Origin of the sequence: Desertibacillus haloalkaliphilus, from assembly GCF_019039105.1 — a bacterium.
In the GTDB taxonomy this organism is placed as follows: domain Bacteria; phylum Bacillota; class Bacilli; order Bacillales; family KJ1-10-99; genus Desertibacillus; species Desertibacillus haloalkaliphilus.
The window spans coordinates 131,861-247,203 of sequence record NZ_JAHPIV010000003.1; the positions used below are offsets into that span (position 1 = coordinate 131,861).

Annotated in this window: 94 protein-coding genes and 1 riboswitch (2 of these 95 running past the window's edge); of the genes, 87 read left to right on the forward strand and 7 right to left on the reverse strand. The window is 42.1% G+C overall.

Features of this window, described 5'->3' with window-relative positions:
- Positions 1–1,075 carry the 5' portion of an FAD-dependent oxidoreductase gene (locus KH400_RS04575; protein WP_217222358.1) on the reverse strand. Its footprint begins 257 nt before the window's first position, so 1,075 of the gene's 1,332 nt are visible here — the first part of the coding sequence; it begins with the start codon at positions 1,073–1,075; its stop codon lies off the left edge, out of view.
- Between the two features lie 190 nt (positions 1,076–1,265).
- Between KH400_RS04575 and KH400_RS04580 the strand changes: the two genes are divergently transcribed.
- From KH400_RS04580 to KH400_RS04820, 49 genes are all read left to right on the forward strand, one after another.
- Complete coding sequence (locus KH400_RS04580; protein ID WP_217222360.1) at positions 1,266–1,871, forward strand: HD-GYP domain-containing protein; 606 nt, start codon at positions 1,266–1,268, stop codon at positions 1,869–1,871.
- Positions 1,872–2,481: 610 nt separating this feature from the next.
- On the forward strand, positions 2,482–3,552 hold the full coding sequence (gene prfA / locus KH400_RS04585; protein ID WP_217222361.1) for a peptide chain release factor 1: 1,071 nt from the start codon (positions 2,482–2,484) through the stop codon (positions 3,550–3,552).
- 13 nt (positions 3,553–3,565) lie between these two features.
- A complete protein-coding gene (gene prmC / locus KH400_RS04590; protein WP_217222364.1) occupies positions 3,566–4,417 on the forward strand; it encodes a peptide chain release factor N(5)-glutamine methyltransferase in 852 nt (283 codons plus the stop codon).
- Between the two features lie 100 nt (positions 4,418–4,517).
- Positions 4,518–5,135, forward strand: a complete 618-nt coding sequence (gene spoIIR, locus KH400_RS04595) for a stage II sporulation protein R (protein WP_217222366.1) — start codon at positions 4,518–4,520, stop codon at positions 5,133–5,135.
- 114 nt (positions 5,136–5,249) lie between these two features.
- On the forward strand, positions 5,250–5,693 hold the full coding sequence (locus tag KH400_RS04600) for a GNAT family N-acetyltransferase (RefSeq protein WP_217222368.1): 444 nt from the start codon (positions 5,250–5,252) through the stop codon (positions 5,691–5,693).
- 168 nt (positions 5,694–5,861) lie between these two features.
- Entirely contained in the window at positions 5,862–6,914 is a 1,053-nt protein-coding gene (locus tag KH400_RS04605) for an L-threonylcarbamoyladenylate synthase (protein ID WP_438821101.1), read from the forward strand.
- Positions 6,915–7,025: 111 nt separating this feature from the next.
- Positions 7,026–7,571 carry a manganese efflux pump MntP gene (locus KH400_RS04610; RefSeq protein WP_217222370.1) on the forward strand — a complete coding sequence of 182 codons (546 nt, stop codon included), beginning with the start codon at positions 7,026–7,028 and terminating at the stop codon, positions 7,569–7,571.
- 112 nt (positions 7,572–7,683) lie between these two features.
- Positions 7,684–8,130, forward strand: coding sequence for a low molecular weight protein arginine phosphatase (locus KH400_RS04615; protein WP_217222372.1), 447 nt, complete (start codon positions 7,684–7,686; stop codon positions 8,128–8,130).
- Between the two features lie 9 nt (positions 8,131–8,139).
- On the forward strand, positions 8,140–9,429 hold the full coding sequence (locus tag KH400_RS04620; protein ID WP_217222374.1) for a methyl-accepting chemotaxis protein: 1,290 nt from the start codon (positions 8,140–8,142) through the stop codon (positions 9,427–9,429).
- 57 nt (positions 9,430–9,486) lie between these two features.
- Positions 9,487–9,930, forward strand: a complete 444-nt coding sequence (gene rpiB, locus KH400_RS04625; protein WP_217222376.1) for a ribose 5-phosphate isomerase B — start codon at positions 9,487–9,489, stop codon at positions 9,928–9,930.
- A gap of 19 nt (positions 9,931–9,949) precedes the next feature.
- Positions 9,950–10,513: a TIGR01440 family protein gene (locus KH400_RS04630; RefSeq protein ID WP_217222378.1), complete on the forward strand. Its 564-nt coding sequence runs from the start codon at positions 9,950–9,952 to the stop codon at positions 10,511–10,513.
- 110 nt (positions 10,514–10,623) lie between these two features.
- On the forward strand, positions 10,624–11,865 hold the full coding sequence (gene glyA / locus KH400_RS04635) for a serine hydroxymethyltransferase (RefSeq protein WP_217222380.1): 1,242 nt from the start codon (positions 10,624–10,626) through the stop codon (positions 11,863–11,865).
- Between the two features lie 826 nt (positions 11,866–12,691).
- Positions 12,692–13,321, forward strand: coding sequence for a uracil phosphoribosyltransferase (gene upp, locus KH400_RS04640; protein ID WP_217222382.1), 630 nt, complete (start codon positions 12,692–12,694; stop codon positions 13,319–13,321).
- Between the two features lie 55 nt (positions 13,322–13,376).
- Positions 13,377–14,501, forward strand: a complete 1,125-nt coding sequence (gene wecB / locus KH400_RS04645; RefSeq protein ID WP_217222660.1) for a non-hydrolyzing UDP-N-acetylglucosamine 2-epimerase — start codon at positions 13,377–13,379, stop codon at positions 14,499–14,501.
- Positions 14,502–15,078: 577 nt separating this feature from the next.
- Complete coding sequence (locus tag KH400_RS04650; protein WP_312889028.1) at positions 15,079–17,313, forward strand: S8 family serine peptidase; 2,235 nt, start codon at positions 15,079–15,081, stop codon at positions 17,311–17,313.
- 486 nt (positions 17,314–17,799) lie between these two features.
- Complete coding sequence (locus KH400_RS04655; protein WP_217222384.1) at positions 17,800–18,027, forward strand: AtpZ/AtpI family protein; 228 nt, start codon at positions 17,800–17,802, stop codon at positions 18,025–18,027.
- A complete protein-coding gene (locus KH400_RS04660) occupies positions 18,027–18,395 on the forward strand; it encodes an ATP synthase subunit I (protein WP_217222665.1) in 369 nt (122 codons plus the stop codon). Before KH400_RS04655 ends, KH400_RS04660 begins: the two co-directional genes overlap by 1 nt.
- A gap of 121 nt (positions 18,396–18,516) precedes the next feature.
- Positions 18,517–19,227: a F0F1 ATP synthase subunit A gene (atpB, locus tag KH400_RS04665; protein ID WP_217222386.1), complete on the forward strand. Its 711-nt coding sequence runs from the start codon at positions 18,517–18,519 to the stop codon at positions 19,225–19,227.
- Between the two features lie 103 nt (positions 19,228–19,330).
- Positions 19,331–19,543 carry a F0F1 ATP synthase subunit C gene (gene atpE / locus KH400_RS04670; RefSeq protein ID WP_217222388.1) on the forward strand — a complete coding sequence of 71 codons (213 nt, stop codon included), beginning with the start codon at positions 19,331–19,333 and terminating at the stop codon, positions 19,541–19,543.
- 98 nt (positions 19,544–19,641) lie between these two features.
- Complete coding sequence (gene atpF / locus KH400_RS04675) at positions 19,642–20,133, forward strand: F0F1 ATP synthase subunit B (protein WP_217222390.1); 492 nt, start codon at positions 19,642–19,644, stop codon at positions 20,131–20,133.
- Entirely contained in the window at positions 20,130–20,678 is a 549-nt protein-coding gene (locus KH400_RS04680; protein WP_217222392.1) for a F0F1 ATP synthase subunit delta, read from the forward strand. Before atpF ends, KH400_RS04680 begins: the two co-directional genes overlap by 4 nt.
- A 19-nt stretch (positions 20,679–20,697) precedes the next feature.
- Complete coding sequence (gene atpA / locus KH400_RS04685; protein WP_217222394.1) at positions 20,698–22,206, forward strand: F0F1 ATP synthase subunit alpha; 1,509 nt, start codon at positions 20,698–20,700, stop codon at positions 22,204–22,206.
- A 39-nt stretch (positions 22,207–22,245) separates the two neighbouring features.
- The gene (locus KH400_RS04690) at positions 22,246–23,103 is read left to right on the forward strand and encodes a F0F1 ATP synthase subunit gamma (protein ID WP_217222396.1); all 858 of its coding nucleotides are present in this window, start codon (positions 22,246–22,248) and stop codon (positions 23,101–23,103) included.
- A 37-nt stretch (positions 23,104–23,140) separates the two neighbouring features.
- A complete protein-coding gene (gene atpD / locus KH400_RS04695; RefSeq protein WP_217222667.1) occupies positions 23,141–24,553 on the forward strand; it encodes a F0F1 ATP synthase subunit beta in 1,413 nt (470 codons plus the stop codon).
- A 153-nt stretch (positions 24,554–24,706) separates the two neighbouring features.
- A complete protein-coding gene (locus KH400_RS04700) occupies positions 24,707–25,105 on the forward strand; it encodes a F0F1 ATP synthase subunit epsilon (protein ID WP_217222398.1) in 399 nt (132 codons plus the stop codon).
- Between the two features lie 530 nt (positions 25,106–25,635).
- On the forward strand, positions 25,636–26,013 hold the full coding sequence (locus KH400_RS04705; RefSeq protein WP_281418635.1) for an NADH-quinone oxidoreductase subunit A: 378 nt from the start codon (positions 25,636–25,638) through the stop codon (positions 26,011–26,013).
- On the forward strand, positions 26,004–26,522 hold the full coding sequence (locus tag KH400_RS04710; RefSeq protein WP_217222401.1) for a NuoB/complex I 20 kDa subunit family protein: 519 nt from the start codon (positions 26,004–26,006) through the stop codon (positions 26,520–26,522). Before KH400_RS04705 ends, KH400_RS04710 begins: the two co-directional genes overlap by 10 nt.
- Positions 26,519–27,769, forward strand: coding sequence for an NADH-quinone oxidoreductase subunit C (locus KH400_RS04715; protein WP_217222403.1), 1,251 nt, complete (start codon positions 26,519–26,521; stop codon positions 27,767–27,769). The genes KH400_RS04710 and KH400_RS04715 overlap by 4 nt, the downstream gene beginning before the upstream one ends.
- 3 nt (positions 27,770–27,772) lie before the next feature.
- Complete coding sequence (locus KH400_RS04720; protein ID WP_217222405.1) at positions 27,773–28,873, forward strand: NADH-quinone oxidoreductase subunit D; 1,101 nt, start codon at positions 27,773–27,775, stop codon at positions 28,871–28,873.
- Positions 28,873–29,874 carry an NADH-quinone oxidoreductase subunit NuoH gene (nuoH, locus tag KH400_RS04725; protein WP_217222407.1) on the forward strand — a complete coding sequence of 334 codons (1,002 nt, stop codon included), beginning with the start codon at positions 28,873–28,875 and terminating at the stop codon, positions 29,872–29,874. Before KH400_RS04720 ends, nuoH begins: the two co-directional genes overlap by 1 nt.
- A 34-nt stretch (positions 29,875–29,908) precedes the next feature.
- Positions 29,909–30,334 carry an NADH-quinone oxidoreductase subunit NuoI gene (nuoI, locus tag KH400_RS04730; protein WP_217222409.1) on the forward strand — a complete coding sequence of 142 codons (426 nt, stop codon included), beginning with the start codon at positions 29,909–29,911 and terminating at the stop codon, positions 30,332–30,334.
- Positions 30,331–30,852: an NADH-quinone oxidoreductase subunit J gene (locus KH400_RS04735; protein WP_217222411.1), complete on the forward strand. Its 522-nt coding sequence runs from the start codon at positions 30,331–30,333 to the stop codon at positions 30,850–30,852. The genes nuoI and KH400_RS04735 overlap by 4 nt, the downstream gene beginning before the upstream one ends.
- Complete coding sequence (nuoK, locus tag KH400_RS04740; protein ID WP_217222414.1) at positions 30,845–31,159, forward strand: NADH-quinone oxidoreductase subunit NuoK; 315 nt, start codon at positions 30,845–30,847, stop codon at positions 31,157–31,159. The genes KH400_RS04735 and nuoK overlap by 8 nt, the downstream gene beginning before the upstream one ends.
- A gap of 19 nt (positions 31,160–31,178) precedes the next feature.
- Positions 31,179–33,050, forward strand: coding sequence for an NADH-quinone oxidoreductase subunit L (gene nuoL / locus KH400_RS04745; RefSeq protein ID WP_217222416.1), 1,872 nt, complete (start codon positions 31,179–31,181; stop codon positions 33,048–33,050).
- Entirely contained in the window at positions 33,047–34,555 is a 1,509-nt protein-coding gene (locus KH400_RS04750) for a complex I subunit 4 family protein (protein ID WP_217222418.1), read from the forward strand. Before nuoL ends, KH400_RS04750 begins: the two co-directional genes overlap by 4 nt.
- Positions 34,556–34,561: 6 nt before the next feature.
- The gene (gene nuoN, locus KH400_RS04755; protein WP_217222420.1) at positions 34,562–36,061 is read left to right on the forward strand and encodes an NADH-quinone oxidoreductase subunit NuoN; all 1,500 of its coding nucleotides are present in this window, start codon (positions 34,562–34,564) and stop codon (positions 36,059–36,061) included.
- A gap of 855 nt (positions 36,062–36,916) precedes the next feature.
- Entirely contained in the window at positions 36,917–37,150 is a 234-nt protein-coding gene (locus KH400_RS04760; protein WP_217222422.1) for a DUF1146 family protein, read from the forward strand.
- A 128-nt stretch (positions 37,151–37,278) separates the two neighbouring features.
- On the forward strand, positions 37,279–38,028 hold the full coding sequence (locus KH400_RS04765; protein ID WP_217222424.1) for a YwmB family TATA-box binding protein: 750 nt from the start codon (positions 37,279–37,281) through the stop codon (positions 38,026–38,028).
- A gap of 48 nt (positions 38,029–38,076) precedes the next feature.
- A complete protein-coding gene (gene murA / locus KH400_RS04770) occupies positions 38,077–39,402 on the forward strand; it encodes a UDP-N-acetylglucosamine 1-carboxyvinyltransferase (protein WP_217222426.1) in 1,326 nt (441 codons plus the stop codon).
- A 233-nt stretch (positions 39,403–39,635) separates the two neighbouring features.
- Positions 39,636–40,652 carry a stage II sporulation protein D gene (spoIID, locus tag KH400_RS04775; protein WP_217222427.1) on the forward strand — a complete coding sequence of 339 codons (1,017 nt, stop codon included), beginning with the start codon at positions 39,636–39,638 and terminating at the stop codon, positions 40,650–40,652.
- A gap of 194 nt (positions 40,653–40,846) precedes the next feature.
- Entirely contained in the window at positions 40,847–41,788 is a 942-nt protein-coding gene (gene spoIIQ, locus KH400_RS04780; protein WP_217222430.1) for a stage II sporulation protein SpoIIQ, read from the forward strand.
- A gap of 299 nt (positions 41,789–42,087) precedes the next feature.
- A complete protein-coding gene (locus tag KH400_RS04785) occupies positions 42,088–42,264 on the forward strand; it encodes a hypothetical protein (protein ID WP_217222432.1) in 177 nt (58 codons plus the stop codon).
- Between the two features lie 28 nt (positions 42,265–42,292).
- Positions 42,293–42,550 (forward strand): hypothetical protein, encoded by a 258-nt coding sequence (locus tag KH400_RS04790; RefSeq protein ID WP_217222434.1) that lies wholly within the window; start codon positions 42,293–42,295, stop codon positions 42,548–42,550.
- A 136-nt stretch (positions 42,551–42,686) separates the two neighbouring features.
- A complete protein-coding gene (locus KH400_RS04795) occupies positions 42,687–42,989 on the forward strand; it encodes a DUF4212 domain-containing protein (protein WP_217222436.1) in 303 nt (100 codons plus the stop codon).
- A gap of 117 nt (positions 42,990–43,106) precedes the next feature.
- Positions 43,107–44,768: a sodium:solute symporter family protein gene (locus KH400_RS04800; RefSeq protein ID WP_217222438.1), complete on the forward strand. Its 1,662-nt coding sequence runs from the start codon at positions 43,107–43,109 to the stop codon at positions 44,766–44,768.
- On the forward strand, positions 44,749–46,680 hold the full coding sequence (locus KH400_RS04805; protein WP_217222440.1) for a DUF294 nucleotidyltransferase-like domain-containing protein: 1,932 nt from the start codon (positions 44,749–44,751) through the stop codon (positions 46,678–46,680). Before KH400_RS04800 ends, KH400_RS04805 begins: the two co-directional genes overlap by 20 nt.
- A gap of 23 nt (positions 46,681–46,703) precedes the next feature.
- Positions 46,704–47,369, forward strand: coding sequence for a 3'-5' exonuclease (locus tag KH400_RS04810; protein ID WP_312889032.1), 666 nt, complete (start codon positions 46,704–46,706; stop codon positions 47,367–47,369).
- A 233-nt stretch (positions 47,370–47,602) separates the two neighbouring features.
- Positions 47,603–48,379, forward strand: coding sequence for a glycosyltransferase family 2 protein (locus tag KH400_RS04815; protein ID WP_217222442.1), 777 nt, complete (start codon positions 47,603–47,605; stop codon positions 48,377–48,379).
- On the forward strand, positions 48,372–48,734 hold the full coding sequence (locus tag KH400_RS04820; RefSeq protein ID WP_217222444.1) for an SMR family transporter: 363 nt from the start codon (positions 48,372–48,374) through the stop codon (positions 48,732–48,734). Before KH400_RS04815 ends, KH400_RS04820 begins: the two co-directional genes overlap by 8 nt.
- 74 nt (positions 48,735–48,808) lie before the next feature.
- Here the strand turns inward: KH400_RS04820 and KH400_RS04825 are convergent, their stop codons facing one another.
- Positions 48,809–50,254: an ArnT family glycosyltransferase gene (locus KH400_RS04825; RefSeq protein ID WP_246589385.1), complete on the reverse strand. Its 1,446-nt coding sequence runs from the start codon at positions 50,252–50,254 to the stop codon at positions 48,809–48,811.
- A 248-nt stretch (positions 50,255–50,502) separates the two neighbouring features.
- Here KH400_RS04825 and spoIIID point away from each other — a divergent pair, with 248 nt between their 5' ends.
- From spoIIID to KH400_RS04850, 5 genes are all read left to right on the forward strand, one after another.
- Positions 50,503–50,781: a sporulation transcriptional regulator SpoIIID gene (spoIIID, locus tag KH400_RS04830; RefSeq protein WP_217222448.1), complete on the forward strand. Its 279-nt coding sequence runs from the start codon at positions 50,503–50,505 to the stop codon at positions 50,779–50,781.
- A 115-nt stretch (positions 50,782–50,896) separates the two neighbouring features.
- Positions 50,897–51,901 carry a rod shape-determining protein gene (locus tag KH400_RS04835; protein WP_217222450.1) on the forward strand — a complete coding sequence of 335 codons (1,005 nt, stop codon included), beginning with the start codon at positions 50,897–50,899 and terminating at the stop codon, positions 51,899–51,901.
- A 33-nt stretch (positions 51,902–51,934) separates the two neighbouring features.
- Positions 51,935–52,765, forward strand: a complete 831-nt coding sequence (locus KH400_RS04840) for a flagellar hook-basal body protein (protein ID WP_217222452.1) — start codon at positions 51,935–51,937, stop codon at positions 52,763–52,765.
- 40 nt (positions 52,766–52,805) lie between these two features.
- Positions 52,806–53,645 carry a flagellar hook-basal body protein gene (locus KH400_RS04845; protein WP_217222453.1) on the forward strand — a complete coding sequence of 280 codons (840 nt, stop codon included), beginning with the start codon at positions 52,806–52,808 and terminating at the stop codon, positions 53,643–53,645.
- Positions 53,646–53,675: 30 nt separating this feature from the next.
- Positions 53,676–53,981, forward strand: coding sequence for a DNA-directed RNA polymerase subunit beta (locus tag KH400_RS04850; protein ID WP_217222455.1), 306 nt, complete (start codon positions 53,676–53,678; stop codon positions 53,979–53,981).
- A 152-nt stretch (positions 53,982–54,133) separates the two neighbouring features.
- On the opposite strand, the gene KH400_RS04855 is transcribed toward KH400_RS04850, so the two are convergent.
- Positions 54,134–54,493, reverse strand: coding sequence for a DUF3307 domain-containing protein (locus KH400_RS04855; RefSeq protein ID WP_217222457.1), 360 nt, complete (start codon positions 54,491–54,493; stop codon positions 54,134–54,136).
- Positions 54,494–54,625: 132 nt separating this feature from the next.
- Between KH400_RS04855 and KH400_RS04860 the strand changes: the two genes are divergently transcribed.
- The 10 genes from KH400_RS04860 to KH400_RS04905 all read left to right on the forward strand — a co-directional run bounded on the left by KH400_RS04860 (position 54,626) and on the right by KH400_RS04905 (position 67,302).
- On the forward strand, positions 54,626–55,771 hold the full coding sequence (locus tag KH400_RS04860) for an HD-GYP domain-containing protein (RefSeq protein ID WP_217222459.1): 1,146 nt from the start codon (positions 54,626–54,628) through the stop codon (positions 55,769–55,771).
- A gap of 221 nt (positions 55,772–55,992) precedes the next feature.
- Positions 55,993–56,538, forward strand: a complete 546-nt coding sequence (locus KH400_RS04865) for a transposase (protein WP_217222461.1) — start codon at positions 55,993–55,995, stop codon at positions 56,536–56,538.
- A gap of 182 nt (positions 56,539–56,720) precedes the next feature.
- Positions 56,721–57,143, forward strand: coding sequence for a 3-hydroxyacyl-ACP dehydratase FabZ (gene fabZ / locus KH400_RS04870; protein WP_217222462.1), 423 nt, complete (start codon positions 56,721–56,723; stop codon positions 57,141–57,143).
- 219 nt (positions 57,144–57,362) lie between these two features.
- A riboswitch (cyclic di-GMP riboswitch) is annotated at positions 57,363–57,457 on the forward strand.
- Positions 57,458–57,475: 18 nt separating this feature from the next.
- The gene (locus KH400_RS04875; RefSeq protein ID WP_217222464.1) at positions 57,476–58,627 is read left to right on the forward strand and encodes an Ig-like domain-containing domain; all 1,152 of its coding nucleotides are present in this window, start codon (positions 57,476–57,478) and stop codon (positions 58,625–58,627) included.
- Positions 58,628–59,037: 410 nt separating this feature from the next.
- Positions 59,038–60,744 (forward strand): putative bifunctional diguanylate cyclase/phosphodiesterase, encoded by a 1,707-nt coding sequence (locus tag KH400_RS04880; RefSeq protein ID WP_217222466.1) that lies wholly within the window; start codon positions 59,038–59,040, stop codon positions 60,742–60,744.
- Between the two features lie 161 nt (positions 60,745–60,905).
- Complete coding sequence (locus KH400_RS04885; RefSeq protein WP_217222469.1) at positions 60,906–61,193, forward strand: DNA primase; 288 nt, start codon at positions 60,906–60,908, stop codon at positions 61,191–61,193.
- A gap of 241 nt (positions 61,194–61,434) precedes the next feature.
- Positions 61,435–61,764: a hypothetical protein gene (locus KH400_RS04890; protein ID WP_217222471.1), complete on the forward strand. Its 330-nt coding sequence runs from the start codon at positions 61,435–61,437 to the stop codon at positions 61,762–61,764.
- Positions 61,765–61,933: 169 nt separating this feature from the next.
- Positions 61,934–63,379, forward strand: coding sequence for a C40 family peptidase (locus KH400_RS25255; protein ID WP_217222472.1), 1,446 nt, complete (start codon positions 61,934–61,936; stop codon positions 63,377–63,379).
- Between the two features lie 481 nt (positions 63,380–63,860).
- Complete coding sequence (locus KH400_RS04900) at positions 63,861–65,255, forward strand: N-acetylmuramoyl-L-alanine amidase (RefSeq protein WP_217222475.1); 1,395 nt, start codon at positions 63,861–63,863, stop codon at positions 65,253–65,255.
- Between the two features lie 103 nt (positions 65,256–65,358).
- Entirely contained in the window at positions 65,359–67,302 is a 1,944-nt protein-coding gene (locus KH400_RS04905; protein WP_217222477.1) for a S8 family peptidase, read from the forward strand.
- A 184-nt stretch (positions 67,303–67,486) separates the two neighbouring features.
- On the opposite strand, the gene KH400_RS25260 is transcribed toward KH400_RS04905, so the two are convergent.
- On the reverse strand, positions 67,487–68,524 hold the full coding sequence (locus KH400_RS25260) for a C40 family peptidase (protein WP_217222478.1): 1,038 nt from the start codon (positions 68,522–68,524) through the stop codon (positions 67,487–67,489).
- 572 nt (positions 68,525–69,096) lie between these two features.
- Between KH400_RS25260 and KH400_RS04915 the strand changes: the two genes are divergently transcribed.
- The 9 genes from KH400_RS04915 to KH400_RS04945 all read left to right on the forward strand — a co-directional run bounded on the left by KH400_RS04915 (position 69,097) and on the right by KH400_RS04945 (position 86,148).
- On the forward strand, positions 69,097–73,134 hold the full coding sequence (locus tag KH400_RS04915; RefSeq protein WP_217222480.1) for an S-layer homology domain-containing protein: 4,038 nt from the start codon (positions 69,097–69,099) through the stop codon (positions 73,132–73,134).
- A gap of 311 nt (positions 73,135–73,445) precedes the next feature.
- Positions 73,446–73,706: a transposase family protein gene (locus KH400_RS28420; protein ID WP_438821102.1), complete on the forward strand. Its 261-nt coding sequence runs from the start codon at positions 73,446–73,448 to the stop codon at positions 73,704–73,706.
- A complete protein-coding gene (locus tag KH400_RS23990; RefSeq protein WP_312889036.1) occupies positions 73,640–73,999 on the forward strand; it encodes a helix-turn-helix domain-containing protein in 360 nt (119 codons plus the stop codon). Before KH400_RS28420 ends, KH400_RS23990 begins: the two co-directional genes overlap by 67 nt.
- Complete coding sequence (locus tag KH400_RS23995) at positions 73,960–74,589, forward strand: ISL3 family transposase (protein WP_312889046.1); 630 nt, start codon at positions 73,960–73,962, stop codon at positions 74,587–74,589. Before KH400_RS23990 ends, KH400_RS23995 begins: the two co-directional genes overlap by 40 nt.
- A gap of 461 nt (positions 74,590–75,050) precedes the next feature.
- The gene (locus KH400_RS04925) at positions 75,051–75,593 is read left to right on the forward strand and encodes an S-layer homology domain-containing protein (RefSeq protein WP_217222482.1); all 543 of its coding nucleotides are present in this window, start codon (positions 75,051–75,053) and stop codon (positions 75,591–75,593) included.
- 262 nt (positions 75,594–75,855) lie between these two features.
- Positions 75,856–81,207, forward strand: coding sequence for an S-layer homology domain-containing protein (locus tag KH400_RS04930; RefSeq protein ID WP_217222484.1), 5,352 nt, complete (start codon positions 75,856–75,858; stop codon positions 81,205–81,207).
- Between the two features lie 247 nt (positions 81,208–81,454).
- On the forward strand, positions 81,455–83,398 hold the full coding sequence (locus tag KH400_RS04935; protein WP_217222486.1) for a multicopper oxidase domain-containing protein: 1,944 nt from the start codon (positions 81,455–81,457) through the stop codon (positions 83,396–83,398).
- 114 nt (positions 83,399–83,512) lie between these two features.
- Entirely contained in the window at positions 83,513–85,576 is a 2,064-nt protein-coding gene (locus KH400_RS04940; protein WP_217222488.1) for an S-layer homology domain-containing protein, read from the forward strand.
- 152 nt (positions 85,577–85,728) lie between these two features.
- Positions 85,729–86,148 carry a hypothetical protein gene (locus KH400_RS04945; RefSeq protein ID WP_217222490.1) on the forward strand — a complete coding sequence of 140 codons (420 nt, stop codon included), beginning with the start codon at positions 85,729–85,731 and terminating at the stop codon, positions 86,146–86,148.
- Positions 86,149–86,239: 91 nt separating this feature from the next.
- Here the strand turns inward: KH400_RS04945 and KH400_RS04950 are convergent, their stop codons facing one another.
- A complete protein-coding gene (locus tag KH400_RS04950; RefSeq protein ID WP_217222492.1) occupies positions 86,240–86,632 on the reverse strand; it encodes a hypothetical protein in 393 nt (130 codons plus the stop codon).
- 46 nt (positions 86,633–86,678) lie between these two features.
- Between KH400_RS04950 and KH400_RS04955 the strand changes: the two genes are divergently transcribed.
- Entirely contained in the window at positions 86,679–87,152 is a 474-nt protein-coding gene (locus tag KH400_RS04955) for a hypothetical protein (RefSeq protein WP_217222494.1), read from the forward strand.
- A 107-nt stretch (positions 87,153–87,259) separates the two neighbouring features.
- Here the strand turns inward: KH400_RS04955 and KH400_RS04960 are convergent, their stop codons facing one another.
- Positions 87,260–87,796, reverse strand: a complete 537-nt coding sequence (locus KH400_RS04960) for a sigma-70 family RNA polymerase sigma factor (protein WP_217222495.1) — start codon at positions 87,794–87,796, stop codon at positions 87,260–87,262.
- 236 nt (positions 87,797–88,032) lie between these two features.
- Here KH400_RS04960 and KH400_RS04965 point away from each other — a divergent pair, with 236 nt between their 5' ends.
- The 4 genes from KH400_RS04965 to KH400_RS04980 all read left to right on the forward strand — a co-directional run bounded on the left by KH400_RS04965 (position 88,033) and on the right by KH400_RS04980 (position 92,364).
- Positions 88,033–88,260, forward strand: a complete 228-nt coding sequence (locus tag KH400_RS04965) for a hypothetical protein (protein WP_217222497.1) — start codon at positions 88,033–88,035, stop codon at positions 88,258–88,260.
- A gap of 205 nt (positions 88,261–88,465) precedes the next feature.
- Positions 88,466–90,682, forward strand: coding sequence for a YcdB/YcdC domain-containing protein (locus KH400_RS04970; protein WP_217222499.1), 2,217 nt, complete (start codon positions 88,466–88,468; stop codon positions 90,680–90,682).
- 266 nt (positions 90,683–90,948) lie between these two features.
- Entirely contained in the window at positions 90,949–91,503 is a 555-nt protein-coding gene (locus tag KH400_RS04975) for a hypothetical protein (protein WP_217222501.1), read from the forward strand.
- Between the two features lie 126 nt (positions 91,504–91,629).
- Complete coding sequence (locus KH400_RS04980) at positions 91,630–92,364, forward strand: hypothetical protein (RefSeq protein ID WP_217222503.1); 735 nt, start codon at positions 91,630–91,632, stop codon at positions 92,362–92,364.
- A 78-nt stretch (positions 92,365–92,442) separates the two neighbouring features.
- Here KH400_RS04980 and KH400_RS04985 read toward each other — a convergent pair whose 3' ends face one another.
- Entirely contained in the window at positions 92,443–93,093 is a 651-nt protein-coding gene (locus KH400_RS04985) for a DUF4309 domain-containing protein (RefSeq protein WP_217222505.1), read from the reverse strand.
- 332 nt (positions 93,094–93,425) lie between these two features.
- On the opposite strand from KH400_RS04985, the gene KH400_RS04990 reads away from it, so the two are divergent.
- The 9 genes from KH400_RS04990 to KH400_RS05030 form a co-directional block, all read left to right on the forward strand.
- Positions 93,426–94,853, forward strand: a complete 1,428-nt coding sequence (locus KH400_RS04990) for a S41 family peptidase (protein WP_217222507.1) — start codon at positions 93,426–93,428, stop codon at positions 94,851–94,853.
- Positions 94,854–95,044: 191 nt separating this feature from the next.
- Entirely contained in the window at positions 95,045–103,045 is an 8,001-nt protein-coding gene (locus KH400_RS04995) for a fibronectin type III domain-containing protein (RefSeq protein ID WP_217222508.1), read from the forward strand.
- A 215-nt stretch (positions 103,046–103,260) separates the two neighbouring features.
- Positions 103,261–105,048, forward strand: coding sequence for an adenylate/guanylate cyclase domain-containing protein (locus tag KH400_RS05000; protein WP_217222510.1), 1,788 nt, complete (start codon positions 103,261–103,263; stop codon positions 105,046–105,048).
- The gene (locus KH400_RS05005) at positions 105,045–108,965 is read left to right on the forward strand and encodes an Ig-like domain-containing protein (RefSeq protein WP_217222511.1); all 3,921 of its coding nucleotides are present in this window, start codon (positions 105,045–105,047) and stop codon (positions 108,963–108,965) included. The genes KH400_RS05000 and KH400_RS05005 overlap by 4 nt, the downstream gene beginning before the upstream one ends.
- Positions 108,966–108,973: 8 nt before the next feature.
- Entirely contained in the window at positions 108,974–110,419 is a 1,446-nt protein-coding gene (locus KH400_RS05010) for a stalk domain-containing protein (protein WP_217222514.1), read from the forward strand.
- A 237-nt stretch (positions 110,420–110,656) separates the two neighbouring features.
- Positions 110,657–111,892, forward strand: a complete 1,236-nt coding sequence (locus tag KH400_RS05015) for a copper amine oxidase N-terminal domain-containing protein (protein ID WP_217222516.1) — start codon at positions 110,657–110,659, stop codon at positions 111,890–111,892.
- Between the two features lie 284 nt (positions 111,893–112,176).
- Positions 112,177–113,499, forward strand: a complete 1,323-nt coding sequence (locus tag KH400_RS05020) for a stalk domain-containing protein (protein WP_217222518.1) — start codon at positions 112,177–112,179, stop codon at positions 113,497–113,499.
- A gap of 253 nt (positions 113,500–113,752) precedes the next feature.
- Positions 113,753–114,982, forward strand: a complete 1,230-nt coding sequence (locus tag KH400_RS05025; protein WP_312889037.1) for a L,D-transpeptidase family protein — start codon at positions 113,753–113,755, stop codon at positions 114,980–114,982.
- A 133-nt stretch (positions 114,983–115,115) separates the two neighbouring features.
- Positions 115,116–115,343: the 5' end (the start) of a polysaccharide deacetylase family protein gene (locus KH400_RS05030; protein WP_217222522.1), read on the forward strand. 912 nt of this gene lie beyond the right edge of the window; 228 of the gene's 1,140 nt are visible here — the first part of the coding sequence; it begins with the start codon at positions 115,116–115,118; its stop codon lies beyond the right edge, outside the window.

Genomic DNA, 115,343 nt, shown 5'->3' on the forward strand with positions numbered 1-115,343 from the left:
TTAATGTTGTTGTTTCAAAAGGTACATGTAATTGCTCTGCTTCTTGCTCAGAGAGGCCCGTTCGTGCCAACGTTAAATCAAAGAATTTTAATATTGATGTCCCAACAACACCTTTAAATGTTCGTGTTCCGCCAACCATATTAATGCCAGCAATTTGCCCTTGTTTATTGGCATGTGTGCCAAGTGGAATATAATCGTCTTTTTCCTTTAGACGATGGTATTGGGTCGCGCAGTCACCGGCAGCATAAACGTCGCTCACATTGGTCTCCATATATCGATTGACAAGCAGTGCACCGTTGTCGTGTTTGTGAAAGAGTGAGTCACTCGCAAAGGATGTAGAGGGACGAACGCCGATGGCGACAATGACGAGGTCTGTGTTATACGTTTGTTTATCGGTTTTAACTTCTTTTACACGGGTTTTACCGCTAAAGGATTGTACCGATTCATTAAAGACAAGCTCGATGTTGTGTTTTTCTGCTTGTTCATGAATATGGGAAGCCATATCATTATCAAAAATGGTAGCAAGCTGTGAGGCTTGTTCAATGATGCGGACATGTTTCCCGATTTCAACGAAGTTCTCAGCCATTTCAAGGCCAATATAGCCTCCGCCGACAATTGTGACCGTTTTGACTTCCTTATGTAAATCGTTACTAATCTGTTTAATATCAGGGATCGTCTTTACCGTATGAATGCCTTCTAGTTCATTGCCATCCCAATTTGGGAGTAACGGCTGTGCACCTGAGGCAATAAGGAGGCGATCATAGTTATAGGAGAAAGTTTCGCCCGTTTCATGATTTATTCCTGACACCGTTTTTTCATCTGGGTTCATATTGGTCACTTCATGAAGTGTGAGGGCGTTGATTCCATACTTGTCACGAAAGGTTGATAATTCGCGTGCAATTAAATCGTCGGTTGATTCGACTTGGCCACTGATCACATAAGGTAAGCCACATTGAGCATATGAATAATATTCTCCCATTTCAAGCGTTGTCACTTCAGCATCAGGATCGTTACGAACAATTTGCATCGCCGCACTCATTCCAGCTGCATCACCACCAATAATTACATACTTCACTAAAATACCTCCTTAGTTAAAAATGGTTCCTCTTACTTATTACTTTACCCTTAAACGTTAAGGAAAAAACGATGAATCACTTGTGTTACAAATTGATACCTAATTTTTACAAAAAGGTAAGGTTACAATTACAGTTTATTAATATTTGGCTTATATAATGAAACGTAAGAAAAGTAATAAGGGGGATGTTATGAATACTCAATTAATGGACATGCCAAATGCATGTTTTGATCATGGACAAGCAAGGTCGTTATTAACATTAACGAGGACTTTGAAGTTGAGATCTCCCGATACTTATCAGCACTCATTACGAGTGGCACGTATTTCTTATGAACTGGCAAAAGCAATGAATTACTCAGATGAAGATTGTGAAATTGTCTATGTAAGTGGACTTATGCATGATATTGGCAAGCTGTTGCTACCAGAGACCATTCTTGAGAAGCCGACAAAACTGACCCTCGAGGAATTCAAAAAGGTGAGAAAGCATCCAGAATGGGGGTGTTGCATGCTCGAACAAATAAAAGGTTGGGAGGCGAGTCCGGTCCCTAAGTATGTGTTGTATCATCATGAGCGATTTGATGGGAAAGGTTATCCGTACGGCTTAAAAGCAGAATCGATTCCAGAACCATCACAAATCATCTCCATCGCCGATGCCTTTGATGTCATGATAACCGGAAGAACTTACACCGATAGCAAGCCGCAAGATGTCATTTGCAATGAAATCGACCGTAACCGCGGCAAACAATTTAACCCGAAAGTCGTTGATGTATTTTTGGAGATGATTAGGTCTGAATAAAAAAAGAATATAATCCAAGTCACGAGCGGGCACAATCTATGGATATCTTACACAACGTTCGTGCATCCTCCCCAAAAGAAGAAGACTAACCCCAGCAAAGGTAGACCCCAAACGGTTGCTAAACCGTTTGCGACGACGCTAGTCGGAGTAGGGGCAGAGCAGAACAGAGTGCGGCAAGCCTGAAGTTGGCTTGTCAGAGCCATGATCCTTGCATACCGCGTCAGGTGTAATATAATCCAAATCACAAGCGGGCACAATCTATGAATATCCTCACACGAGGTTCGTCCCCCACCCCCAAAAGAAGAAGACTAACCCCCGCAAAGGGAGACCCCAAACGGTTGCTAAACCGTTTGCGACGACGCTAGTCGGAGTAGGGGCAGAGCAGATCAAGGCGTGGCAAGCCTGCAGTTGGCTTGTCAAAGTCCTGATCCGCGCATGCCACGTCAGGGTCAACCGACACCACTTTCCCATTTCGAAGAAACTTTTCTGCCTTGCTTTACAAACAAAGGTCTTTTAATACTTGTATCTTCCTAATCAAACTTTGCTTTGACTACCGTTATACCGTATACTATAATTATAATGTTATGGATAAAATGATGAGGTGAAACGCGTGTTAGAACGTTTACAATCAGTAGAAGACCGATACGAAAGACTTAATGAACTATTAAGCGACCCCGATGTCATAAATGATTCAAACAAACTACGCGAGTACTCCAAAGAACAAGCAGACCTAACAGAAACCGTTCAGGCCTACCGCGAGTATAAAGAAGTAACTGAACAACTAACCGACGCAAAAACAATGCTCGAAGACAAACTAGATGACGAAATGTACGAAATGGTCAAAATGGAAATTGACGAACTTTCTGAACGCAAAGAAGAACTCGAAGCAAGACTAAAAATTCTCCTACTACCAAAAGACCCGAATGATGACAAAAACGTTATCATCGAAGTCCGTGGAGCAGCAGGAGGAGATGAAGCGAACCTCTTTGCAGCTGACTTATTTAAAATGTACTCACGCTTTGCCGAAACGCAAGGGTGGAAAGTTGAAGTCATCGAAGCGACTCCAACTGAACTAGGCGGCTACAAAGAAGTCATCTTCATGATCAATGGTGATGGGGCGTATTCAAAAATGAAATACGAAAACGGTGCACACCGCGTGCAACGTGTACCATCAACGGAATCAGGTGGACGAATTCATACGTCAACAGCAACAGTCGCTGTTCTTCCAGAAGCAGAAGAAGTCGAAGTTGACATTCACGAAAAAGATATCCGTGTTGATACATTTGCATCAAGTGGACCAGGTGGACAAAGTGTTAATACAACGATGTCAGCGGTACGCTTAACACATATGCCAACAGGAATCGTTGTTTCGTGTCAGGATGAAAAGTCCCAAATCAAAAACAAAGAAAAAGCAATGAAAGTTTTACGTGCCCGTATTTATGATAAGTTCCAACAAGAAGCAGAGGCAGAATACGCCGAAAATCGTAAATCAGCGGTCGGTACAGGTGACCGTTCTGAGCGAATTCGTACGTACAACTTCCCGCAAAGCCGTGTAACCGATCACCGTATCGGGTTAACATTGCAAAAGCTCGAGCAAATCTTGCAAGGTAAGCTGGATGAAATTATTGATGCGCTAATCGTTGAAGAACAAGCGGAAATGATGAAGAAGGCTGAAGAGTAAGATGAGCTCAATCATGAAAGTTTATGAAGCCCTCCGTTGGGCTTCTTCTTTTTTAGAAGATACGAATGGAGAAGTGCGGGCAGCAGAACTATTATTACAACATCATCTTGGACTTTCACGGACTGAGTTTTTCATGCAAATGCAAAATGAGCTAACAACCGAGCAACAGCAAGCCTTTCAAGCAGATATTGAAAAACACGCATCAGGCGTTCCGGTCCAGCATTTAATCGGATCTGAACAGTTTTACGGCCGGACATTTTCTGTCAATGAGGACGTTCTGATTCCGCGTCCAGAAACTGAAGAGCTTGTTCTCGGTGTGCTCACACGAATCAAGGAGCACTTCGATCATGATCAGCTACGTGTTGTTGATGTTGGTACAGGTAGTGGTGCAATCGCGATTACGCTCAAGTTAGAGCAGCCAAACCTTGAGGTTCAAGCAGTCGATATCGCCCAAAGCTCACTTGATGTGGCTAGCTTGAATGCCGACAAGCTCGGTGCTGACGTTGCATTTAGCTGTGGTGACTTGATCAAACCGCTCATAGAAAAGAACAAAACGGTTGATGTTGTCGTCTCAAATCCACCTTACATCCCGTATGAGGAAGCGATGGCGCTTGATTCGATCGTCAAAGATCATGAACCGATGCGCGCCCTTGTTGGTGGCGAGGATGGTTATGATTTTTATCGACGCTTTATGGATGAAATCCCACAAGTGCTTGCAAGCAAAGGCTTAATTGCTTTTGAAGTCGGAGCTGGCCAAAGCGAGACGGTCGCAAACCTTTTAAAAGAAACGTTTCAAACAGCTGAAGTCGAAGTTGTTTATGATATTAACGGCAAAGATCGTATCGTCTTTGCAAGAGTCGGTTAACCGTCTCGTTGTCGATCGCTAAAAAAATTGTCGGACGATTTATTGTTTGGGTTTGCCTTTCACGGTCGAGACTGTGACTGTGAAAGGTTGGTGGCAAAACATGAACAATAAAGTAATCATTTATTTATTTTTTTCTTTAGCAGTATTAATGATGAATTGGGAGGCGCAAAAAAGTATCGCCGTAGCAGCCTTCCATCAAGAAGTTGATCAAGATGATGCGATCCGCTTACGAATTTTAGCTCATAGTGATTCAGTGAAAGACCAATACTTAAAACGAGAAATTCGTGATCACGTTAATGAAGCGATTACTGAGTGGGTAACAGATATCGCTGACTTAAATGAAGCGAAGCAAGTGATCTCAGAGCGTATTCCAGAGGTCGAAGAAATCGTTGCCGCAGAGCTTGATAAGCTTGGACTTGATCAATCGTATAATGTTGAATTCACAGATGTTCAATTTCCGACGAAGCTATATGGAAACATCGTTTATCCAGCTGGTATTTATGATGCCGTCTTAATTACACTTGGCGATGGGAACGGTGAAAACTGGTGGTGTGTCCTTTTTCCACCGTTATGCTTTTTAGATTTTGCAAATGGTGATGCGGTTGAACATCAGTCAGAGGATGGCGAGGAATCGGAAGAATATAAGGACCGTGATGTAGAAGTATCCTTTTTCCTCGTTGAAATCTTTTCAAAAATTGCTGATTGGTTTAAAAAGTAGTCATAAAACGGAACGCCTGTCCATAGATATTCTAGTAGATAAACTAGGATAGATTAGGCACTAAAAGGATTGGATCATCTTTTTAGGCCTCAATAGATATAGGAGGGCTTTCGTGTGAGTATTGTCATTCGTATTGCAGAAGAGAAGGATTTACTACCGATTCAGCGTCTTGTTGCAAAAGCTGGGTTAAGTGACAGTGGCATCGAACAGCAAGTTGAAAATTTTTTAGTCGCTGAAGATGATAAAAAGATCGTTGGAACGATTGGAATTGAAAAGGTTGGGGTGGACGGGCTCTTACGTTCACTCGTGATGCAATCAGACAATTGGAATGCAAAAATCGGATTGGAGTTTGTGCAGCTCGCACTTGCTTATGCGGAGAAGCGAGGGATTGAGACGCTCTATTTATTAACAAAGCAGTCGACGGAGTTTTTTGAATACCTTGGTTTTAAAGAGGTCGGTGAACAAGAGGTACCAAAGCATCTAAAAGAGTCACCACACTTCAGTCAATTTACTAGTGGTGTTACAAAAGTGTTAGCATGCCGATTAAAGGAAGAGTAAGCTATTTTGTTCACATGTGTATAAAAACGCACCAATTACAAAAACTTACCCACAAGTTATCCACACCCGTGGATAACTTGTTTTTTCGTTCTTGAAGAGAGTGGCTAAGTGCGCTGTTGACAGGCGTCAGTAAGCAAGTGACAATGGAAGAGTTAGGAGAGTGGCGTGATGAGTTATAAACAGACGAAGATGTGGATTGTGGATAAAGTTGATCATAACTTGCAGAAGTCCGCAGAGATTAAGGAAGCGGCGTTGTGGATAAGTGAGGGGGAGGTCGTTGCCTTCCCGACCGAAACCGTTTATGGACTTGGGGGCAATGCTTTAGAGGACGATGCCATTGCGAAAATTTTTGAAGCGAAAGGACGTCCGAGTGACAACCCGCTCATTGTCCACATTGCAACGAAACAGCAAGTTGAGGAGTTAGCGGCTGATATTCCAGAGATGGCTTCAAAGTTAATGGATGCTTTTTGGCCTGGACCATTAACATTGATTTTACGAAAACAGGCAGCGATTGCTGAAAAGGTGACAGCAGGTCTTGATACGGTTGCGCTAAGGATGCCGGACCATCCTGTGGCACTCGCATTGCTTGAGGTAGCTGGGGTTCCTGTAGCTGCACCGAGTGCCAACTTATCCGGAAAGCCGAGCCCGACGACAGCGCGTCATGTCGATCGTGATTTACATGGCAAGATTGCCGGGATTGTTGATGGTGGTGCAACAGGAATTGGTGTTGAATCAACCGTTGTCGACTGTACAGGTGATGTGGCGATGGTGTTACGCCCTGGTGGGATAACGGCAGAGCAAATCGCTGAGGTTGTCGGAGAGGTTAGTGTTGACCCAGCATTAGGTGAGTCAGATCTCGCACCGAAGTCGCCAGGGGTGAAGTATACCCATTACGCGCCTAAAGGGGCCCTCTATTTAGTGGAAGGTTCTCGCGAATACGTGCAGACACTAGTTAATGAACAAAAACAAGAGGGGACGAAAGTTGGCGTATTGACGACGGTTGAAGGTGAACATGCCTATGATGCTGATGTCGTTCTTGCTTGTGGATCACGTGAGCAGCTTGCATCTGTTGCAAGTAAACTTTATGAAACGCTTCGTTCGTTTGATGATGGAGGTGTTGATGTGATTTATAGTGAAGTTTTTCCGAATGAAGGTGTCGGGGTAGCCATTATGAACCGTCTTGAGAAGGCGGCTGGTGGACGAATGGTATCTGAAAAATAATCGATCGTTTTCATTCATTTCCTTAACAGCTGAAACTATCAAGAGATCTTGTCTATTTTCTCTTGGACTTGCATACATTGGTTGAAGTAGCAGGTTTCAAGGGGTGATTGGATGTTGGCGGAGATGATTACGCTTTTGATCATGGCGCTTGCCCTTGGGATGGACGCCTTTTCAATTGCGCTTGGGATGGGGATGATTGGTTTACGAAATCGGCAAATATTCAAGATTGGCGTAACGATTGGTGCCTTTCATGTGATTATGCCGTTGCTTGGTATTCTTGCTGGTCGCCTGATTTCAAATTATTTTGGGATGATTACAACAGTTATTGGTGGAGGCTTGTTGCTTATCATAGGACTGCAAATGATTCTTTCCTCCTTTCAAAAGGATGAAGATCCGATGATGCGTCCAGTTGGAGTAGGCTTGATGGTATTTGCGATTAGTGTCAGCCTCGATAGTTTTTCTGCTGGACTCAGTTTAGGAATATTAGGGGCAAAAACGCTGTTAACTGTCGCGGCATTTGGGATTGTCAGCATGTTTTTATCTTGGATTGGCCTTTATATGGGCAAGAGGTTCCAACAGTGGATCGGCTCCTACGGTGAACTGCTCGGTGGCTTTATTTTAGTTGGGTTTGGACTGAAACTACTTGTGCCGTTCTAAGTCAAGGAAACGCCTAGATTGGAATGTTGGTTTTCAGGTGATTTGTGGTAAAATAGACGAAAAGTTCTAGCAAATACTAGAAAACGTACAAACAAGAAAGGATGTACATACAATGAAACGATTTCTTTTCGTTTGCACGGGTAACACGTGTCGTAGTCCATTAGCTGAAGCGTTATTACGCGAACGACTAAAAGAAGAGGTTGAAGTGAAATCTGCTGGTGTGAGTGCTTTTCCAGGACAGGACGCCTCTAGCGGTACAAAGCAAGTCCTCGAAGAGATGGGGATTGCTAGTGATCATAAGTCACAACTTGTATCAGACAAATTACTTTCTTGGGCGGATGTTGTGTTAACGATGACGGATAGTCATAAGCAACTACTCAATCAGCAATTCCCGTCAGCGATAGAGAAGGTCTATACGTTAAAGGAATACACGGGAGCTGATCATGTTGATCGCAACATCTCAGACCCTTTTGGCGGACCGGTTGAAGTCTACCGTGAAACGGCAAAAGAAATCGAAGGCTTAATTGAGCAGCTTGCAGAAAAAACAAAGGGAGATTAACTAGGAGCTATGGGGAGTAACTATCGATTTAGTATACGTAAAAAGCTAGTTGCGGGCGTGATCGCGCTTGCTTGTATTACTTTTGGCTCAAGTGCTGTGGTCATTTTTTTCTTAGGGGATTTTTTACAAGAAACACTTGGGATCAGTGAAACAGTCTTGATTATTGCAACGTTAATGAAGGGGATTTTTTGGAGTGCGTTGCTCGGGTTTCTAGCTGCGCCGATTATTACAAAGCCTTTGTCGCAATTAGAGCAAGCTGCCCGTCAAGCAGCTGAAGGGGATATTCGTACCGATGTTGAAGTGCCGAAATCGGATGATGAAATTCGTGCTTTAAGCTTGGCCTACAATGGGATGCAAGCGAATTTAAGGAGGATGGTTAACGATATTGAGGGGACGTTTACCGTCACGAATGAAAAAGTCGCTGAAATTACCGAAGCGGCGGATGCGGCTTCAGCAAATGCAGACAATATTAACCGAACAATTAATGAAATCTCGGCTGGTGCAGAAAACTCAGCGAATGCGATTCAGACAACCGCTGAATCGATGGAAGAAGTGACCGCGCTTGCTGATAACGTGCAACAGCTTGCCACGCATTCAAAGCAATCGTCAACAGAGATGGTTGAGACGCTTGCAACGAGCCGTGAAGTGATCCATTCATTAGTATCAGGGATTAAAAAGATTGCTACAGACAACGAGAAGTCATTAAGCGCGGTTAACACGCTTGAATCACAAGCCAATCAAGTTGAAGAAATCATTTCACTTGTTGGCGATATTGCTGAGCAGACGAACTTATTAGCATTAAATGCATCCATTGAAGCAGCCCGAGCTGGTGTGCAAGGCAAAGGGTTTGCTGTTGTTGCCGATGAAGTGCGAAAATTGGCGGATGAGAGCTCCCACGCGGTGCAAGGGATTACAAAATTAATCCAAGATATTCAAACAGAAGTGAAAAATGTTGTTGGTCACATTAAAGATCAAGTTGAGGTCGCCAATACCGAGTCGACAAAAGGAACAGAAACGAATTCAGCGATTGCTGAGATGGAACAATCGATCACCGAGGTGGCCGATGCGGTTCATAACATTTCCGAATTAGTCGATAAGCAGCTCATGGCGATTCAGACAACATCAACAGAAACGCAAGAAGTCGCAGCCATTGCCGAGGAAACATCGGCGGGAGCGATTGAAGTGACATCGGTCAACGAGCAACAAACAGAAGTGGTTCGTGAGATGGCGAAAACCGCTCATGTATTATCAGAGCAAGCTGACAAATTAAAAGAAACAATTGATCAATTTACAACATAAAATAGTAGTGCGTGTTCAAGCATCTTCTAAAGATAAAAAATAATGGGGGTATGAAAGATGAAAGTAGCAATTGGTTCAGATCATGGTGGATTGTCAATTAAGGAAGAAATCAAAAAGATGATGGATGAGGCTGGGATTGAGTATGTTGATGTAGGTTGTGACTGTACAACGTCTGTTGATTATCCGGATTATGCCATTCCAGTTGCCGAAAAAGTCGCTGCCAAGGAAGTTGATCGTGGCATTTTAATTTGTGGAACAGGCATTGGCATGTCGATTGCTGCTAACAAAGTCCAAGGTGTACGTTGTGCGCTCGTTCACGACCTGTTTAGTGCCAAAGCAACACGTGAGCACAATGACAGTAACGTGCTAGCGATGGGAGAACGTGTCATTGGACCAGGACTTGCTCTTGAGATTGCAAAAGTGTGGTTAGACACAGACTATGAAGGTGGGCGACACGCCAATCGCGTTGGCAAAATTACCGACTATGAAGCCCGTTCGTAAGTGAAAGGAACGTGTAGTCATGAATGAACTTAAACAACAGCTTGAAACGGTACTCGATGATTTACATGCAGCGATGCCGTTAGATGAGCACAAGTTACTTGTGATTGGTGCTAGTACAAGTGAGGTCATCGGCAAGCATATTGGCTCTAGTGGTACAGAAGAAGTTGGTGAATCATTATTTGCAGCGATCAAACAATATCAGCAAAAGACGAACGTTCAGCTTGCGTTCCAATGTTGTGAGCATCTAAATCGTGCGTTAGTCGTTGAACGCGCAACGGCTGAGGCACGTCAATATGACATCGTTTCGGTCATTCCCGTTAAGCAAGCGGGTGGCTCAATGGCGACTTATGCCTACCAACAGCTAAAAGACCCTGTCGTTGTTGAGTTTATTCGTGCAGATGCCGGAATTGATATTGGTGATACGTTTATCGGTATGCATTTAAAACATGTCGCCGTCCCTGTGCGCAGTCGCATCACTGACATTGGACAAGCCCATGTGACGTTAGCGAAAACAAGGCCGAAAATGATCGGCGGTGCTCGTGCCGTATATGAAAGAAAGCAGGATCATGAAAATTGTACGTAAAAAGATTTCAAAAAGTACGGAATTTAGTTGCTCGAAGTGTTAAAATATAGCTGGATATGCTAAAATGATCTCAAAACACGAATTATGCTAAAGTTGAAAGGGGAAGGGAAATGGAATTTTTAAAAAAACAAGACCCAGAAGTTTTTGCAGCGATTGAAAAGGAATTAGGGCGTCAACGCGATAAGATTGAATTAATCGCTTCAGAAAACTTTGTTAGTGAAGCAGTGATGGAAGCTCAAGGTTCGGTTCTTACTAATAAATATGCGGAAGGTTACCCAGGTCGTCGTTATTATGGTGGTTGTGAGCATGTTGACGTAGCAGAAGACCTTGCTCGTGACCGTGCAAAAGAGATTTTCGGTGCTGAATATGTAAACGTTCAGCCACACTCAGGTGCTCAAGCGAACATGGCTGTATACTTTACTATTTTAGAGCCAGGTGACACGGTTCTTGGGATGAACCTATCTCATGGTGGTCACTTAACACACGGAAGCCCAGTAAACTTCAGTGGGGTGCAATATAACTTCGTTGAGTACGGTGTAGATGAAAAGACACAAACCATTAACTACGATCAACTTCTAGAATTAGCAAAAGAGCATAAGCCAAAGCTAATCGTTGCTGGGGCTAGTGCGTACCCACGTGAAATTGATTTTAAAAAGTTCCGCGAAATCGCTGATGAAGTTGGCGCTTATTTCATGGTTGATATGGCTCACATCGCTGGTCTAGTTGCCACTGGCCTTCATAACAGCCCAGTACCACATGCTGACTTTGTAACAACAACAACACATAAAACACTACGTGGACCTCGTGGCGGTATGATTTTATGTAAAGAGGAATTCGGTAAGAAAATTGATAAATCAATCTTCCCTGGAATCCAAGGTGGTCCTTTAATGCATGTCATCGCAGCTAAAGCTGTTGCTTTTGGTGAAGCATTAAAACCAGAATTCAAAACATATGGTGAAAACATCATCAAGAACGCACAACGCCTAGGCGAAACGCTTAAGAGCGAAGGTGTTGACCTTGTCTCTGGTGGAACGGACAACCATCTTGTTCTTCTTGACTTAAGAAGTCTTGGGTTAACAGGTAAAGTGGCAGAAAAAGCATTAGATGATGTTGGGATTACAACAAATAAAAACACAATCCCATTTGACCCAGAAAGCCCATTTGTAACGAGCGGTATCCGTATCGGGACAGCTGCTGTCACGTCTCGTAGCTTTGGTGAGGCTGAAATGGACGAGATTGGTAAAATCATCGCCTTAACGTTAAAGAACACAGAAAACGAAGCAAAGCTAAAAGAAGCAAGCGAGCGCGTTTCTGCGTTAACGAGTAAATTCGAAATGTACCCAAGCCTATAATAGATCAAGGAGACAGATGCCTATTTGCGAGGGCGCTGAAAAAGTGTGAACTTCACTTTTTCAGCGCCCTTTATGTAATGTGCGAAGCCGTTGCATCTTTTAGCTTGCTACGATTTGGTTTCTCGTAGCAAGCGAGCAACGTGCGGAGCCATCACTCTTCCTCAATTGGCCTGCCTATTACTTTTTCAGCAGACTCTCCATTCGTAACCCCGACTAAAAAAGAGTAGCCTTTTCAAAATCAGCGAAACCCCAAACGGTGCGAACCGTTTGCGGCGACGGCAGTCGCCGTAGTGGGGACAATGAAGAGTATAGTTGAAAGCTGATTTAGCTTTCAACTGTACTCTTCATTGTAACATCGGTAGGGGGTTAAATCTGTGAAACAGGCATACTCGCACCGCCTTACAGTTTTTATGCATGTATATCTCTACTTTAAGCGGGCAGAAAGTAAGTTGAACTCCCTAACCTTCATTCGTACACCCCCACTAAAAAAGAAAAGCCTTATCAAAATCAAGCGAAACCCCAAACGGTACAAACCGTTTGCGACGACGGCAGTCGGCGTAGTGGAACAATGAAGAGTTCGTTGAAAGCCGGTTTTTGCTTTCAAAAGAATCTCGTAATTGTAACCACGGTAGGGGTTGAGCGGCTCAACCTAACAAGGAGGTCTAGGTGTACGTTATATTGGTTTTGATTAGTCACTTGAGGGAATTGTGTCCTAAAATGCGCGTGAAACCCAACTTGTCGGAATTTTTCGGAACTTGAATAACTTTCGCTTTTTATGTAAAATTTCAAGGAGTAAATTGTTTTCATAATAAAGGAGCGCATAAAAATGAGTAAAGTATATGTATTTGATCACCCGCTAATTCAGCACAAATTAACGTATATCCGTGAAAAAACAACAGGAACAAAAGAGTTCCGCGAGCTTGTTGATGAAGTTGCCGCTTTAATGGCTTTTGAAATCACTCGTGACTTACCATTAAAAGATGTAACCGTAAATACTCCAGTTGGACCAGCAACATCGAAAGCGATTGCTGGTAAAAAATTAGGGCTAGTGCCAATCCTCCGCGCAGGCCTAGGTATGGTTGATGGGATTTTACGAATGATTCCAGCGGCTAAAGTTGGCCATGTTGGATTATACCGTGACCCAGAAACACTACAACCAATTGAGTACTACGTAAAGTTACCAAAAGACGTGGAAGAGCGTGAATTTATTGTGATTGACCCGATGCTAGCAACAGGCGGCTCAGCAGTAGAAGCTATACATAGTTTAAAGAAACGTGGAGCAAAAAACATTAAGCTAATGTGCTTAATTGCAGCCCCAGAGGGTGTAGAAGTGTTTCAAGAAGCGCATCCTGATGTTGATATTTATTTAGCAGCTATGGATGAAAAGCTTGATGAAAAAGGCTATATCGTTCCAGGGCTAGGCGATGCTGGTGACCGTTTATTTGGTACGAAATAACCAATAATATGATCGATGAAATAGGGGAGGGGATCTCGTGGAAAAAGTGAAAGTGATGACGGTATTTGGAACGAGGCCAGAAGCAATTAAAATGGCTCCGCTCGTGTTGGAATTGAACAAGCATCCTGAAGAGATTGAATCAATTGTAACCGTAACTGGGCAACACCGTGAAATGCTTGATCAAGTTTTGCAGATCTTTGACGTAACACCTGATTATGATTTAAACATCATGAAGGAACGACAAACGCTTGTTGATGTAACAACAAATGCATTACAAGGGCTCGATAAAGTGATTAAAGAAGTAAAACCGGATGTAGTCCTCGTTCATGGCGATACAACGACGACGTTTGTAGCTAGTCTAGCAGCCTTTTATAATCAAGTATCTGTCGGTCATGTGGAAGCGGGCTTGAGAACGTGGAATAAGTTTTCGCCTTTCCCAGAAGAGATGAACCGTCAGCTTACTGGGGTCATTTCCGACTTGAATTTTGCTCCAACAGAAAAAGCTGCTAACAATTTACGAGCTGAAAATAAGGATGAAGAAACGATATTCATTACTGGGAACACCGCAATCGATGCGCTCAAAACGACGGTCTCAGAGTCGTATCATCATGAAGTACTTGAAAAAATCGGTGATGACCGCTTCATTTTATTAACAGCACATCGCCGTGAAAACTTAGGAGAGCCGATGCGCAATATGTTCCGTGCGATCAAGCGTCTTGTCAATGAACATGAGGATGTACAAGTGGTTTATCCTGTTCACTTAAACCCAGTTGTTCGTGAGCTTGCTGATGAAGTTCTTGGCAATGACCCGCGCATTCATTTGATCGAACCACTAGGTGTGCTTGACTTCCATAACTTTGCTTCAAAAGCGGACATCATTTTAACCGATTCTGGTGGCGTTCAAGAAGAAGCACCGTCATTAGGCACACCAGTCCTAGTGCTGCGTGATACCACTGAGCGTCCTGAAGGGATTGAAGCTGGAACGTTAAAATTAGCGGGCACAGAAGAAGAGCACATCTATACGCTTGCTTACGAGTTGCTAAATGATGATCATGCTTATCAACAAATGGCAAAAGCCTCAAATCCATATGGAGATGGCAATGCCTCAAAACGAATTGTTGATGCGATCCTTTATCACTTCGAACGAAAAAGCGAGCGGCCGCTCCCTTTCCAACCATAACCGATCTTGAATATAGTAAGCTGCCCTAACGGTTGATACGAATCGTTAAGGTAGCTTATTTTTGTATTTCGTGAGGTTGTCCCCTAGTGGGTAAATAAAAAACAGGATGACCTGCGTGAAGTGTTGGGGATAACTCGTTTTGTGATCGAATGTCCACATGTGGATAAATAACGGAATGTGGATCCGTATCGAAAGGACTCACGATCCGCTAATTGAGGAAAAAGGCTGAAAAAAGGCGTGAGTCGGACTGAGGATCCGCTAAAGGGTTAAAAGTAGCTCGGAAACAGTTCTAAAAAGCAAAATAGCGAATTAAGGGTCCGTTGGTGAGGGGAAAACGAGTCATTTAAGCGGAATAGAGGAATGAGAGTCCGCTTAGGATTGAAAGAGGACTCAGAATCCACTAATTGAGGGAAAAAAAGCTGAAATCGTCAGACCCGTGCTGAGAGCTGAAAAGTCTCCTAAGCTCAGCTACCACCGAAACCTACACCATCCCCTCATCTCCTCAAAAATCATTTACATGAAATCTATCCTTTCGTGCCATACTAACGAAATAACACGAATCGATGGAGGGGTACATGTGAAAAGAGCTGTGAGTCTAATGATGATAACTCTATTGTTCGCCATGTTTGTTATCACACCTGTTGCAGAAGCGAACCAATTTCCAGAACGCCCCCCGATTCCTGTACACATATCAGCTGAAGAAACCATTGTTATTGTTGAATTGTCTGATGATCTACAGAATGTAATCGAAGTCGTCAAAGATAAAATTCCTTCAGGAAAGGTACGTAAAAAGTTTGATACATTATTTTCTGGTTTTTCATATCAATTACCGGAAAATAAAATTCCCTTGCTTGAAGAAATTTCAGGTGTTGAGCGCGTCAGCCGAGTTGTTACATATGAGGCAACACTAGATGAAAGTGTGCCTTTTATAGGCGGTGAGCAAGTTCGTGGACAACTCGATGAGAACGGATCTCGACTGACGGGCGAAGGGATCACTGTTGCTGTGATTGATACAGGAATTGATTACACCCACCCTGATTTAAAAGATAGCTATAAAGGCGGGTTTGATGTCGTTGATTGGGATGAAGATCCGATGGAGACGAAAGCAAAACAAGGACCGCCTACGCTTCATGGCACTCATGTATCAGGGATCATTGCTGCAGATGGTAAGGTCAAAGGCGTGGCACCGAAAGCCGATTTACTAGTCTATCGTACGCTTGGACCAGGTGGACAAGGCACGACCGAACAAGTGATTGAAGCGATTGAAAAGGCAGTTGAAGATGGAGCTGATATTATTAACTTATCGCTCGGTAACAATGTCAATGGACCTGATTGGCCAACAAGCTTAGCACTTGATAAAGCCGTTGAGCATGGTGTTGTCGCTGTTACATCGAATGGAAATAGTGGTCCAAACATGTGGACAGTCGGCTCACCGGGTACGTCCAAACATGCCATTTCAGTTGGAGCGTCGTCACCTCCACTAAAGAAGCCGTATTTAACGGTTTTTGGAGAAGACAGAGAAATTGATATACAGCCACTTAGAGGGTCAAAGCCCTGGATGATTAAGAGAGGCCACCCAATTGTTTATGGCGGGTTAGCTCGTGCCAATGACTTAGAAGATGTAGACGGAAAAATTGTCTTAGCAAAGCGTGGGGTTATTCCGTTCACGGAAAAAGCGATGAATGCAAGAGACGCCGGGGCTAAGGCACTACTCATCTATAACAACACGGAAGGAGCCTTCTTAGGAGGGCTTGGTGAAGATGCGGAGATTACCGTCGCTGCTCTAACACAAGAAGACGGTGAATGGTTAAAGGACATCATTGATCATGAAGGTGAACCAGAACTGCGGACGATTTATCGTGAGGAGGAAGACTTGCTTGCCTCATTCAGTTCAAGAGGGCCAGTCACCCATTCGTGGGATGTGAAACCAGAGGTCGTCGCTCCAGGCGTGTCGATTGACAGTACGATTCCAAAAGGCTACTTAGGTCTAAATGGAACGAGTATGGCAGCGCCCCATGTTGCTGGAGCTGCTGCATTAATTAAACAAGCTCATCCAGACTGGTCACCGGAACAAATCAAAGCAGCGCTCATGAATACGGCAAAACAGATCGTTAACAAAGAGGGTGAGACCTATTTGCCACATGAGCAAGGAGCAGGCAGAATTCAAATCGATAAGGCGGTAGAGGCGGATACGTTGGTTTATCCTGGAGCCGTAACATTCGGAAAATGGTCACTGAATGATCGCCGTGAAACGAAAGAAATAACGATAACTGTTGATAATCAATCAGAGAAAACAAATACGTATTATGTTGATCCGCCGCTTGATGCACCAGACGGCATTCAGTGGAAGGCGCCATTTTCGTTTACGCTTGCACCGAAAGAACGAAAAGAAGTGACCGTGACGATGGATATTATGCCTTCTGTTCTTAAGGAAGGAATTCATCATGGGAACATTACGATCAAGGGCGGAAAAGAAGACATTGAAGTTCCTTACCTATTTTTTATTGAAGAGCCTAATTACCCACGTGTGATGGCATTTAACTTTGAACATGGGGATGAGCCCGATTCGTACCGATATGAAATGTATTTACCTGGTGGAGCAGAAGAGGTAGGAATTGCGTTATATGACCCAGACACGTTCCAGTTTATTACGTATTTAGATGTGAAAAAAGATATTACACGCGGATTGTTAGAAGTGGAACTTGAGGATATTGGATTAGAGGATGGTGTCTATAAAGCACTCGTGTTTGCGAGTCAAGACGAACAAGAAGATACAATTGAACACACGCTTTACATCGGTGAGCACCCATAGCCTTCACTGATAAAAAAAGAAAGAAAGGAGATCATTCGTTGGAATCAAGCGGTGATCTTCTTTTGTTATTTTAATATAATTTCAAGAAGTTGTACTAGAACACGATCCCTCTGGAAATAAAGGAAGGTTATAAGCCCGAGTGAAAAAAATTGCGAAAAATGTCATCAATCCCGTACGTAAAAATGAACGTTTTTTAACGATTTATTTTGTAAACATAGCGTTCAAATTTGACACTTTCGACAAAAATGTGAACAAAAAAATCAGTGAAGGAAATGACTGGTTTTTTCTTGGTAAAACACGTTGACAATAGGTTTACCCTATTGTACGATTACAAAGGATATAATGATAAGGTTTACATATTTAACGGTGTGATAAAAATTACAGCAAGATCACCTGAAATATGCTCTAGTGGCTCCAGAGTATAGTTATGACAGTAGCAAAGGCGAGGATCACGTCATAAACTAGCTTTAAAAGGGGGGCATGATCATGAGCAGAAAATCACAAAAGTCGCTCGTCCGCGCAATGGCGTTAATGACATCAATCGTATCCTATTTAGTAGGGCCCATTTTAGTGGGAGTCTTTGGCGGTAGATGGATCGATGGCTATTTGCAAACGGAACCGATTTTTTTAATTGCTGGCTTGCTAGTAGGTCTTGCAGCAGGAGTTTATGGACTGGCTCGATTAATAGGCGAATTTTTAGGAGAAGATGAATGATGGACCAGTATGCAGCTAGTATGAGGCGCTACGTTCAATATATGCTTTATGTGGTCGCGCTATTTGTATTAGGATGGGGATTTACCCCATACGATTCAATGTTTTTAGGGCTCATTCTTGGTTCTGCTTTTAGTTTTTATAACTTATGGAGCATGTACACTAAAATGAAGCAGCTTGGACAAGCAGCAACAGGAGAAAAAAAGGTCTACTCAATTGGAACATTATCGCGCTTTGCTGTTGGGGCACTGGCAGCGATTATTGCGATTCGTTACCCGGAAACATTTCACTTGGTAGGTGTGATAATAGGTTTAATGCTAACCTACATTATCATCTTAATAGATTCTTTATTGCAAATTAGACGCTTGTAGAAAACAAATGAATACCTTTTATCGACCCTCTCGCGCACAAGCGTTCGATCGTTAATTTGTCTCTGTACTTTTATTGAGGGTTGACAACTAAAAACGTTTTAAAAGAAAGAGGTGAAAACATTTGGTTGTAGAATTATTTGGAATTCCTGGACTTTTATTGAATTTAGGTACTGCTGTTCATGTTACTGGCGCAGCGCTTATCGTCCTTATAATCGGGGTGATCAGTGCAAGGTCAATCCAGATGAAACCTACAGGTATGCAAAATATTTTTGAGTGGTTAATTGATTTCGTAAAAGGAATCATTAACAGCACAATGGACTGGAAAACAGGTGGTCGTTTTCTGGGGTTTGGGTTAACACTGTTCCTATACATCCTTGTCGCAAACCTAAGTAAGGTACCGTTTACGATTGTAGCGGGAAAAGAACATACCTATTGGTGGAACGCGGCTACAGCAGACCCACTTATTACGCTAACTTTAGCTGCAATGGTCATTATCTTAACAAATTATTATGGTATAAAAATGAAAGGTTTTGGGGGATATACAAAAGGTTTCTTCCAGCCTGTCGCATTTTTATTCCCATTAAAAGTCATTGAGGAGTTTGCGAACACCTTAACACTTGGAATGCGTCTATTTGGTAATATTTACGCAAAAGGGATTTTAATGGGATTGTTAGTTGGTTTAGGTGTCAGTGGTTGGTTTGGTTTCTTTGCTGCCATCATACCAACAATGGCATGGATGGCCTTCAGTATCTTTATCGGGGCGATTCAAGCATTCATTTTCTTAATGCTAACAATGGTATATATGGCACACAAAGTTAGTGAAGATCACTAATTTACTTACAAGAGTTTAGTTGTTGTTAATTTGCTCTAATATTTCATTTATCAGAGCTTAAGTTATAAAAAATCTATTACATATTTTAAGGGAGGACTTTATCATGGCTTTAGGTAGTTTAGCAGCTGCAATTGCAGTAGGTCTAGCGGCACTTGGTGCAGCTATTGGTAACGCACTTATCGTAAAAAGTACTTTAGAGGGGATTGCACGTCAACCTGAATTAAAGAGTACATTACAAACAATTATGTTTATCGGGGTAGCCCTTGTTGAGGCATTACCGATCATCGCGGTCGTAATCGCATTCTTGGTCATGTAACGAGAGAAGGCGACGGTTTAGCATGTTATAATGGCGGAGTCCGTTCTATATGAACCTTCGCCATTCCTTTTGTATGACCACTGAAAGGAGTGAGATTTATGTTTGAAGAAATTTACTGGGGAAATGCATTGTACCAGTTATTCGTATTCGTCCTATTGTTGATTCTCCTTAAGAAATGGGCATGGGGTCCAATCATGAATATGATGAAAGACCGTGAAGAATACGTTGCAAATGAAATTGATACAGCTGAAAAGAATCGCAAAGAAGCTGAGAAATATTTAGAAGAACAGCGCGTGGAAGTGAAGAAAGCGCGTGAGGAAGCTCAATCAATTATTGAAAATGCGAAGAAGCTTAGTGATAAGCAAAGTGAGGACATCCTTGCTTCTGCGCGTCAAGAAGCGGATCGCATGAAAGAATCGGCACTTGCTGAAATTCAACGTGAAAAAGAGCAAGCTGTTAATTCATTACGTGACCAAGTGTCATCATTATCCGTTCTTATTGCTACAAAGGTAATTGAGAAAGAATTAAGTGAGAAAGATCAAGAAAAGCTGATTCAAGATTATCTTAAAGAGGTAGGCGAAGAGCTATGAGCAACCATGCGGTAGCGAATCGTTATGCTGTTGCTCTTTTTCAGTTAGCAAAAGAACGTGGTCAACTTGAACCAATCAGTGAAGAATTGCAACAAGTGAAGGAAGTTGTCGAGAGCACACCTGAACTTGAGCAGTTATTAGAACATCCAAAAGTTACGAGTCAAAAGAAGAAAAATTTGATTCAAGATACGCTTGCAAGTGGCTTAAGTGAAAGTGTCGTTAATACGTTACTACTACTAATCGAGCGAGGAAGAATTAATATTATTTTGCCGTTAATCGATAAGTACCAGCAGCTTGCTAATGATGAGCGTGGCATTGCAAACGCAACAATCTATTCGGTCAAACCGTTAACTGAAGAGGAGAAGAACCAATTTAGTCAAGGGTTTGCGAAGAAGATTGGTAAGAATACTTTATATGTTGAAAACATTATCGATCAAGATCTCATTGGTGGTGTTAAAATTCGCATCGGTGATCGTATTTTTGATGGTAGTGTGAAGCGTCAACTTGATCGCCTTGAGCGTCAATTGATTTCTGGGAAACGTTAGAAGATAGGGGTGAAGCAAAATGAGCATCAAACCAGATGAAATTAGTTCTCTTATAAAAAAACAGATTGAAAATTTCCAATCTGATGTTGAAGTAAATGATGTCGGTACGGTTATCCGTGTTGGTGACGGTATCGCACTTGCTCATGGCCTTGAGAATTGTATGGCTGGTGAGCTTCTTGAATTCTCGAACGGCGTTATGGGGATGGCTCAAAACTTAGAAGAAAACAACGTCGGTATCGTTATTTTAGGACCTTTTACCGATATCCGTGAAGGTGATGAGGTTAAACGTACAGGTCGTATCATGGAAGTTCCTGTCGGTGAGGAACTACTAGGCCGTGTTGTTAACCCATTAGGTCAACCGCTTGATGGACAAGGTCCAGTTGAAACGACAAAAACTCGCCCGATTGAAAGCCCAGCTCCAGGGGTAATGGATCGTAAATCGGTACACGAGCCACTTCAAACAGGGATTAAAGCGATCGATGCCCTTATCCCAATTGGACGTGGTCAGCGTGAGTTAATCATCGGTGACCGTCAAACAGGGAAAACAGCGATTGCGATTGATACTATCCTAAACCAAAAAGACGAAGATATGATTTGTATCTACGTTGCGATTGGACAAAAAGAATCAACGGTTGCAGGCGTTGTTGAAACCCTTCGTCAAAAAGGTGCATTAGATTACACGATCGTCGTATCTGCAAGTGCGGCACAACCAGCTCCACTACAATACTTAGCACCATATGCTGGGGTATCAATGGGTGAAGAGTTCATGTACAACGGTAAGCACGTTCTTGTGATCTATGATGACTTAACGAAACAGGCATCTGCGTATCGTGAACTTTCTCTATTATTACGTCGTCCTCCAGGACGTGAAGCCTATCCAGGGGATGTCTTCTTCTTACACTCTCGCTTATTAGAGCGTGCCGCAAAGTTAAGTGATGACAAAGGTGCAGGCTCACTAACAGCTCTTCCATTTATCGAAACACAAGCTGGTGACGTTTCTGCCTACATTCCTACAAACGTAATTTCGATTACGGATGGACAAATCTTCTTGCAATCTGATCTCTTCTTCTCAGGGGTTCGCCCAGCGGTTAACGCCGGTTTATCGGTATCCCGTGTTGGTGGTTCCGCACAGATCAAAGCGATGAAGAAAGTAGCAGGTACACTTCGTCTAGACCTTGCGTCTTTCCGTGAGTTAGAAGCATTTGCTCAGTTCGGTTCTGACCTTGATAAAGCGACACAAGCGAAGTTAAACCGTGGTGCACGTACGGTTGAAGTGTTAAAGCAAGGGCTTCATGAGCCGTTACCAGTTGAAAGACAGGTTGCAATCCTTTATGCACTAACAAAAGGATTCATCGATGACCTTCCGGTTGAAGATGTTTCTCGCTTTGAATCAGAGCTATTTACGTTCTTAGAACATAATAAGAAGGATCTTTTAGATCACATTCGCACAACTGGTAATCTTCCAGAAGATAGTGAGTTCAAAGCTGCTATCGAAGAAATGAAAAAAGGATTTAACGCTTCTAAGTAATGGAGAAGACCAGTTTAGCGAAAAGGTGGTGAAAAAAGAATGGCTTCTTTACGAGATATAAAAACGCGGATTAATTCGACAAAGAAGACGAAACAAATCACAAAAGCGATGCAAATGGTTTCAGCTGCAAAATTGAACCGTGCGCAAACCAATGCAGAATCGTTCGCTCCTTATACGGAAAAGATTCGCGAAGTGGTAGCGAGCATTGCTTCTGGAAACAGTGATGTTAGTCATCCAATGTTAGAAGAACGTCCGATTAAGAAGACGGGGTATATCGTAATCACATCTGATCGTGGCCTTGCGGGTGCTTATAACAGTAGTTTACTCCGTTCTGTGACGAATACAATTAATGAACGACATAAATCAAAAGATGAGTATGGAATCATTGTGATGGGTCGTGTTGGACGAGATTTCTTTAAGAAACGTGGTATGCCAATCATCCAAGAAATTGTTGGTTTATCAGATTCACCTGAGTTTAGTGATGTGAAAAGCATTGCAAGAACGACGGTTGAAATGTTTGCCGATGAGCTCTTTGATGAGTTGTATCTCTGCTATAACCATTTTGTCAGTCCGATCACACAAGAGGTGACAGAGACAAAGGTATTGCCACTGACAGACTTATCTTCTGACGAGGCTAGCCTTGACTATGAATATGAGCCTTCTGAAGAAGCAATTCTTGAACAATTATTGCCACAGTATGCAGAGAGCTTGATTTACGGTTCCCTACTTGATGCAAAAGCAAGTGAGTTTGGTGCACGTATGACAGCGATGAGTGCTGCTACTGATAATGCAACTGATTTAATTGATAGTTTAACACTTTCATACAACCGTGCTCGTCAAGCAGCGATTACCCAGGAAATTACCGAGATCGTCGGTGGGGCTGCTGCACTCGAATAGTAGATAAGGGTCGAAATGTAAGTTAGGAGGGAAAATGATGAATAAAGGACGCGTCACTCAAGTAATGGGTCCAGTTGTTGACGTAACATTCAACAGTGGTGAATTACCTGAGATCTATAACGCATTAACGATTTCACAAAAAACGGAATCGAGTAATGACGTTGATGTGAATGTAACATTAGAAGTTGCATTACACCTAGGAGATGACAGTGTACGTACCGTAGCGATGGGACCGACGGATGGTCTTGTACGTGGGGCAGAAGTCGTTGATACAGGAGCGCCAATCTCTGTACCAGTCGGCGATGTAACACTTGGTCGTGTATTTAACGTATTAGGTGAAACAATTGATTTAAATGACGAGATTCCAGCAGAAGAGACTCGTAATCCAATTCACCGTGAAGCTCCGAAATATGAAGAGCTTTCAACGCAAAAAGAAATTTTAGAAACAGGGATCAAGGTAGTAGACTTACTTGCTCCTTACATTAAGGGTGGTAAGATCGGTCTCTTCGGAGGTGCCGGTGTAGGTAAGACGGTTCTTATCCAGGAATTAATCAATAACATCGCCCAAGAGCATGGTGGTATTTCTGTATTCGCTGGCGTTGGTGAACGTACACGTGAAGGAAATGACCTTTACTTTGAAATGAGCGATTCTGGTGTTATTAAGAAAACAGCGATGGTGTTCGGTCAGATGAACGAACCGCCTGGAGCACGTATGCGTGTAGCGCTTGCTGGGTTAACAATGGCAGAGCACTTCCGTGATCAAGAAGGTGCGGACGTACTTCTCTTTATCGATAACATCTACCGCTTTACACAAGCAGGTTCTGAGGTGTCAGCCCTACTTGGACGTATGCCATCAGCGGTTGGTTATCAGCCAACGTTAGCATCAGAAATGGGTCAATTGCAAGAGCGTATCACATCGACAAAAACAGGTTCTGTAACATCAATTCAAGCGATTTACGTACCTGCCGATGACTACACTGACCCGGCACCAGCGACAGCGTTCGCTCACTTAGATGCAACAACAAACTTAGAGCGAAAGCTTTCTGAGATGGGTATCTATCCAGCGGTGGATCCACTTGCGTCTACGTCTCGTGCACTTGAGCCAGATGTTGTTGGTGGAGAGCACTATGAAGTTGCTCGTCAAGTGCAGCAAACACTACAAAAGTACAATGAGTTACAAGATATTATTGCAATTCTAGGTATGGACGAGTTATCTGAGGATGATAAGCTTGTCGTACACCGTGCTCGTCGTATTCAGTTCTTCTTATCACAAAACTTCCACGTTGCTGAGCAGTTTACTGGACAACCTGGTTCATATGTACCGGTTAAAGAAACAATCAAAGGATTCAAAGAAATTCTTGATGGTAAACATGATGACATCCCTGAGGATGCATTCCGCTTAGTTGGACGTATCGAAGAAGTTGTTGAAAAAGCTAAGGAAATGGCATAAGAAGGTGAAAAGCGAATGAGCCCGACATCATCCGCAGGTCGTTTGAGCTTCAGACAAAAAAGCGAGAAGCTTTTGCCGGAAGAAGTGAAACGACCCAAGGATTAGGCTCATGCAGCGCATAAGTACCCGAGTTGCTGTTAAGGAGGGTTTTACATGGCGACAATGAATGTCAATGTTGTAACCCCTGATGGCAAAGTGTTTGAGGGAGATGTGGAGATGGTAAGTGCAAGAGCTCAAAGTGGTGAGCTAGGTATTTTACCGCGACATATTCCTATGGTGGCTCCACTAACAATTGGTGCTGTTCGATTAAAAGACGGCTCCAATATACAACTCGTTGCTGTAAATGGTGGCTTCATTGAGGTACGCCCTGATCAAGTAACGATATTAGCGGAATCTGCTGAATTGCCATCAGATATTGATGTCGCTCGTGCGCGTGCTGCAAAAGAACGTGCCGAACGTCGCTTACAACAAGCAAAGCAAGATGAAATTGATTACAAACGTGCAGAGCTGGCTTTAAAACGAGCAATTAACCGTTTAGAAGTCTCAAAGTAAACTCGTTTGCTTATCAGATATGAAAAAAGCGTGTAAGGGTTGATGCCCTTAGGCGCTTTTTTTGTGTCTTGTCGCAGGGAAGCAGTTGGGGGAAAAACATGTAAAATAAAAATCGCCAATAAACTTTTCTACTAAAATAGTTTTCAAACCTAATCATTAACAGAATGACCTGGAATCGTACGAATGATTAACAAACGCTTTTCATAGAATAATAATAAAAACATACTATGATAATCTAAAAAACAGCTGAGAATTCTTCACGAAATTGTAAGATGTGAGTTATTTCATAGCGAAGTAAAAACCTTCCTGATTTAATAGAGAGGGGTAATCATTGGCGCTTCATTGCGGAGTTCAATAGATGGGTAAGGAATTAATATAGTCTAATAACGAGAGGGTCTGTTAGGTTGCTCGAATTTTGTCGGATAATTTTTTAACAATTTTGTGACGGTCGACACCAAATATTGGAGATGCTATAATGATTACGGTTACAAAATATTAAACTAGTAATTGGATGGATTGGAGGGAGAGCCATGGATCAACTGTATCATCTGTATCAAAATAACTATTTGGTTGTTGCAGTTTTTGTCTTATTAGGGATCCTATTACCGGTCGTTGCGTTAACTGCAGGGAGATTGTTACGTCCGAATAAGCCTGAAAAAGAGAAACAAACCACGTATGAGAGTGGGATTGAGCCGGTTGGTGGAAGCTGGGTTCAATTTAATGTGCGCTATTATATGTTTGCGCTATTGTTTGTCTTATTTGATGTTGAGGTCGTATTTTTATATCCATGGGCAGTTGCTTATGATTCGTTAGGGATCTTTGCTCTCATTGAAATGGTCATCTTTATGATTATGCTAATCATAGGTTTACTCTATGCTTGGAAGAAGAAGGTGTTAACATGGGTTTAAATTTAGATGCAATTACGAAAGAAGAGAGAGAAGAGTTAGAACGCAATGTCTTTTTTACAACACTAGAGCAAATTAAGGCTTGGGCGCGCAGCCATTCGGTATGGCCGATGACGTTTGGTCTTGCTTGTTGTGCCATCGAAATGATGGGTACGGGTGCAGCGCACTATGACCAGGATCGTTTCGGTGTTCTATTTCGAAATTCTCCACGACAATCTGACTGTATGATCGTCTCTGGTACGGTGACAAAGAAAATGGCACCGATTGTAAAGCGTCTCTATGACCAAATGCCAGAGCCGAAATGGGTGATTGCCATGGGTTCATGTGCAACAGCTGGGGGTCCATATGTTAAGTCGTATGCCGTTGTAAAAGGGGTCGATCAAATCGTTCCTGTTGACGTATATATCCCAGGGTGCCCTCCAAATCCAGCTGCACTAATTTACGGAATAAATAAACTACAGAAAAAAATTCGTTACGAAGCTAAGACTGGGAAGCGGGTGACGAGTCAATGAGTGATGAGAAAGCAAAAGCCGCAGCCGCAAAGGCCAAAGCTGAAGCGTTAAAGAAGATGAAAGAGAAAGAAGCCTCACAGGCAAGTGACGAAAAGGAAGCGATTTCAAGTAATGGTGAGGAAAAGCAACCAGCTGCTGATGAGAAAGCAAAAGCCGCAGCGGCAGCGAAGGCTAAGGCAGCTGCAGCCGCAAAAGCGAAAGCAGCGGCACAAGCAAAGGAATCAGGAGATTCTGAATCAAGTGGAAGCGATGAGAAAGCAAAAGCCGCAGCGGCAGCGAAGGCTAAGGCAGCTGCAGCTGCAAAAGCGAAAGCGGCGGCACAAGCAAAGGAATCAGGGGATTCTGAATCAAGTGGAAGCGACGAGAAAGCAAAAGCCGCAGCGGCAGCAAAGGCGAAGGCGGCCGCAGCCGCAAAAGCGAAAGCGGCGGCACAAGCGAAGGGATCAGGAGACTCTGAATCAAGTGGAAGTGATGAGAAAGCGAAAGCCGCAGCGGCAGCAAAGGCGAAGGCAGCCGCTGCTGCGAAAGCTAAGGCTGGTGGAGCAGCTGGAGCGAGTGATGATGAGAAGGCGAAAGCAAAAGCCGCCGCTGTAGCAAAAGCCAAAGCAGCAGCAGCCGCAAAAGCGAAAGCAGGTGGAGCTGGGGCTGGTGATGATGAGAAGGCGAAAGCAAAAGCTGCCGCTGTAGCAAAAGCCAAGGCAGCCGCAGCCGCGAAGGCGAAAGCTGGGTCTGCAGGTGAGGCTGAAGCTGAGGAAGTAGAAGAGCCGTCTGTTAATCAGCCGTTACTAGATAACTACCTAAAAGTGATTAAGAAGAACCTTGGTGACGATGTGCTAGAGGATGCTTATATTAATACATTGGCTAAAGATGTTCCGACACTGATCGTCAAACCTGAGATGTATAAAAAGCTCGCTGAGTTTTTAAAACATAATGAACAATTAGCCTTTGATTACTTATCGAACCTTCATGGTGTCGACTATGAAACACATATGGAAATCTATAATCACTTATTCTCGTTTAAGCATAAGCACCCACTTGCACTAAAAGTGAAACTAGATCGTGACGAGCCAAAAATTGATTCACTAACACCAGTTTGGGAAGGTGCGAATTGGCCAGAGCGAGAAACCTATGATCTATTAGGTATTCACTTTGAAGGTCATCCGAACTTAACGAGAATTATGATGCCAGATGATTGGGTAGGTTACCCGTTACGTAAAGACTATGAGCCCCACGATGAGGAGGTGTAAGAAATGATTCGTACTGAGGAAATGTTACTTAATGTCGGTCCACAACACCCGAGTACACATGGAGTGTTTCGGTTAGTTGTAAAAATAGACGGTGAGATCATCAAGGAAGCAACACCTGTGATCGGGTATCTCCATCGCGGTACAGAGAAGCTAGCAGAAAACTTGCAATACACGCAAATAATCCCTTACACAGACCGAATGGACTATTTATCGGCGATGACAAATAACTATGTAATCTGCCATGCAGTTGAAACGATGATGGAGCTTGAGATCCCTGAACGCGCTGAATACTTACGTGTAATCGTAATGGAGCTAGGGAGAATTGCTAGTCACCTTGTATGGTTTGGTACATATTTACTAGACATCGGTGCGATGAGTCCATTTTTATATGCCTTCCGCGAACGTGAAATGATTATTAACCTACTAAATGAAATTTCAGGTGGTCGACTAACGTTTAACTATATGCGTGTTGGTGGTGTGAAATGGGATGCACCTGATGGATGGATTGAAAAAGTACGTGATCTCCTTCCTTACTTACGAAAAGAGTTGGCAGGATATCATGATCTTGTCACTGGTAATGAAATCTTTATGCAACGAGTGAAAGGGATTGGCAAATATACGAAAGAAGATGCCCTTAATTACTCGCTGAGTGGCGCGAACTTGCGTTGTACCGGCGTTGATTGGGACTTGCGTAGAGATGAACCATATTCGATTTATGATCGCTTTGAGTTTGATGTGCCTGTTCGTGAAGATGGTGACGCATGGGCGAAGTACCACTGTCGTATGGAAGAGATTGAACAATCGATTCGTATCTTAGAACAAGCGGTTGAGCAATTCCCAAGTGAAGGAAAGATTATGGCAAAAACACCGCGAATTATTAAAGCACCAAAAGGAGAGACATTCGTTCGAATTGAATCCCCACGAGGTGAAATCGGCTGTTATATTGCAAGTGATGGGAAGAAGGAGCCATACCGTCTGAAATTTAGACGACCATCCTTTTATAACCTACAAATTTTACCGAAGCTTTTAGAAGGTGAGCCGATTGCGAACTTAATTACGATTCTCGGTGGCATTGATATTGTTCTCGGGGAGGTAGATGGCTGATGATGAACGATCTCCTAACTTCAGCACCCAGTTGGCTAAACTTTGGGATTTATTTCATGATTGCTGCAGCACTTCTCGGTGTCGTTTTAGGCTTTGTTACGTTCGGCGTCTTATCAGAGCGTAAAGTTCTCGGGTTTATGCAGCTTCGTGTCGGTCCAAACCGACTCGGTGGTCCATGGGGGCTTTTGCAGACGGTAGCCGACGTCTTGAAGCTATTGCTTAAAGAGGATGTTATCCCGAAGAAAGCAGATAAACCGTTGTTTATCTTGGCGCCAGTGATCGCCTTTGTTCCAGCCTTTGTGATTCTAGCGGTCATTCCATTTTCGGAAAATCTTTATTTTACGGATATGGGTGTAGGATTACTGTTTTACATCGCGATTTCTGGGATCACAACGATGGGCGTTGTTGCTGGGTCTTGGGCGTCCAATAACAAATATGCACTGATCGGTGGCATGCGTGCGGCAGCGCAAATGATTTCCTATGAGGTACCACTTGTGCTATCGGTTGTCGGTGTTGTCTTACTTACGGGAAGCCTGAACTTAATCACGATTGTTGAAGCGCAGACAGCTATTTGGTTTATCGTTCCGCAAATTCTCGGTTTTCTTGTGTTTTTAATTGCCTCGATTGCTGAACTGAACCGTGTACCATTTGACTTGCCAGAAGGGGAGTCTGAAATTGTTGCCGGGTATCATGTCGAATATTCTGGTTTCCGTTACGCCTTTTTCATGCTCGCTGAATATGTTTACATGTTCGCGATGGCATCATTAACGACAGTATTATTCCTCGGTGGATGGCAACCGTTATTCGGGCTAGGTTTTATCCCAGGCATTGTCTGGTTTGCATTAAAGTTCTCGGTTGTTTTTTACTTTATGGTTTGGCTTCGTGGGACGATGCCGCGTTTGCCTGCTGATAAGCTAATGGGATTTGCCTGGAAGGTGCTACTACCAATTGCAATCATCAACATTATCCTAACCGCGTTAGTGAAGGAGTTTATTTTATAAAAAGGCCATGAACTAGAAAAAGGGGTGAGAAATCATGTTTGGTAAAGGTCTAGTAAAAGGGTTAAAGTACACGTTAAGTAATTTACGGAAACAAAATGTAACGACAAGATATCCTGACGAACCGTTGGAGATGCCGGACCGTTTCCGTGGAATTCAAAAATTTTACCCCGAAAAATGTATCGTTTGTAACCAGTGTGCGATGATCTGCCCGACGGACTGCATCCAGTTGACTGGGAAAAAGCATCCAGACCCGAACAAAAAAGGGAAAATCATCGACACGTATGATATTAATTTTGAAATCTGTATCCTTTGTGACCTATGTACGGAAGTTTGTCCAACGGAAGCGATTGTCATGACGAATAACTTTGAATTAGCAGAATACAGCCGTGATGAGCTTTTTAAAAACCTAGAATGGCTTGATGAAAATGACACAAGCGTGAGGGAGGAGAATAAGGCATGAATGGAGAGTTTCTTGCATTCTTTGTATTCGCCCTCATCGCCATTAGTGGTGGCGTCTTAATGATTAACTTACGGAAGGTTGTTCACATCATTTTCGTATTGATGTTTACGTTTTTGAGTATTGCCGGCCTATACGTCTTGCTTTCAGCGGAGTTTATTGCTTTCGTGCAAGTGTTAATCTACTCGGGCGCAATTACGATCATGATGTTATTTGGAATTATGCTGACAAAGCATGATGATAAAGCGATGATGAGTGTAGGATTTTGGCGCTCACTTGCAGCTCTTGTCGGCATTGTTGCCTTCTTTGTGATTATCTTTATCGGGATTAATGACTTATCACTTGGTGAGCAAGCAACGACATTGCATGAAAATAACGTCGAGCAAATTGGGATTGCGATCTTTTCAAAATTTGTCATCCCATTTGAAACGGTTGGTGTCATCTTACTCGTCGTACTTGTTGGTGCGATTGCGTTAGCGAAGAAAGATGAGCCGGATGAGGAGGCGAGCAAATATGAGTAGTATCCCATTGTCGGTCTATCTCGTTATCGCGTTGCTACTCTTTTGTATCGGTATGTTCGGTGTCTTAACGAAACGAAATGCCGTGATTGTACTGATTTCAGTTGAATTAATGTTAAATGCAGTCAATATTAACCTCGTAGCGTTTTCATTGCACGGGGTAAATCCGGGAATTACTGGTCAAGTTTTTGCTTTATTTATCATTGCAATTGCAGCCGCTGAGGCTGCCATTGGTCTAGCCATCCTGATCGCATTGTATCGTAACCGTAAAACAGTCAACGTTGATCAGATGGACTTGATGAAGCGATAGAAAGGGGAGTGTGAAGATTATGATGGAGAATGCATGGCTCATCCCGCTTTTACCGCTCCTATCCTTTGTCATCCTCGTCCTCTTTGGTCGCAGGTTGAAGGAAAATGGCGCTTATATCGGAATGGCGTTATCGTTTGTTTCACTGTTATTAGCTATTTTCGTGTTAATGGAACGGTTGACGCAGCCAACATATTTAGTACAGTTTGACTGGTTAACGATTGGTGATCGCGTCCTGACGATGGGCTTTGAAGTTAACCAACTTAATGCGCTCATGCTCGTGATCGTGACGCTTGTTAGTTTTTTAGTACATATGTATTCAAAAGGCTATATGTCAGCAGCAGATACTGAGCGTGTACCAGTGTTTTACTCGTATTTAGGCTTATTTACTTTTTCAATGCTAGGATTAGTGCTTTCCCCGAACTTGTTACAGTTATATATCTTCTGGGAGCTCGTTGGGGTTTGTTCATTCTTACTCGTTGGTTTCTATTATTTCAAAAAAGAAGCACGAGCAGCAGCAAGAAAAGCCTTTATTGTTACACGGATCGGTGATGTCGGTCTGTTTATCGGGATGATTTTATTGTTCTGGCAAGTCGGAAGCTTTGAGTTTCAAGCGATCTTTGAAGCCGTCGAAGCAAATGCATTAACAGAAGGTATGATTACCTTAACGGCCATACTCATTTTCGTCGGGGCAATCGGGAAGTCAGGTCAGTTCCCACTACATACATGGTTACCTGACGCGATGGAAGGTCCAACACCTGTTTCAGCGTTAATTCACGCGGCGACGATGGTTGCAGCCGGTGTCTACCTCGTTGCGACGATGTTCCCGTTATTTATCGCTTCACAAGCAGCAATGACAACAGTTGCAGTTATTGGTGGGGTGACGGCGATTTTTGCGGCAACGATTGCGTTAACGCAAAATGATATTAAACGAGTGCTCGCTTATTCAACCGTCAGTCAACTCGGCTACATGATGCTTGCGCTCGGTTCAGCAGGTTATGTGGCAGCGACGTTCCACTTAATGACACATGCGTTTTTCAAGGCGTTGTTGTTCCTCGCTGCAGGTAGTGTCATCCATGCGGTTCATACGCAAAACATTAAGGAAATGGGTGGCCTTTGGAAAAAGATGAAAGTGACTGGACCTGTGTTTTTAATTGGCTGTTTAGCGATTGCAGGGTTCCCACTTTTCTCAGGGTTCTTTAGTAAGGAAGAAATTTTACTAACGGCGTTTGCTGATGGTCGTTACATCATTTTTGCATTGGCGTTAGTGACAGCACTATTAACAGCGATTTATATGTTCCGCTTATTCTTTATGGTGTTTGCTGGAAAGGCTCGTACGGAGCAAAAAGGTGTTCATGAATCACCTGGCATCATGACGATTCCAATGATCGTTCTAGCGGTGCTTGCGGTTATCTCTGGTTTCGTTCACACGCATTGGTTCGGAACGTTCTTAGGGGATTGGCTCGCGGATAGTCCGTGGAACCTTGGTCATACGTATGTCAGTGACCCAGGTTGGATTATGCCTGTGGCTGTGATCGTTTCACTCGCAGGTATCTATGTCGCATGGCTCATCTACGGAAAAGGTGGAACAGGAGAGTCAATGGCAACTTCGTTTAACGGTGTCTATACATTGCTGTTCAACAAGTATTACATCGACGAAGCGTATGATCGTACGTTTGTGCGAGGGACGTTTGTATTAAGTTACTTGTTCTATTATATTGAAAAATATTTAATTGAAGGTCTTGTTCAAGGAACGGTTAACGTCACGAATGGACTTGGTCGAATCGGTGCACGGATGCAAAATGGTCAACTACAAACGTATGCAACAGTCGCCTTCGTTGGTCTTGTTGCAATCATCGTTGTCTTGACGGTTACAGGGGGGTATTTCGGATGACAGAATCATACTTACTATCACTACTCATCTTCTCCCCGCTTCTCGGGATTTTGATTCTTTTATTCATACCGAAGAATCAAGAAAAAATGATTAAACTGATCGGCTTTTTAGCAACGGTCTTACCACTTGCGCTCGCATTCATGGCGTACAGTGCTTTTGATAAAACAGCGAGTGGCTATCAATTTGTTGAGTCAAAGGAATGGATTAATTTTAGTAATGGTACGATGCAAGCGTTTGGCATCGACATGGCGATCAACTATGAGCTTGGCCTCAATGGGCTTGGCATGGTCTTGATTTTACTAACAGCTGTTGTGGCAAGTTTAGCAGCGATTGCTTCGATCCACATTAAACGTGAGTGGAAAGGCTACTTCATGCTGTTCTTGCTGCTTGAAATTGGGATGCTCGGTGTATTCGCCGCGCAAAACTTGTTCCTATTTTTCTTATTCTTTGAGATTACATTAATTCCGATGTACTTCTTGATCGGAAAATGGGGCTATATCGATCGTGAGAAAGCAGCGAATAGCTTTTTAATCTATAACGGTCTCGGTTCAGCGGTGATGCTGATAGCGTTTGTCGCACTATTCGTTCGCACAGGGACAATGAACATTGAAGAAATAACAATGATGATGCAAGCGCTTGGACCAGAGGCGAACAACTTTAAATGGGGCGTTCTCGTTGCCTTATTAATTGCCTTTGGTGTGAAGCTGCCAATCTTCCCATTACATAGTTGGATGCTGCGCGTTCACGTTCAAGCACCACCAGCGATTGTAATGATTCACTCAGGGATTTTACTTAAAATTGGTGCTTACGGGTTAATTCGCTTCGGGCTAGGCTTTTTCCCAGAGCAAATCACACAGATTGCGATGCTCATTGCCATATTAGGGGTTATTAACCTCCTTTACGGTGCTTATCTAGCGTTGATTCAAACGGATTTAAAAATGGTTATGGCCTACTCAAGTATTTCTCATATGGGGATTGTCTTGATCGGGATTGCTGCTCTTAATGAAGCAGGGATTCAAGGGGCTGTCTTCCAAGTTGTTTCACACGGGTTGATTTCTGCGTTATTGTTCTTCTTAATTGGTGTTTATTATGAACGAACAAAAACATCAGAGATTCCGAAACTTGGCGGTCTCGCGCGCTCGATGCCAATCGCTTCTGGATTTTTACTTGTCGGTGCCCTAGCATCATTAGGGTTGCCAGGAATGAGTGGATTTATAAGTGAATTTCTAGCATTCCTTGGTTTATTTAGAGAGATGCCAATTGTTGCGGCTGTCGGGGCATTAGGGATCATTTTAACAGCGATCTATTTATTAAAAGCCGTGCTCAATGTGACGTATGGACCAACACCGGACAAATGGCATAAGTTAGAGGACATTCGACCACTTGAACTCGTTCCAGTACTCGTTCTTGTTGGGTTTATCGTTTTAATCGGGGTATATCCGAGCATTTTAGCTGAACCATTGCAAGTGACACTGCAACTGATTTTGCAAGGGATAGGGGGGTAAACACAGATGGATTTAGAAACGTTACTAAGTTACCCATGGTCGATCATGGCACCGGAATTTACGATACTGATTGTGGCCACTCTCTTATCACTGTTTGATTTATTTATGAAAGATAAAGCGGATCGAAAGTATCTTGCATGGTTTGCCATTGCTGGGGTGATCGTCGCGTTGGTGTTCACGTGGCGCCAGCTCGGCTCACCGGTGCAAATGATCTTATATGACACATACCGACTCGATTCATTTGCAATTGCCTTTAAGTTGATTTTACTCGTTGGTACGCTATTCGTATTATTGATGGCGATTGATTACGACAAAAAAGGAATCACATACCGCGGCGAGTTTTTCTACTTATTATTAACGGCATTGCTAGGTGGTATGATTATGACTTCAAGTGCTGATATGATTACATTGTTTGTCGGGCTTGAGTTATTATCACTTTCTTCTTATATTATGGCGGGGCTGCGTAAGAACAACCTGCAATCAAATGAAGCTGCCTTCAAATATGTGATCAACGGTGGAGTAGCATCAGCGATTACACTATTTGGGATGAGTTATGTGTACGGGTTAACCGGCCATACAAACTTGTTTGAAATTAGTGCAGTAATGCAAGATCCAGTGATCATGCAAAATAGCTTTTTAATTTTATTCTCGTTTTTCTTAATCTTTGTTGGGCTTGCCTTTAAAATTGCCAGTGCCCCGTTCCATATGTGGTCGCCGGACGTCTACCAAGGCTCTCCAACACCAGTAACTGCGTTTTTAAGTGTCGTTTCAAAAACAGCTGGCTTTGCGTTAATTTTACGTTTCCTATTAGTGGTGTTTATCGCCGCACCAGGGACGTCACCTGAGGAGCCACTGTTAGTAAATACACAAATTTATATTGCTGTTCTTGCTGGATTAACGATGATTATCGGTAACGTGGTGGCACTACGCCAAGACAATATTAAACGCTTGTTTGCGTATTCAAGTGTGGCACAAGCGGGTTACATTCTCGTACCATTTGTGACGTTATCAGTGATGATGTTTGAAAATACGTGGTTCTACTTGCTTGCGTATTTATTTATGAACCTCGGTGCGTTTGCTGTGATTCAATTAGTGATGACGCAAACGGGTTCTGAAAAGATCAGTGCGTTTGCGGGTCTTTACAAACGTTCACCAGGTCTTGCTGTGATCATGGCGGTCTACTTAATTTCACTTGCGGGGATTCCAATCTCTGCCGGGTTTGTCGGGAAGTTCTACATTTTCCTAGGTGCGTTAAGCACGGAGCATTATGTATTAGCTTCTGTGATGATCGCAACATCGGTGATTTCGTATTTCTACTATTTCAAAATCATGGGGCAAATGTTCTTCCGACCAGCTGAGAGTACTGAACCCATCCGCGTTCCTGTCAATATCCTAGTCGTTTTAGTGGTTGCTGCGATTGGAACGGTGGGATTAGGGCTATTCCCAAGCGTTGCGATTGATTTCTTTAACGAGTACTTTGAATTTGCACAAATCTTTCAGCGCTAATTGTTAGAAGGAAATTTCAGGAGTAAATCGTCTGAAAATAGGGAAGGGTGTTCCGTGCACCCTTCTTTTTTTGATGCTAATGTGAGGTGCCTGGCACCCATTTTTGGGTGCCAGGCACCATTGTTGAGTCGCTTGACCCTAACGTGGAAGCAATAGCTGGTGCTTGTGCAAGCCAAGACCAGGCTTACCCGCACTCATCTATTGTTCCCCTACGTCGACTACCGTCTCCGCAAACAGCTACGCGGTTTTGGGTCTCGCTATTGGAGGTTTATTCTTTCTTTTTTAGGTTGGTTATGAATATTGGTTAGCTAAATGCTTAACTTTCTTGCATAGGATAATATAAAGAGTGGGCACATGCCGAATAAGTAAATCTACCCGTCGTTCGTGGTCACTTAAAAAAGAGAGGTTAATCTTGATATAGTGAGACCCCATACGGTGATAACCGTGTGCGGCGACATAGTCGACGTAGTGGGTGCAATAGAAGTTCGTTGAAAGCTTGTTTTTTGCTTTCAAAAGAACTGATCATTGTAACCACGACAAGGGTCGAGCGGCTCAACTCACCAGGGTGCCAGGCACCTAGGTCTAGGCACCTAGGTCTTAGGTCATAGAGCGTGCGCATATAAAATAGGCTATGCACTTAAATGTTTGTGGTTTGTGAAAAGGTACACAAAACTTTGTCAGAATAAAGGATATTTCCTTGGAAATGTAGATATTTATATAAAAATAAGGTATTATTTTATTTGGATTGTTTTAAGGGAGAATGGGAAAAATGCCCCTTTTCACCCGCAAACATTTCCTTGTATAGTTAATAAGGCAAAATAAGAAAGAGTGCTTTAAAAATGAAGGAGTTTTAACATGGTCGAAAGCTTTGGACAACAGGCGCTAGTACATATTTTTGTGAACTTAGTGTTCCTAGTCATTACATGGTGGGCGTTGACATCGTTTAAATTTGATTTGTTTGTCAAAGACCCCGATGGACCCAAAGCAAAAGCGTTAGTGATTTTACTAACGATTGCAATTGCACACCTTGTAAGCAGCTTCTTTCTTGATTATCTTAACTGGTCAACGATGCTTCGTTATTTATTCTAGGAAAAAATGAACATAAGGCGTGGTTAGAAGAGAACATTGTCGATTGCTGACTACAACTTCCATGTATGCATACCCTCTCTCTGGAAAAAATGTTACTAAGATTTAAAGCACGGAGAGGGGAATTGGAAATGAGGAGTAAGCTGGTACTGTTAGTTCTTTTCTTTGCACTACTGACAAGTCTTTATTCATTTGGGGAAGCGAAGCAAACAAGTTCAGAACTAGAACAAATTGTTGCAATCATGGATGAGCATGAGATCGAAATGTCTAGTTGGCAGCTCTACACAAGAGGTGTCACCGCGACTGTAACGGATTTCGATGACTACAAACAGCAACTAGAGCGTTTGACTAGTAAAGCAGAGGGATTTGATCTGCAAACAGATATGCGAACTCAAAAAGACGAGCATTGGAAAGTAACAGCTGTGTATGAACATGAGCACACAGACATAAAGGAAAAATTAACTGTACTTGCTTATCCGCAACGAGATGAGTATGCTGCGTACGTGATTCATGAAGTCACTGGTTCCAGCTGGGATAATCAGCGTGATGATGACGAAATTGATGTCCTCAACCGCGTTGACCGCTTGTTTCCTACTGAGAGTGAAACGTTTGTTACCGTTAGGGGAGCAATGGCTGAACCGCAGGCCAACTTGGCTGATGACGCACATGCTCTCATTGAACGTTTTCAAGCTGAAAACGTTGAAGAATTAATAGAGGAAACGTTTGTCTCCGTATCTGCATATCATAATGAGTGGGAAGCCTTTATTGATTCTAGAGGAAATAAAATCAATTTACAAGTAGCTTTAAGACAAAGCTCTGACGTAGGCGATGGCGGAACAATCGTTACAATTGGAACGCCAATAATTACGACTGAATATTAATATAGAAGAGCTGAAGTTGTTGAATAACTAGACGCGGAGGGGAATACGTTGGAAAAAATAATTGTCCGAGGTGGCAGGCGACTACAGGGGTCGGTCAAAGTAGAAGGAGCGAAGAACGCTGTATTGCCTGTCATCGCTGCATCACTGTTAGCAAGCAAAGGTACGAGTACGATCTTAGATGTGCCGTCGTTGGCTGATGTATATACGATGAGAGAAGTTCTACGGAATTTAAATATTGATGTTTCATATGAAGGTAACGAATTTAAAGTCAATGCCGAAAAAGCATTAAAAACAGAGGCGCCATTTGAATACGTTCGAAAAATGAGAGCATCCTTCTTGGTGATGGGCCCACTACTAGCACGTGTTGGGCACGCACGAATTGCTTTACCTGGTGGATGTGCAATTGGTTCAAGACCAATTGATCAGCATTTAAAAGGGTTCGAAGCGATGGGTGCGACCGTTGAGATCGGCAGTGGATTTATTGAAGCGAAGATTGACGGACGATTACAAGGTGCACGGATTTATCTTGATTTCCCAAGCGTAGGTGCGACTGAGAATATTATGATGGCTGCGGCAATGGCAGAAGGAACAACAGTGATTGAAAACGTTGCTGAAGAGCCAGAAATCGTATGCTTAGCAAACTATCTGAATGCAATGGGGGCAAAAGTCCGCGGCGCAGGAACAGGTACGATTCGCATTGATGGTGTCGATGAGCTTGTAGGTGCCACGCATACGGTAATTCCTGACCGAATTGAAGCTGGAACATTTATGGTCGCAGCTGCAATTACAAAAGGAGATATCTTTGTTGAAGGTGCACTATCTGAGCATTTACGTCCGCTCATTGCAAAAATGGAAGAGATGGGCGTTGGGATCTATGAAAAGGAAAACGGAATTCGCGTCATTGGACCGGAAAAGTTAAAAGCGGCTGATATTAAGACGATGCCACATCCAGGTTTCCCAACCGATATGCAATCACAAATGATGGCCTTACTGCTTCAAGCAGAGGGAACGAGCGTGATTACAGAGACGGTCTTTGAAAACCGTTTTATGCATGTCGAAGAATTTCGCCGTATGAACGGCAACATTAAAATTGAAGGTCGTTCAGCGATCATTTCCGGACCAGCAAAGCTGCAAGGTGCAGAAGTATCAGCGACAGACCTACGTGCAGGCGCTGCCTTAATTTTAGCAGGACTCGTTTCTGAAGGTGTGACACGTGTTGTTGAGTTAAAACACATCGACCGTGGCTATGTGGACCTTGAAGCGAAACTCCAAGCCCTAGGTGCTGATATTGAGCGAATCGAAGAAGTTGAGCCAGCAGAGCTCGAAAACCAAGATGTACCCGCACCATTAAAACTAAATGAAAACGTCGTTTAAAAAAAGTCCTTACTCTGTAAGGACTTTTTTTATAGGGGTCTGACCCCGCAAAAAGACATTCAACCGCACTTTTTCCACTGCAGGTGCACAAATAGCCCCAATTTAAGGGTGAATCTAACAAAGTGCACAAAATGTATAGTGGGGGTCTGACCCCCCAAAAAAAAGTTCTACTTCTCGTCCAAGCTGCATATAATCTTTTGAAGAAGATAAATTGCAGAATTGGGGGCTTTGTCGTGAAACGATTTTTAGTTATTGGAATTATTCTTTGTAGTATTATTCTCATTCTTCCAACATTGCTCGTGCTCTCATTTTCTAACGATACGGCAACGGAGGGACCGCGGGCCGTACATACAACGACAGACCCGCAGCAAATGACACCGGCAGATGATAGTGGCATTTCAGTCCCGGTCTACCGCACGCAGAACGAAGAGGTTGAGCGTGTTTCACTCGATGATTATGTGATCGGTGTTGTTGCCTCAGAAATGCCGGCAGAATTTGAAATCGAGGCGCTGAAAGCACAAGCGTTAGCAGCAAGAACCTACATTATTAAATATATGCTCGATCCTGGTGACATTAATGTTCCTGAAGGGGCGATTGTCACTGATACGGTCGATCATCAAGTGTATAAAAACCATCAAGAATTGCAACAGCTGTGGGGTCATGATTATGATTGGAAGATTGCCCGCATTCAACAAGCCGTCTACGCGACTCAAGGGGAAATTTTAACGTACAACGGTGAGCCGATTACCGCAGCCTTCTTCTCGACGAGTAATGGCTATACCGAAAACTCAGAGGATTATTGGCCAAACTCATTTCCGTATTTACGAAGTGTCGAAAGTCCGTGGGATCATGCTTCACCAAGGTTTATTAGTGAAACGAAGATCCCTGTATCAGAAGTTGAACAAAGACTCTCAGTGACCTTGCCTGAGGGTGGTGTTGGTGAGATTACTGAACGGACCGATGGTGGCAGGGTTGCAAAAGTTAATATTAATGGCACTGAATTTAACGGCAGAGAAGTGCGCGAAGGGCTTGAGCTTGACTCGAGTGATTTTGAGTGGCGTCGTGAAGGGGATCAAGTGGTGATTGAAACGAAGGGCTGGGGTCATGGTGTTGGCATGAGTCAGTATGGCGCCAATGGAATGGCACAAGATGGGCGCACGTACCAAGAGATCGTCAGCCATTACTACCAAGGCATTGCAATCAATGAAGTCGAGGAATACTCCTCAAGTTTAACTGCAAAAGCTGATTAAATAATCGATCGATCCGTAGAGCGAAAAGGACTTCGTACCACTGAAGCGCTTTTTCGTAAAACGGGTCGATTTTTTTCGGAAATCTCATGCATAATTTCACCGTGTTTGTCGAAAAATAATTAAAAAAAGTTTTTTTAAAAACGTGTATATATTTTCCTCTAAGTGATCAGAATGATTGCTGAGGTGATGATCAAATGAGAAAAGACGAAGAAAAAAATCAATCTTCAAACAGTTCAAATGAAGAATCGTTCAATGTGCAACGGTTTTTGCGTAAGCGTTGGGTGCTCCCAGCTGTTTACCTAGGTTCAGCTGCATTAGTGATCAGTGCAGTATTCTGGTTGCAATCGCCTGATGAAGGAGCAATGCCAGGTGAGGACTTTGAAGTCGAAGAGCAACCAATCGGTGAAGGTACAGAATTTGATGAAGAAGCTGTACCAGTCACAGCAACTCAGGAAATTGTGCAAATGCCAGTCACGGATGAAAATGAAGTTGAAGTCATTGGACAATTTTATGATTACGATGCTACTGCTGAAGAACAACAAGCCGCTCTCGTATATTACAATAATACCTATTACCAAAATAAAGGCATCGATTTAGCTATGGAGAGTGGTGAAAGCTTTGATGTAACAGCAGCATTAAGTGGTACAGTTGTTAGTGCTGAAAAAGATGAGTTGCTTGGGTATGTCGTTCAACTCGACCACGATAATGGCATTGTGACCCATTATCAAAGCCTAGAGGAAGTAGACGTTGAAGAAGGTGTCTATGTCAACCAAGGTGATGTGTTAGGACAAGCAGGCCGAAATGTTTACAATAGCGATGCTGGCGTTCACGTTCATTTTGAAATTAGACAAGATGGTGTTCCAGTGAACCCACAAAGCTTCTTCGGTGAGTCGTTTGAGACATTGGTAGAGAGCAAAGAAGAGGTAGCTGCTGATGAAGATATCGTAAGTGCTGAAGAAGATGGTCTTCCGGAAGAGGGACCGGTCATTGATGAAGGACTCTTTGATGAAGAGCCTGTAGAAGAAGCACCAGCGGACGATGAAGACAGTGAAGAAGATGAGCAAGAAGATGCTGATGAAGAAGAAGCTGGAGAGCAAGAAGACCTTGATGGTGAAGAAGAAGATCAGGACGAATAATGATAATGAGAAGAACAGTTTTGGAGCGATAGTCTTCCAAGCTGTTCTTTTTTTTCATAAAATTGACAAAAAGTACTTGATAACTATCAGAAAATTTGAAATAATGTTTATTGTGAAACAGATGAGAGTCCCCTGTGGGATTTCGTATTTTTGCGAACTGAACTTTCATTCATTAATGTAGCATAGCAAAACAAACAAGCGCATACAATGGTTGAGGGGTCTAGCAGCTATAGCAATGGCATCACTTTCAGCTAGAGATTGAGCCAACAAGACGTTTTAAAAAGAGGAGGGGATGACGAATGATCTACGTATTTCTAGCAATAACCGTGCTCAGTCTAATCTTTGCATTTAAGTGGAAGAAGCCACTATTGTTAACGGCTCCATTTGCACTTCTATTTGCGTATATGATTGTTCAAATTGCGATGGTCCCTTTAGGTTTTATGGAAACCGTTAAATTTATTTTTAGTCTGAGGTAATGACCATTGGAAAAAGGAGTACATGACTATGGCAAAACAACAAGTCGAATCCAACGTATGCAAAAGCTGTGACAGTGAAGAAGTTTCAACTATGCAATTATGGCAGTATTTCTTTTTTGTATCGACATTGCCAGTCATCGTTACAGTCACAATTGCAGTACTCGTAGAGCCGATCTTTTTCTTCTTGCTCTTCATTATTTTATTGATTAATTATCGGGTGGCAAAAAAGAAAACGCCATTTACGATGTGTCGCTCCTGTAAACAGGTGACACAGGGAGGAGCATAGGCGAAGGGAGAGACAAGCAAACTCGTCTTGCAAAACCAAAAATATTGTAAGCGATTACATTGAGGGGGTGGTTGATGACATTATGCTCTACGACATCCATGTAAGAGCTGAAATTTCAAAAAGGGAGGTTTAAATCATGAAGAAAATCGATAAGTCTGTCGCTGATGCGTATTTTAAAGCGCGAACGATGATTGTAGTGATTTGTTTAATTATTGGTGGTCTCGTTTCTTTTGGAGTCGTCGCATTTGCTGAGTTTTTCTCGCAGTTTACGTTTATGGGAATGCCGTTTCATTACTATATGGGGTCGCAAGGAGCAGTCGTTGTGTTCGTTATTCTCCTGTTTGGGAATGCAATTATCAGTGATCGAATTGATAAGAAATTCGGTATCGACGAAGAGCACAATGTTCGCGTAAGCGCTGGGAGTACAGTTGATCACTAAAAAAAGCTCCACACGAAAAGAGTCGTGCAGAGGAAAAAAGATAAAGAAAATCTATCACTGTCTATTATAACAAGGAACTAGAGAAAATAGAAACGGATTTTTTAAGGGGGGAACGTTGTGGATAGTCAAGCATTGGTATCAGTCGGATTAATACTAGTTACGTTTGCATTATATATTGGTATTTCTATTTACAACCGTGCGAAAGCAACATCTGACTTCTATGTCGCGAGTCGAGGGGTGCCGCCGTTCTGGAATGGGATGGCAATCGGTGGCGACTGGATGAGTGCGGCTTCATTTATCGGTATGGCCGGTACGGTTATGGTTCTCGGATATGATGGTTTAGCCTATATTATGGGTTGGACTGGTGGCTATTTATTCTTATCTTTCTTATTAGCACCACAGCTTCGTAAGTATGGTCGTTACACGGTACCAGAATTTATCGGTGACCGTTTTGATAGTAATCCAGCCCGTCTCATTGCGGCGATTGCTACGGTCATTATCAGTTTTACGTACATTATCGGGCAATTATCTGGTTCTGGGGTTGTTATCGGACGTATTCTATCAATTGATGCGATGTACGGAACGATGATTGGTGTTGTCATCATCGCCATTTATGCAACGCTCGGTGGTATGAAAGGGATTACGTGGACACAGGTCGCGCAATACTTAATTCTTATTACTGCCTACATTATTCCGATTGTCTTTATGTCACTACAAGTAACTGGAAACCCATTGCCATGGTTAACATACGGGAATGTCGTTTCTGAAATTGGAGCACTTGACCGTGAACTCGGTTTATCCGAATATTTTGCTCCGTTTGCCGATAGTGAAAAATTACAGTTTATTGCACTTATGTTTACCTTAATGGTAGGTACAGCATCCTTACCTCACGTCATTGTTCGTTTCTTTACCGTAACAACAATGAAAGCGGCACGTTGGAGTGGGGCATGGGCGCTTGTGTTTATCGCTCTACTTTATCTATCAGCACCTGCCTATGCAGCATTCTCTCGTTTCATCTTAATGACGCAAGTAGCAGGTAGCCCGATTGATGACCTTCCAGCATGGACGACATCGTGGGTGAATACTGGTTTACTAGAAGTCGCTGATACGAATGGGGACGGAATTCTTCAATGGCAAGAAATTATCATTGGGAATGATATTGTCGTCATGGCAACGCCAGAAATCGCGAACCTAGGCATGTTTGTTATCGGGATCGTCGCTGCTGGTGCGATGGCTGCTGCCCTTTCAACAGCTGGTGGTCTCTTAATTACCATTTCATCATCGTTTGCCCATGACATTTACTATCGTTTAGTAAATCCACAAGCAAGTGATAAAAAACGTCTTGCTGCTGGTCGTTGGGCAATCGTCTTATCAACGGTCGTTGCTGGTATCGTTGCGCTTGATCCACCAGGGGTCATTACACAAATTGTTGCCTGGGCATTCGCATTAGCCGGTGGTACGTTCTTCCCTGTGTTATTATTAGGTGTATGGTGGAAGAGAACGAACGCACAAGGGGTCGTTGCCGGGATGATTGGTGGTCTAGCCGCAACACTAGGTTACATTTTCCTTGCAATGAATGGCATTATGTTGTTTGGCATCCAAGATACAGGTGCAGGTTTGATCGGTGTACCAATTAACTTCTTGATTACAATCATTGTGTCAAAAATGACAGCAGCTCCACCTCAAAAGCTTCAGGACGAATGTACGAATCTACGTTATCCTGAGCAGATGACATATAAAGATGGCGAGGTATGGATGGATGAGGTATCAGGAAAATAACGAATTATATGAGCAAATAAAAAGGCATCAGCTGTTCACCGGAGTCTCTGACTCCGAGTTTGAGCAGCTGATTGCTCAATGTACGCTAAAACATTACGCCAAAGCAGAAAAAGTCCTCTATTCGAAAACACCTCGAGAGGGCTTATTGTTAATTTTAGATGGAATGGCCGAGGTCTACGTCGATGGCGAATACGACTATCAATCTCAAGAAGTACTAGAAGTCTTGCAATGTGGCGATATTATCGGTTTTTCAAGTCTAGCAGATTTTTTAGGTGAAAAAAGTGACCACATCGCCGAATATACGGTTGAAGTTCGGGCCATCGAGGAGTCATCATGCTTACAAATTCCGTACAGTGTTGTAGATGCTCGCTGGGATGACGAAGCGGTCCGTGATTTCGTCTTACGGCAAGTATCGGTAAGGTTGCGTGATGTCTACGGTTCACTAGCCGAGCAAGTGAAGCTTGCTAACCAGTGGGGTGAAAGTGACCCATTTATTAGGCGCATTCAAGATGTGATGAAGGAGCCGTGTGTGTCAGTGCATACGGGGGAGTCGGTGCAAGCTGTCGCGAAAAAGATGGTCGAGCATTCCTCAAGTTCAGTTGTTGTTGAGGATGATGATCTTCAGCTTGTTGGCATTATCACGGAAAAGGATGTGGTGCAGCGTGTCGTCGCAACTCTCGGTTCACCGCAGCAAAACGCTGCTAGTATCATGACCACTCGCCCATTCACGATTGAACGTGACGCCTATTATTATGAGGCGATGTCGAGCTTTTTAATGAATGGGATTAAACATTTACCTGTCGTTGAACAGGGGCGTGCGGTTGGGATGGTGACCTTATCAGGCTTATTACAAAAAAAGAACCGTGGCACCCTGCAGATTTTACAAAAGATTGAAGAGTCTTCACTCGCTAACATCAGTGCGATTAAAAACGCCATCTATGATGTTCTTTCCAATTTAATTCACGATGAGATTCCGACGATTAATACGCTTGAAATCATTACAAAACTATATGACCGGCTCGTGCGTCATTGTGTTGATTTGGCTGTTGATTCCCTCCGCCAGCAAGGCAAAGGCGAGCCACCAGTACCATTTTGTTGGTTCCAAATGGGAAGCGGGGGACGAGGCGAGCAGTTTTTGCTTACCGACCAAGACCATTTTCTCGTTTACGCTGATCCTTCTGAAGAGGAGGAAAAGCAGGTGGCCGCTTATTTTCGTTTATTAGGTAAGGAGATTGTTGATCACCTCGAGCAAGCGGGCTACAAGCGCTGCGAAGGAAAGATGATGGCCAGTGAAGAAAACTGGCGCGGCTCAGTGATGACATGGGAACAGCGCTTACGCACATGGGGCTTACGAGCAACGAATGATAATGTTTTACTCGGAAATAACTTTTTGTCGTTCCGATTTTTATACGGCGACGACGTGCTACATGATCAATTCGTCAAAATGGTGAAGGAGCAATTTACAACATCAAAGATTTTCCTCTACCGCATGGCTGAGCAAGAAAAGGCGCATCCGGTGCCAACATTGGACCACCCGATTCGCGCACTGTTTCGCTTAAAGCGTGATTCGATCGATATTAAAAAACATGCGCTCTTTCCATTGCACCATTGCTTACAGCTAATGGCTGCGCATAAAGGCGTGCTCGAAGGCACACCGTTAAAGCGGATTGATAGGCTCGTAAACCGAAACGTTTTTACCGAGGAGTTTGCGGATGATTTACGATTTGCTTATGAAATCGTCTTAAAGCTACGTGTCGACCAAGCGTGGAACCGCTATTTACGTGATGAAGAAGGCACAAGCGTCATTAAATTCACTCATATTCGCTCTCGTGATAAGGAAGAATTGATGATTGCTTTAAAAACAATTCGCTCATTGCAAAATCAAACATTAGGAGCGTTTGGATTGTTGTAAAAAAGGAGGAGGATGACAAACCAGTGTTTTGGAAAAAGAAAAACATGCATTATAAGCTTGATCATCAACCGCCACTAGATACCCCGCTATCAGATTTATCATTTACGGTCTTTGATACGGAGACGACTGGATTTGCGATTGGAGGCAAAGACCGGATGATTGAAATTGGTGCTGTTCATGTTGAAGGGCTTGAGGTCACTGATTTAACGTTTCAAACCTATGTCAATCCAGAGCGCGAGATTCCTGCAAATATCATCGAGTTAACAGGAATTGAGCAGCACCAAGTCAATCAAGGCCCAAAGGCATTAGAAGCAATTGAACAATTTTTTACGTTTATTGAAAACGCGAAAAGTGGAGGCTGGGTCGGCCATTACTTAAGCTTTGACGTAATGGTGATAAAAAAGGAGCTTCAGCGCGAGAAGCGTTCCTTTGAACAGCCGCTCTATATCGATACGTTGGATATCATTGGCTACCTCAACCCATCATGGGATATGCGTGACCTCGCCAATTACGCGCGGACGTTTAATACGAAAATTTATGAGCGCCACAGCGCCCTTGGCGACGCCCTAACGACGGCACACCTGTTTGTTGAGCTGCTCTTGCATCTCCAAGACCGCGGCAAGACGACGCTTGCCGATTTAGTTCAGGTGACAGACATTAATAATAAAAACCGCATCCTGCAGTTCTGACCGTATGACAGCTAGCGTTGCCGTACGGTTGTTTTTTTGGGGGGAAAGTAACTTCAAGGCTTGTAACAAAGGTGGTGCCAGGCACCCTCAAATGGGTGCCTGGCACCACCTTTGAGTCGATTTATTAAGACCAGAAAAAGCGACTTCAAGGCCTGGCCATCCTGTGGATTTGTTTAAAATCTTACCTTTATTGGCAAACTATGAGCAATCAAGCAGAAGATAAGGGGGATTTTATGAATAACATTGTTGTTGCCCTGCCCGCTTATAATGAAGAGACTGGTTTGCCAAAGCTCTTAGATAAAATCATCGCCGTACAAGCAAGTGTTGAGCGTCCGTTTGAAGTCATCGTTGTTGATGACGGTAGCACAGATCGCACAGGTGAAATTTTAAAGGATTACGAACAAAGATACCCGTTTATGACAGTGATTACGCATCGAAAGAATAAAGGTTTAGGCGAAGCGATGAAAACGATTTTTCATTTCTTATTAGATAGATATGATGATAAGGACATTTTAATCACACTTGATGCTGATAATACGCATCACCCAAAAATTATTCCTGCCCTCGTTGAAAAGATTGAGGCTGAACAGCTTGACCTTGTGGTTGCTTCGCGCTTTACAAGAGGAGGAAAGGAAATGGGACTGTCTCCACTTCGTAAGGTATATAGCCGCGGTGCGAGGCTGTTTTTTAAAATGTTCTTTCCAATATCAGGGGTCTATGATTACTCAAGTGGCTTTCGTGCTTACCGGCTTGGGGCAGTACGTCAAGCGTTTGCCCGCTATGAGGGGAAGATGATAACGTCAAATGGTTTTGACTGCATGGTTGAAATCCTCGCGCGATTTAGCAAGCTAGATATTAAAGCCGGGGAGTATCCGCTCGTGCTAGAGTATCATTTAAAAGAGACGCCGAGTAAGATGAAGGTCATCCGGACAATTACAGGCTACTTTTCACTGTTAAGACGAGTGAAGAAGCCTGTCGGTTTAAGTGATGAAAGGGAAGTGTATGAATAATCTTGTCGTTATTTTACTCTCCGTATTGCTCGGATCGATTGGCCAAGTCGTTTTAAAAATTGGTGCGAACAAACTAGATTCGTTTACATTATCGTTTGAAACACTCGTTGCTGACTTGTTGCGGATGGCACGAACGCCAGAAATCGTCATTGGATTGGTTTTATTTGGGACAAGCTTTTTACTATGGATCAAGGTCTTAACAAAAGCAGACCTCAGCTATGCTTACCCGCTCGTAAGCCTCGGCTACATCAATGTAGTCATCCTCTCGTACTTTCTCTTCGGTGAATCGTTTACAGTGATGAAAGTACTCGGCATTACCCTCATCATCAGCGGTGTTATTGTTTTAAATCTATGAGGCTGGGACAAAAGGTTGGAGTGGTGGTGCCAGGCACCCATTTGTGGGTGCCTGGCACCACCACTCCACAGCCATCACTCCAGCTGGTAAAACGAGTAGTCTTCGCCTTCTAGCTGCACTTCAATCTTTTCAAAGTTATCCTCAAGGTAGTTTCGATACGTAAGGTCACCGTCATTATAGATATAACCTCGCTTCGGGAAGAAATAGCGGGCACCGTGTTCGATAAAATAGTTAAGTTCATCCTCAGGTCCTGTTGGGATATGATCATAATAGTCAATATTTGCGCGCCAACCTTTGCGCTCACTCGCGTTTAATAGGTCTGGTGAGAACGTACCAATGACGATTAAATCATCTGCCTCTGTATACTGCTTAATCACCTCGGCTTGCTTAAGAATATCCTCTTTTACCATAAAGCGCTCATTCACATGACCATAACTACTTACGGCAAACACCATCAAAACAAGGGCAATGCCGATATGACCATATTCAAAGTCTAATAGCACCGCCAGCGCCTTAGCGGCGACGAGTGCGAGCACTGGGCCGAGAAAGATGAGGTAATAGTTAAATTGAATGACAGCAACAATCGTTGTCACCTCTAACAGAACCGCGAGCAAAAGAAAGCCAATCGGATATTGATGATGCCAGTTGATCGTAAGGGCGCCGATTACGCCCAAAACGAGTGCAAATACTGTAAAGGATGAAGGCAAATGCTCCCTGAAAAAGTCACCAGCTTCACTTGAAAAGATTGCTGTCGTAAACTCGGGCAATATGTGTTTCGTGCCAATCCCAGTGACGAAAGTAAACTCAGCAACCGTGTCTAACCATGTAAAATAAATAGCAGGCGGTACAAGTGCCACTAGCGCAAACAACCAAAGTTGCCAAGCCGTGACGATTTTTTCCTTATATTTGACGATAGCCATAAGAATCATTGCAAGCCCAACAAAGATCGTCGGTGTTTTGATCGAAATCGCTAGAGCGGTCAATATGGCGGAAACGAAGATGAGCCAATTCCTTTCACGTTCGATCCACTCACTAAACACATAAAAGCTAGCGATAAAAAAGAACAACGCTGCGGACTCTGGCATAATCGCACGTGAATAGAATAGATTGACGGGAAAGAGGCCGTAGAATAGTATCGCCATCCAGGCAACTTCAACCGAAAAATATTTTTTGGCAAGTAAATAGAGAAAATAAGCGGAGCCGATAAAGAAGAGCGTCGGCACCAGTCGAGCCAGCTCATAATGAAAGCCGAATGTCTGATAGAGCAGGGCAATCAAATACGTTGTCAATTGGAACTCGAGCTGCGCGATATTAGGTGGTGAACCATCATAATTTAACTGCGGATAGAGAATGTGAAAATAATCGACAACAAAATTACGTGCCATTGACTCGGTATCACTTTGGCGCCACGATTCACCCGTCTCTATTGGTGAATTCGACAAATACGGAAGTCGCATCGCGAAGATAAACACGAATAAAAGAATAGTGATCCATATTTGCTTGCGATCATCCTTGTACATCACTGCCCCATCTCCTAGAAAAACGTACTCAACTCTCCCTTCCATTCTATCCAGTTTCTTATTTATATAATAATGTCCACAAAAAAACTTTACAGGTGGTGCCAGGCACCCTCAAAAGGGTGCCAGGCACCACCCTTTTTGCAAAAAAATAAAATAAATCCCTTGTCCTTATTGACTTTTTGGTATATATACGCTTCCTCCTTAATAAAATGTTACAAATCACCAACACAGTTAGGGAGGCGAGTGGTGTGCACGATTACATCAAAGAACGTACCATCAAGATAGGCAGGTATATCGTGGAGTCGAAGAAAACCGTCCGAACGATTGCAAAGGAGTTTGGCGTTTCGAAAAGCACCGTCCATAAAGATCTAACCGAGCGATTACCTGAGATCAACCCAGAATTAGCGAATGAAGTCAAGCAAATCCTCGAATACCATAAATCTATTCGCCATTTACGAGGGGGGGAAGCGACAAAGGTCAAATATCGCAGAGATGATAAGCCTGATGAAAAGGTGATCGAAACGTAAGGCGAATTTACCAAAAAAATCAATCCCTGTTTCAGCAAAATATGATAAAATAATTGATTAGGAGATCAAAATGAGATGATCGTTTTGCTGAGTAGACAAACAGGGAGGATTCAATATGTTTGGTAGGGATATTGGGATAGATTTAGGGACGGCAAATGTCCTTATCCATGTGAAAGGTAGAGGAATTGTTCTTGATGAGCCATCTGTTGTGGCAATGGATGCAAATGAAGGGAAAGTGTTAGCCGTAGGTGAAGAAGCATTTCGCATGGTAGGTCGAACACCTGGAAATATTGTTGCAACGCGCCCGATGAAAGACGGTGTGATTGCAAACTTTGATTTAACAGAGTCCATGCTCAAACACTTTTTAGCGAAAATCCAAGTCAAAGGTTTGTTCTCAAAACCTCGGATTTTAATTTGCTGCCCGACAAACATTACGTCTGTCGAACAGAAGGCCATTCGCGAAGCAGCGGAAAAAAGTGGAGGGAAGAATGTCTATCTTGAGGAAGAACCGAAAGTAGCTGCAATTGGAGCCGGTATGGAAATTTTTCAACCGAGCGGTAACATGGTCGTAGACATAGGCGGTGGGACAACAGATGTTGCTGTTCTTTCCATGGGTGATATCGTCACCGCCTCTTCAATTAAAGTAGCTGGCGATCAGTTCGATCAGGAAATTTTAAGCTATATCAAAAAGAAGTACAAGCTGTTAATCGGTGAACGTACAGCAGAACAAATTAAGATGGAAGTTGCAACGGTATTTCCGGGTGCTCGACAAGAAGAAATTGACATCCGCGGACGTGACATGGTTAGTGGACTTCCACGGACGATTACCGTATACTCAAAAGAGATTGAAGAGGCATTAAAGGAGACTGTTTCTCACATTGTACACGCATCAAAACTAGTACTTGAGAGAACGCCACCTGAGCTTTCCGCCGATATTATTGACCGCGGTGTCATCTTAACGGGCGGCGGTGCCTTGCTTCACGGAATTGACCAGCTTTTAGCTGAGCAATTAAAAGTCCCTGTTCTCATCGCAGAAGAACCCATGCATTGCGTCGCAAAAGGGACAGGCATTCTATTAGAGAACCTTGATAAAATGTCTAATAAAAAAATTAAGCTATAAAGTAGCAAGAATAGATTGTAGGAGGAGAACGAGATGCTCCGAGGATTATATGGATCAGCTGCAGGGATGTTTACCCAACAGCGTCGTCAAGAAATGTTAACCGAAAATTTAGCGAATGCAAATACACCAGGCTTCAAGGCAGACCGAGCTTCGATACGCACATTTCCGAACATGCTTATTCAGGCACAAAACACTTCCAACCTACCGCCCAATCGCTCCCACTATGTTGGTGAATTGAGTCCAGGTGCGTATTTGCAAGAGCGCATCCCTAACTTCGCGCAAGGCGATTTAAATGAAACGGGAAACAACACAGACATCGCCTTACTTCAAGGGAATATCCCGATCAATGAGGAAACAGGACGCGCAGGTGCGTTGTTTTTCACAGTTGAACATGAGGATGGCAATGCTCGCTATACAAGAAATGGAAACCTCGCTGTTGATGGACAAGGCTTTCTAACAACAAGTGCTGGTCATTATATCCTTGATACAGCCGGTGAACGGATTGAAGTCGGCAATGAACAGTTTACGGTCAATCGTAACGGAGTCGTCTCAACAGCAGCTGGCGCTGAGATTGCTCAAATCGAAGTTGCCTTTTCAGAAGACCCAGCACTGTTAGTGAAGGAAGGTGACGGTCTCCTTCGCCTCGAAGCGGACGAGCTTGACGCCTTACCAACAGCGATCGGCAATGATGAGATTTCGTATCAATTGCAGCAAGGCTTTATCGAACGTTCGAATGTCGACGCCGGACAGACAATGACGGAAATGATGCAAGCCTTCCGAGCATTTGAAGCGAATCAAAAAGTGTTACAAGCCTATGACCAAAGTTTAGACAAAGCCGTCAATGAAGTTGGTAGAATCGGCTAATGACAGTCTCAGAGAAACGTAGAAAAAGGGGAAGAAAACGATGAATCCATCGATGATTAGTGCATCAGTAACTATGGGACAACTGCAAAAGAAGCTTGATACAATTTCAAATAACATGGCCAACAGCAATACGACCGGTTTCAAACGTCGTGAAGCATCCTTTTCTGATTTGCTGCACCAACAGGTCAACAACCAAGGGATCCCGCAACACGAAGGTGGGCGACAAACGCCTGATGGATTGCGTGTTGGTGCAGGTGCACGAATTGCACAAACAGCGGTGCGAATGGAGCAAGGGAGCTTACAGGAAACCGAGCGCCAACTTGACCTAGCGCTTACAAACCCAAGCCACTTCTTCCAAATTGAAGTGGAGACAGATGATGGTCAGGAAGTCCGTTATACACGAGATGGTGCGTTTTACTTATCACCAAGTGCAGGCGATGCTGGTCAGTTGAACCTTGTGACCGCAAACGGTGATTTTGTCCTCGGTGCAGATGGACCGGTTACGATTCCTGCTGACTACACAGACATTGTCATTAGTGACAATGGTGTGATTACTGTGACTGGGCAAGATGGTGCAGATGTTGAAGTTGGACAGCTCGAACTTGTCAATGTCGAACGCCCGCAATTACTAACCCAGGCCGGTGACAACGCCTTTGCCTTAGCAGATAACCTTGAAGAGCTTGGTTATGATCTAGCTGATGTACTTGCGGTCATCGCACAAGCAGACGTGTCGGTAAGACAAGGCTTCATTGAGAATTCTAATGTGGACCTCGGGAAAGAAATGACAGACTTGCTAGAAACGCAGCGAGCCTACCAATTTAATGGTCAATCGATTTCAATGGCTGACCAAATGATGGGGCTTGTCAATAACTTACGCTAGCGGTAAAACAAGAGTAATAGAGGAGAAACCATGAGTGATCAAATAGAAAAGCAAGGAACTACAATTGAAGAGGAACCATCAGGTCAAACGCGATCAGAACGCCGAAAAGAACGCCAAAAGCGGAAGAAAAATAGCGAACGTACGCGTGCGGGTGCACGTGTACGCCTGGTCCCGATTTGGCTGCGATTAATCATCGTTGTCGTACTTGTCTTTATCAGTTTAATCGCTGGCCTGCTATTCGGCTACGGTGTCATCGGTGATGGCTCAGCACTAGACGCCCTCAAACCAGAAACATGGATCTACATCCTAGATATGATCAACGGCGAAGTGCAGTAAAGCATTAAAGGGGTCTGACCCCTTTAATGGACATTTGCCCATTTTGTCTATTTCCACAGGACAAGGTCATTTTAATGAGACCTGTAGGTAGTGCCTGCCACCACTATTTAGGGGCTGTCCTTTTGGACAGCCCCTTTTGACAAATCATAAGGTTAGTAACCGTGACTAGATAAGAGAAGGGCGAGTGCGAGAACGATGATGTGGAAGATTTGATCCACAACAATCCCAAGCCAGCCTGCCTCTTTTCCTGTTGTCTTCATAATATTTCTTAGCCACCATTGTACAAACGTACGCCGATCTAGCAAAACATGAGTAATAAATATAAAGAGAATGGCCGAGATGGAGAGAGCACCGAAGCTGAACCAATCGATCAAAGCTACCGTTACTGTATAAACGAGGCAATGACTAAGCAGTGGCAACCACTTTGTTGCCTTATACATCGCCATCCAGCTTGTCTGGAAAAGAAAGTCACCAATGAGGTGAGCGACAACTAACATTCCAAAAGGCGTCATACATGAAAATCCTTTCCTCATTTTAATCAATCGATGTGTTGTCTCGGTATGTGCACGTTCATTATAGCATAACCCTATCATTTTCAAGGGTGTATAATCATAGTTTTAATTAGATTATGGGGAGGGAAGGTCATGGAGAACGAATATAACCTATCATTACATAAAGAGAAACAAGACTTAAGTTCTGATCAATTATTGCAAGTCATTTTCGATTACGCTTCTAAAATTGCTAATGAAAAGGACCTCGATCGCTTGTTAATGATTATGGCGGATATGGGAAGAGAGATTGTCGTGGCCGACCGCTGTACGCTTTGGCTTGTTGATCAAAATAAAAATGAACTATGGACGAAGGTCGCTCATAAAATCGATGAAATTCGTATTCCGAGTGATAGTGGTCTTGTTGGTCACGCTGTACAAACCGGCCAACCGATCTATATCGATGATGCGTACGGGGATGAACGTTTTAATGCCAATGTCGACAAACAAACAGGCTATCGCACAAAGGCCATCCTCGTTATCCCGATTCGTAATAATGATGGTGAGATTGTTGGTGCGTATCAGGCTATTAATAAAATGACGAAGGCAGAGAAGTTCTCAGAAAAAGACCTCCGTACGCTAACGCTGGCTGCCTCTTACACTGGTAAATCACTAGAATCTGCCTTGTTAGCTCACGAAATTGAGGAGACACAAAAAGAAATCATATTTACTATGGGCGAGATTGGTGAAAGCCGCTCAAGAGAAACGGGCAATCATGTAAAACGAGTGGCCGAATATTCGAAGCTACTAGCACTACTCACCGGAATGAGTGAAACCGAGGCCGAACTTATCAAAATGGCTTCACCGATGCATGATATCGGAAAAGTAGCCATTCCTGATTCGATCTTAAAAAAACCGGGCAAGCTGACGAAGGAAGAATTTGATGAAATGAAAACGCACGCCGAGGTCGGCTACAACCTATTAAAAGGCTCTAACCGAAAAATCCTTCGTGCTGCAGCCGTCATCGCCCACGAACACCATGAAAAGTGGAATGGGCAAGGGTATCCTAATCAATTAAAAGGTGAAGAGATTCATATCTATGGAAGAATTACAGCGATTGCTGATGTTTTTGATGCCTTGGCCAGCGATCGTGTCTACAAAAAAGCATGGGACATGGAACGAATCCTCAACCTATTTAAAGACGAGAAAGGTGAACATTTTGACCCCGAGCTAACAGACCTCTTCCTAGAAAATTTCCACTCGTTTGTCGAAATAAAGGACCAATACCGCGATGACTCATAACAGGGGTCTGACCCCTGTTATGGACATTTACCTACTTTTGTCTCCCTCTACAGGACAATGTGAGTAGATGCTTGATATTACGCTTTAAAAAGTAGTTTTATAATGAATATTTTGAGGAATAGGTAATAGAGGGTCTGACCCCCTCAATGTGTCAATATCACCTCAAATACTTCAAATTCCCCCATTCATACAATAACTTCATATGAATAAGGAGTGATAACATGCCTCGCAAATCACGCGTTTGGTACCCAGGTGCAATTTATCACATAACGAGCCGTGGGAACCGGAAAATGCCACTTTTTTATGATGAGCAAGACCACTTAACTTACTTGCAGCTCCTAGATACCACACGTCAAAGATTCCCCTTTTATCTCCATGCTTATTGTCTAATGACAAACCACGTTCATCTTCAGTTAGAAACGATCCAAACCGATACTCGCTATATCATTCAATACCTAAACTCATCATATGCAACCTACTTCAACCGTCGACACCGCTATGTTGGCCACGTCTTTCAAGGCAGGTACGGTGCTGAGATCATTCAATCCATAGACTATGAATTGGATGCGAGTAAATATATTCACCTTAATCCATATGTCGCAAATATGGTAGAACGCCCCGGAGATTACCCATGGAGTAGTTACAAAGCCTACCTCTATAATATGAAGATGCCTCTCCTACACACCGACCGCATTCTCTCCTACTTCCCATCACCACAATCACTCAATTATCGACGTTTTGTTGAAAGGTCCCTTGCGGGGGTCTGACCCCGCAAAAAGACATTAACCCAATAATTGTACCTCTCCAAAAGACAGAAACCTATACACGTCTCAATTGAAGGTGTCTTGACATTGTCGTTATGCTATAATGGGTAGACAATCTTATCCATATGAGGGAATGAAAAAGGGACTACATAAAGTAAAGGTCTATAAAGGAGGAGCAGTTTACTATGCTTACAATTGAAGAAATTAAAGAGATTATTCCGCATAGGTACCCATTTTTATTAATTGACCGTATTGAAGAGGTTGAAGAAGGGAAACGTGCAGTTGGTATTAAGAACGTAACAGCAAATGAAGATTTCTTTAATGGTCACTTCCCAGAGTACCCGGTCATGCCTGGTGTCCTTATTGTTGAAGCGTTAGCACAAGTAGGTGCAGTGGCGATCTTGAAGAAGGAAGAAAACCGCGGAAGAATCGCATTGTTTGGCGGAATTGATAAATGCCGCTTCAAAGAAGAAGTGAAACCAGGTGATCAGCTGCGATTAGAAGTAGAGATTGTCCGTTTGCGTGGACCAGTTGGTAAAGGGAAAGCAACGGCAACGGTCAATGGTAAAGTAGCAGTAGAAACAGAAATGACATTTGCATTGAAATAGGGGTCAGACCCCGCACAAAGGTAGTGCAAAAAGCCAGGGGTCTGACCCCGTTCAAAAAGGCGATCTCAAGCGTGAGGTGGCCTTTTTTTGCTGCGTAAATAAAAGGGGTCTGACCCCAAAAAAATATCCAGTAATTTGGGGAAATAATAGGGATAGTAGACTAGTATATGAAAGGTATAAAGGAACCATATTCCTTTATAAACCTCGGTGGTAAACTAGTACTAATAAAGGTACAATTTGGAGAAATTCTTATGTCACAAAGCTATAGGGGCTAAGGGTAACATGGTGCTTATCTATGCTAGCCAGCTGCCATTACAGAGGAGGGATTGGTAATGAAGAAGTTTATGTCGAAAACAATAGTCACTGCAGTAGCATTAAGTTTAGTGCTATCAGCTCCGTTACATGCTGCAGCAAACAATGGAAAAGGAAATCCAGGTCATAGCGGAAATAACGGAAACAATGGAAAGGGTCAGCCTAAACAAGAACGAGTACTTCCTAACCAAGAGAAAAAGGAAGAGAGAGGACCTAAACAACAATCAGATAAACATATTGCGAAAATCGATGATCGGTTGGACCGTATCGAAAGTGATATTTATAGTGTACGTACAGATATAGCTAGTTATTTTGATATTACTTTTGATAATGAACAACAAAACAATGATGAAACTGTGGAAGTAAGTGAAGAAGAAGAACGAGAGGGTGCTGAAGAGGCCCACTCAAATGAAATAGAATCAGACGAAACAAAGTCGGCTGGAGAAGAATCTACTACCGAAAATGACGCCGAAGTGGTAGCGCAAGCGAAGGTAGAAGAATCTGATGAAGACTCTAGTCACGAAGAGGCAACTGAAGAAGATGTTAATGAGAACGCGGCTTCCGAAGATGAAAATAATCAAAATGACGAAGAAGCAAGCGATGAAGAAGGTATGGTTGATGAGTTAGAAGAGGAGTTACAAGAATTAGAAAACCAGCGTCATCATAGCTTTGCTGGTAAATTAAATGCGCAATTAAATAAATTAAATGCTGTCGAAAACCGATTAGGGAAAGGCTCCCTTAAGAGCAGTGAAGCTACCGAAGAAGTAGCTGAAAGAGTGGAACAGCTGCGGGAATTAGCAGAGGGCACACTTTCTACGTTAAGAGAAAAGCAAAGTTCATTAGTTGACCGTATCGTTAACGATGAAAACAATAAGGAATTCGAACAAGAAGATGTATCTCCGGTATCTGCTGATAAAACGTGGTCGATTCAGTTTAGTACTAAGCTTAATGCATCAACCGTAAACAGTGAAAACTTTATTGTGTCGAACTCTGAGGAAGAAATAATTGAAGTTGATATTACTTATAATGAAGCAACGGGTACCGTAACTATTGAGCCTGTCGAAACGTTCGTCACAGGTGAAGCATATATGTTGTTCATTAGTAGTGATGTTACATCTGAAGAAGGACAAAAGTTAGTGGAGTCAATTACAATGAGCTTCTCAATCGAATAAAGGGGTCTGACCCCTCTCAAAAAGGCGATCTCAAGCGTGAGGTGGCCTTTTTTGCTGCGCAAATGTAAAGGGGTCTGACCCCTGCCCTCCCATCAGACTATTGTCGTGGTTTACAGATTGCTTTATAGTAGTAATATAGAGAAAAATCCTAATTTATACATTATTTTCAACTCTAATCACTATGTATATATTACAAAAGTCGCAGATATCTAATCCTAATCACGAACTTATTTACATTTATTACCACATAGTTTCATATCAACACTATATAAATATAATATTCATCCTATCTAGTTTTACCACTTGATTCACCGGGAAAAATCGTACCAAGTTGAACTACAAAAATGGGGAATTTTTAATAATGGGGGAGGGAAGGCATCGCTCGTGCCAACGAGGGTTTGCTGTATAACATGAGAGATAATTTTGAACGCTTTGCTGGTGATTATGAAAATGTCTGGAAGTTATTCAATCACATGAATGATGGTCTAATTATTACCGATTACCAAAAGAGGATTATTGCGATTAACCCAGCGTATGAAGAGATTACCGGCTATAGTTTTGATGAGTTACAAGGCAAGAACCCAAATTTTGTGCAATCGGGTAAAACCGCACGCTCTGTCTTTAACGAGATGTGGAGAGAGATTGGCAAAAGTGGGACATGGACCGGTGAGCTCATTAACCGTAGGAAAAATGGTGAAGAATTTTGGTCGTTTATCACGATCACACATATAAAGAAAAAGCCGGTGGAAGACAGTTACTACATTGGTGTCATGCGTGACATCACGGAGCGTAAGAAAGCGGAGGCAAAGGTTTCGCACCTTGCCTACCATGACAGCTTAACTGATATGCCGAACCGTGCGCTCTTTTTGAAGCATTTGAAAAGCGCCATTGTTATGAACGATAGCGATGAGCAAAAAGTAGCAGTCATCTTCCTAGATCTCGATCACTTTAAAAAAGTAAATGACACACTTGGCCATCATGCTGGGGACCAGCTTTTACAAGAAGTGTCGAGACGAATTGAGAGTGTGGTTGCTGAAAAAGGGGTTGTCAGCCGCTTTGGCGGAGATGAGTTTACGATCTTAATTGAAACCCTTAATGAAAAATCAGACATTCAGCCGATCATCGACAAGCTTTTCCAAGCGTTACAACGCCCGTTTCTCTGTGGTGGTAAAGAACTATATATTACTGCGAGTGTTGGGGTGAGCTTTTATCCTGATCATGGTGAAGACGCACAAGAGCTTCTCCAAAATGCCGATAATGCGATGTACCGGACGAAAGACGAGGGCCGCAATAACTTCCAGTTTTACGAGCGAAGCATGAATGAAGCTTCCCTTGAGCAGCTGCAGCTTGAACAAGACATTCGAAAAGCATTTGAGAAAGACGAGTTTGTTGTTCATTACCAGCTTCAAGTAGATATTGAGACGGGGAAGCCTTATGGGGTTGAGGCATTAGTGCGCTGGCAGCATGAAAAAGATGGGCTCGTCTCTCCTGGTAAATTCCTCCCGGTGGCTGAAGAGCTTGGTCTAATGGGTGCCCTTGATGATTGGGTCTTGAAGACAGCCTGTAAACAAACGAAGCAGTGGCACGAGCAAGGCTTTAAGGATCTTGTCATTTCAGTCAACATCTCGCAGCAACAATTTGAAACATACAATTTTGTCGAAGGTGTCAAAAAAACACTAGCGGAAACTGACCTAAAACCTGATCACCTTTGTCTAGAAATCACTGAAAATATCGCAGTTGCCAATACCGATGAAGCGATTGCAAGGCTAAACGAATTGAAAGGCATCGGTGTGCGTGTTTCACTAGATGATTTTGGGACGGGCTATTCATCATTAAGCCAGCTCAAACGGTTCCCAATTGATATTTTGAAAATTGATCAATCGTTTGTAAGGGAAAGTCCACAAACAACTGAGAATGCTGCGATCGTCAAACTAATTATCGGGATGGCAAAAAGCTTAAACTTCTCTGTTATATGTGAAGGGATTGAAACCGAGGAACAGTTAACATTGATCAAAAAAGAAGGTTGTCAGCACGCCCAAGGGTTCCTGTTTAGCCGACCAATACCTGCTGTGAAATGTGAAGCGATGATGAAGCAAATGAACAATATAACAGGTTAAATGCAACCGTTTTCCAAATTATGTGAAAATGTGTGATACTGTGAAAGAATGTAAAAATAATGCCAAAAACCTGGTTAACTAGTAGACGCTTGTTCATCCCTCTGCTAAGATAACTTCAGACTACTTGAGGTAGTCATAATTTGTTCAGGGGGTTGAACGAAATGAAAAAGAAATTATTTTTAGGAACAGCATCTGCAGTACTTGCACTAGGTATGCTAACAGCATGTGGGGAGGCACCTGAAGAGGAAGCTCCAGTTGAAGAGGCGCCGGTTGAAGAGGCACCAATTGAAGATGTTGAAGATGATGCAGGTCTAGAAGAAGATGGTCTTGATGAAGATCCAATCGAAGAAGACCTTGAAGATGAAGAAGACTTAGATGAAGAAGCTGACCTTGACGATGAGGTTGCTGACGATGAAGAAGAAGAACTAGAAGAAGACGACGAAGAATAATCGCATATATATTAATGGGAAGATCCTTGTCTACCAAAACGGTGGGCAGGGATTTTTTTTCGTTTCTACAAAAAATCGTTTGTCATTTATCCATGAAGATTTGGTTGCTTGTGTGAGAATGTGAATAAATGTAAAAACAATAACAAAAACCTGATGATTCCATAGACGCTTTAATATCCCTTTGCTAAGATAACCACAGACTACTTGAGGTAGTCATAATTTGTTCAGGAGGTTGACCGAAATGAAAAAGAAATTAATTTTAGGAACAGCATCTGCAGTACTTGCACTAGGAGTTTTAACAGCATGTGGGGAAACGCCTGAAGAGGAAGCTCCAATTGTAGACGAGGAGCCAATTGAAGCACCAGTTGAAGATGATGCAGGATTTGGCGAAGAGCCAATGGAAGAAGATGGCCTAGATGAAGGCGGCCTAGAAGAAGATGGTTTAGGTGAAGACTCATTCGGTGAAGAAGAAGACGTTGAGGGTGATGGTGAGGATCTAGACGAAGAGGCTGACTTTGGCGAGCCAGATGAAGATCTACTAGAAGACTTAGAGGAAGAAATCGAAGAATAATCGCATAGATGAGTAAAAGATAAGTCCTTGCCCGTTAGAAGCGGTGCAAGGGCTTTTTTCATTCCACTGATAAAAAATCCTCTCAATATATTCATTCACAAAATATAAAAAAGGATTTCCCCCCCTCTTGTGCGAATGTACTAGTAACGAATTTGAGGAGGTAAGTCCGATGCAACAACGATCATTTAAAAAAGTAGTCCTCTCATCAACCTTTGCCACGGGTGTCGCCTTAGCTGCACCAATTGCTGCTGATGCTGCGCTTGGTGATCAAACCTTGAAAAAAGGGATGACACATGAAGATGTCAAGCAACTACAAGATATCCTAAAGGCAGAAGGTTATTTCACATATCATACATCAACTGGCTATTATGGCACGATCACAGAGGAGGCGGTCAAAGCCTTTCAAAAAGAGCACAGAATCCAGCAAACCGGAATTGCTGGCCCGCAAACGCTCGGTGTCCTTCTTGGCCAAACGGACTCTGCCCCAGCATCAACCGAAGCCCCAATCTCACAAAAACTATTAAAAGCAGGGATGAATAGTGAGGCGGTTAAAGACTTACAACGACAATTAACATCGGCCGGCTATTTTAGCGCTGATGTGACGGGTTTCTTCGGACGAGTGACTACATCAGCGGTAAAGGAGTTCCAACGTGATAACGGTTTAACTGTCGATGGTGTGGCTGGCCCTCGAACGTTCGCTACACTCGCAGGCAGTCAAGCAGAAACACGAACGGTCGTCTACCAACCGGAAACACAAGTATCTGCTGGTGCTGTTTATTACGACATGCTCCGCCGCGGCATAAGTGGTGAGCAAGTGAAAGACCTACAAGAGCAACTAAAAGAGCTCGGCTTTTATAATGGTTCGATCAGCGGCGAATTTGACAGCCGTACCGAAACAGCGGTGAAAGCATTTCAACGTCAGCAGTCAATCACCGTTGACGGAATCGCAGGACCGCAAACCCTATCTGCCTTAGAAGATGCGATCAACCCACCGCCGGAAGTGGAAACGCCTGATTCAAGCCTCTCGATCGGATCACGTGGGCAAGCAGTGACAACACTGCAGCAACAATTGCGCCAGCTCGGCATTTTCAAACGCGAACCAACCGGCTATTACGGTGAAATCACAGCAGAAGCCGTGCGGACGTTCCAACGACAAAATGGCTTAAGTGTGACTGGAACCGTTGATCAGACGACCCAAGGCGCCATTACAGAGCAGGCGATGATTGATCAAGTCGATGACCAAGGTGTCGAGCTTGAGATCCTCGATCTTGTCGCTGATGCGGCCGAGTTACTTGGCACACCCTACGTTTGGGGTGGGACGACAACAGATGGATTTGATTGCAGTGGCTTCCTCGTCCATGTGTTCGATAAGCAAGGCATTAGCCTTCCACGGACGGTCGCTGCTATGTGGGAACGAGGGAAAAATGTGAACTCACCAGCCGTTGGTGATCTTGTTTTCTTTGAAACGTACACCGATGGGCCATCACATGCTGGAATCTATATTGGTAATCATCAATTTGTTCATAGTGGATCATCAACTGGAGTGACCGTTAGTAGTCTTGAAACGAACTATTGGGATGAACGTTATTTAGGTGTAAAACGAATACATGAATAAAGCGTCCGTTTACATGGGGCCCCGCCTTTTTTGAACGGACTATAATAGAAAGAGCTGTTCGAGAAGTGACCGCTCACCTTAGTTTCCTTAAGGTGACGGTTTATCGAACAGCTTTTTTGATGTTCTCTTCCTTGCTCTGTTTATTTGTTACAAACCGTTTACAATTTTCGAAAATAAGTCGATATAACCATCTTTTATTCGAGCAATTGTGATAAAATTTTTATGGATAAAAAACGCTATAACACGCTAGTTTCGTGAGCTAAGCAAGGAATCTAGGAAACTACATACTTATGTGCTCACCTAGCAGATCTACAATTAAATCTATGTTTAAAAAGATGGCAATGGCTCCGCACACTACTTTCTAGGAGAAAATCACTCCTAGCGGCTTCACTCATTGCTACGAATTTGTTCAAAAAGGAAACACCACCCTTTTTTGAACAGACTCTAAAAATTAAATAATTATCTCGAATGGAGGAAGAGTATGCGGAAATTTGCATTAGTACTTTTCATCGTTTCGCTCGTGGTCTCGCCGTGGGTGCTACCTGATCAAGCAGATGCAGCAGGCTCATTTAGCGATATTCATCCTGATCACGAAGAGCTTGTGAATCGCTTAGTCGATGCTGGAATTATTACTGGTTACCCTGACGGTACATTTCAGCCGAATAAAACGGTCAGCCGTGCAGAAGCGGTAACGATGATTGGCCGAGCGATTGGATTAAATGGTGAGAAGGTGGAAACGGCATTTAGTGATGTTCCGAAAGAACACTTCGCATCGGGTTATGTGGCGAATGGAAGTAGTCAAGGGATCATTGCTGGATTTTCCGATGGCATGTTTATGCCGAACGATGGTGTCACAAGAGCGCAAATGGCGGTGTTCTTATCACGTGCATTTTCGTTAACGGAGACGAGCCAAATTTATTATCGTGACGTCACCTCGAGTACATTTGGGTATGCGAGCATCAATCAAGTGACGACGGCGTTGATTGCGACCGGTTATCCTGATGGCACATTTGGTCCTGATAATCCGACGACACGTATTGAATTTGCACAGTTTATCGCACGAACGCTTTACCCTGAATACCGCGTGGAAGCAGCTCCGCCAACAGACATTAAAGATGAAGAGATGACAAAGGCGGTTGTCTTTAATGCACCGAACGGATTAAATGTCCGCTCTGGCCCATCAACATCGTATTCATCGATTGGTCGCCTTGCCAACGGTACAGAGGTTAGCTATCACGGGACGGAAGGCATTTGGGCGAAGTTTATTTATAATGGGCGCGAAGCTTACGTATCCACCCATTACTTAAGAGATCCGTCTCAACCGGCATCTGGCCTTAAAGGTCGAACGATCGTCGTTGATCCTGGTCACGGTGGGAAGGACCCTGGTGCAGTCGGTTTTGGCTACACTGAAAAAGAAGTCGTCCTAGCTGTTGGTTTGAAGCTTGAGAAGAAATTAAAAGACGCCGGTGTTAATGTCGTGATGACACGTAAAAATGATGTCTTTCTTGAACTATCGGAACGAGTGGACATCGCACATCAGAACAATGCTGATTCCTTTGTTTCACTTCATGCCAATGGAGCTGGTGCGCATGCGGCGAACGGAACGGAAACGTACTGGCAATCCACTAACAGTGCAGCAGAAAGTAAGAAGCTTGCAGACCAAATTCAAAAGAATCTCATTGCGGAACTAGGCACGAGAGATCGTGGCGTCAAAGAAGGAAACTTCCACGTCATCCGTAATACACGGATGCCAAGTGTTCTCGTTGAGCTCGGCTTTATTACAAATGAAGAAGAAGCAAGAAAACTAGGTTCTGATAGTTTCCAAGAAAAAGCAGCAGAAGCGATCTTTAATGGGATCGTAGAATTTTATAACTAACAAAAAATAGTACCTATCACTGCGATAGGTGCTATTTTTATACTTGCATTATAGTATACTAAAGCTAGTAGAACGTCTATTTGATAAGTAGGAGGCATACTTTTTGAAAACATACAATAGTTATAGACTACTTCTAGCATTAACGTTAGCGTTTCTATTTCTTCCGCTAGCTAGTCATGCGACGGTTGAAGAGACTCATGTGATTATTCATTTTAATGATGCGATTGATGATGAGGTTGTGATGGAGCATGGTGGAACGATACTTGATACGTTTACGCTGATACCGGCATTAACTGCAAGCCTGACACCGGAGTCGATCATAGAGTTAGAGAAACTCGAGGCGATACATACGATTGAAGAGGATGCCATTGTAGAAGTAAACCAAGCGAGTGTCGATTGGGGAGTGGCGAAAACGAATGCTCCAGCGGTTTGGGACAACGAAGTAACTGGTGAAGGTGTAAAAGTTGCCGTCATGGACACAGGGATTGCGACCGATCACCCCGATTTAGAGGTTGCAGGTGGCGCGTCATTTGTTTCCTATACTGGTGATTATGATGATGATCACGGCCATGGCACACATGTCGCCGGAATTCTTGCAGCCAATGGCCAGTTAATAGGAATGGCACCAGATGTAGAACTCTATGCGTTAAAAGTATTAGATGACAAAGGCAATGGATTTCACTCAGGGATTATCCGAGCATTAGAATGGTCCGTTGAACATGAGGTAGATTTGATTAATTTAAGCATGGGTGGGGCAGATTACTCGTCAGCACTCGAAGCGGCGATCGACCATGCTTATAATGAAGGTATTCTCATTATCGCTGCCGCTGGAAATAGTGGTACTGCAAACGGAGAAGATACAACGACAGAGTACCCAGCCAACTTTGACAATGTGATCGCGGTTGCAGCAACCGATAAAGACGATCAGCGAGCAGACTTTTCAGCAACAGGTGATGCTGTTGAAGTAGCAGCTCCGGGAGTACGCGTTCAGAGTACACATTTAAATGGTGATTACAAACTGATTAGTGGCACATCAATGGCCGCGCCACATGTGACTGGTCATCTTGCCTTATTAAAACAAGCTCGTGCAGATGTAACGAATAAAGAACTTCGCGAACTTTTACATACACAAACGATTCAGCTTGGCACAGGAGAACGTAACAATCTCTACGGTTACGGACGAATTGAGTTACCTACTGATTTAACTGTTAAAGAGATTAAGGAACCGTTAGTGCCAGTTGAGCTCAGTGCAGATGTTACAGCGGAAAAAGTAACGCTAAACTGGCTACCAACGATAGATCAAGAGAAGGTCGAAGCCTATATCATTTACCGGGATGGCAAGCGAGTCGCTAAGGTTGAGGGAGAACACACTACTTATATAGAAGAAATAGAACCTGGCACCTATACGTATGAAGTAAAAACAGTCACTGTAGATCATGGTGAAGTTATCAGTGAACCATTAACTATAGAAGTGGTAACACCTGAACCCGAGCCATTAGAAGCACCTGACTTCATAGACTTTAATGAAAGAGCTTGGTACGCACCTTATATGACAGCCCTTTACCATCAAGATGTTATCGGTGGTTTTGAGGACGAAACGATCCGTCCAAATAACGAAATCACTAGAGCAGATGCGACGATCATGCTCGTTCGTGCCCTAGAGCTTAACCCAACTGTCAACGAGCAACGCTTTACCGACGTCAGTTCAGCACATTATGCAGCTTCAGCGATTGAAACGGCTGCCGCCCATGAGTTAATCGCAGGGTACAGTGATCAAACATTTCAACCGTCAGCCGAGATCACCCGCGGTGAAGTCGCAGTCATCTTAACACGATCTTTTTCACTCTCACCGGTAGAAGCACCACAACGATTTACTGATGTAGAGGCAACGTACTTCGGCTCAGCCGCGATCGAGCTTGTAACTTCAGCAACGATTGCCACAGGTTACCCTGATGGTATGTTTCAACCACAAGCATCTGTTTCTAGAGCCGAGTTTTCCGCGTTTCTCGCAAGAGCACTTGAACACGAAAAAAGCGAACATCCATAGTGGACGTTCGCTTTTCTTATAGAGTTTGTTCAAAAGGGGGGGGTTTTTCCCCGTTTGAACAAACTCGAAGCAATGAGCGGAGCCGCTGCAGGTTTTTAAAAGCCTGCTAGGAGTGTTTTTTCCTAGCAGGCACGCAGCGAGTGAAGCCATTGCAAAAAAACTTTTAAAAAAACACGTACTATTATTAATCTAATTGTAGAGCGTTTGAAACCATTTTTGCAAATTGTGCTCGGGTTACATCTTCATCTGGTCGGAAGCTACCGTCTCCATAACCAGTAATCACTCGGAATGAGCCAAGTGCATTGACTTCTTCATAAGCACGGTGGTCAGCAGGAACATCACTGTATGTCACATGGATACGATCTGCTGTTACATCAAATGCTTGAGCGAATAAAAGCGCTACTTCTTCACGTGTGACTGGCTTTTCAGGTTCAAAGGCTTCAGATGTAAACACGTCTGCAAAGTAGTTGGCATCTGCTGCCGCTTGAATCGATCCCGCTGCCCAATGGTTATTAGGAACATCACTATAATTGCTAATGTCAACGTCACGGTCTAAGCCTTGAGCTTTAGCTAGAATCTCAGCTGCTTGTGCACGAGTGACAAGGTCATTCGGTTCAAACAAGCTTTGATCATATCCGCTAAAAATTCCATCTTTACTTAATTGTTTAATTTCATCATGTGCCCAATGGTGTGCTGGAACGTCATGATACTCTCCAACTGGTAGAGCTGCTAAAACTTCCGGTTCAGGTTCAACAACCTCAACTTCTTCATCTGCATCATCTAGTACACGCTTCGCACCTAAGTAACGAGGGGCCCAATAGTAGGGGTCATTAACTGAAGAAATTGTAATACCTCTTGAAGAAGAAGCGTGAATAAATTTATTATCACCAACATATATTCCAGAGTGGGATGGACCTGGTTTGTATGTTTCAAAGAAAACAAGGTCACCTTTCTTTAATTCTGATTTACTAACGCTTGTCCCAGCGTTGTATTGGTCACTAGCCGTACGTGGTAGTTGAATGCCTGACTGGTCAAATACATAGTAGATAAAACCTGAGCAATCAAAGCCACTCGGTGACGATCCCCCGAATTGATAGGGAACACCGATCTGTTTTTTTGCGTTCGCAATAATCTCATCGGCTGACGCATATGTACTAGAGACGTGTAGGAACGAAGAAAAAATTAGCGTAAAGACGAGTAGCGGGATAAACTTCCTTGACACAATATCACTCCTAATTTCATAAATTTACATATTCTTATAGAATCGTTGGTTTATTTCGTCGATTAATCGGGAAACACAATGAACAGTCTACCATATGTATCCATAGATTAATGTTACAATCAGTTAACAAAACTATAATATTCGGATGACGAACCATTTTTATATGGTAGAAATATAAAAAAGCAAAACTTTCCATGTCGAATTTAACAGAAAAAGTAAGCAAAAGGCTATGAAAAGGAAAATTTCTGTAGTAGAATGTAGTTAAATGTCCATCCCAATTTTACTAATCTTTCTCTTACATACCGCGTTGTGGTGAAAAGTGAAGATTTTGTAGCGAGAAGAAAATAAATGCAGTAATGGTTGACAATGACTGTTGACGTAATTATACTAATCTTGCAGGTAAAATTGGATATTCACTAATTGAAGGGGGCGTGCGTTTGATAACGATTTAATAGTTTGAAAGAGTAGATTAGAGAATCCGTTATTAAGTCTTATCATCACGATTGGCCCTTTCGAAGTTAGTAAAGCGTACAAAAACTTTTGTACATAAATAAAAGGAGGAATTTTAAGTTATGGCTTACCAACCAAAGTCTTACCGTAAGTTTTTAGCAACTTCTGTATCAGCAGCAGTTGTAGCTACAGCTGGTGTTTCAGCTGTATCAGCAGCACCATCTTTCCCTGACGTACCATCTGATATCTGGTATGCAGATGCAGTTTCTTATCTAGTAGAAAAAGGTGCAATCAACGGAATGCCTGATGGCACATATGCACCAAGTGAAGGAGTTACTCGTGCACAAGCTTCAGCAATGCTAGCAGACGCACTTGAACTTGAATTAAGCGAAAACCCAAGCCTTTCTTTCACAGATACAAGCAATGATGCTTGGTATGCAGCTTCTGTTGAAGCACTAGTAAACGAAGGAATCATTCAAGGTCTTCCTGACGGATCATTTGCACCTGGTGAAACAATCACTCGTGCACAATTCGCTGAGATGGTTGTAGACGCTTATGGTCTTGAAGCAGATGCTTCAGTTGAAATTCCTTTCAATGATACAGTAGCTGGCGCTTGGTACGAAGATGCAGTTAACACTCTTTACTCTCTAGGAGTAGTAAATGGTATGACTGAAACAACTTTCGGACCTGGTGAAACTGTAAACCGTGCACAAGCTGCAGTGTTCTTACATAGAACTCTTGAGCCAAGTGAGCGTGTAACGCCTGTAACTGCGGAATTAGAAGTTACAGCAGTAAATACTCTTACTAGTGATGCTCGTTATGTTGAAGTTGAGTTCAACAAGGCTGTTTCTTCACTTTCAAACTCTGATGTCCGTATTCAAAACAAGAGTTCTGAAGAGCGTGTAGGTGTTAAGGACGTTCAATTAGCAGCTGACGGTAAAACTGCTACAATCGAATTCTTTGAAGATGAAGGCCGTGCTCACGAAGATCGTTACCTTGAGCGTGGGGTTACTTACACTATTACTGTAAGTGCAAATGGTGAGTCTAGCTCAATCGACTATGAGCGTCCATTCTTTACGGAATTAAGAGTTACATCTGTTAGTGCTGAAGACCGTGAATTTAACGGATTTTTGAAATTATCTGAAAACTTCGATGTTGACTTTGAAGAGGTTCTTGGTCAAGAAATCCGTGTTTGGTATAACAGTGACTTTGAAGTAGAGCGTTATGTTGTTGAAGATCGTGACGTAGCTCTAGACGCTGTTGAACTAGAAGAAAATAACGATGGTGAACTAGAAGTTACACTTGTTGGTGCAGATGAAACATTTGACCTAGTTGCTGACAGTGATTTGACTGTATTCGTAGATGGTAAATCGGGTTCTCTATCTGATGGCGACGAGTTTGACTACGCTAAAGTTGTATTTGACCGTCATGGAGATGTAGCATTTATCAATGCATACAACTGGGACAGCTCGTTACTAGTTGAAGAAGTAGACGGATATGATGTATTTGCATATGGCGAAGAAAAAAGCTTTGAAGACTTCACAATCGTTAAAGATGGAAAAACAATCAGCCTTGAAGATGTTGAAGCTGGAGACGTAATCTTCTACAACGATAATGCAGAATATGCAGAGGTATTCACTAGCACTGTAGTTGGTCCAGTAGAAACTGTATTCTCTGGTTCAATCGAGGTTAATGGTGAAGAGTATGACTATCAAAACGCTGATAGAGGTATTGCTTCTCGTTATATCGATGAGGATGGCGACTTCGCAGGATTCGGTACTGACGCTGCACTACAATATAAAGAAGCTGAAGGCGATGTAACTTTATTCTTAGACCGTGCAGGAAACTTACACTTTATCGATGGAGATCTAGGTATAGTTGAAACTGATACTTATGGTGCGTTCTTAGAAGAAGATATCATTGGTTATGCTGTAATTGATAGCAGACCACGACTTGAGCTTTCAACGATTAAAGAAAATGGTGAAGATGATGTATATGACTTCCCACTATCTGATCTTGAAAAGATCACAGTAAATGGAACAGAATATGAAGTTGGTGAAGATGATAATACACCATGGGAGATCGGTGGATTTAAGCTTGATAGTAACAGTACTCCTACTGAAATTGAAGTTTATCAAAAAGACAATAGAAGTACTTCTACTTCAATCTCACTACCATTGGCAGGAACAGGTGAAACTGTAATTGAAGTTACATTTGATGAAGATGAGAAGGTTGTTGAATTAGAATTCTTCACAGCAAGCACATTTACTGCAGACTCTGACAGTGACATTGAGCTTGAAGCAGGCGACAGATACGTAGAAATTACTGGTGGTGCAGATAATGGTGATGAAAAGCGTATTAGACAAAGCACGCCGGTATTCATTGCTGAAGCTGATGAAGATGTTGAAGTAACTACTTGGGGAGAACTAGAAGACATTGAAGTCAATGAAGCATCTGTTTACTTCGATGGAGACAATGTAACTTATTTAGTCCTTACTGATATTGATGCTGATAAAGAAGAAACAGAAGAAGAAGGTGTAGTCACTGAGCTACGTTACAACAGTGATGATGAGTTAGATCGTATTAAAGCATACATCAATGGTGAAATCGTTACTTTACACGTAGATGAAGACTCTGACGCTGCAAATATCAGTGAAGGAGATATCGAGGTTGGCGAGCCAGTTGAAATTACAATTGATGATAACAGCGGATTAGTATTAGGTATTGAAGTACTAAGCTCATTAACTGTAGAAGTAGATCCAGACGAAATCAATGTAGTTGATGGTAAATTTACAATTGCAGATGGAAGCCGTACTTTCGAACTTGAAGAAGGTGCAGTAATCTATGATGCAACTGACTTAGATGACATTGAAATTAAATCTTCATTAAGCCATCTGCGTAGCCTAGAAGCTGATAACAGCGTTAAAGTTGTAATTGCTGCTCAAGGTTCTGACCTTGTTAAGAAAGTGATTATTACTGCTGAGGGTGCTGGTGAAACTGAAACTGAAGTTGCTACTGATGGTAAAGTAACTTATATTAACTCTAATGGTACATCTGTTGATATTGGGGATGAAAACTTTACAGCAGTTGATGATGCTGAAACATTCTTCAACGATAACAAGTGGATTGTTGGTGCTGGTGCAGAAGTAAGCTTTGAAACAAACGCAGCTGGTGAGATTTATGAAGTAACTGTTCTTGCTCTACCAGAAGGTACAACGGTTGCTCAATCAGATGCTGCTAATGTAGTTGGAAATGTAACAACGGTAGTTGGTCAAGGTTCTGGAGCAACAATTGACCTTGAAGATACTGGTTTAACAGTAGATGCTGCAACTACTTTTGAAAATGTTGAATTTATTGCAGACGCACCTACTGAAAACTTAGTAGTAGATGTTGCTTCTACATTAAAAGATGTAACAATTGGCTCTAACGTTGCTGTAACTGGTTCAGCTACAGTTACACTAGAAGGAACTATTGATGCTGATGCTGATGCATTCGATGGTGCAAATGCTGTTGACACAAGTGATGCTACATTAGTAACTGCATTAGACAATGCTACTGCGGGATTAACAGGTACACCTGCAATCAGTGCTGGAAATGTAGATGCTGATATTGTTATTGATACATTAGATACGCTTACAGCTGACTTCTTAGGTGCTGTGACAGCGGTAGAACTTGAAGATGGAGACGGTGTAGTAATTACTGTTTCTGAAGATGATTATGATCTAACTGCTACTACTTTAACTATCGATCAAGGAGTTATCACAGCAGCTGATGATTATACATTAACAATTACAGCTGATAACTATGCTGATATTACACAAGGTAGCTTGATAATTACTGAAGGTGCTGTAGCTGCTTCTGAAAGTTCTGCTTCTTCTATTGATGGTGGAGATGGTACTGCTACAATTAAAGTTACAGTTAAAGACCAATATGGTAACCCTGTAAGTGGCTTAGCTGCAACTGATTTTGTTGGAGATGATGGTACTAATAATGAAAACTTTGCAACTGCTCCTTTCAGTGCATTTGATAATACTGATAACGCAAATGGCGTTTATGAAGTGACATATACAAATGCTTCAAATGGAACTTACACTCTTACAATTACTGTTGATAGTGTAGAAATCACTGATAGTTTATCTGTTGAAGTATCAGGTAACTAATTAAGGATAGTTAAAGAATCGGTACTATGTACAAAAAAAGGGAATCGTGCCTGTCGCGCCCCGAACTATGTCGAATGACATGATAGAAAGAAGTCTTGTGGAGGGAAATCTCTGCGAGGCTTCTTTTTTTAATCAAAACGTAAAAATAGGTTCCTGCAATACCGTTTGGCTCTATACTGAATGTTGTGGTCATGCCTATGAAATCAGTGGGTGGTAGCCCACTGATTTCATAGGCAAAAAAAACACCCAATCCACTCTCTTTGTTAATCTAAAGTCACCACAACTATAAGAAATAACGGAGAGGGATTAAGATGTATAACAATACTATCATAAGTTTATTGGGGATTAAAGACAAGCATGTAGAGATCGTTGATTCAGAAGAAGGAAAGGACTGTTTTTGGTTCGAACTTCATACAAAAGTTCGTAAACAAAAATGTCCAAAGTGTAGTGAGAAAACAAAGCGTGTTCATGGATACCGCTGGCAAAAAAGCGCCGGTATCGTTGTATGTCATGCTCTCATAGCTTTTTTGAGAAGTTTTCTTTTGTTGATCGATACCAGCGTCATACGGTGATGTTAGCTCAAGAAGGTCTTTCTTTAAGTGCAGAGATGTCCTTCACACATGCCGGACAGTTAATTGGAGTAAGTGTGAATCGTCTATTATGTATGTTTGACCAAAGAAATGTTCCAGTAAGTAAAGTGCTCCCCCGTGCGATAGTCATTGATGAATTTAAAGGGGATGCAGATAAAGAGAAGTTTCAGACGATTATTGTAGACGTGGAGAAGCGAAAGTCATTGATGTATTACCAGATCGCTGCTCAGAAACAATTGAGAACTACTTCAAACAGTGCGATACAGGGAACGTAGAAATTGTAGTTATTGATCTATCAAAGTCATTTAAGGAAGCTATTCGTAGACAGTTGGGTGATCCTTTGATTATTGCCGATCGATTTCACTTTATGCGTCAAGGTTACTGGGCATTTGATCAGGTTCGAAGAGATGTACAACATGAACTATACAAGCGATATCGCCTTCGATTAAAACGAAATAAAGAAATCTTGTGGAAATCACCACTTAAGCTTAGTCAAGAAGGACAAGAAAGAGTAGAAGAACTACTTAATCACCATCAACGTCTTCGTGAAGCGTATGAATTAAAGAATGAATTAGATTGGTGGTTCAAAACAAGTAACGCAGAAAATGCAAAAGAAGGTTTAGAAGCTTGGTTTGAGAAAGTTGAAAAGTCAGGAAATGAAGCATTTAAAAAGGTTGTTAAAACCTTCAAACGCTGGAAAAAGGAGATCTTACATTCTTTCATGTACCCCTATAATAACGGGTATATTGAAGGTGTAAATAATACAACCAAAGTGATCAAGCGTATGTCTTATGGAATCAAGAGCTTTCAAAGACTACGAAAGAAGATTTTGTGGCGACAAATGGTTAGAACCAATGCGGCCTAGGCCGCATTGGTTCTAAGAGAGAATTGGTAATCTCTGCACCACAACTTTTGACAGAGAGCCATTCATTTTTATACTAAGGTAGACAAAGATTAATAGACTTTGTTATTCCTTGTTGAGATGACTTGGTTTAGTTCTCAAAGAAAAACAAATGGAAATAATAGCTTAAGTGCAGTTCATACTTAGTTCATATTTGTTCTGTACAATTCATTAGAAATTATAAATAGAAGCAAGCAATCCAGATGCTTAGAACATAATAAGTGTTAAGTAAGTTATATAGTGAGCTGGTAACTAGAGAAAATAAATTTTGTTTAAGGTTATAGAATGTGACTCTTTACAAACAAATACCATTCTTTACTTACATGTTTTCATATAAACTATGGTAAAATTCCTTGAAGAGGGAACCTCTATTATTCATATAGTATAATAGACAAAGGTTTTACATAGATTAAGGGGGGAATATAATGACCTACAAATCAAAGCCATATCGATTGTTTTTAGCAGCTACAGCTTCTGCCACGGTAGTGACCACAGTTGCCACTCCGGTTGCTCCAAACAGTGTAGTGAATGCTGATGGAAGTGAAGTTAGCTTCGCAGATGTTTCTGGTCATGCGTATTATGAAGAACCGATTCAAGCGTTAGTTGATAAAGGGATCATAAAAGGATATGCTGATGGGACATTTAAGCCTGATAACCGTGTTACTCGTGCTGAGGTAGCACAGATCATTGTTGATACGCTTGACATTGATACAACAAATGTAACAAGCCCTGGATTTACTGATGTAGACGTAGACGACTGGTATTACGGGTCAATCGCAGCCCTTGTAGAAAAAGGGATCGTCAATGGATATAAGGACGGTTCATATAACCCTAATGGCTCGATAACACGTGCTGAAATGGCAAAGGTATTAGTAGAAGCTTTCTCTGAGCTTGAGCTTAACATGCTAGAATTAAACTACTTCTTACTAATAGAACAAATTGAAGCATTAGAGCGTGGCTTTGTCTAATAAGGAATGAGAGGCATTATAAATAGAATAATGTGTGATGGTATGTAGTAGAAGTCTTGCGGAGAGAAATCTCTGTGAGGCTTCTTTTCTTATATAGGAGAGCATCATTCTTTTGTCGATTTCTCTCATTTTGGTTTTATACGATGTATCTAATGATCTATAAATTGTAGCGTTAACTCTATTTGACTAAACATTTAGTCTCGTTACTGTGGTAAAATAGTCTAGTATTTACAAATATTATAAATTACTAAAGGGGGATTATATGGGTTATAAATACAATCCAAAGTCATATAGAAACTTTTTAGCTAGTTCAGTAACAATGGTATCAGCGGTTGCTGTTGGTGCCTCTTTTGTACCATCTACTGAAAATGTTGAGGCTGCAACTTTTTCTTTTCTAGATGTTGCTGAAGATGCCTATTACTATGAGCCTATTACATACCTGGTCAATAAAGGTTCAGTAAAGGGTTATAATGACCAAACATTCAAGCCAGATGATCATGTTACGAGAGCAGAGGCTGCTAAGATGATTGCAGACACAATTGGTCTTGATACCACAGGTACAACAGGATCTAGCTTTTCTGATGTAGAGGATGATTTATGGTACACAGGTGCGGTATCAGTTATGGCAGATTTGGGTGTTATTAACGGTTATCCTGATCATACATTTAAGCCTCATGAAAAAGTTACACGAGCAGAAATCGCGAAGATGATAGTAGAAGCCTATCAGTCTATCGATAAGCAAGAAGCTGACAATCTATTTGATGATGTTAAAGATGATGCTTGGTACAAACAGTATGTGGGAGCATTGGTTGAAAATAATGTAACGACAGGGAAATCAGCGTCAACATTTGCACCAGATGACTTCGTAACACGCGGGGAAGCTGCAACATTCCTTTACCGAAGTGATCAAGTACCTGGATCCAGTTCTCAAATTACGAACATTGGAGAAGAAACCCTAGAAGTTGATGGTGTTACCTACCAACTTTCAGATGAAGTTAAAGGTATTTTTAATGAAGAGAACATTGATGTTTTAACGGGTGCTTATGTTGATTTTGAGGTAGAAGAAAAAAAGATTACGACACTTACATATTTAGAACTAACGAATTCAGGTGATTTTGCTGACGATGAATCAAGTAATCAATTAGTGTTAGAAGGAAATGGTTCGGTCATTGATGGGGATGTTAAGGTCAGAGCTGACAATATATCAATTGAAAACCTTGAAGTGTCAGGTGATCTTGAAATTGCAGTTGAAGTAACTGAATCCTTTTATGCGAACAATCTGAATGTTAAAGGTGAAACACTCATTAATGACAAGGATGTAGCTGTTGCATCAGTTAGTATTTTAAACACGAACCAAAACAGTGTTGTATTCGAAGATAGTCATTTAAACCGTGTAGAAGTTCATAAGAATGATGTTGAAGTAGAAGCAAAAGGGTCAACGACTGTTCAAGAGATCAATTTCTCACGTAATGCAGCCTTTACTGCAAGTGAAGGTGTTGAAGTTTCAATACTTAAGCTTGAAGATGGTGCAGAAAGCGTTGAGGTTAATGCTACTGTGCAAGAAGTTATCGTAAATAGTTTAAATGAAACAAGCCTTTCAGGTGATGCGCATATAAGTAACATTAAGGTAGATGGAGAAGGCGCCTTCACTCTTAGTGTGAGTGGTCAAGTTGGTAACGTTGAAATAAGTAATGAACATGCAAAAGTTGAGTTAGCAGATGGCGTGAGTATTGATAATATTGCTACACCTGAGGGAGCGGAAGTTGGTGACCTCGTTAACGATTATGATAACGTAAAAGGGCAAATTGATAGTGTTAATGGTGAAGGTAGTACAGCACCTAGACGTGGAAGTGGTGGCTCAAGTTCAAGCTCAAACTCGAGTTCATCTGAACAGGACTCTAATAATGATGAGCCTGAGAGCCCTGGTGATGCTGACGTAGAGGTAAGTGTTGATACAATATCCAACCTAGAAGAAACGGTATCTGTAGGTGAAGCTTTTGAATTACCTGAAACAGTGACAGCCGAAATGGAAGACGGTTCTGAGGCAGATGTGGAAGTGCTTTGGGGTTCAGGTACAGCTTACACAAATGATGTGGGTACGTTTGAATATGAAGGGGCAGTTGAAGATTATGAAGGTAAAGTAAAGCTTACCTTACATGTTGTACTTGACGGTTATGAAGAAAAAGAGAATGGTAGCGTTGCAGTTGTTACAAATAAAGCTGCAGCAACTTATGCCAAAGATGTTATTACCGTTCAGGAATTAGAGGTTACTGAGGACATTCAATTACCTGAAAACTTAGGTTTACCGGTAACGATTCCAGAAGGTGTTAATGGTATTACAGTTGATTTAAACGGTAATGAACTTGAAGAAGTGACTGTTCAGGGAGAGAATGTTACGCTCAAAAACGGAACGATTGAAAACATCAAGCTAGAAGAGGGCATTCAAAACCTTACACTAGAGGATATTGATGACTATGCTCGAAGCGAGCACCTCATAGATCAAGCTGGTATTGCATCAGTTGTTTTAGCAGGTAATACGGAGCTTCAAGGTGATGTGCTTATAAAAGAGTCAGTTGAATTGACTGGAGAAGGGAACGGAGAAATTACTGGTTCTGTTCGTGTTGAAACGCCTGAAAGTGTCACTCTTTCTGCTCCAATTCATTCAGTAGTTGTTGAAGAGCTCAATGATAGTATCTATATTCGTGAAGATATAGAACGCATAATTGTTCGAGAAGATGCAACTATTTATCTAGCAGATGGTGTTGAGATTGATCAACCTGAGAAGCGTACAGGAGTTGAAGTAACTGTAGAAGACCAAGGCGATGCTGTTGCCGCATTACAAGTGGTGAGTATTTTATCTTCTGATGATACCTTGGAATTTGAAGAAGTTGTTGATACCTTTGATCTAGACCGATATATAGGCGTTGCAGAAAACTTTCTAGAAGCTGCGGATATTGGTGATCAAGATGGTCAATTCCCGGAGTGGGTACACGAAGAACTTCAAGGTAAATTAGCTGAGGCAAAGGAGAACCGAGAAAATGTCATTGTAGAAGCAGAGGATGTTGAGGCTGAACAAGAAAAGGTTGATGGGTTCACAATTAACATCCGCAAGGCACTAGACGACTTTAGTGATGAGCGTATATTTGTTGACACTGCATCATTCCGCTCGCACCTTCGTGCCATGGAGCAACTACTTGCCCGCACAGCCATTGGTGACACATATGGCCACGTTCCAGAAGATGCTTATAATGAATTTGAGGCGGCGGTAGAGAGAGCTAGAAATGCATTGGCATCAGGTTTGAGCAAAGAGGATAAACCTGTAGAAGAGGAAGCTCTCCATCAAGCTGAAGAAGACTTTCGTGACGCCTACGTTGAACTGCCTTTCTTTAGTAGAGACTCTTATACGGTTGAAGGTGAAATGACGTTTGAGGTACAAGGTGAAGGAGAAGAGTTTACAGACTTTGTTGAATTTAAAGTCTATGACCACGAGTACGAAGGCTATGAGACGACAGGGTGGTCGATTTGGAGTGATTATGAAGAAGATCTTTGGGTCGGAATGACTGCAAGAAGACTAAATTCAGGTCATATCAATTTATTCGAAGCGGAGCAAGTGTACTATACGGTTGCCACTAACCAACATATATATACAGGTACATTTACAATTGATGAGTTTGAGGAAGGTAAAGTCATTGAATTGGTACCAGAAGAAGTAGAAACAGGAACTTTAGATATACAGGTACCTTTTGCTGGTGATAACTTTGAGTTAGAAGGAATTGTAATAGAGAATGAAGATTACAGCTACAGCGATTCAGAATGGCATCATATATATGAGGTAGCTGAATCAACTGAGGTCCCAGTAGGCGATTATACTATTCAAGTTTATGGGCATGACGACGATCACGAATATATTTTAAGTCAGACAGGTTTTGGCATTACTGAAGGGTTAAATACTGTTACATTTAATGAAGATGAAGTTGATCAAGTAACCATTGAGTGGGAGGACTTTACCGGATGGCAATTTGAGCCTTCAAGGTACTCTGCATCAGGTAGTCATACTCGTTACTGGCGTTCATTCCATGATGAGTCACGTATTCCACACCCATCAATTATGGTTCATAAGGATTATGATTTTATTGAGGCTGAATATTATGCGAATCACAGTGAGCGTAACGAGCAATGGCGTTATCGTGTTGATATGGAACGTGATCAAAAAGGCCAAGATGAAGTCATTCGTACATCTCCGCACTTTGAATTTGAGATTAACGAATTTCAAAACTTTGAAGGCTATATCATTGATAATGCTGATGCTCCATTCCATCACTATTTTCATATTGACCTAGTTAACGACTTTGGCCATCGTCTGAACGATCTTTATTTCTTCCATGATGGTACGTTCTTAGAATATGGTGGAGAAGTCACTGTCAGTGATGGTGAAAATGAAGGAGTTAAAAATCTCTCCTATGTATGGGATTTTAACCAGGCATCAATAGCTGAAATATTACCTGGTGTTACTGGAGAGGTTGAGATTACATTCTCGATGGGAGATTTGCCATTTTTAATTCCTGATAAAACAATCACCGTTTTTGTAGGTGAGGAAGGTTCTAGCGAGTGGGAAGGACCGTCGGAGGAGAATGAAGCAAACGATCCTGATATTGAGTTAATTGAAAAAACAGCATTAATTACCGATGTGAGAACTAGTGCTGATGGATATATTGAACGAATTGGTGCTTTTATTGATGGGGAGGAAATACGGTTATCTGTAGATGCAGGTATGGAAATAACTAACCTATCAGCGAGTGATGTTGTTGACCTAACGCTGAATGAAAATACCGATGAAGTGATTTCTGTTGATTTAATTGATCCCGAGTTAGTACTCACTGAACGTGAAGTGAACCCAGAGGAAGTAAGCGTGGTGGATCGTACGTTCAAAACAATGGACGGAGATGAATATAGATTAACGGATGACACTTATATTTATTTTGCAGCAGAACTAGAAGAAGTCGAAATTACTACTCTGAGAGATTTAAGGGATCTAGAAGCAGACAATGAAGTGACGGTTGTGTTAGCAGAAGAGGGCTCTTTATATGTAGAGAAAGTAATTGTGACTAGAGATGGAGAAGAGTCATCTGATACATCTACAACTGAACTAACGGAATTGGTATTGAATCCAGAGGAAGTAAATGTTGCAGATCAAACATTTTCAACTACAGATGGAGTTGAGTATGAATTAGTATCAGAAGGTGAAGTGTATTTTGACGCAAGTGTAACCAGCTCAGGAGAGGAAGAACAGGGCCGACTCAGAGATTTAAGTGATTTAGAAATAGACAATGAAGTGACAATAGTGTTAGTAGAAGAAGGCTCTATGTATGTAGAGAAGGTAATCGTAACAAGAAATGAGGTTATCGCTTCAGTTGCTAATAATCCGTATGTTGATGGAGCTTCAGTTACATTTAAAGAAGACAATGATGTTAAAGTAACTACATCTAATGAAGATGAAGACTATCAAACACAAACATTTACTGCAAATGCAACAGTAGTGAGCGAAGAGACCTATATGGTGGAAGGTCATGAATTTGCTGAGTATGCAGGTACAGTGACTTTGCGACAAATATAAAGGTTATTGACTATCCATTTTGATGATTAGAAAGCATCACACCGAACTTTTCATAAGCTTTGGTGTGGTGCTTTTTTTGCACTTTCGGGCATCACGGTGCCTGGCACCTAATAAACACAAGGCAGGTGATATAACTTATCACTCGAACTTTCGGAACATTTGAAAATATTTGTCGAAATGCTAAAAAGTCCCTTTATTTTCTGATAATATATAGTGCGCATAGAACTTTTATAGTAGGGATGTGGTAGTGGTGATTGACTTTAGAAGGATGTTAGTACTGGTTTTTGCAGTACTTATGATGCTGACAAGTGCTTCATTTGCCAGCGAAACGTCCTCATTTAGCGATGTTGAGCAGTATGAGGATGAAATTAATCATTTAGTTCAAGAAGGGATTATTAGTGGCTTTCCAGATGGTACCTTTCGCCCAGGTGAAGATGTGATTCGCTTACATATGGTTCAGATGGTGATGAATACGTTGGGGGATAGTACCGAGGCGACAATAGCACCAGATTACCGTGATATTTCTGAAGAGCGGGCTGGGTTTTCAGCAGTAGCTCGGGCAACGGAGCTTGGAATCGTGTCAGGGAATAATGGCGCATTTTTTCCTGATGATCCGTTGACGAGAGCTGAGCTTGCGGTTATTTTTGTGCGAGCCTTTCAGCTTGAAGGAGAAAGTAACGTAACTTTTAATGATGTTTCAAATGAGCATTGGGCACGTGATGCGATTTCAATACTAGCGGCCAATGAGATTACGACGGGTTATCCAGATGGGACTTTTCGTCCGAATGACCCTGTATCAAGAGCGCACTTATCCGTATTTTTATCTAATTATTTAACAGATCAAGCTCATGGGCCGAATGATCACACTGAAGCGAACCCGGATCATGGATCGAATGATCACAACGAAGCAAGTCCAGATCATAGTACGAATGACGATGCTTTAGCTGAGTCGCCATATACATACAATGTTGTTGCGCGAGAAGCGACGTTGGAGCGTACGGCAACACAGACGGTTCCGGTTTGGGGCTACGATGGCGTTGTACCTGGGACCGAGTTACGTGTGCCAGCTGGTGAGGAGATGACGGTTCATTTTGAAAATCAACTTCCTGAACAAACAACGATTCACTGGCACGGGATTGCTTTAGAAAATGAGATGGATGGCGTGCCGGGGGTGACTCAGGATGCGATCGAACCAGGTGAATCGTTCACGTATCAATTTACACCTGAAGATCCTGGAACATATTTCTACCATTCACACGTTAATAGTAACGAGCAAGTTGGAAAAGGGTTATATGGCGCATTGATCGTTGAAGAAGAGCAGCCGAGCTATGAACGCGATTTTGCCCTGTTCATTGACCCTTTTGGTATCAACGGTAGCATGGGCGCGAACATTGACCATTTGGAAGTCGAGGATGGAGAGCGTGTTCGCGTTCGCTTCATTAACGTAAATACAACAACGCATGAGATCTATGTCAATGGAACAGATGTTGAAGTCACTCATACGGACGGGATGCCTATTCACAACCCAGAGCCCATCCGAGATCAGTTCATTCCGATTGCCCCGGGTGAGCGCTATGATGTTGAGTTTGTAGCAGACAAAACAAAAGACATCTATTTTGCTAGAGCGACACGAGGATCTATTAATCAATCAACAAAGACATTACTTTCCTATGAAGATGGCACGGTGAGTGATGGTGAGATTCCAAGCGACCTTGAATATCAGCCTCTTGAGATTACGACTTATGGTGAGTATATCGAGACTCCAATCTATGAAACAAGTGAATTTGATGTTGAATTTACGATGGACTTAGGAATTACGTCTGACTTCAGTTACACCATTAATGACCATATTTACCCGCATGATTTTGAGCCAATCGAAGTATCTGAAGGTGATCTTGTCAAAGTGACGATGAATAACCCGACCATTGAAGATCATCCGATGCATTTACATGGACACCATTTTTATGTGTTATCGAAAAATGGCGAGCCGATTTCTGGATCAGCTTTGAAAATGGATACGGTGAACCTAAAGCCAGGTGATCATGTGGAAATTGCCTTTGAAGCAGATAACCCTGGGATTTGGATGTTCCACTGTCACATCTTATCGCATGCCAACCAAGGGATGAAAACAAAGGTGATCTACGAAGGCGTGGAGCCTGTTGTTGAAGGTGGTCACCAGCATCATCGTTAATGTGGAAGATTAAATGACGGACAGGGGGTGAAGTGTACAATAAATCCTACTTAAAACGTTTGTCTTACATGTTTACTTTTATTTATTTTAAAAAATTTAGGGGGAATAAAAGAAATGAGTCAATCAAGCAAGTATCGTAAGTTTTTAGCAGCAGCAGCAGTACCAGGGGCAATGGTTGTATCAACGTTTGCAGTTGCAGGAGCGGTTAGCGCGGCAGACGCTGTTGCATTCTCTGATCTTGAAAACGAAAGCGCGGATGCGGTTGAAGCGATTAACAATCTTGTTGCATCAGGGGTTATCGAAGGGTTCCCAGATGGTACATATCGACCGCAAGAAGGAATTAGTCGTCAGCACGCGGCAGTCATGTTCGTACGCGCATTTGACTTATCGACGACAAATGTAACAAACCCTGGCTATGCCGATGTGACAGAAGCACATAAGTACTACAACGAAATTGCTGCAGCTACAGAAGCTGGATTATTTTTAAATGACGGAGGAAACTTTGACCCGGCAGAACCACTTACTCGTGGGGAAGCAGCAGCGGCATTAAGCAGTGCATGGGAACTTGATGCGGAGTCTGATTATTCGTTTAGCGATGACGGTGGTGTGCATGCCGATGCGATTACAGCCCTTGTTGAAAATGGTGTTGTCGGTGGCTTTAGTGATGGAACATTCCGTGAGGGTGAGGCTGTGAACCGCGTTCATTTTGCGCAACTTGTGGACCGTGCCTTTACCATCAATGGTACACCTGCCCAATTTTCAGAAGAGCCAGCTAGTAATGACTTGTTCGAGTCTGTAGTCGGGGTCCATGACCAAGACACCCTTGTCGTGACGTTTGCAGATGAGGTAACTGATGAAGATATCGAAGCAGCAGGGCTAGCGATTAATCATTATCACCCGAATGGCGTACTAGGCCACCAGCATATTCCGTCAAGCTGGACGATCGAAGGTAATGTCGTTACCTTCACTGATTTTGACTACTTATTCTGGTTACCAACTCATACAGCGACAGTTGATGGTGAGCTGATGTTTGAATGGAACGGTGTTGAGTATGGCTTTACGTATGAAACGCCAGTAGATGGCTACACGGTTGAAGGGGCCACTGCTGTGAGTGAGACAAAAATTGCTGTGAAATTTGCAGAACTTGAAGAGCCAGTAGAGGTAGATGTACTTCCGGATGCCCAAGGACCGCAACTGCCACCACTTGTAGAAGGTGAGCCAGGCGCAGCATTTTTTGAGTATGAAGGTCTGTTATATTTGGCAGGAGAAGTCGTATGGGAAGAAGAGCAGGAAGAAGCGGCGACCCTTGCATCGGTCACAGCTGTAAACAATGACGATACGATCGAAGTAACGTTTAATCAAGATGTGACAGAAGAAGAAATCGAGGTTGGTGATTTCAAAGTAAACCACTATGATGAAGACGGTGAACTGATCCATGTGCACACACCAGCTGAATATACGGTTTCTGATAATAAAGTGACGTTTATGAACTTTGATTTAGCATTTGCCCCAGAATATCATGATGGTGTCGATTTATATGCATCATTTGCAGGCATTGAGACTGAGTTTTTGTATGAAGCGCCTGAGGAAGGTGAGATTGCGGTTGAGTCTGCAGAAGGTGTCGATGATCAAGATACGCTAGTCGTTACGTTTAACCAAGAGGTAACGGATGAAGATATTGAAGTTGGTGATTTCAAAGTAAATCACTATGATGAGGCGGGTGAGTTAATCCACGTTCATACTCCATCTGAATATACGGTTTCCGGCAATGAAGTGACGTTTACGAACTTTGATTTAGTGTTTGCCCCAGAATATCATGATGGAGTTACACTTTATGCATCGTTTGCCGGCATTGAGACTGAGTTTTTATATGAAGCACCTCAAGAAGAAGTAGTGATTACTTCCGTCGTAGCTATTAATGACGATAATACGCTTCAGGTAACGTTTAGTGATGAAGTGACAGAAGAAGACATTGAACTAGGTGACTTTACAGTTAACCATTATGACGAAGACGGTGAACTGATCCATGTCCACACTCCAGCAGGCTTCACAGTAGCTGAAGAGGAAGTAGCTTTCACAGACTTTGACCTACTCTTCGCAGCAGAAGCTCATGATGGCGTAACTCTAGAAGCTTCATTTGCAGGAGAAGAAGTCGAATTTTTGTATGAAGCACCTTAAGTAAGAGGGGGTGCCAGGCACCAGTTGGAGGGTGCCTGGCACCAATCCCTTCTTTTGTTGGTTTTAATTGGCTGCACTGTATAGGTATTATGGACCTATGATCGATCATCTTCATCTATTAAACTATCCATATATCCAGATAAGGAGTGGAAATGAAGATGATCTCAAAAAATAAATTAATGGCGATAGGCGCCGCAACTACATTATTATTTGTATCAGCTTGTTCATCAGATGATACAACAGACGCAGAGAATAATATCGACGACCAAGAGGTAGAACAAGTTGAACAAGACAGTGAAGAGGCTGTAGACGTTAGTTCACTAGAAAGTGATGCAGATCTTACAGAGCAATTAGAGGCTGAGCCGGGAATTGAAAGTGTTATGGTTCAAGTTGAAAGTGGAAGTAATGAATCTGTGAATGTTGATATTGAAATCAACGAAGAGCAAGAACTAAGTCCTGAGGAAGTAGCAACAAAATATTCAGAAGTAATTAAAGAAGTACACCCTGACAAGAAAGTTGATATTATTGTCATCCAGGATGGAGCAATGGTAGAGCAACTGACGGTAGAATAAATCGTTTAGGGTGCCAGGCACCCTCAGAAGAATCAACTACAAATCAAAGTAGTTGATTCTTTTTGCTTTTTAAGAGAGTTACGCGTAATCGTCACAAACATTCACTAATAAAGCGTTGTTCATGCTTACTAAATTCAAAGTAAATCTTTCGCTTGTCGCCAACAATGGGGAGGAGTTTTGATAGTAGCTCTTCGTCATCGATCATTGTCTTAACTTGGTATGGGTAGATTGGCTCGCGGATGCGAATTCCTTTTTGTGTTTCTAAGTCGAATATGAGGCGATTTGTATCAAGGTCTACACCGATGTGCAAGAAATACTTGTTCGATCGTTCAAACAGTTCTTTGATGTAATCATTGATGACAAGAACATAGTCTGTGTTTTCGATGTGCGCCATCTCCTGCTCAGTTCCCACCGCTTCTCCAGCTCTACATAAGATCTCAACAGAGTAATCGCTATTTGGTTTGGTTAGCCATTTAATGTTCATATCTCTCACAACCTTTTGTGAATTATATGTGAGAGCAGGATGAGCTATGAATGAGTTAAATGATGAAGATGGTGACCGAGTAGAAGCTGGCTATGAGTTGATCCTAGACATTAGAGGAGAAACGAATGAGACAGTGACAATTACACTAACTGAAGAAGATGTGAATCGAGGTTACGCTGAATATACGTTTAGTGAAGAGTTATTAAAGCGTCTCCTAGACGGACTCACAGTCGGTAGTGAAATTGAGATTACACCAACCATTACCAATGGTGATGAGGAAGTAAGTGGAGAAACAGTAACGATTGAGATTACCCAAGGGTTACTTAATAACTTATTAACATTGGTAGATGATTTGCTTGACGGTGGCAACGATGATTTAGCGTTGGTAACACCGGTGGTAAGCTTGCTGGATGGCACAGTTTCTGACCTTGCTTATATCTTATCTGGCAAAAAGCCGATTCGAGTTGAGTTACAAGGTGACGATGATGTAAAGGTAGAAGCTGACTATGAGCTCATTTGAGGGGTCTGACCCCTCAAATGGACATAACCCTCAATATTGTCTTCTGCACGTGGACGACGCGATGAAATCAATAAATTCAAGAGCTAAAATAGTATTGAGCCGATTATTTAATTAACTGTAATCGGCTTTTTTTGGCCTTTTTTGGGGGTCTGACCCCTGTAGTGCGTGCGTAATTTTTTAAGCGCTTGCTTGCGCCAGGTGGAGACGGTGTTAATGGAGACGTCGTAGCTTGTGGCGATTTCTTTTGTTGTTTTTTCTAATAGGATTGCTTCTTCGACCCAGAGTCGTTGCCGATCAGATAGTGATGCTGTATATGCGTCCAACCATCCCGGCTCTGAGCGCCTTACTGTTTTCTCATCGATCATGTCTTGGTTTTCATCCTCAATTGCAAACTGATGATGTTCTTCATATCTAGTTTCCTTCGCTAAGAGTGATAGCATTTTCCCACGCACTGAAGCAATCGCAAATGTAGCAAAAGATCCTTTCTCAGGGTCGAACCGTTCGTAAGCTTCCCATAGCCCGATGAGCCCTTGCTGATAAAAATCATCATAGTTTTTATAGATATTAAGACTTTTTATTTGCTTTTTTATAATCGGTTCATATTGCTTGGCAATGATATCAAAACGAACATCAGCAACGTTCATTTCCTTCATCCTTAGTAGACTGCGCGCCCCCTATGAATTCCGCCGGTACCTTAAAGATACGCAGTGTACTCCTTCCTGTCACTTTATGAAAAGTAAAAAATGGACGTATTGCAAAGGTCGATTTTGAACTTTTCTGGAGAGGAACGGACAGAGGTGAATCTACATAGAATAGATCAACTACTGTTCAAATATAGTTGTATAAAGGGAGATTTCGTCACAACATGTGGGGGGATGAGATGGGTCTTTTTAAGATGATTAAGCGGTGGCAGGAGGCTATGTATAAAAGGAAGCTGGTCAAGGCGAGAGCGAAGGGGATTTGTCCAGATTGCCGTGGATTCGGGTATGACCCATTGATGTTGCAGGATCATTTCACTCTAAATGCAAAGGATTTCGATTGTGTTGGCTGTAAGGGGACTGGATCGTATACAGAATGGGCCAAGAATAATGGTCATATTAGAAAATGAAAGCGCTGCAACCCAAAATTAGAGTTTTCACCTTTCGTGAGGCTCTATTTTCTTTTTTTCTATAAAAATATTCTTTTTTTTGAAACCTTTTGTAGCCCTTAATCGTCTAGTACTAAGGAGATGAAAATTCAGACTACTATTCCATCTATTACCAATATTTGATATAGTAGCCTGGTAGAATTCAATTTTTGGAGGGTTTATAGATATGAAGTATAAGCGTTTTGGTTTACTTTCACTGTCAACTGCGTTGGCACTAGGAATTGCGTCACCGACACTTGCTGCAGATGTCCAAGCTGTACAGGAGCAGCCGTCTTATGAAGTTGAAGTTGCTGCCGTCGATGTTGATATTGAGAAAGAGGATCTTATTGAACGTCTGAACGAATTGTTTCCAGGAAAGTTTGACTTTTTAGATAATCGCGATTTTCACATGAATAATCACCATATCATTGGCTGGGAAGAAGAAGATACGATTCGCCACTCGCTGTATTTTAACAAGCAAGTTGGTGGCAATTATATTCATGGTAATGTTGATTTTGTTGGTGAAGATCTAACTCTACAAAGCTATCACTATCAACCTGAGGATGTAAAAGGTGCGCTGTACCCACCCGAAGTTTCGCAAGACGAGGCCAAGCAACTAGCTGAAGATTTTGTGTCTAGTGTTGCTGATGGTGAGTATGAATTAAGTGATCGTTTTGAGCCGTATGTGTCTTGGGGTAATCGTACGTTAACAGAGCCAGTACGATACAACTTTGCATTCCAACGTTTAGAAAATGGAATTCCAGTTGTTGGACAAGATCTTAACGTTACAGTATTAGGGAATGGTGAGATCACCCAATATTATGGAGGTTCTCGTCACGGACAAGATGCTGAATATGAAGCGCAAGAAAATGTGTTGGAAAAGGATGATGTCCTTTCAACGATTGAAGAGAAGCTTGATGTCGAGTTGCAATACATGCTTTATCATAGTCCGCAAAGCATGGAGCCTGAAGTACGTCTTGTCTATGTGCCATCACCGCAATTTGGTGGAATCCATGCGATTAACGGTGACTGGGAGCTAGGTCAGTCATTTGTTAGTGAACTGCCTGAAACAACAGAGCTTACATTGTTGAGTGAAGAAGAAAGAACAGTTGAAGGTGAACCGGTTACTCGTGATGATGTACGTGAATTAGCTGAGGACCTTCTAACTGTTGATGATGGTGGAGAGCTGCGTATTAACTCCATCCAAGAACAGACACGTAACGATGTTGATGTGTATGTTGTTCAATATAGCATTCAATATCAAAATTCAGGCTATGGAAGCAGTTTTGAAGTGAGCAAGGAAACAGGTGAAATTTTTAATTTCCATAATGCATCACGTTATGACCAGAACGTGGAAGAAAACTTAGGCTACGAGGAAGCTCTTGAAGCAGCTGTTGAGGCGATCGAAACGTATGCACCATCTAAGATGCATGAGTATGCTTACCCAGTAAATAACTTCAACGAAAATGCTGATCGTGGTATCTACCGCTTTAGTTTCCCGCAAGTGAAAGATGGAATCTTAGTAAGTGGTAGTGCATTAAATGTAAGTATTTCAGCTGAAGATGGTTCTCTTGATTCCTTATACGTTAGCCCGTTACCAGAAGCAGACTGGCCATCTGTTGATCAAGCAGTCGATCGTGAAACAGCATTAAATGACTACTTAAATCAGCTTGATATTGATCTTTCATATGGAAACCATCCGCAATCAGATGAAAGTCATAAGTACCATTTAATTTATCGTCCAACATTCAGCGATGGCTATGAATATTATGACGCAACTGAAGGCGAGTGGGCGAAGCGTGAGCAAGATGAGCGTCCAGATGAAGAGCCACAAGTGAGTGAGCACTGGGCTGCTGATGAGCTCAATTACATGATCGATGCAGGTATCATCTCTGTAGAAGATGAAGCAGAGGTGAACCCGAATGAGGTCATTTCAAAAGGGGAAGCAATCGAAGTGATCATGAAATCACTAACGAGATTCTACCCAGAACCACCAATGCCAGATGATGAAGTACGTTCTACATTTACCAACATTGGACCAGACCATGAGCTTTATCAAGTGGTTGAACGCGCAGCACAACAAAACATTATTGACACAGATTCAAGTACATTTGCTGTTGATGAAGCATTAACGCGCGAAGAGTTAGCATACTGGTATGTACGTGCACTAGGGCTAGAAGATGCAGCGAAACACTCTGAAATTTATAACGTGTCATTTGCTGATGCAGGTGCAATTAGCGATGAATATATCGGTTATGTGGCCCTTGCGAACGCACTAGGCGTTCTACAAGGTGACAGCCTTAACCAATTTAACGCGGCAGGTGAAGTAACGCTAGCTGAATTAGCTGTATCAAACTTCCGCCTCGCAGAGAAAGCCAGTGAATTAGGAGTAGCGGTTTATTAAAAAGGGGTCATAAAAAGGGGTCTGACCCCACAAATGGACATTATCACAAAAAATGTCTATTACCAATGTACATTTTGAATAGCAGACATAGGAGAGCTTACCCAATGGGTAGCTCTTCTTTTTTAGAGCGGTCAGACCCTTTCATTGCACATTTGTCCATTGAAGGGGTCTGACCCCTTCAATAAACCCCTTCAACGCTATATGCTTTATAACAGGAAGATGGTACGATAACAGCAGCGAGAAAACCATGATTGGGAGCTAATAAAATGAGAAGAACCATCATTATACTTACATGTTTAACGGCAGCAGCTATTGTCATTAGCGGGCAGTGGTTTTGGAATAAACAAATAGATGAGATGGCTGAGCGGGTGAAAGAAAGGGAAGGTAGTGAAGGTGAACCCATTTGGTCTCGAGAATCTGGGTTTGAACGGTTTGAACCTGAGAAGACGCTCTCGGAGATTATTGAGGTACATGATCCAACATTTGCTGGCATTTTCGATGAGTATGAACAGGGTGTCAACCAGCTCTTCTTAGAAGCTGAACAAGCATATTATCAAGAGGTCATGGTTGGAGAGTTGAGCTATGATGAACTTGTTACTTTCTATCGGCAAGAGCTGAATCAATTTGAAGACGAGATGGAAGAGTTATTTTATTTGGCATATGGGAAATTGCAGGATGAGCTGGAGCGCTATGGATATGATCGTGGTCAAGTGATTGATTATGAATTGACATATGAACTAATTGCAGAGCAAAGTCGTTTGCAATTTGTGGCAGGGTTATTTTCGTTGGGGTCTGACCCCACAAATGGACAAAACCTTTGATTTTGTCCATTTGGAGAGGAATGAGCGGGATCATTACCAATCTTTTGCTACTGATTTTGTATTGCTTGGGTAATAAAGATCGGGTACGATTAATTTAGCCTGAGAAAATATCGAAGGAGAGTATGAATGAATAAGTCTATTATCATTATAGCTGGTGTGGTTATTGTTACCACGATAGTTCTAGTTTCTGGTTTCTCAAATTTTAATAATCAAACGGTTCGGGTAGCGACGGATGCCCAAGAGATAGAAAACAATAAAGAACGAAATAAAGAGTTACTTGTAACCAATGAAGATGACGACATCCAACGTGAGGCTGACAACAGTGAGGTGGATGATGTTTCCACTGAGACTGAAGAACAGACCACAAATGGGTCTGATGTTGCCGCGGCATCATCGGAAGAAGGTAGTCAACAAAGCACGAATTCTAGCAATAACGAAAGTTCTTCACCCTCATCTACTAATAATTCATCATCTAATAGTCAAACATCAAGTAGCGATGGAAATAATGAACAAAGTCAACAAGCCACTGAGTCAAAGAGCTTACAAGAAATTAAGAGTGAGTACTTCTTAGTATTTCAATCGATGGAACGTGAGCATACAGCAAATCTTGATCGATTGATCCAACAAGCATATCGAGATTATGTAGATAATGGTGCGGAAAACGTTAATGTTGATAAATACCGCAGTGAAGCAAGTGCACTTGAAAGTAGCGCCGATGCCAGCTTTTACGCGACGTATGAACAGTTAAAGGTTGAGTTGGGGGAACATGGTTACTCTCAAAGTGAAGCGACAGAGTTTAAGGAGACCTATGAACGAAAGAAACAATCAAGAAGAAATGAATTGGAATCAATAGTTAATTAATATATGGGGTCAGATCCCTCCATTGTACATTTGTCCATTGAAGGGGTCTGACCCCATATAAAAAAGAGAGTAGCAGAGCTACTCTCTTTTTTGCAATTCAATTGCAAACAGTGGTCCGTCGCTTGCTGTGAAACGAAAGAGGAGATCAAAATCATGGTCAAGCTCATACGCTAGAAGCCAATCCCCATCGTGTAAGTCTTTATCTTGAAGGTCAGGTGTACCTAATAGTTTGGTCACATCATCACTAGTTACGTCTGAGTCATATATGAAACGTTCAATCGCAACAACTTGGTGGCCAGCCTCAGGATGGTAAAAGTAGTTTGCATTATCATAACTTAGGTAGGGAGCGCCTCGCCATTCCCCTTCTTGAAGCGGTGGCCCCTTTTTTTCTTGAATTTTTTCAATGCTTGTCCCAATGGCGTATTTCGCAGGTGGAAGGTAGCCGTTCTTAAGTTGTTCAATAAATGTATTGTCTAGACGATTTCCCTCTTCATCTATTTTAAGTGATCCCTCTATGTCCTTTTGTTCATTTGCTTGAGGAGGTGAATGATTCCCATCTATACTATTGCTTTTCACCTGTAGTTCTTGCATGATATTTGCCAATGATTCTTCTGCGACATTGGTGACTGTATTTCTGTCATCTTCTATTAATAATGAGGAAACTTGATCGAAGGCTGTGAAAATAAACAGACAAACGCCGGTTAATAATACTAGTAATAGATTTTGCATGTAACGTCCTCCTTGTACCGGTCAATTATGATTCTTCCAAAGTGTAGCATGGGGTGTAGTTGAAACACTGTCGAACGGTTAGCGAATATTCCTTCTAGTTTTAGCGAAACAAAGCTAGTTACGACAGGGTCATCTACATTTATTTTTCATTTGTTGACTGCTGACTAGAACTTGTTAACAGATAGCCAAAATCATTGGTAAAGGCTTCTAAATTGGCGTGTATCGACATCTTTTTATAATTATTTCCTCGGAAATTGTTGAGGAGTTGTTATGGATATTGATGGTAATTTAGTGGTTCCTAATGCTAGAATAGCTATGGAGAGGGTGATGAAATGACTAGATACATAGAAAAGATGCAGGCTGTTAAGCTGACAATCGTTTTTGTGCTTTGCTTTCTAGCGATACCGAGCTTTGTTTTTGCGGAATCTGTTGAGGAGCAGCAAAAGCTAGATATGGTGAAGCATTTAATAGAAACATTTTATTATGAGCCCGTAGATGGCGATGTCTTAGAGAGCGATAGCATCTCAGAGATCGTCGGGCAATTGGACCCGTACTCAGAGTATTTAAGTTATGAGGATTATACTCGATTAGTAGATTCGATTGCACAGGAGTTCGTAGGAATTGGTGTTGAAATTGAACAAGTCGATGATGGGCTTGCTATAATCAATGTGTTTGATGGCGGAGGCGCTGATGAAGCAGGTGTGCAACCAGGTGACATTATCATTGGAGTTGAAGGCGTGACTGTAAATGACGTATCACTGGAGGAAGCTCTTCTTCACATACAAGGGGAAGAAGGGACTAAAGTTCAGTTAGACCTTTATCGACCGAAAGACGAAACGTTTATCGAGCTTGTGATTGAACGTAAAGTGGTCTCCGTGCCGGTTGTGACGGCAGAGACACTAGGAGGGAATATCGGTTATATTGGTTTACATTCGTTTAGTGAAGAATCAGCTAGTGAAGTAAAGCAGGCGTTAACGGAACTAGGGGAAGTCGATCAGTATATCTTTGATTTGCGTTATAACGCTGGTGGTTATTTAGGGGCGGCTCAAGATGTGGCAGGCTTTTTCCCTAGTGTTGGTCATGCGCTTCAAATCAAAGAGCATGACACAGAACAATTGATGTCGCTTTGGGCGATTACGCAGGATCAGTTATTTGAACAACCCGTCTCTGTTCTCATTAATGAATACAGTGCAAGTGCCTCGGAGATTGTGGCTGCAGCGGTAAAAGATTACCAAGCTGCACCAGTTTTCGGTCAAACAAGCTTCGGAAAAGGTACGATGCAAGAACTTTTCCATCTTGAGCCTTACAATGAGGAGTCGGATATTTTACGTTTAACAACCGCTGAATTTCTTTCTCCAGCTGGTAAAACAATTAATCAAGTCGGGGTAACTCCAACGGTTGAGACTGAAGTTGGTCGTGAGCTTACTACTGCACACGAAACATCCTTAGATAACATCTACCAAGACTATCATGGACTTGGAGAGCTTACTCGACAGGTTGATACGACGACATTTTCGGTAGCATTCTCGATCCCAATCGATTGGGAATCAATAACTGAGTCAACGTTTGAGTTCATGGAAGTGGGTGGACAGTCAGTTCCTTTATCCTATGACCCGATTTCCGAAACTGAAATCGGAATAGAACTAGAGCAACCATTAGAAGAAAATAGAAGCTACAGGCTCTACGTGCACCCAGAAGGTGAGAGTGAGCAAGGGGTGTCGATTGAAAGTGGCTACTACGTTTCAGTCGAAGTTAATTAGATGATGAGAATGTGAAAAAAGCGCTGTATATGGCGTTTTTTTTTATTGGAGAAACAGCAAAATGATATAGGAACTTTCGCGCAAAAATGGTAGAATAATAGGGATCGAGGTAGAATTTACTAGATCGAAAGCAACTTTAATGTTGTGGTACTGACACCAAGAATTCACAAAATTTAGGGGAGGTTTAATCGATGGTTAAAGGAGGAAGGGGAAAGTCGCTTTTTGCGCTGTTTCTATCCTTTTTACTGGTCTTTTCTAACTTTGCCGCGGTCATCGTTTCACCACAATCAGCTGAGGCAAGTGCTCCGGTTGAGGTTGTGGATGTTGATGTACTGATCGGTGATGATCAGCCAGTAAATTGGAGCAGAGATATTGAGTATTACCGGATCGACGAGCGACCGACAAATACTGAAATATCTGATTTCTTAAATAATGATGGTCATCGTTATTTTGCTGTTCGCTATGTCGGTGTTGGTAATAAGCTGTACATGAATCTATTACGATTTGATGAGGGTGATGTTAACTTCACCATATCAAATGGCCGCTTAAACTTTACATCAAATGGCAGTGTGGAAAGGATGAACACTAGCGGTAATGTAAGCTCGATGAGCAGTGATAGTAGCTTGCGTGGAAATGGTTTTATTGTCAATGAGTTACATGTAAGCTCCAATGAAGCTGCTGAATTTGCAGTTGAAACCATTGGTGATACATTTGTTGAATTTGCTTGGGACAACAATAATGCAGAGCTATTGAGAGATGGTAGTGTTGTCGTTACAAACGGCGACCGAGAAGATGTAACCGTACAGCCAAATCGTACATATGAGTATGTGCTTACATACGCTGAAGGTAATCAGTCATTTTTCCTCTATTTAGACGAGCCGGTTACAACGAAGCGTGCAAGTCTTCATTCTGGACCAGGCTCAAATGCTCAAATTGAACCAATTGAAGTTGATTACCGTCATTCGAGTCTCCAAACAACATTAGATTGGAAGACAGATATCGGGCTGATCGATGCTACGATCCCTTTATTTGAGGATATTGCAGCATTTTTAGCAGACCACGCTGATGACGAGGGTGAACAAAATACAGACATCTATGCAGTGATGTATGAATCACAAAACGAAACATTTTTAAACCTATTTAGCGGTGATATAGAGTTTCGTGATGGGGATGCTAGGCTGTATTACAATGTACAGGATGAGTCTGCCCTTCGCTTGAATACGGCGGGCAACCGAAATGCAATTGCTAATGATGGTAGCATTTCTGCTCGTGAATATAGAGTTTATGAAATTAATTCATCAACGATTGATCGCCGAAGAGATATACTTTTAAACTTAGATCGAATCGGTCGGTCGGAGCATGAAATGGAGCTTGCTTGGGATAGCGATAATCAGTTTGATGAGTATGTGCTTTCACGTGACGACAGGCAGGTGTATGCGGCTACGAACACTGCTGCTGACGATTATGGTCAGATCTCATTTAATGATACAGGTTTAACAGCAGGGAAAGAATACAGCTATGTATTAACGGGCAGCTACCGTAATGGCGATACTAACGCTCTCTACGTATCTACGTTACATTCGCGTACAAGTACGTCAACGGTAGCTATGGAAGCTGATGAAACGCATGAGTTCGTTCTCCGTTGGCTACCCGTGAGAGAAGCGATTGGTTATACGATCGAAAGAAATGGTGAGCCAATTGCACAAATTACTGGACTTACAAATGGTGGGACTGAAGAAGATACAGTCTATCATGACACAGGCCTAGTTGCCGGAGAGACATATGTCTATGATGTCATTCCTATTTTTGAAATTAACTGTGATGCATTAATTGAAAGTTTTACGACTCGGACGGTCACTTCTTCATCGGTTGAGTTAGTATGGTCACCGGACAGTCGTGCCGAGCAATATGAAATTGAACGCTTCCGCATGGAAGATGAAGATGATGAGGATGGGATCCGTGAAGGGGAAAATACCATTGTTGAGGAGTTTTCCTTTGTAGATGAAGGATTGCGACCGAATACAACTTACAAATATGTAATTACAGCAACGAATCCTTCATGTGAAAATGAAGAAAAGGTTGAACTTGAAGTAACAACAGCACCTGAACAGCCAACGAATTTTCGGGCTGAGGACATTGGTGCACATGAATTCACACTAAAGTGGACAGAACCAGAAGGCACTGAAGAGTTTAGATTAGTAGGTCTTTGTGATGGGGTTGAGATAATCGAAACATTATCTTCAACGTCAATTACAATTGATAATTTAGCTCCAGGAACAATATGTGACCTGCAATTGTTTGCGATTCCTGAAGGTGTTGATCCAAACTTTGTTCACAGTGACCCTGCACTATTAACAGTTACAACGCTTGACCTTCATGAATATAGTGAGCGTCCAGATCAACCGACGAACGTTCGCCTTGTTGAAGAAACACGTACAACAAACTCACTTGAACTTGCTTGGGATGATCAAGAGCGTGTACATTACTACGAAATCACGAGAAAAGCGTCTGGAGATACTAATGAGCGCGTTTGGACGGTAAACGACACATTTGCAGTTGATGAACCACTAGATCCAAATACGCAATATGAATATGAAGTAGTTGCGGTTAATAATGTTGGTCCGAGTGTTAAAGAGACCCTTGACCACGACGGCGTCAAAACCTTACCAGCTCAACCTGAGCGTTTTCGTGTAACAGATTTTACGCAAAATCGAGTTACCCTAGCTTGGGAGATGGAATCGGGATTGGAGTATACATTAATCCGATTCAATGAAAATGGTGATGTTGAGGTATTTGAAGATGTGACATCGAGTTATCGAGACAGAGATGTAGAACCAAATCAGTTTTACGAATATCACTTAATCGCCAGAAACAATGTTGGTGAAAGTATTCCAACGATTGCTTCAGTAACGACAAAACCAATGACTATTTTCTGGGGGTCAAATGCAGAGCTTGAAGCAAACGCTGTGACTTCAGAGACTGTTACCCTTGAATGGGAGCCTTCACTTCAGATGACAGAGCTAATTGACGAATTCAGTGGTTATGTGAGTGCATTGAGCATCGATCAATCTTTAGTTGATCAAGTGCTTCCATTGGCTGAGCAGCTCGGTTTTGGTGGTATGAATGATTATTTAAATCACCCACGAATTGAAGAATTGCTAGATCTTGTGTCGTCAATTGAAGCAAATGAGATTATAACCATGCTTGAACAGATTGATGAACATAGTGAAACATACGATTTGCTGCGCATGCGTGTGAATGAAAATTTAGTTGAAGTTGAAGAGGAAGTCATTACTGGGCTCGATCGTCCAGAGTACCTTGATACAAATGTCGAACCGAACACATCATACACGTATTACGTGATCGCTCAAACTGAATATGGACAAAGCTCACGACAAAAATTGAGTGTTGTTGATATTGAAGGTGAAGATCGCATTGAAAAAGATTGGGTGCGCACACCACCAGGACAACCAAATTTACAAGTTGGTGAGCCGCTATTATCAAATTTCGTCCCATTAGAATGGAATGATGTCGCAGGTGCAAGTGAATACATTTTAAAACGATTTACTGTAGCTGAAGATGGAACGATTGATGAAGATGATGAAGATTGGGAAAGAACATTATCGATTGAGTATTATCACGATACCGATGTCGTCACAGGTCAAGCTTATGTGTACGAAATCATTGCAAAAAATGATTTTAATGATGCGACCAATCAAGAAGGTGATAAAGCTAGCTTAATGGTTATGGTTCCAACTGTTCCGCTTGAAGGACCGGCATTCTTCGCTTCAAAGATTTTATATACAAAAGCTGAATTATTGTGGGAAGAAGTTGCTGGTGCTGACCTCTACCGTCTACAACGAGAAGATGAGGATGGTACAGCATATGTGTATGAAGGAGTAAATAATTCCTTTTTAGACGAAGACCTAGAGCCAGGTGAAAGCTATTCTTACACGCTTGAGGTTGTAAAAGATACAGAGACAATCATTGAAGAAGTTGAGCTCGACATCGATGCGAAGGACTTTATTATTGCCAACGGTAAGTCTGATACATCTAATCCAATTGAGCTTCTTAACACAAATGTTGCCGCGTTACAGTGGGAAGAAGTTGAAGGAGTTAGGTATGAGCTCTACCGAGATGGTGAGGAAGTTACCGATTATTGGAGTCCAAAGCTTGTTTATACCGACTTTGGATTAAACAATGACGGTTTAGATTCCGAACGAAACTATGACTATACGCTAGATGTTTTAGAAGGAGACACTGTTGTTGATTCGATCTCTGTAACCGTTCGTACGGCAGAATCAGATTGTGGTTCCGGTGACTTACAATTCTTTAAAGATGTTGAAACAGCAGCACAAACAGATGCGACCACGTTAGTTTGGGCGTGTGAGGACACTTATACGCTGAAACGAAGAACAGTTGGCTCAGGCCTTACGTTTGACGATGTTGATCCATTGTTTTCAAATTCAAGAGAAGGTCTAACGTATGAAGATGAGCAAGGCTTAATCCCGAATACACTTTATGCGTACAAACTTTCGAACTCTGATGAATCGATTGTGATTGAGGATGTCCTAACAAGACCAGAAGCACCGGAAGATTTTGAATGGCAGGCACAAACAACAAATGCTGTGCTATTAGGGTGGGACCAGCCAAATCACGGCAATGAGCCATATCATTATGTGATTTATCGTGATGGCGTTGAGATTGCAAACTCACCGGTTCCGGGGCATATCACTACAGTTCTTGATGAGGGATTAGAACCTACAACAAAATATGAATATACAATCGTTACCCGTAATGATGCTCGTGATAGTGAGGAAGTCCATTTTCCAGTCATTACGAATACGCCATTTGACTTCACAGATATTGGACATAGTTCGACGACGCTTGAGTGGGACACACATCCAGAAGCAGTGAAGTACATTGTTACACGTAGCCCGGGAGATGGAGACGATCATTCTGTGGTATTTGAAGTTGAGCGTGATGGTGACAATTGGATTCTAGATTCGGATAGCGAATCTAACACTCATTTTGAAGATGAGCGAATAACTCTTTATGACAGAGGTCTTGATCCACTTACCGTTTATGAATATTCTCTAGAAATGGAGTTTGAGACGGAAGTAGGAGGAGAGGTGTATGAAGGTGAGACAGGGGCAACCGTAGGTGTTGTACTAACACCTGATATGCCACTATTCATTGGACAAGCACTAGATACCGATTCGATTGAGGTACAATGGTCGCCGCTTGATCGAGCTTCTGATTATAGCTTACTATATCGCGAGCAAGGTGAGAGTGATTGGCGCGATGATGGAATTTCCATTGAAGAGGGTATGACAGATTATGTTTTTGAAGATCTAACTCCGAATACAAACTATGAATTTGCGATCGTAAGAGATGAGGAAGAGGAAGACCCAATTGCCATTCTTCAACGAGAGTATGATGATGAAGATAATGAGGTAAACCGACCTGTAGCAACCTTACCACTTCCGCCATCAGATTTTACAATTGCAGAGCGTACGAGTGATGAGATTGATTTTGAATGGGTAGAAAATCGCGACAATGGTGATGCAGATGCCTCGTACTACTTATTTAGAGATGATGTTGAGGTTGATGGGTTGCCAGTTGATCGTGAAGGTGATCACACCGAAACGTATGAACTAACTGATCAAAACATTGATCCAACAGAAACAGCGGTTTACACGATCGTGACTGTAAACGCTAGTGGGGTAAGCGAGGAAGTTGAAATATTAGTTCCAGGTGCACCTGGGAATTTTACGACAACTGAAGTCTTGCCACGTTCAATAGCCTTATCGTGGGATCCAGTCGGTGATGAAACCTTTGTACTAGAGCGATACGGTGAGGATGAAGAGCGTGAACGAGTCTGGTATGTAGAAGAGACTGAGTTTGTGGATACGGATGAATTACTACCGAACGGAAAGTATGATTATGAATTAAGTATTTACGACGAAGAAGCCGATGGTGACAAGATGCAGTGGACGAACATTCGCCTAGAAGTTCCATTACCACCGGAAACACCACTTGATTTCCGAGCCATTGATACAACTTTTACATCTGCGGTACTCGAATGGTCACCAGTGAGTGGTGATGACATTGAGTATGTCCTAGCTAGAGATGGAAATGTTGTATACGAAGGAACAGACGTCGTTTTCGCAGATGAAGGACTAGAGGCTGAGGAGACGTATACGTATACGTTACTTGCGACAAACAACGAAACAAATGCTGAAAGTGATCCAACTGATATTACAGTAACAACAGATATTTCAGCAGAGCCTAGACCAGACCAAATTACGATTTCGTGGCCGAAGATGGAAGGTGCTATTGCGTATCAACTGACTCGTAATGGTGAACTAATCTATGAAGGTGAATTAACGTCGTATACCGATTACGAGGTTTATCCAGAGTATGAATATACGTATGAAGTGATTCCAATTGGCTTGCAAGGTGAAGTGATCGATGATAATACCCTTGTTATTGATAGTGAAACGACACCTTTTGAAGTGTGGTTAGAAGCAAGAGCTGATGTCGCACCGACAAAAGAGTGGACGATTGACTTTAATCAAAGCTTAAACAGCTCAACAGTGACGAATGAAAATGTTTATGTCGTTCGTGCTGATGATAATGAGGATCGTGACGATCATGATGTAAGACTTGATACAAGTGTGATTCTAAATGACCCTGATCGAGAAACGATTACGGTGCTGCCACCAGAAGGCGGCTATGAGCCAGGGGATTATTATTTATGGGTGACTGATGATGTAGCATCAGCTGGGCCAGTCCCCCGACAACTGAAACAAGCAATTCGCTTAGAATTCACAGTTAGTCCAACAGCGGAAATCGAAGACCCTTATTACTTCGAATTCGATGAGCGAGTATGGAGTACAACCGTTCAAAAAGAACGAGTCTTTACAATAAACCTTACGGAGCCGCTTGCATCACGTACGGACGTTGAGGATTACGTCTATGTTACGATCGGCTCAAATCATGATAGTGAAAAGCTTGAAGGTGTAGAGGTCGTTTATGACGGAGAAGAAGAGATCAAGGTTTATCCGCCAAACGAGAACTATATCCCAGGTAGAAGCTATTATTTATGGGTAAGGGATTTACAAAATGATGATGGAGATCCTGTCCGTGTGATTGATCATGAAACAGGTAATTTATCTGAAGCGGTAAGAATGCGATTTGATATCGGAGAGCTGGATATCATCGTCAACAGCGAATATCGCTCAGATCTAAGACCATCAAGTGATCGATATCTCATTAATAAAGATGAACAATGGGAAATCATTTTTAAACCAGTTAATGGAACGGTAACAGAAGAATTACTTGAACAATTAGAAACAACGGTTCAACATTATGTGACGGTGACAAACGGTGCTGAAACGGTTGATATGAGGTTCTTACCTCCGGCAATCTCAGATGATGATAAAGTATCGATTATTTTCGAACCGCGCCTAGGTGAGTATGAAGCAGGTGAGGAGTATCGACTGCATATCGCAGACCGCATCTACTCCGACTATTATTCTCTACATGAGGATATGAGTATTGACTTTACGACACCTGTAAATATTATTATTGATCCGGAAGTTGATAAGAGCGATCCAATCACGGTATGGCCACAAAACCAGCCGGAAGATCCAACATCAATTTTTAGAGATTTTACAATTGAATTTGAGCGTGAAGTGGCGTTAAGTTATGAGCGTTACATTTACATTGAAGACGAGCAAGGCAACAGAGTAGAGGTAACATTAGGTAAGAATGATCACGGTCATATCACTGTAACAGCGCCAGAAGATGGTTACCAATTTGACTCGACCTATTACTTAATCATTGAGGAAGAGTTGGAGTTTGAACCAGGATTTACGCTCGATCAGAATTATAAGCTTCAATTTAATACAGAAGCTGAGGTTGTCACTTCAATTCAAGGGGATGGTACGATTACGATCCTTGATGAAGAAGTAGCCACAGCGCAATATGTTGCTAGAAATCAATTTCGAAACGATATCGACCATAGTGATGTCACTTGGTCTGTCAACGCTGAAGGTGTAGAGGTTTCAAATGACGGTGTCGTAACCGTCGAACCTACAGCTTCAGTCGGTGCCTTCGAATTACACGCAACAGCTGGAGATGAGACAGTAACAAGAACGATTCAATTAATTTCTAGTACTGAATAAGTAGGAGAAAGGGCTGTCCCATAGTGACGATTCACCTTGAATGAGAGGTGACTGTTACTTAGGGGCAGTCTTTTTTGATCTGTAATAGTAAAAAACGATCAGAAATTGTGTCCAAATAAAGTTAACATTATTAAAATATGGTAAAATATTCAGTAAAATAGAGAACTATATGTTTAGGTCATTAGTCTTGAGATGAAAAGGGGGTGTTAAACGAATTGAGGAAAGTAATTGCAATGATAGCTATATTTCTGTTTGTATCGACTATTTATTATACAAATGAGTTTTATATACCTTCTAATGCCTTAACCGATAGATTTGTACATGAACCGCGTGAAACAGATCCGTCTATCAAAATATTAGCAATTGATGATGAGAGTTTAGCAGAGGTTGGGCGATGGCCATGGCCACGTGATATTTTGGCAGAAGTTACAGATGAGCTTGTCAATCATGGAGCTACCGGTGTATTTGTTGATGTCTTATATACAGAGCATAGTGAAAATCCAGCTGAGGATGAAGCTTGGCAGCAAGTGCTTGACCAACATGATAATGTGTTTTTGCCGGTTTACTTTCAATTCGACCCTATTCAGGAGAGTAGTGATCGTCTAACATATGAGCGAATAAATAAGCCGATCTATGATGTGAATATGGAGCGCTTAGGCCATATTAATGCCTGGGATAGTATCGATAGAGTCGTTCGTGAAGTGTTATTAGGTATCCACGTTAATGGTGATTCGATTATCCCGGCAATGAGTGTGAGGCTCGCAAACCTTCATTTAGAAGAAAGTGAGCAGATTAATTGGAATGCAAATAATGAATGGTTCTACGGAGATGAACTAATAAAAACAACTCCTTACAGTGAAGCTTACTTTTCTTATGCATCAAGACCGACATTACCTACGTTTGATACATATTCGGTTAGTCAGCTAATTAATGGTGAGGTTGACTATCGTTATTTTAAGGATGCGCTTGTATTGATTGGTCCATATTCTCTAGGGTTACATGATTTAGTTCATGTACCGAATAGTCGAGCTGAAATGTTTGGAGTTGAGGTCCATGCTAATATGCTTCAAAGTTTATTAGATCGATCCATTTTACAAGATGTATCAAAAGCTATAGGTATTGTGATTATTCTTCTTGTAACAGTGCTCGCTTATATAATGATGGACCGTATAAATGCGAAGTGGGCAATTATCACCTGTATTGGTTTTATTGTTTCCTACCTTTTATTATTCAACACGGTATTAAAGAATTTTCAACTCATTCTACCATTGTTCTATGTATTACTAGCGATCGTTCTTGTCTATGTTACATCAGTTGTGTCTCACTATTTACGAGAACGGCATGAACGAAATCGGGTCACTGGAATTTTTGGTCGTTATGTTTCGAAAAGCGTTGTAACAGAAATTTTGGCAAATCAAGATGAGATTAAGCTTGGCGGTGAACGTAAGGAAGTCACCTTACTGTTTGTTGATATCCGTGGTTTTACGACGTTATCGGAGAATATTGAACCAGAAGAAGTGATCGAGATCTTAAATGAGTACTTAGATTTATGTACAAAAGCTATTTTCACCTATGAAGGGACGCTTGATAAATTTATCGGCGATGGTGTAATGGCGATTTATGGGGCCCCTGTTTCACAAGATGACCATGCAAGGCGAGCGGTTCAATCAGCGTTAGAGATGAAGAAAAAAGCTAGTGAGTTAGCAACAAAACTAGAGGAGCGATACGGTCATAATGTCCAATTTGGAGTAGGGATTAATAGTGGACCAGCTGTTATTGGAAACATTGGGTCAAAGGAGAGACTTGAGTATACAGCGATTGGTGATACCGTAAATCTGGCAGCGCGACTAGAGTCAAATGCTAAGCCGGGACAAATCTTAATTAGTGAAGATACATATGAACTAGTAAAAGGTGACTTTCAGGTTGAACGATTAGACGCAATTCGTGTGAAAGGGAAAGAGAAAAAGGTCAACTTATATGAAGTGAAGGGGGAGAACGAGTGAAAATAACAAGGGTCTTATTCATTGCAAGTCTATTGTTTGTATGTGCATTTTTAATTCCCAACCTTACAGTTGCAGCAGGTGGAAAGACAACACTAACGGAGGTTAATGGCGAAGTCTTCGTCACAAAGGCTGGAGCAAAACAAGAAATAAAAGCTGATGAAGGGATGGCGATTCAGCTTGGGGATTCAATTCGAACAGGTGTTGAATCGTCTGTAAAGCTTAACTTTGGAACGGAGCGTCAAGCGACGTTAGGTGAGCTTGGTAAAGTAACAATATCAGAACTATCAACAGTTGAAAATGAAGCCGAAGTTCATATTTTCACAACTGAGGACGGTCAGAAAGTGGCTGTTAAACATGAGTCAGGAAGTCTATGGAGTAAGATCAAAAGCTTCTTTGGTTCAGATGAACACCACAGGGTTGAAACATCAACTTCGATACTGGGTGTTCGCGGAACATTATTTCTAACTGTCGTCGATTATGAAGATGAGCAATTAAGTGTTCTTGATGGGGTAGTTGGGATTGAACGTGTAAGAGGAACGGACTATTCGGATCCAGCCTCAGAGCCAAGAGTCACACCGAGCCAGCAGGTATCATTGACTGATGAACAAGCGACAGAACCAACTACGATTGATTATGAACAAACCTTTGAGAGGCTACAGCCTGAATTAATTGTAGAGATTGTGACTGATACTGTTGAGGCAGCCGAGGAAAGGGTTGAGCAATCTGAAAGAGAACTAGAAGAGTTGGATGATCAAGAGCGTGCAAAAGAAGCGCTAGAGCAAGCAGCTAACGCCGAATTAGTTTCAGCAATTGCTGAGCGTGTGGTAGAAGAAGCGAGTAGGTCAACGAAAAATCAAGAAATAGAACAACTTCTCGAACAACGAGAGCAATCCGTTCAGCAACTAGAAGAGCGTGCAACAGAAACGAGACAACGGTCAGAAGAGAATCGACAGCAAGCTGAAGATAAAGCAAGAGAGCAAGGTGTGAGCGATGATGATATTACTGAGTCAACTCAAGAAACAACAGAGCATGTTGAGCGTGTGAATGAGTCATCCCGAAACTCTGAGCCTTCTTCATCAAGTGGTTCATCTAGAAACAGTAGCAGTAGCGGGAACAATGATAATACTAGTGCTATCATAAATGTTGTTGATGTCAAACTTGATCAACGTTCATTATCGTTAGAACCTAGTGAAGAAAAACAGTTATCGGTAACCTTTAGCCCAGAAGATGCAACAAATAAGGCGCTTGAATGGGAGTCTAGTAATGATGATGTCGTTACGGTTACTGAGGGCGGAAAATTAACTGCAATAGCAGAGGGAACAGCGATAATATCAGTTACGACAAGTGATGGCGGATACAGAGATGAAGTACAAGTTACTGTTTTAATGCAAGATAGACTAATTACGACAATACCTGAAGTTAACGGTGTAACTTTTGAGTATGAAGGGGATGTAACAAATAGTGTTGGGGCTAGGTTTAATATAACTGACCTAAAGGTTGGTGATGAACCGATAGCTGAAGACATTGCTTATTACTTTTTTGAAGTAACTGAATCTATTCCAACTCTAGACAATATTACCGAAGAACATGTAATTACTTTTAGTAGTGACGGTAGGACATGGATGTCTGGAGTCGAAGGTGAGACTGCTGATGTCTATATCAGTCTCGTACTAGTTGATGAAAATATCAACCCAATCGGGCATTACTTAGAGAAGAAAGAACTAACCCAACAAAAAGTTACAAAATCAGAAGAGATTAGCGAAGTTCGTTATGGAGTGGATATTACTAGGGATGAAGGTGAATCTAGGATAACTGTCGATGCAAGTGAAATTTTCAGTATCGATGAAGTTGATTCGTATTTAATATTGGACCGATTCTACTATTCAGATTACTTTCCATTTGAGATTAATACCGTTTTAGAAGGTCATCATTTTCTTTATCAACGTACGCCGTTAGTATTTCAAAACCCTAATTACGAAGAATTTATACTCGTATTCTTTAATGATAGCCTTGAGGCAATTTATTATTATACAGGATCAATAGAGAGGATAGAACAAGGGAGTCGGTCAATGATTGAAGAGATCATTGACGATCCGATTGAAGAGCATGTGCTTCAAAATACAAATATTGACGATGTCATTGAAGAATTCGTTCTATTTGATAGTCAAATAGAAGTTACAAGGGACAATATTATGTCGATTGAATGGAATGAAGATCCTAAAGAACCTAAGCTAACTATATATCTAGATGAACCAATATCACTAGAGAATAACTTCATAAAATCCGTGAAGTATGTAGAGGATGTTATTCAATTTGCTGACTCTGACTCAAGCTTACTGAGTACATTTGAAGCCGGAGATTTTGATTTGATGTTTTTAGTTGATAAGATCGTACGGCACTCTTCTGGAGAGGAAGTACCCCAAAGCCGCTATAGTGCCGGAGAAATACTAGCTGAGATTGCTTGGAGAAATGATTTAGAAAACTTTAATGAAGCTAACATTAATCAGTATCTAGAAGCGATTGTCATTCATCAGGATGAGATCACTAATATGAGTGAGCTACAACAGATTATTGATGAAAATAATATTAATATAGATGACTTATTACAATCTGCTATTAATGATGCAAATGAACTCCTAGATAATTATCATCTAGAACCATATGACCCTAATACAGACATATACAATCATTTATTAGATTCAATTGTTCAAGCTCAAAATTTATTAAATAACACTGAAGCGACTTATGATCAGAAAAAAGCAGCTTTAAATCAATTAGAAGATGCGAAATCTAATTTGGAAAATACCGTTGTTAATGTTGGGGCACCAAGTTTTACGTATGACTTTAATGGATTTGAAGATCTGCTAGTCTCTGAAAATTGGGTATCAAAAACTATCCCTTTAGAGTCATATATAGAAGGTGAGGGGATAACATTTTCAGTTACAGTTTCTAATGCTGACGTTATAGATGCTTCAATTGATGAACAACTTTTATCTTTGGTAAAGGATTATGATGTCCAAGTTAAGGCTAGTGAGATCATTACGGTTGATTTAACGGCAGAAAATGATCAAGGAAAATTAGTTGATAGTTTTGAGATACGATTCTTTCCACAAGTATTAAATCTAGAGGCTCTAAAAGATGACAGAGGAACCTTGATAAAATGGAAAGATAGTACAATGAATGGCGTAGATGGCTATGTCATTTTCCGTGGACCTAATGAAGAAATGGATGATGCTGAAGTTATATCTGGAACAATCCAGTCCGGGTTGGAACATTACCTAGATACAGACTTACAAGAGGATGAAGAGTATTATTATTTTGTACGTCCCTTAATTGGAGACAAAGTTGAATTACGAGGAGATGTTATTAGTTTAAAGGAAACAGCTGGAAGAAATTTAGCTTCAAGTCTAAGCATTTTATATGCTTTTGCAACGAGTGATGAAGGTACGTTTGATTTACTTAGGATTCAAGAATTGATCGAAGAGGCTGAAGAAAGTATAGAAGTAGCCTTAGAAGTGGGTTGGGAATGGTCTGAAATAAAGGAGTTGGAAGAATATAGTTATCTAGAAATTTCGAAGGATAAGCTAGGTGGCTTACAACCATTACAAACACCTTCTAACTTAATCACAGAAGGGACTCATATAACCTGGGATAAAGTAGAAAATGCTACCGAATATAGGTTGTCAATTTATAAAAAAGTAGAAGAAGATGATTACAGCGATGCGATTTATATTGAAGATAGGACCGTGTATCAGCAGCCGGATGAAACAACAGCTTCATATGATTTAGGTCAAAGAGGTCTAGAAGAAGGCAAGTACCAGGTGAGGGTAACTGCAATCGGGGATGGTGTTGATTATTCATTCTCTCAGGCTTCAAGTTTTTCAGGGATTGATATTTTAATTGATGAAGGTGAGTAGGTGAAGCTATGAAACATATAACAATTTTACTTTTTATACTACTTCTGCTAGTGCCGAGCTTTACAGCACTGGCAGCAAAAACCCCTGCAACGGTTGAAACATATGCAGGCACGGGGGTATTAGGTTTAAAGGATGGAGATCGACTTGAATCGCAGTTTCGTTTCCCGTCGTTTGCTGCTGTTGCTGAGGACGGTACGGTTTTTGTATCAGACAGTAAAAATCATTTGGTTCGAAAGATTAGTGAGGATGGCTCGGTTTCAACAGTTGGCGGTGTGACATCTGAGCTAAATGACTATGGCGAGCCCGCAGGTGGTTTTGTTGATGGTGAATCTGGAGAAGCGATGTTCAATGAACCACAAGGAATTGCAGTAGATGCAAATGATGTTGTATATGTAGCAGATTCAAAAAATGGCGCCATACGTGTCATCGAAAATAATCAAGTAAGCACACTTATTGATGGACTTGAGTTACCGACTGGACTAGTGGTCAATGGCGACGGTGAGTTGTACGTGACAGAAACGTTAGCGCATCGTGTGATTAAAATTAGCACTAATGGTGCAAAAACGATTGTAGCTGGTGGTGACTACGAAAAACGTGATGATTGGTTACTTGGTGGCTATCAAGATGGTGCGGCAGAAGTAGCGCAATTTAATGAGCCAACAGGTCTAGCGCTAGCTGCTGATGATACGCTATATGTCGCAGATACGGGGAATCAGCGGATTCGTTCAATTTCTGCAGGGGGGCTGGTCGAGACCGTAGCTGGTACGGGAACAGAGACTGTAGCCGATACAACTTATTTTGTTGGTGGCTTTGAAAATGGACCAGCTGACCAAGCACGTTTTCGCTCACCGCATGGAATTGCGATCACGAGTGCAGGGGAGTTATATGTAGCCGATACTCTTAATCACCAAATTCGAACCATTTCGGATGATGAAGTAAATACTTTCGCTGGTACATCAGAGTATGGGTTTACCAATGAAATTGAGTCACGAGCGAGCTTCGATCATCCTCATGATGTTTTAATTGTAGATAATGGTACGGTCATCGTTGTTGATTATTGGAATCATTCCTTACGGTCAATTGAACCGTACACCTTACCAAACGGGTTAACGAATGACATTAACGTTGTTTGGGATGATGAGGTGATGGCGTTTGATGTTGAGCCACAGCTAGTTAATAACCGGACGATGCTGCCGATTCGTCAAATCGCTGAAGCGTTTGACTATCAAGTTGTTTGGAATCAGGCGGAAAAAACAATCACATTTATTAATGGTGAAAAGACGATCACGATGAAAATTGGTGAGAAAACGATCGATGGAGATGTTAGATCTGATATCGATATTGCACCATTCATTGTTGAGGGACGAACGCTTGCACCGCTACGTTTTGTCTCTGAAGCGTTTGAGAAAGATGTAATCTGGATTAGCGATTTGAAGACTGTTCTGATTCGTTAGCAGGATGACTAACCGCCTTCATTTTTTGAAGGCGGTTTTCGTGGTGTAGTGCGTAAACATGTAAGGATCATCAGCAAAAAAGCTTACTCGCTTTCCTTGTCATCGAAGGTAGGGTTAGAGGAAGTTCGAAGGGCTGATAGGCCGAATGTACGAATTTTAAATAATAAAAGGAATTAGTGAGCGTGACTAGAAATATATATAGCGAGCGAGGAAAATATTGGGAGGGTAAGAGAAACAATGAGACATTTTATAAAAGGCTTTTTAGCATTAGCGCTAATTTTATCAGTAATCATTCCAGTGAATAGCGGGTTAGCTGCAGCAAATCCATCAATCGTAATTGATGGGGAACAAGTTAAGACAGATGTAGGCGCGACAATTGAGGATGGAAGAGTGTTAGTACCACTCCGTCTCGTATCTGAGTCACTTGGTCAGGACGTTAAGTGGAATCAGCAAGCGAAGACGGTGACTGTGACAGATGCTGAGACAACTGTTGAATTAACGATTGGTTCTGCTACAGCGGTCGTTAATGGAGAGGCAACATCAATTGATGTTCCTGCTACGCTAAAACAAAATCGGACACTAGTACCACTTCGTTTCCTGATTGAAGCTAATGGGCAAGCGGTAAGTTGGGATAATCAAGAAAAAATTGTAACTGTTTCAACGAATGGAGAAGTGGTGACGGGTGTAGAAGTTGATGGCGATGCATTTCTAGAGAAGTCACTTGAGGTTGAGTTAAATAGCTTTTCTACGGAAATGGAAATCGAACAAATCATGAATGTAGCAAATGAAAGCATAACGATGGACATGGCAATGAACCTTGATGTCGTTGTGGACCCATTTGGTATGTATGAGTATGTGGTCGCTGACGTTGAAGGTGAGTCGATTGTTACCGAATCATATTATACAGAGGATGGTTTCTATTCTTACAACGAATTTATTGATACTTGGATCAAATTTGAAGGCGAATTTTACGAAGATTTAATTCAACTGTCTGATATGCAATTAGATCCGACTGCGCAATTAGAAATGATCGATAAATATTTTGATGATTATAGAGTGTGGGATGAAGGTGATATCTATCGCATGACGGTAACGATGTCTGAAGATGGTTATCAAGAGATGCTAGATGAAATTCTCGAGCTGCTATTTGCAGGTTTAGAAGATGACTTTCTAGGTGAAATGGGTGGCGAATTGTATGATCAATTGCGAATTAATGATATGAGTTATACATTTACATTCGATAAAGAAACCCTATACCCACTTGACTATGAGGCGCAAGCAGATTTAGAAATCTCTATTGAAGGCGAGAATATGCAAATCATCCAATCGATGACAGGCAGCTATTCAAACATTAATCAAGTTGAAGAGATCGTCGTGCCAGACGAAGTGCTAGAAGCGGTACAATCAATTGAAGATGCTTTTGGTGAAGAGCTTTACGAATTTGAAGAAGAGATTGAGGTTGAGTTTGAATAAATTAGCAACCTGAGAGTTTACTAGTTTTGGTAGTAAACTCTCTTTTGTTTATGGTTCAGGGGCGGAGTGCGCTAACAAAGGGGAAAAGTCATAGATGTCCGCTTACTCACACCACCTTTGATTGAGTTCGTGAGTTTTATGAGATTCTAACAGATTTACGTTTTTTGAAAGTGATAAGGTTCACACATTACTGAGTAATTCTCGTTTCAGTGCGTCACAGAAGGGTATAAAATAGAAATAGAAGCTACGGAAAGGCATTGTAAATAGAGGGGACGGATGGAAGGATGAAAAGACCTTTTCTGCATTTATTCATGTTCATCACAATTATTAGTTTACTAGTCCCAACTTCTGGGGCTTTGGCACAGCAAATCTCTGTATACATCGATTCTGAGCAGCAACAGTATGACCAGCCGCCAATTATTAAAAATGGATTTACACTCGTACCGTTACGCGGTATTTTTGAAGCGTTAGATGCAAGTGTTGATTGGAATCAAAGTCAACAGGTCGTAACAGCGAAAAAGGGCCAAACGGATATTTCGCTTCAAATCGGATCGTCGGTCGCATTTGTAAATGGTACGGTTGTTCACTTGCAACAGCCAGCGGAGATTGTCAACAATCGTACACTCGTACCACTTCGGTTCGTGTCAGAATCATTAGGCGCCAAAGTGAGTTGGAATAATACGACGAAAACCGTTGCGATTACGACGTTGAATGCTCAACATGGTTCCTCAAACGATAGAGATAATCAGACTGAGAACTCTCAAGAGGTAACGGTGAATGGTATTGAGATCGGTGATCTGCAGTCATCCGTCATCGCTCGTTTTGGAGAGCCTGAGCGTTCAACAAAAAGTGAGTACGGGTTTACGTGGTTAACGTATCATGACAACTATCGTGACTACTTTCAAGTTGGTGTGGAGAATGGTAGGGTGGTAGCCTTGTATACGAATGCGGATTTGATTGAATCGAATACAGGTATTTCCCTTCGCTTACCTAAGTCTGCGGTTGTTGACCATTACGGCCAGTCACTGACATATATTTTAAAAGGCAATACGAAATATCAGTACCAGTCCACGCAAGAACGAGGGTTATATGATCTTGGAGATTCATTCGCAACCGTTTTTTATGACATTCATAACGATCATAAATTAACGGCGATACAGCTCGTAGCCAAGGATGTTGAACTTGGATTACGTGACTTTCATGGTAAGGCTAATGATGAACTAAGGGATAGTTTTGAAGAGCAATTGTTTGATTTAACGAATGCGCTGCGCGTTCGAGAAAACATACCTGCCTTAGTGTGGGATGATCATGCTGCTTCGGTTGCAAGAGAGCATAGTGCAGATATGGCATCACAACAATACTTTTCTCATACGAGCCTAAACGGCCAGTCGCCATTTGACCGGTTAGCAAATGCTGGCATCTCCTACCGTACCGCAGGAGAGAATTTAGCCAAGGGGCAAATCAGTGCAATTTTTGCCCATGAAGGATTAATGAATTCATCTGGACACCGCCGTAACATCGTCAATGAAAATTATCAACGGTTAGGTGTGGGAGTCGCATTTGAAGGGAACGTCCCATACTTCACAGAAAAATTTTATACACCGTAACGACGGAAGAGCTAGTGCATTTAAGATTGATTGCCTAGCTCTTTTTGTGGTAAAGGGGCGGAGTGCGCCAACAAAGCTGATGATCAGTGAAGTAGGCTTACTCGCACCGGCTTTGATTGAAGTATGAGGAGCAGTTGGTTCAAGGATCTGACAAAAACATCTAACAACTGTCAGAAAAATTCCCTACCAAAAAAAGGATACTTATAGTAAAATTTTAGTATAACGATAGAGCGATAGAAAGGTATGAATGCCTGTGAAAAAACTATTTGTGTTTGCATTGTTACTAGTCGGGATACTTCATGTGAGCGATGTTTCTGAGGCGGCTACGAATAAACAATTATTGATTATTAATAAAGCGACAAATGAACTAGCCTTTTTTGACCGGGGCGAACTAGTAAAGACGTTCCCAGTTGGGACTGGTCGGAGTCAGGAGTTAACCCCTGAAGGGACGTTTCCGATCGTCAATAAAATAAAAAATCGTCCTTATTATACGGATGGCATACCAGGTGGCGATCCGCGAAATCCATTAGGCGATCGTTGGCTCGGTTTAGATGCACGTGGTACATATGGCACAACTTATGCGATTCATGGCAACAACAATCCGAGTTCGATAGGTAATTATGTCAGTGCAGGATGTATTCGTATGCATAATGATGACATTCACTGGTTGTTTGATCGTGTCGAGCGATATACAAATGCAGTAATCCTCACGTCTCAAAAATCATTTGAAGAGATTGCTAGAGACCATGGATATCCGCTTTTACCACCAATTGAACTCGTCATCGATGGTGAAAAGCAAGCATTTCAGCAGCCACCTGTACTTGTCAATGGCCGCGTGTTAGCGCCGTTACGAGGCGTTTTTGAGCAACTTGGTGCAACGGTGTATTGGGAGCAGGCGACGCAAACGGTTAGGGCAACGAGGGACGATACAACGGTGTCATTAACTGTAGGGTCAAAGCGAGCAACGATTAATGATCGGGTGGTGGAACTCGATGTTCCGGCACAAACTCGAAACAATCACACACTTGTACCGGTTCGTTTTATAAGTGAAGCGTTTGGTGCTTCGATTGAGTGGAATCAAGCTGAGCGACAATTGAAGGTCACATCACCAAAAGCACCACCAGAGCCGAAAGTTGAGCCAATCGATGTCGTTATTAACGGAAACGAGAAGAGCTTTACGCAGCAGCCATTTTTAGAAAGCGGCACAACAATGGTTCCGCTTCGAGGTATTTTTGAAGAGTTAGGTGCAGTGTTGCAATGGGATCAAGCAACGCAAACCATTACCGCTACAAAAGGGGGAACGGTTGTTGAGTTGACGATTGCAAAAACAAACGCCTATGTCAATGGTGAGGTGATTGAGCTCCGCCAACCAGCGCAAAACGTTAAAGGTCATACGGTCGTGCCGTTACGTTTCATAAGTGAAGCGCTAGGTGCGCAAGTAGTTTGGAATCAAGCAGAAAAGACGGTTTATATTTGGGAGTAAACAGATGCATAACGGCAAGTGGCCAAAGAAGTCCTCAGCACACGGTGAATAATCAAGGCGGTGACTCGCACCGCCTTGATACAAGATTCGATTCATAGAAATAGATAAATATATTGGGAGAGGAACATGAGGGATGAGAAGGTTTTATGTTAGTTTGTTTAGTGTGATCGCTTTACTATTTCTAGCACCAGCTGTGAATGCAGCGGAGGGGGAACGGGATTTAATTTTTGTCGCTGTTGATGATGAGATCGTTACGTTTGACGATGTAAGACCGTTCGTGCAAGACGGGACAACCTACGTACCAATACGCACATTTGTGAACGAGATGGGCGTACGTCTATCTGTAAGTGATCATAAAATC

Bases quoted from the DNA above. Each gene is read 5' to 3' on its own strand.
- KH400_RS04900 (WP_217222475.1), top strand. From the start codon at position 63,861: ATGCGGAAATTTGCATTAGTACTTTTCATCGTTTCGCTCGTGGTCTCG.
- KH400_RS04995 (WP_217222508.1), top strand. From the start codon at position 95,045: ATGGTTAAAGGAGGAAGGGGAAAGTCGCTTTTTGCGCTGTTTCTATCC.
- KH400_RS04965 (WP_217222497.1), top strand. From the start codon at position 88,033: ATGGGTCTTTTTAAGATGATTAAGCGGTGGCAGGAGGCTATGTATAAA.
- nuoL (WP_217222416.1), top strand. From the start codon at position 31,179: ATGATGGAGAATGCATGGCTCATCCCGCTTTTACCGCTCCTATCCTTT.
- KH400_RS04605 (WP_438821101.1), top strand. From the start codon at position 5,862: ATGAGTTATAAACAGACGAAGATGTGGATTGTGGATAAAGTTGATCAT.
- KH400_RS04720 (WP_217222405.1), top strand. From the start codon at position 27,773: ATGATTCGTACTGAGGAAATGTTACTTAATGTCGGTCCACAACACCCG.
- KH400_RS04680 (WP_217222392.1), top strand. From the start codon at position 20,130: ATGAGCAACCATGCGGTAGCGAATCGTTATGCTGTTGCTCTTTTTCAG.
- KH400_RS04820 (WP_217222444.1), top strand. From the start codon at position 48,372: ATGAATAATCTTGTCGTTATTTTACTCTCCGTATTGCTCGGATCGATT.
- nuoH (WP_217222407.1), top strand. From the start codon at position 28,873: ATGATGAACGATCTCCTAACTTCAGCACCCAGTTGGCTAAACTTTGGG.
- KH400_RS04855 (WP_217222457.1), bottom strand. From the start codon at position 54,493: ATGACGCCTTTTGGAATGTTAGTTGTCGCTCACCTCATTGGTGACTTT.
- KH400_RS04860 (WP_217222459.1), top strand. From the start codon at position 54,626: ATGGAGAACGAATATAACCTATCATTACATAAAGAGAAACAAGACTTA.
- KH400_RS04615 (WP_217222372.1), top strand. From the start codon at position 7,684: ATGAAACGATTTCTTTTCGTTTGCACGGGTAACACGTGTCGTAGTCCA.
- KH400_RS04850 (WP_217222455.1), top strand. From the start codon at position 53,676: ATGAGTGATCAAATAGAAAAGCAAGGAACTACAATTGAAGAGGAACCA.
- KH400_RS28420 (WP_438821102.1), top strand. From the start codon at position 73,446: ATGTATAACAATACTATCATAAGTTTATTGGGGATTAAAGACAAGCAT.
- KH400_RS04700 (WP_217222398.1), top strand. From the start codon at position 24,707: ATGGCGACAATGAATGTCAATGTTGTAACCCCTGATGGCAAAGTGTTT.
- KH400_RS04990 (WP_217222507.1), top strand. From the start codon at position 93,426: ATGACTAGATACATAGAAAAGATGCAGGCTGTTAAGCTGACAATCGTT.
- KH400_RS04785 (WP_217222432.1), top strand. From the start codon at position 42,088: ATGATCTACGTATTTCTAGCAATAACCGTGCTCAGTCTAATCTTTGCA.
- KH400_RS04925 (WP_217222482.1), top strand. From the start codon at position 75,051: ATGACCTACAAATCAAAGCCATATCGATTGTTTTTAGCAGCTACAGCT.
- upp (WP_217222382.1), top strand. From the start codon at position 12,692: ATGAGTAAAGTATATGTATTTGATCACCCGCTAATTCAGCACAAATTA.
- atpD (WP_217222667.1), top strand. From the start codon at position 23,141: ATGAATAAAGGACGCGTCACTCAAGTAATGGGTCCAGTTGTTGACGTA.
- spoIIR (WP_217222366.1), top strand. From the start codon at position 4,518: ATGAACAATAAAGTAATCATTTATTTATTTTTTTCTTTAGCAGTATTA.
- KH400_RS04980 (WP_217222503.1), top strand. From the start codon at position 91,630: ATGAATAAGTCTATTATCATTATAGCTGGTGTGGTTATTGTTACCACG.
- KH400_RS04960 (WP_217222495.1), bottom strand. From the start codon at position 87,796: ATGAACGTTGCTGATGTTCGTTTTGATATCATTGCCAAGCAATATGAA.
- spoIIQ (WP_217222430.1), top strand. From the start codon at position 40,847: ATGAGAAAAGACGAAGAAAAAAATCAATCTTCAAACAGTTCAAATGAA.
- fabZ (WP_217222462.1), top strand. From the start codon at position 56,721: ATGCTTACAATTGAAGAAATTAAAGAGATTATTCCGCATAGGTACCCA.
- rpiB (WP_217222376.1), top strand. From the start codon at position 9,487: ATGAAAGTAGCAATTGGTTCAGATCATGGTGGATTGTCAATTAAGGAA.
- atpF (WP_217222390.1), top strand. From the start codon at position 19,642: ATGTTTGAAGAAATTTACTGGGGAAATGCATTGTACCAGTTATTCGTA.
- KH400_RS04620 (WP_217222374.1), top strand. From the start codon at position 8,140: ATGGGGAGTAACTATCGATTTAGTATACGTAAAAAGCTAGTTGCGGGC.
- KH400_RS04885 (WP_217222469.1), top strand. From the start codon at position 60,906: ATGAAAAAGAAATTATTTTTAGGAACAGCATCTGCAGTACTTGCACTA.
- KH400_RS04930 (WP_217222484.1), top strand. From the start codon at position 75,856: ATGGGTTATAAATACAATCCAAAGTCATATAGAAACTTTTTAGCTAGT.
- KH400_RS04630 (WP_217222378.1), top strand. From the start codon at position 9,950: ATGAATGAACTTAAACAACAGCTTGAAACGGTACTCGATGATTTACAT.
- KH400_RS04970 (WP_217222499.1), top strand. From the start codon at position 88,466: ATGAAGTATAAGCGTTTTGGTTTACTTTCACTGTCAACTGCGTTGGCA.
- KH400_RS04985 (WP_217222505.1), bottom strand. From the start codon at position 93,093: ATGCAAAATCTATTACTAGTATTATTAACCGGCGTTTGTCTGTTTATT.
- KH400_RS04795 (WP_217222436.1), top strand. From the start codon at position 42,687: ATGAAGAAAATCGATAAGTCTGTCGCTGATGCGTATTTTAAAGCGCGA.
- KH400_RS04765 (WP_217222424.1), top strand. From the start codon at position 37,279: ATGAGGAGTAAGCTGGTACTGTTAGTTCTTTTCTTTGCACTACTGACA.
- KH400_RS25255 (WP_217222472.1), top strand. From the start codon at position 61,934: ATGCAACAACGATCATTTAAAAAAGTAGTCCTCTCATCAACCTTTGCC.
- KH400_RS04975 (WP_217222501.1), top strand. From the start codon at position 90,949: ATGAGAAGAACCATCATTATACTTACATGTTTAACGGCAGCAGCTATT.
- KH400_RS04805 (WP_217222440.1), top strand. From the start codon at position 44,749: ATGAGGTATCAGGAAAATAACGAATTATATGAGCAAATAAAAAGGCAT.
- KH400_RS04865 (WP_217222461.1), top strand. From the start codon at position 55,993: ATGCCTCGCAAATCACGCGTTTGGTACCCAGGTGCAATTTATCACATA.
- atpE (WP_217222388.1), top strand. From the start codon at position 19,331: ATGGCTTTAGGTAGTTTAGCAGCTGCAATTGCAGTAGGTCTAGCGGCA.
- KH400_RS04610 (WP_217222370.1), top strand. From the start codon at position 7,026: ATGTTGGCGGAGATGATTACGCTTTTGATCATGGCGCTTGCCCTTGGG.
- KH400_RS05015 (WP_217222516.1), top strand. From the start codon at position 110,657: ATGAGACATTTTATAAAAGGCTTTTTAGCATTAGCGCTAATTTTATCA.
- KH400_RS04840 (WP_217222452.1), top strand. From the start codon at position 51,935: ATGCTCCGAGGATTATATGGATCAGCTGCAGGGATGTTTACCCAACAG.
- KH400_RS04735 (WP_217222411.1), top strand. From the start codon at position 30,331: ATGAATGGAGAGTTTCTTGCATTCTTTGTATTCGCCCTCATCGCCATT.
- KH400_RS04915 (WP_217222480.1), top strand. From the start codon at position 69,097: ATGGCTTACCAACCAAAGTCTTACCGTAAGTTTTTAGCAACTTCTGTA.
- glyA (WP_217222380.1), top strand. From the start codon at position 10,624: ATGGAATTTTTAAAAAAACAAGACCCAGAAGTTTTTGCAGCGATTGAA.
- KH400_RS05010 (WP_217222514.1), top strand. From the start codon at position 108,974: ATGAAACATATAACAATTTTACTTTTTATACTACTTCTGCTAGTGCCG.
- KH400_RS04760 (WP_217222422.1), top strand. From the start codon at position 36,917: ATGGTCGAAAGCTTTGGACAACAGGCGCTAGTACATATTTTTGTGAAC.
- wecB (WP_217222660.1), top strand. From the start codon at position 13,377: ATGACGGTATTTGGAACGAGGCCAGAAGCAATTAAAATGGCTCCGCTC.
- KH400_RS04815 (WP_217222442.1), top strand. From the start codon at position 47,603: ATGAATAACATTGTTGTTGCCCTGCCCGCTTATAATGAAGAGACTGGT.
- KH400_RS04705 (WP_281418635.1), top strand. From the start codon at position 25,636: ATGGATCAACTGTATCATCTGTATCAAAATAACTATTTGGTTGTTGCA.
- KH400_RS05020 (WP_217222518.1), top strand. From the start codon at position 112,177: ATGAAAAGACCTTTTCTGCATTTATTCATGTTCATCACAATTATTAGT.
- KH400_RS04845 (WP_217222453.1), top strand. From the start codon at position 52,806: ATGAATCCATCGATGATTAGTGCATCAGTAACTATGGGACAACTGCAA.
- atpA (WP_217222394.1), top strand. From the start codon at position 20,698: ATGAGCATCAAACCAGATGAAATTAGTTCTCTTATAAAAAAACAGATT.
- KH400_RS04955 (WP_217222494.1), top strand. From the start codon at position 86,679: ATGAATGAGTTAAATGATGAAGATGGTGACCGAGTAGAAGCTGGCTAT.
- KH400_RS23990 (WP_312889036.1), top strand. From the start codon at position 73,640: ATGTCATGCTCTCATAGCTTTTTTGAGAAGTTTTCTTTTGTTGATCGA.
- KH400_RS04710 (WP_217222401.1), top strand. From the start codon at position 26,004: ATGGGTTTAAATTTAGATGCAATTACGAAAGAAGAGAGAGAAGAGTTA.
- KH400_RS04825 (WP_246589385.1), bottom strand. From the start codon at position 50,254: ATGTACAAGGATGATCGCAAGCAAATATGGATCACTATTCTTTTATTC.
- nuoN (WP_217222420.1), top strand. From the start codon at position 34,562: ATGGATTTAGAAACGTTACTAAGTTACCCATGGTCGATCATGGCACCG.
- KH400_RS04715 (WP_217222403.1), top strand. From the start codon at position 26,519: ATGAGTGATGAGAAAGCAAAAGCCGCAGCCGCAAAGGCCAAAGCTGAA.
- KH400_RS04655 (WP_217222384.1), top strand. From the start codon at position 17,800: ATGAGCAGAAAATCACAAAAGTCGCTCGTCCGCGCAATGGCGTTAATG.
- nuoK (WP_217222414.1), top strand. From the start codon at position 30,845: ATGAGTAGTATCCCATTGTCGGTCTATCTCGTTATCGCGTTGCTACTC.
- KH400_RS04690 (WP_217222396.1), top strand. From the start codon at position 22,246: ATGGCTTCTTTACGAGATATAAAAACGCGGATTAATTCGACAAAGAAG.
- KH400_RS04945 (WP_217222490.1), top strand. From the start codon at position 85,729: ATGAAGATGATCTCAAAAAATAAATTAATGGCGATAGGCGCCGCAACT.
- KH400_RS04660 (WP_217222665.1), top strand. From the start codon at position 18,027: ATGGACCAGTATGCAGCTAGTATGAGGCGCTACGTTCAATATATGCTT.
- KH400_RS04880 (WP_217222466.1), top strand. From the start codon at position 59,038: ATGAGAGATAATTTTGAACGCTTTGCTGGTGATTATGAAAATGTCTGG.
- KH400_RS04750 (WP_217222418.1), top strand. From the start codon at position 33,047: ATGACAGAATCATACTTACTATCACTACTCATCTTCTCCCCGCTTCTC.
- KH400_RS04940 (WP_217222488.1), top strand. From the start codon at position 83,513: ATGAGTCAATCAAGCAAGTATCGTAAGTTTTTAGCAGCAGCAGCAGTA.
- KH400_RS04835 (WP_217222450.1), top strand. From the start codon at position 50,897: ATGTTTGGTAGGGATATTGGGATAGATTTAGGGACGGCAAATGTCCTT.
- KH400_RS04950 (WP_217222492.1), bottom strand. From the start codon at position 86,632: ATGAACATTAAATGGCTAACCAAACCAAATAGCGATTACTCTGTTGAG.
- KH400_RS04875 (WP_217222464.1), top strand. From the start codon at position 57,476: ATGAAGAAGTTTATGTCGAAAACAATAGTCACTGCAGTAGCATTAAGT.
- KH400_RS04790 (WP_217222434.1), top strand. From the start codon at position 42,293: ATGGCAAAACAACAAGTCGAATCCAACGTATGCAAAAGCTGTGACAGT.
- KH400_RS04580 (WP_217222360.1), top strand. From the start codon at position 1,266: ATGAATACTCAATTAATGGACATGCCAAATGCATGTTTTGATCATGGA.
- prmC (WP_217222364.1), top strand. From the start codon at position 3,566: ATGAAAGTTTATGAAGCCCTCCGTTGGGCTTCTTCTTTTTTAGAAGAT.
- KH400_RS04890 (WP_217222471.1), top strand. From the start codon at position 61,435: ATGAAAAAGAAATTAATTTTAGGAACAGCATCTGCAGTACTTGCACTA.
- nuoI (WP_217222409.1), top strand. From the start codon at position 29,909: ATGTTTGGTAAAGGTCTAGTAAAAGGGTTAAAGTACACGTTAAGTAAT.